A 100,543-nucleotide genomic window follows, 5' to 3' on the forward strand; every position below is an offset into this window, starting at 1 on the left:
GACCGCCATCGCCGAGATCCTGGTGACCAGCGAGCCCACACCGACGCTGCGGTCCTGCACCAAGGCTTGCGAGCCGATGTCGTCGACCACCAGGCCCGCCTTGGTGAGCAGCCCTGGGAGGCGACGGCCCGACAGCGGATTGGTGGTGGCCGACACGAGGGTGTCGATCACCTCGCGGACGACTCCCCGGTCACCCGGGTGCATGATCGCGGTGCCCCAATCGCTGTCCACCACGACGACGCGGCCACCCGGACGGAGCACGCGCGCGATCTCGTTGGCCGCGCGGGCAGGGGCGGTCAGGTGCTGGAAGACGCGCTCGCACAGGACGGCGTCGAAGCTTTCCGCGCCGAACGGCACGCCATAGGCGTCGCCGGAGTGGAATTTGGCCGTGGAGCCCGCCTGGGCGGCGCGGCGTTCGGCGGAGGCGAGCAGGTGCGGATCCGGCTCGACGCCGACCGCGCCGCCGGTCGGGCCCACCGCCTCGGCGAAGGTGACGACCTCGGTGCCGGTGCCCGAGCCGATGTCGACGGCGTGCTCGCCGGGCCGCAACGCGAGCGCTTCGTGCGCCCAGGCGCGCAGGCGGCGGATACCGGGCAGCGCGGCCTGTAGGTCACGCACGTCGACGAGCTGGTCCTGGCCTGCTCTGTCGAACCGATCGGGGCGCAATGCGTAGGTGTTCATGGGCCCGTGTCCATCCCTGGCCGTCGTAGTCGGTGTCGCCGTCATCGGAGGCATGGCCTGGAGCCTACGCGGCACGTCATCTACCCGCGCGTAGGGGATGTGAGGTGGGTCACTATCGTAGAGTGATCCAGTACGGCCTGAATACCTGGAGAGGCGCGACAGTGACTCGCACGCTATGCCTGGCGCAAGACGCCGAGGCCGACAAGCTACTGACCGAGGACCATTTCGCCACGCTGCTCGGCATGCTCCTGGATCAGCAGTACCCGATGGAGCACGCCTTCCGCGGACCGAAGAAGATCGCCGACCGGATGGGCGGCTTCGACATCCGGCGCATCGCCGAGGCCGACCCGCAGGAGTTCGAGGAGCTCGCCGCGACACCACCCGCGATCCACCGCTACGGCCGGTCCATGGCCCGGCGCGCCCAGGACCTGGCTCGCTACGTCATCGAGCACTACGACGGCAAGGCCGAGAACATCTGGACGGCGGGCGACCCGGACGGCAAGGAAGTGCTGCGCCGCCTGAAGGAACTTCCCGGCTACGGCGAGCAGAAGGCGAAGATCTTCTTGGCCCTGCTGGGCAAGCAGCGCGGCGTGCGGCCGGAGGGCTGGCGCGCGGCGGCGGGCGCGTACGGCGACGATGGCTCGCGCCGGTCGGTTGCCGACGTGACGGACACCGAATCCCTCGCGCAGGTAAGGGAATTCAAGAAGCAGGCGAAATCGGCGGCCAAAGCGAAGTAGCACGGTCGTAATTCGCGGGTTGCCTATTTGAAATCGTCTTGCGTTTTTTCCTCGTTCTCGGGGAGTCGGTACCGGATGCTTTTGCCTGGAACGGCTCCACCTGAGATGAGGGATTGCAGGACATGAGGATGAGGAAGCTCGCCGTGGTGGCGGCGCTGGTGACCATCGCGACCGGAGTGGCTGCGGGTACGTCCGGCGCCGCGCCCGCGGAGGAAAGCGCCGAAAGCGCAATCAATTTCACCGCGTATGCGACGGATAGTCAGTCGATCATCGAAACCGACGCGGGTTCGCTGGTCGTCGAAGACGAGGTGTTCAAGGTCAAGGCGTCCAACGGTACCGTGCTCGCGGCCCAGCCGCTGCGGTTTCAGCTGGAGGATTTCGAATTCCCGATCGCCGCACAGATTTCCGGCCGCAGCGCCACGCTGACGCCGCTGTTCGACCGGGAGCGCGCGGTCTACAAGCCGGTCGCCCTGCCGTACGAGGACAAGGCGCCGTGGAAGACCGAGTACGACCGTGAGGTCGCCGCCTGGACCCGCCTGACCAGCACCATCGCTGCCGGTGCGACGGTCGGCACGCTTGTGGGCGGCCTGGCAGGCGGCGCTGTCGGTTGCGTGCTCGGCGGCATCGCGGGTGCGACCGTGGCCTCCGCCGCGATCGTCGGCCTGTTCGGCGCGTTCATCCCGGCCGCCGCCATCGGCTGCCTCGGCGGCATCATCGCGGTCGGCGCCCTCGGCACCCTCGCGGGCCAGCTGCTGGTCACCGCTCCGGTGGCGGTCGCCGCCGCGATCCAGTACTTCACGACGATCAACCAGCCGTTCAACGCGCCGAAGTAATCCTTCCGCGTGAAAAGACCCCGCCCCGCAGGCATCTTCGGGGGAGCGGGGTCTTTTTCGCGTGCTCACGACCTGGGGAAACAATGTGCGGGTGCACACAACGGCGCGTCGGGGGTTGGTGCGTCGCGGAAATCGGTGTTAATTTTAATGACATGTCTGCCGGCCGATCGAACCTCCTGCGCGTCACTTACGTGACCGCCGCACTGGGTCTGCGGCTGCCATTGACGCGCGAACTGTGTCGCCTCTCTTGCTGCAGCTGAGCTCGTTTTCCTGCTCATTTGCTGCCTCGCCGCCCATGTAGGCACGTCCCGTTGGATTACGGGACTTCAGCAAGGATCTGCACAATGTCCCTTCCCGCCCTCGAACGATCCGGCTCCAGGGTTGCGGCCGCCCGCGCCCGCGTTCAGCGTCCGGTCGTCGCTCCCGAACTGCGCATCGCCGACAACCCGGCGGCCGCGGTGCTGCGCTCCGCTACCGGCGGCCCGGTTTCCCGCGACAACGCCGCGCGCACAACGGGTTTGAGCATCGCCACGGTCAATCGCCAAGTCTCCGCGCTGCTGGCGGCCGGCCTGCTGCGGGAACGCCCCGACCTGACCGCCTCGGGCGCGGTCGGACGCCCCCGCGTCCCCTTCGAAATCGATCACGAGGCCTACCTGACCATCGGCATCCACATCGGCGCCGTGGTCACCAAGATCGTCGCCGCCGACCTGCGCGGCCGCATCCTCGGCGGCCTGGCCATCGCGACCCCGCAGACCGGTCAGGAATTCGCCACCACCACCGTCGCCCGCAGCGCGAAAGCGTTCCTGCAGCGCTGGCACCGGCGCAAGGCGCTGTGGGCCGGCGTCGCGATCGGGGGCCGGGTCGATCCGCTCACCGGCGTCGTCGACCACCCGAAGCTGGAATGGCGTGGCGCGCAAGTCGGTTCGGTTCTCGGCGAGGTGCTGGAGCTGCCGGTCTCGGTGGCGCCGCACGTCGAGGCGATGGCGGGTTCGGAGCTGTTGCTGCCCACCGGCGAACCGAAGGATCAAGCCCGCGTCGAGCGGGGCAGCAGCCTCTACTTCTACGTGCGTGAGACCGCCGGTGTCGCAGTCACTTTGGACGGTCGCGTGCACACGCCGAGCAACGGCCCCGGATCGATCGCGCATCTGCCGACGGGCTCGGACGTCGAATGCACCTGCGGACGGCGTGGCTGCTTGGAGGTGACCGTCGGCGATCGGTCGCTGCACTCCAGGGCCGTCGGCCGCGGCATCATCCCGGCGCACAACGGAACCGCGGGCTCGACCATCGCCGACCTGTACCGGGCCGCGGAGGCCGGTTCGGAATCCGCACGCGAGCTGCTCGCCGAACGGGCCACCATCCTCGGCCACACCGTGGCGATGGTGCGCGACATGCTCAACCCCGATCGGGTGATCCTCGGTGGCCAGGCCTTCACCGGCTACCGCCCCGCGGTCGCGCATGTGGCGCGGGCGTTCAACCAGGGTTCCACGTTGCCGCCCACCGACATCCGGATCAGCGGATTCGGCGGCAAGGTACAGGAATACGCCGCTGTGGTGACCTCGCTGAGCGTCCTCTACGCCGACCCGCTGGCGGCGGTGCGGCGCACCGCGTCGAGCGACTGAGCAATACGACAAAGGGCGACCGGCCGCAGCGGCCGGTCGCCCTTTTCGTGCGTGTACGGCGTTACCGATGAGGGTCGCCCGCGGTCGCGAAAAGCCCTTCCAGCGCGGTGATGAAGAACGGGAAGTGGCCCGCGAAGCGCTGCAGGTTGCGGTCGCGTTCGAAGCCGCCGAACCAGTAGAGGCCGGGTTGCGCGTCGGCCGACGGATCGAGATCGCGGAAGGCGCGGATCCAGTTGTCGGCGCGCGCGCCGAGCACCATGAACGGCAGCGCGCGGGAGAACACGGTCTCCTGGTCGATCGGCGGGATCTGTTCGCGCCGAGTCGTTTCCAGGCCGCGCTGCAGGGCGCGGATCTGCCGGGCGAGCTCGAGCCCGCGGGCCGTTCGCGCGGGCAGGTACTTCGGCGCGAGCAGGGTCGCGACACCGCCGAGCGCGATGGCGACACCGACCAGGGCATGCCCGGACGTGAGCGCGAGCGCGACGGTCGCGGCGACACCGGCAACGACCAGCGCGCCGCCCAGCCACACCGCGAAGCCGGGCCGTCGGCGATCGAGGAAATTGCCCCGCGCCACGGCATCGGCCACCAACGCGGTGCGTACCGGACCGGAGTCCACGCGACCCGGCTTGCGCAGGTCGGTAAGTGTCACCGCGTCGGAGCCATCGGGCAGCAGCGCGTGGTAGACGGCCTTCTCGTAGTCGCGCAGCTGGTCATCGGGGGTGTTCACCCGGGTGATCCGCCAGTCGCTGTCGCTGAGCGGAGTGATCCGGATGTACCGGCGCACCGCGAGATCCACCACGGTGGCGGCGATGTCGACCGGATCGACATACCCGTCCAGCAGCAGGCCCGCCTCACCGGGCAACGCGCCGTCCGGCGAGGTGAACTGCACGCGATCGCCGTCGCGAAGCAGCGGGTCGATCGTCTCCGAACCGCCATCCATCGCCGCGTCCTGGCGGCGGGCGCGCAGCACGAAGGCGACCAGACCGGCCAGCGCCACCAGCAGGACGCCGAACGCCACGAGCACCGGGGTGGTGACCGTGAACGGGCCCGCGTCACCGCTGTCGCGCACGTCGGCGTTGTTCGGCACGGTGCCGGGCGGCAGTTGCAGGGTCAGGTCGATCGCGTCGCCCTTGTGCAGGTCGGTCTGCTCGAGGAACAGGACGCCGTCGGCCTCGATCTTGACGTCGGCGCACGGCCGGGTGTTGCCGGGCGGGCCGAGTTTGCAGTCGACGATGCCCATTTCGAAGCTCGGGCTGATCAGCGAGGCGCTGATGGACGCGATGTCGGTGTTGAGCACACCCAGCCAGTGGAATACCTGGGTGCCCGGCGCGCCGCTGACGGTGTTCTGCACGGAGTACCGGAAGGTGGATTCGCCGGGCTCGGCCTCGATGGTGAACTGGTCGTTCGCGACTGTCGCGGTGCCCGCGCCCTCGGTGTCCACGTCGGTGACCCGGAAGATGCGCTCGGCGTCGTCGCTCACCTTCAGCCGCAGCGGGAGCGACATGCGGAAGGAGCCCTCCGGCGGTACCGAGACCTGTTCGACCACTTCGAGGACGCCCTCGCGGTTCAGCTTCAGATCGGCGGTGATGGTCACGCCGTCCGGTGCGGGCTGGGCCTGGGCGACCGGGGCCGTCGCGGACAGTCCCACGACGGCGAGAAGCAGCGCGCCTAGGGCGGCCCCCCGAAAAGTCAGCATGGCTGCCTACTCTAGACAGCTTGCTATCCTGCGTCAGCGGCTGTCGGCGATCACTAGGACGAGGGGGTACGGGGGCGTGACACAACCACCGTACGGACACGGACCGGTCCCGCACGGGGGGCGCCCGGTTCCGCCGCCGCCCGGCTACGGTGCGCCCTATGGCCCGCGCCCGGGCTACGGTCCGCCACCTGGCTACGGCCCACCTCCCGGCTACGGTCCGCCCGGCTACGGTCCGCCGCCCGGATATGCCCCGCCCGCTTACGGTCCGCCCCCGGGTTACGGCCCGCCGGTCCCGCCGCCGATGCCCTACGGCCCGCCGGGACGGCCGCCCTACCCGCCGCCGCGCAAACGCGGTGGCGGCGGATGGGTGGTGTTGCTGGTGGTCGTCGTGTTCCTGGTCGCCGCGGGACTGGTGCGCAACGCCATCTCGGTGGGACGCAACGACAGCGACGCGTCCGGCCCGCAACCGAGCTTCACGTTCGACGCCCAGCCGGACGGCTCGATCGGACCGGCGGAAACCGGCAGCAATCCGCTGTTGACCGACCCGAGCGCGACACTGATCCCGGCGCGATGCGACTACGCGCGGTGGGGCACGCAGGTCGACGCCGCCCGCAAGTTCTTCGAAAGCGCCGCGTCGTGCCTGGAGTCGGCGTGGAAACCCGTGCTGCGCAAGGCGAATCTGCCGTTCCAGCCGCCGTCGCTCAACGTCAGCGCGACCACGGCGGGCATCACCACGCCGTGCACCGGCTCGACCAGCAATTTCGCCGCGTTCTACTGCCCGGCGAACAAGACGATCTACATGCCGATCAGTCAGTTGCAGACGGACTACTTCAAGGACAACTGGGTGGTCTACCTGTCGGTGTTCGCGCACGAGTACGGGCACCACGTGCAGGCGATGTCCGGCATCCTGCGCAAGGCCAACAGCGAGCGGGCGGACGCGGGACCGCGCACCGCCAAGGGCCTGGAGTTGTCCCGCCGGGTCGAATTGCAGGCCAACTGCTTCGACGGCATGTACCTGTCCTCCTCGGCGGAGGGCGGCTCGCTGACCGATCCGCAGCTCACCTTGGCTCGCAAGGACGCCTACGGGCGCGGCGACCAGGCCGGGGACATGCGCGACCACGGATCCTCCGAGAACGGCGGGCAGTGGTTCGAGACCGGTGTGGACAAAAACCGTGCGGCGCAGTGCAATACGTTCACCGCGTCGGCGAGTTCGGTGAGTTGACTTCCGATCAGTCCGGCTGATCGTCGTCGAGCGGGCGATCGGAGTGCGGGCGCCCGAAATGCCCCTCGCCGAGACGGCGCGGCGCGTGTCCGTGCACCCCTTCGGCATACGCCGTCTCGGCGTGCAGCGCGAAATCGATTCCGGCGGCCTCATCCTCCTTGCTGACCCGGAATCCGACGAGCCGGTCGATGCCCTTGCCGAGCGCGAACGAGACGCCGAACGCGTAGGCCGCCACGACGAGCACCGCCACCAGCTGCCTGCCCAGCTGAGCCAGGCCACCGCCGAAGAACAGGCCGTCGACGCCGCCGGTCATCACCTGGGTGGCGAGCAGGCCGATCAGCACGGTGCCCACGATGCCGCCGACGAAGTGCACGCCTACCACGTCGAGCGAATCGTCGTAACCGGCCTTGAACTTCAAACCCACCGCGAACGCGCACACCACGCCCGCCGCGAGCCCGACCAGCAGGGCGCCCGAGGTGTTGACCGATCCGCACGAGGGCGTGATGGCGACCAGACCGGCCACCACGCCGGACGCGGCGCCGAACGTGGTGGGCCTGCCGTCGCGGATCTGCTCCACCGCGAGCCAGCCGAGCATGCCGAGACAGCCCGCCACCAGGGTGTTCAAGAAGACGGCCGCGGCGAGGCCGTTGGCGGCCAGCGCCGAGCCCGCGTTGAAGCCGAACCATCCGAACCACAGCAGGCCCGCGCCGAGCAGCACGAACGGCAGGTTGTGCGGGCGCATCGCGTCGGTCTTGAACCCGATGCGCGGGCCGAGCACCAGCGCGAGGGCCAAGGCGGACGCGCCGGAGGCGATCTCCACCACCAGCCCGCCCGCGTAGTCCAGAGCGCCGAACGAGGCGAGCCAGCCGTCCGGACCCCACACCCAATGCGCGATCGGCGCGTACACCGCCAGCGCCCACAGCGGCACGAAGATCATCCACGCGGCGAACTTGGCGCGATCGGCGATGGCGCCGCTGACCAGCGCGGCGGTCAGGACGGCGAAGGTGAGCTGGAACGTCGCGAACAACAGCTCCGGCACCGAGCCGCGCACCGAGGTCGGGTCGATGCCTGCCATGCCGAAGTGGCCGAGATCGCCGATCAGGCCGCCGCCCGCGTCGTCGCCGAACGCCAGGCTATAGCCGAGCAGTAGCCACACCACGGTCACCAGCGGGATCGCGATGAAGTTCATCATCAGCATGTTGAGCACGCCGGTCGAGCGCACCATCCCGCCGTAGAAAATCGCCAAGCCCGGGGTCATCAGCAGGACCAGGGCTGTGCTGATCAGTAGCCAGGCGGTGGCCGCCGGGTCGATGGTTGCAGACACGGGTTCACTCCTTCCGCGCGCGTGCGCTGCGAGGAAGTTACCGAACGGTCGCTCGCGGCCCGACAGCCGATCGGTCGAAGCGCGTTTCCGCGGTTCAGGCCGGAGACCGGCCCTGCCGGACGCCGCGCAGCCACTGCGTCACCGTCTCCGCTGTCGGCGGGTCGGCGCCGATCAGGTCGAGCACGCTGTAGCCGAGGCACGCGGCGCCCATCACGCGCGAGGCGACGGCTTCGGCATCGCCCCAGGGCAGGAAGGGTTTGGCGAGTAGCAGGGAGGTGATGCCGTGGGCCACCGACCACAGTTCCAGCACGATCGGCAGCGGGTCGCGCGGCGCCATCGTCCCGTCGTCCATGCACTTGCGCACGGTGGCCGCGAAATGCTGGAAGGCCCCGCTGGTGAGGACCTGGTCCACCGCGCCTCCGGTCTCGGTGGGCTCGGTCGCCAGCCGGTACTGCTCGGGATGCTCGAGGGCGAAGCGGACGTAGGCCATGCCCTGATCGTGCAGCTGGGTCATGGGGGAGGTGGTGGGATCGGTGGCGGCGCGCATCGCGTCGGCGAGGTCCTCGAAGACCTGCGCGACGACCGCCTCGATGAGCTCGTCCTTGTCGGCGAAGTGCCGGTAGATCGACGGCGCGCTCACCCCGACCAGCTTGCTCACCGCGCGGATCGAGACCGCGTCGGCGTGCCCGGTCCTGCTGAGCAGCTCGGCCGTCGCGCGCAGGATCTCCTCACGCAGCTGGGCGCCGGAACCGCGCGGCGACCGCGGACGCCTGCCACCGATCACGCGCGCCCCGCGGTTTCCAGTGGACGGGCGGCGATGTCCTCCTCGCCCTCGGTCAGCCCGATCTTGGCGTGCAGGCGGGCCAGCGGTGCGGGCGCCCACCAGTTGGCCCGGCCGAGCAGGCGCATGAGCGCGGGCGCGAGCAGGCCGCGGATGATGGTGGCGTCGGCGAGCACGGTCAGCGTGAGGCCGAGGCCGAGCAGCTGCATGAACGACACCTTCGAGGTCACCAGGGCGCCGAGCACGATCGCCATCAGTATCGCGGCCGCGGTGAAGATCCGGCCGGTGCGGGCCAGGCCGACCGCCACCGCGCGGGTGTTGTCGTGCGTGGCCAGCCATTCCTCGCGCACCCGTGACAGCAAGAACACCTCGTAGTCCATGGACAGGCCGAAGGCCAGGCAAAACATCAAGATCGGCATGGTGGGCACCAGATATCCCACCGGGGTGAACCCGAGCAGTCCGGACAGGTGGCCCTCCTGGAACACCCAAACCATCGCGCCGAAAGCGGCCGCCAGCGACAGCGTGTTCAGCAAGAGCGCTTTGATCGGCAACAGGACGCTGCCCGTGAACAGGAACAGCACGACGAAGGTGGCCAGCGCGATCAGAGCGGCGGCGAGCGGCAGCCGGGAGGCCAGGGCGTGCAGCGAGTCGGCGTTGGCCGCCGCCGCGCCGCCGTAGAGCGCGTCGCCGGGCGCCGGGATCGCCCGGATCTCCTTCAGCTGACGGTCACCGGCGGGCGAGAAGGGGTCGAGCTTGGTGGCCACACTGAGGTATGTCCCGGTGTCGTTGATCATTCCGGGCGGAGCTGCCGCGACTCGCGCGCCGCCGGCGTAGATCCCGGCTCCGGACAGCACCGCGGGCACGCCGTCGACCTTGGACAGTTCGGCGGCGTACCCGCCGAGCGCCGCGGCGTCGCCGCGATAGCCGTCCAGCACGATCGTGGTGCTCGCGACCGGATCGGCCTGGGGGAACTCGGTGCGCAGGGCGTCGCCGACCTGGCGGCTGGAGGCGGTTTCCGGCAGTACCCGGTCGTCCGGGTAGCCGAATTTCACCGAGAGGAACGGTGCGCCGAGCGCCAGCAGCAGCGCGATGATCACGATGGCGACCGGCGCCGCGTGCCGCATGACCACACCGGCCAGCCGGTACCAGCCGCTGTCCTCCGGAGCGCGTGGGCCGGGTGCGGGCGCGCCGCGGCGGAACAGGCGTCGCAATGGAGCCCGCAGGTCGAGGGAGTTCACGCGATGTCCGAGCAGGACCAGCGCGGCGGGCAACACCACGATCGAGGCGGCCGCCGCCGCGGCGACGACCGCGACGCCCGCGTAGGCGAAACTCTTCAGGAAGTACAGGTCGAACACGCTCAGCACGGCCATCGACAGCGCGACGGTGAGCGCGGAGAACAGCACCGTGCGCCCCGCGGTCTGCACCGACCGAATGGTGGCCGCCGCCGGATCGAGGCCGTGCGCGAGTTCTTCCCGGAATCGGCTGACGATGAACAGGCTGGAGTCGATGGCCAGCGCCAGGCCCATTGCCGTCGTCATGTTCAGCGCGTAGATCGAGACATCGGTGAACAGGGTGAACAGGCGCAGGATCGCCAGCGTCGCCAGGATGGCGAAGATGCCGATGGTCAGCGGGAGGGCGGCGGCGACGAGGCTGCCGAACACCAGGACCAGCACGATCATCGACAGCGGCACCGCGACGCCCTCGGCCAGCGCGAGGTCGCGCGTGGTCTGCTCGGTGACGTCGTGGTAGATCGCGGCGATGCCGCCTTGCCGGACCGTGATGCCGTCGGAGACGCCTGCGAACTGCCGCTCCAGTTCGCCAGCGGTCTGCTGCACCTGCGTTTCGTCGCCGTCGAGGTAGGCGACGACCAGGGCGCTCTTGCCATCGGTGCTGCGCAACGCGTTCGCCAACGGCTGCGGCGTGGTCCAGTAGGACTGGACGCCCTGCACGTCCGCGCGCGTCTTGAGCGCATCGGCCAGCCCGACACCCGCCGCTTTGGTGGCCGGATCGTCCGCGCCCGCCTCGGAACCGACCAGCAGGACGAAGTTGGGCGCCGCGCCGGCGAAGTTGTCCGCGATCAGCTCGGTGACCTGCGCGGATTCGGCGTCGTCCGAGGTGAAACCGCCGGATTTCAAGTGCGCGGGTGCGGTGGCTCCGAAGACGCCGCACAACAGGGCGATGGCCAATGCGGCGGCCAGCACGGTGCGCGGAGATCGGGTGGTGAAACGGGCAATCCGGGTCAGCATCGCGGCTCCGCTCGTTAGGCTAACAGCGTTAGAGTAACGGCGTTAACCTATGTTGTCGATCCCGCGTGGTGTCCCCGACGTCAGCCGCGGGACTTACGGATGGCCCGCAACCCCCTCCGCCCGGGCACGGGGAGGTCCTCACGCATCTCCACCCACTCCGCGGTGGTCAGCCAGAGCTGCTGGGCGCGGGCGTCGGCGGTGTTGTGGAAGATCCGGCGGCCCCGGTCGTCGCGCAGTTCTTGCGCGACCACCGACCAGCGCGGCGCGCGGCCGTGCTCGTCCAGGTAGTCGGCGAGGTAGGTCGCGATCGCGGTGCCGATGGTGTTCACCGGGCGCAGCGAGACTCGGTTGCCGTACTGGGCGGCGTAGAAACGCCGTGCGGCGCAAAGGGATCGGGGGTTGGCGTTCGAAGCGATCCACCCGGCACGCTGGGCCCGCTCGATCAGCCAGAGGTGTTTGACCGCCGCCGGCGCGATATTGCCGACGCGGGTGCGGATCAGCGTCATGATCTGCTCGCTGCACAGTACGTCGCGGCGGGTGGGTCCGTAGCCGTGCGCGGTCCAGTGCGCGTCGGCCAGTTTGGCGAGCGCCCGGCCGAAGTCATCGATGCTGCGCTGCGCGCGTCTGCCGAGACGTTCGATGCGCTCGGCCTCGCGGCGCATCTCGTTCTGCGCGGTGAGGGTGCGGATCGCGGCCATGGTGGGCACCTGACCGCGTTCGAGGAGTTCGAGGATGGCGGCGGCGGTGGCCGGATCGGCTGCCGCGGTCACCGGCAGCGAGTCGCGCTTGATCGCGAACTCCTGCGGGCTGATGGCGCGGCTCAAAAGGGCGACGGCGGAGCGGTCGCCTGCGAAATCGGTGCTGGACAGCCAGGCGGCGGCGATGTCGTCACACGACACGGTGGACGGTCCTCCGGTGGAAGTGGGAATTGGCGCTGGTCACCCGTGGGCCGAGCTCTGTTGGTTGTGCCCCGGTCGGGATGAGGGACCGGCCGGGGTCACCAACCTGATGAAGGTTTGGCTACCGAAGTTGCCGAATGCCACGTTAGCCAGCTGATTGCATCGGTGTCACCCTTGGTGACAGTTTCGTTATCTCCAAAAAGTCGCGGTAAAGCGGGGTGTGAGTTCATATTTTCCAGATCGGCGGGGGTGGCGTGGCCGCGAAGTTCCGAATTCGCTCGGTCGGCATGAGCGATAGCTCGAAGGTTGCCACCTTGTGTAGCCCGGCTGACCATCGAAGAAGGCGGCGCGAATGTTGTGACTTGTATCACATCTATGGCCGCCGCACCGGCTCGGAACGGCGCACCAGGCGGGAATGTCCTTTGTCGGTAGTCGCCGGTAACCTCTGGCCGTGGCTCTGTACCGGAAGTACCGACCGGCAACGTTCGCTGAGGTGGTGGGTCAGGAGCACGTCACCGACCCGCTGAGTACCGCGCTCGACACGGGGCGGATCAGTCATGCCTATCTGTTCTCCGGTCCGCGCGGCTGCGGCAAGACGTCGTCCGCGCGCATTCTCGCCAGATCGCTGAACTGCGCGGAGGGGCCCACTTCGACGCCGTGCGGCACCTGCCCGTCCTGCGTCGCGCTCGGCCCCGGCGGTCCGGGCAACCTGGACGTCATCGAACTCGACGCCGCGAGCCACGGCGGCGTCGACGACACCAGGGAATTGCGCGACCGCGCCTTCTACGCACCCGCCGAATCCAGGTACCGCGTGTTCATCGTGGACGAGGCGCACATGGTGACCACCGCCGGATTCAACGCGCTGCTCAAGATCGTCGAGGAGCCGCCCGCGCATCTGATCTTCATCTTCGCCACCACCGAGCCGGACAAGGTGCTGCCCACCATCCGCTCGCGCACGCACCATTACCCGTTCCGGCTGCTGCCGCCCGCAACGATGCGCGGACTGCTCGGCCGGATCTGCGAGCAGGAGCACGTGCCGGTCGAAGAAGCGGTGTACCCCTTGGTGATTCGCGCGGGCGGCGGTTCGCCGCGCGATAGCCTGAGCGTGCTCGACCAACTGCTGGCGGGCGCGGGGCCGGAGGGCGTCACCTATGCCCGCGCGGTCTCGCTGCTCGGCGTCACCGACGTGGCATTGATCGACGACGCGGTCGAGGCGCTGGCCGCCGACGACGGCGCCGTGTTGTTCGGCACTGTCGACCGGGTGATGGAAGCGGGCCACGACCCGCGTCGTTTCGCCGTCGACCTGCTCGATCGCTTCCGCGACCTGATTCTCCTGCGCGCCGTGCCCGACGCCACCGAACGCGGTCTGGTCACCGGCCCCGGCGACGTGCTCGAGCGGATGCGCGACCAAGCCGCGCGACTGGGCTCGGCCACCCTGACTCGTTACGCCGAGCTGCTGCACGAAGGTCTCGGGGAGATGCGCGGTGCGACGGCGCCGCGACTGCTGCTCGAAGTCGTTTGCGCACGCATGCTGCTGCCGTCGGTGTCGGACACCGAATCCGCCACGCTGCAGCGATTGGAACGGCTGGAGCGTGGTTTGGCGGGTGGCTCGTTCGCCGCTGCCCCCGCCGCGTCCCCGTCAGCTGCTCTTTCCCAGCCGCCGGCTGCGGCCGGGTCTCCGTCGGACCCGCCCCGCCGCCGTGGGGCAGAGGCGCTGGCCGCGATTCGCCGCGAGAACCGGGGGGCTGGTGGCGGAGGGAGCGCTTCCGAAGCCGGAGGGGCTGGCCCCGCTGGAGGTGCGGGGCACGCCGGTGGTTCGGAGGGGTCGGTGCGTGCGGGTGGGGCCGCACCTGTCGAAGGCCAGGGGCGGACTGGCGGGGAAGAGGCGGTGCGTGCTGAAGGTGCTGCCCTCGCTGGAGGTGCGGGGCAGGCTGGTGGGGCTGACGGGACGGCGCATGCCGGAGGTACTGCTCCGGCCGGAGGTACTGCGCGGACCGGTGGTGTGGAGGGGGCGGGGCGTGTCGCAGGTGCGTCCGTGGATGCCGGAATCGGCGATAGTCCCGCGCCGGTCGGAGGGGTCGGTACCGGCGGTTCCACTGCCGTAGTGCCCGGTGGCGGAGCCTCTGTCGGTGGTGGCGAATCTGCGGGCGACGCAGGAGGTCCTCTGCCGACATCCGCCGATCGTGCGTCGGACACGGACTCGGTTGGGCCGGGTGTGGGTGTCGAGGGTGGCGCGGATCGTATTGCGCCGGTCGCCGAGCCGGGCTTCGATGCCGGATCCGGCAGCGGGTCGGCAGGGATGACATCGGGAGGGTCGAGCGCGGCCTTCGGGACTCCGCAGAGCGGAACGGCCGACGCGTCCACCGCCTCCGGGGCGCCTGACGTCACCGTCGCCGGCGGTGCGAGTGCAGGAGCGAGGCGCGTGCCTTCCGAATTCGAGGCGCCACAGCGGATTTCCGGCGATGTCGAGGGTTCGGGGCTTTCTTCGGCCGCGCAGGCAGCGGATTCTCGGGCATCGGGCGCACAGATGTCGGGCCCGGCCGCCGGGCGCGATCCCGAGGCTGTCGATTCGACCGCCGCGCGAACATCTGCTGCCGGGCGCGGTGATCGGGATCGATCCGACGCATCCGCGTCCCGTGCGACCGCCGCGTCTGCGTCTGGCGCGACCGCCGCGTCTGCGACCGCCGCGACTGCCGGGTCTGCGTCTGGCGCGCCCGGCGCGTCTACATCTGGCGCGCCCGCCGCGTCCGCGACTGCCCCGTCTGTGTCCGGTGCGACTGCCGCGTCTGCGACCGCCGCGACTGCCGGGTCTGCGTCTGGCGCGCCCGGCGTGTCTACATCTGGCGCGCCCGCCGCGTCCGCGACTGCCGCGCCTGCGTCCGGTGCGACCGGCGCGCCGTCATCGGAGCCCGCCGCTGGTCCTTCCCCCGCGCCGAGCGGTGATCTGTTGCGTGAGGTGGAAGCCGGCTGGGCGGATATCAGGGCCAAGGTGCGCGAGTTCGGTGCGGCCGTGCAGGCGATGCTCGCCGGTGCGTCGGTCGCCCGGGTGGAGGGCGAGGTCATCGTCTTCGCCCATCAGCACGCGCCGCTCGCGCAGCGATTGTCCGATCCGCGGAATCTGGAAGCGGTGCGGTCCGCGGTGCGGGCGGTGCTCGGTCGCGACCACGAGGTGCGCTGGGAAGCGGGCGGTGCGGCGCCACGTCCCGCGGCTGCGCCCCGGTCCGGCGGTGCGGGGAACCGCGCCCGCGGGCAGGCGGGCAATCAGCCGGGACGTGAATCCGGCAACGCGGCAGGCCGTACTCCGGATGCCGCCGCCCCGCCGCGGTTCTCACGCCCGAGCCAGACCCGGAACGCGGGCGCCGACAAGCCGGGCAACGCGCGCTCGCGCGCGACCGGCGCGAACCAGCGCCCGTATCCCGCGGAAGACGACATCCCGCCGCCCGACTACCCCGACCTCCCGGACGATCCCGGTCCCGCGGACCCTCCGCCGCCGTACGACGCCGAACCGAGCGGAAACGACGCCGCGAGCAGCCGCGGTTGGGGCGGTGACGGCGTCGTCCCCGCCTCGACGCCGGAAGAGGAGCAGGAGATGATGGCCGCCGCGGCCGATCCGGTCGCTCCCGGCGACCGGCGCGACCCGGACGAGGTCGCCCTCGAATTGCTGAAGAGTGAGCTGGGTGCCACACGGCTGGATGGTTGACAACCACCGTTCCGACGACGTTAAGTTAACCGGAGTTCGCACTCCACGGTAGTATGAGCGGGTAGCCGTGAGCTTCGGTACGCCGACGTTCTATGGTATGCCCAGGCGTACGAGCGACCGGGACGTGCGTCCGCTGTTGCTTGCCTGGTTTTGTACAGCGTTAGGAACGGTCGGTCGCAAGGCCGGTCGGCGAGGTCATCCGCAGCCACGCCGCACCCGCGGTGTCGCCGCACACCAGCGCTCGGACGGGACGAACGTGCCGGCCGGTCGCACAGGAGCGCTCGGACGGACGAACGTGCCGGCCGACCGCAAGGAGCGCTCGGACGGACGAACGTGCCGGCCGACCGCAAGGAGCGCTCGGACGGACGAATGTCCGGCCGCCGCACATTGAGGAAGGAACACTCCGATATGACCACAGAGGCCTACATTTACGAGGCCATCCGCACCCCGCGCGGCCGTGGCAAGAAGAACGGCTCGCTGCACTCGGTCAAGCCGATCGACCTGACTGTTGGTCTGATCCAGGAGCTGCGCGGCCGCTTCCCGAACCTCGACGAGGACCGGATCTCCGACCTGATCCTCGGCGTGGTGGCGCCGGTCGGCGATCAGGGCGCCGACATCGCCCGCACCGCGGTCACCGTGGCCGGCCTGCCCGACACCGTCGGCGGCTTCCAGCTCAACCGCTTCTGCGCGTCCGGCCTCGAGGCCGTCAACCTGGCCGCCCAGAAGGTCCGCTCCGGCTTCGACGACCTGGTCATCGCCGGTGGCGTCGAGTCGATGTCGCGCGTGCCGATGGGCTCCGACGGCGGCGCCTGGGCGCTGGACCCGGCCACCAACTACGACACCTACTTCGTCCCGCAGGGCGTCTCCGCCGACCTGATCGCCACCATCGAGGGCTTCAGCCGCGACGATGTCGACGCCTACGCGGTGCGCTCGCAGGAGCTGGCCGCCAAGGCCACCACCGGCGGCTACTTCGCCAAGTCGATCGTCCCGGTCAAGGACCAGAACGGCATCGTCGTGCTGGACAAGGACGAGCACATGCGCCCCGGCACCACCGCCGAGGACCTGGCCAAGCTGCAGCCGTCCTTCGCCGTGATCGGTGAGATGGGTGGCTTCGACGCGGTGGCGCTGCAGAAGTTCCACTTCGTCGAGAAGATCAACCACGTGCACCACGGCGGCAACAGCTCCGGCATCGTCGACGGCGCCGCGCTCGTGCTCGTCGGCACGGAAGAGGCGGGCAAGGCCTCCGGCCTGACCCCGCGTGCGCGCGTCGTCGCGACCGCCACCAGCGGCGCCGACTCCACCATCATGCTCACCGGTCCGACCCCGGCCGCCAAGAAGGTGCTGGCCAAGGCGGGTCTGACCCTCGATGACATCGACCTGGTCGAGATCAACGAGGCGTTCGCCTCCGTGGTGCTGAAGTTCCAGAAGGATCTGAACGTCCCGGACGAGAAGCTCAACGTCAACGGCGGCGCGATCGCGATGGGCCACCCGCTGGGTGCGACCGGCGCGATGATCACCGGCACCATGGTCGACGAACTGGAGCGCCGCAACGGCCGCTACGCGCTGATCACCCTGTGCATCGGCGGCGGCATGGGCGTGGCCACCATCATCGAGCGGGTCTGATTCCCAACCGACAGCTATTTTCACAAGGAGACACAGAGCTGTGAGCGAAACCAACATGATCGGTTGGGAGCAGGATTCGGACGGCATCGTCGTGCTGACGATGGACGACCCGAACCAGGGCGCCAACACGATGAACGAGCTGTACAAGAAGTCGATGACGGCCACCGTCGAGCGGCTCGAGGCGGAGAAGGACAACATCACCGGTGTCGTCCTGACCTCCGCGAAGAAGACCTTCTTCGCCGGCGGCGACCTGAAGAACATGATGAAGGTCGGCCCGGACGACGCCCAGGCGCTGATGGACGAGCTCACCGAGATCAAGAGCGCCCTGCGTCGCCTGGAGCAGCTGGGCAAGCCGGTCGTCGCCGCCATCAACGGCGCCGCGCTCGGCGGCGGTCTGGAGATCGCGCTGGCCACCCATCACCGCATCGCGGCGGACGTGCCGGGCTCGCAGATCGGTCTGCCGGAGGCGACCCTCGGCCTGCTGCCCGCGGGCGGCGGCGTCATCCGCACCGTGCGCATGCTGGGCCTGCAGAACGCCCTGATGCAGGTGCTGCTGCAGGGCCAGCGCAACAAGCCGGCCAAGGCCAAGGAGATCGGCCTGATCGACGAGCTCGTCGGTTCGATCGAGGAGCTGGTCCCCGCGGCCAAGGCGTGGATCAAGGCCAACCCCGAGGGCGGCGTGCAGCCCTGGGACAAGAAGGGCTTCAAGATCCCCGGCGGCACCCCGTCCTCCCCGGCCTTCGCGGCGAACCTGCCCGCGTTCCCGGCCAACCTGCGCAAGCAGATCAAGGGTGCGAACATGCCCGCCCCGCGCGCCATCATGTCGGCCGCGGTCGAGGGCTCGCAGGTCGACATCGACAACGCGTCGCTGATCGAGTCGCGCTACTTCGTACACCTGCTCACCGGCCCGGTCGCGAAGAACATGATCCAGGCGTTCTTCTTCGACCTGCAGACCATCAACAACGGTGGCTCGCGGCCGAAGGACGTGCCGAAGAAGGAGATCAAGAAGGTCGGCGTGCTCGGCGCGGGCATGATGGGCGCGGGCATCGCCTACGTCTCCGCCAAGGCGGGCTACGAGGTCGTGCTGAAGGACGTCACGATCGAGGCGGCCGAGCGCGGCAAGAACTACTCGGAGAAGATCGAGGCCAAGGCGCTGTCCCGCGGCAAGACCACCGAGGAGAAGTCCAAGGCGCTGCTGGACCGGATCAAGCCGTCCGCGGACGCGGCCGACTTCGCGGGCGTCGATTTCGTCATCGAGGCCGTCTTCGAGAACACCGAGCTCAAGCACAAGGTGTTCCAGGAGATCGAGGACATCGTCACCCCCGACGCGCTGCTCGGCTCGAACACCTCCACCCTGCCGATCACCGGTCTGGCGACCGGCGTGAAGCGCCAGGAGGACTTCATCGGCATCCACTTCTTCTCGCCGGTCGACAAGATGCCGCTGGTGGAGATCATCAAGGGTGAGAAGACCTCGGACGAGGCGCTGGCCCGGGTGTTCGACTACACCCTCGCGATCAAGAAGACCCCGATCGTCGTCAACGACAGCCGCGGCTTCTTCACCTCGCGCGTGATCGGCACCTTCGTCAACGAGGCGATCGCCATGCTCAACGAGGGCATCGAGCCCGCCACCATCGAGCAGGCCGGTCTGCAGGCGGGCTACCCGGCCGCGCCGCTGCAGCTGTCGGATGAGCTGAACATGAAGCTCATGCAGAAGATCGCGAAGGAGACCCTGGAGGCCGCTCAGGCGGGCGACACCACCCTGGGCGTCAAGCGGCACCCGGCGCAGGACGTCATCGACTACATGGTGGCCGAGGGTCGTCCGGGCCGCCTGGAGAAGGCGGGCTTCTACGAGTACGACGAGAACGGCAAGCGCACCGGTCTGTGGGAGGGCCTGCGCGAGCACTTCAAGACCACCGCGGACTTCGGCGTCCCGCTGCAGGATCTGATCGACCGCATGCTGTTCGCGGAGGCGATCGAGACCCAGAAGTGCTTCGACGAGGGCGTGCTCACCTCCACCGCCGACGCCAACATCGGCTCCATCTTCGGCATCGGCTTCCCGGCCTGGACCGGTGGTGTGCACCAGTTCATCGTCGGTTACCCGGGTGGCCAGGAGGCCTTCGTGGCACGCGCCGACTACCTCGCCAAGACCTACGGCGAGCGCTTCGAGGTTCCGGCCTCGCTGCGTAAGTAGTCTCGCGCCGTAATCAACGGCGAAGCCCGCCATCGCTTTTCGCGGTGGCGGGCTTCCGTCGTTTTCCGGCCCGTTCATCTTCGCGTCCGTTCGGCCGGATAGGTTGGCACTCGTGCGGAGATGTAGTCGTCATGTTCTGATCGCCGGTTGTGCCCTCGCGCTCGCCTCGGCCCCGGTGGCCGGCGCCGATCCCGCGGCGGCGCCCTCGGTGCGGTTGCTTGGCGAGCAAGTGATCGCATCGGGCCAGGACTTCGACGGCACCACCGTGGGCGGCCTCTCCGGGATCGACTACTCGGCACGCACCGGTGAATTCGTGCTGATCAGCGACGATCGGTCGAACAAGAACCCCGCGCGGTACTACACCGCGCGTATCGAGGTCGGCGAGCGCGGGGTGGGACCGATGACGTTCACCGGCACCCGGCCGCTGCTGACCGCGGCGGGCGTCCCCTACCCGCCGATGTCGGCGGACCCGGAGGAGATCCGGGTCGACCCGTGGACCGGCGACTACTACTGGACGCAGGAAGGTGAGCGCGACGGAGCGGTTCTCGCGGACCCCTCGGTGCGGATCACGCACCCGGACGGTTCGTACGCCGGTGAGCTGCCGATCCCGGAAAACGAACGCATGCGTCCCGGCTCGGGCCCGCGGCAGAACCAGGGATTGGAGGCCGCGACCTTCCTCGCCGCGGGCGCGTTGTTCGTGACCGCCACGGAAGGACCGCTGCTGCCGGACGGCCCGGCGGCGACCACGACGAGTGGCGCGGTCGCGCGGATCACCGTTCAGGCCCGATCCGGCCCCCTGCTCGCTCAGTACGCCTATCCGATGGAGCCGGTCTTCGCCGAGTCGCGCCCCGAGCCCGGCCGCGGAGGAACCGGGATCGCTTCCCTTCTGGCCGCCGATCCGCTGGACCCCACGAAAGTTCTTGTGCTGGAACGGTCCTTTTCATATGGCGCGGGCAACAAGATCCGTATCTACGAGGCCGATCTGAGCGCCGCGACCGATATCCTCGATGGCCCGATCGGCGCGGCGCGTCCGGTGGCGAAACGGTTGCTGGTCGATCTCGACGACGTGGGGCTCTCCACCGTCGACAATGTGGAGGGCATGACCTGGGGGCCCCGGCTGCCTTCCGGCGAACGCACCCTGGTTCTGGTCAGCGACGACAATTTCGACAGCGACCAGGTCACGCAGGTGATCACCCTCGCCGTCGCGTAGGTCCTCGGCGTAGCTGCCGGTCGAGTAGTCGAACAGCCACCTCGCGCGTCCGGTCGGCCGCCGAACAACGCTCTGACGGCGTTCCCGTGATCGGGCGTTGATCGGCGCGAAACGCGCGGACCGCGGACACGAGCCTTCCTGTTCCGAAAGATCTCCCGCGTGCTCGCGCACCGCGCTACGTTGGAGTATGCGCAGACATATCGGACACCCGCGTCCGGGGTCGGCGCGGAGTTGGTCGCCGATGTCGCCGATTCGATGTGAGTTCGAGGTGATCACATGAATCCACAGACGCGTTCGGGCCGGGTGCGTCCCGAATCTCCTGCGGCCGAATCGCATACGCAGCGTCTGACGCCGCTCGCCATCGCCGACGAACTCGAGGCGATGGGCCTGTCGGGTGCGGTGGAGATCGGCCGGGGCGGGTTCGGGGTGGTGTATCGCTGCATCCAGACCGCATTGGACCGGGTGGTGGCGGTAAAAGTGCTGTCGTCGGAGATCGATCCGGAGAGCCGGGAGCGGTTCCTGCGCGAGGAACAAGCCATGGGCAGGCTGTCCGGCCATCCGAACATCGTCGACATCCTGCAGGTGGACGTGACGGCGACCGGAATGCCCCTCATCGTCATGCCGTACTGCACCCATGGCTCGCTGGAAAAGCTGATCCGTGATCAAGGCCCGTTGACCTGGGCGGACTCGCTGCGAGCCGGGGTGAAGCTGGCGGGCGCGATCGAGAGCGCGCACCGTGCCCGGATCCTGCACCGGGACGTGAAACCGGCCAATGTCCTGCTCAGCGGCTATGGCGAGCCGCAGCTGACCGATTTCGGCATCGCCCGCATTCCGGGCGGCTTCCAAACCTCCAGCAGCTTGATCACCGGGTCGCCCGCGTTCACCGCCCCGGAGGTTCTCAAAGGCGACGAGCCGACCATCCGCTCCGATGTCTACGGCCTCGGCTCGACGTTGTTCGCCTTGCTCACCGGGCACGCGGCCTTCGAGCGGCAAGCGGGTGAGCGGGTGGTCGCGCAGTTCCTGCGGATCACCACGCAGCCGGTACCGGACCTGCGCGAACAGGACATTCCGCCGGATGTGGCCACCGTCATCGAACAGGCCATGTCGCCGAGTCCGCGGGATCGCCCGGCCAGCGCCTACGAGTTCGGCGAGATGCTGCGCGCGGTGCAGCGCGGCCACGATCAGTTGCCGGACGAGATGGCGCTGCTGGACACCACGCTCGAGGCCGAAGCGACGACCACGACCGCCTTCGGCGAGCCGACCGCCGCGTGGACCGGCTCCCGTCCCGCCGTCACCGCACGGCGCAGCTGGCCCTTGACGCTGCGGCCCGCCGTCTCGCAGCACCCGTCGACGTTGCCGCCGACGGCCGTGACCAAATTCCGTCCACCCACGCCCACCCGGGAGCCGATACCGCGGCCGCGTCTGCTGGACATCCTGCGTGGGGGTGGCCGGCGCAGGCTGGCGGTGATCCATGCCCCGGCGGGGTTCGGCAAGAGCACGCTCGCCGCGCAGTGGCGCGCCGCAATCGCCGAAGACGACGCCGCGATCGCCTGGATCGGTGTCGACCGCGACGACGACAACGAGATCTGGTTCCTGGCCCATCTGATCCAGGCGATCCGCCGGGTGCACCCGGACGTCGGCGACGGGCTGGAGCAGGTGCTGGAGGAACGGCCCGCCGATGCCGCCGCGTTCGTGATTCCCACGCTGATCGACGAGATCCATGCCGCGGGCAGGACGGTCGTGGTGATCGTCGAGGACTGGCATCGGATCACCGACGCGGGCGCGCATCGCGCGATGGAAGCCCTGCTGGACAACGGCTGCCATCATCTGCGTTTCGTCGTGACCAGCCGGGAGCAGTCCGGCCTGCCGACGAGCCGGATGCGCGTGCACGACGAACTGGTGGAGATCGGCTCGGCCGCGTTGCGTCTGACCGAGGCGGAGACCCGGCAGATCCTGGTGGAGCGCAACGGATTCGACCTCACCCCCGAGCAGGTGACCGAGATCCACACCGCCACCGACGGGTGGCCCGCCGCCATCCAGCTGGTCGGCCTCTCGCTGCGCGGCAACGCGGACCCCGCGCAGCTGATCGCCACGCTCTCGGAGGGCAACCACGGCATCCGCGAGTACCTCGCCGAGAACGTGCTGGACACCCTGGAACCGAGGATGCTCGAGTTCTTGATGTCGATCGCGGTGACCGAGCGGGTGTGCGGCTCGCTCGCCGCGGCGCTGTCGGAGGAGCCGGAGGCCGAGCAGCTGCTCGAGCAGGCTGAGCAACGGGAGCTGTTCCTGCGGCGCATCGAGCACGATCCGGAGTGGTTCCGGATGCAGCCGCTGTTCGCCGAGCATCTGCGGACCCGGCTCGAACGCGTCCACCCGGGGAAGCTCAAGTCACTGCACCGCAAGGCGTCTCGCTGGTATGCCGAGCATCAGCTGCTGCGCAAGTCGGTCGACCACGCGCTGGCCGCGACCGACCTGAAGATGGCCCTGGACCTGCTCGAGAGCGGCGGGATGGATCTGATCGACGGATCCCGGCTCGCCACCCTGCTGGGCAGCGTGTCGAAATTGCCGATGCAGCAGGTGGCCTCGCGCTCGAAGCTGCTGATGGCGGTGGCCAGGGCGAACGTCAACCTGCAGCAGTCCGGTGCCGCGCGCAACGCGCTGGGCAGGCTGTCCAACATCCTGGCCCGCGGCTCCTCCGGCGACGCCGACGTGCGCGTGCAGCGCTGCCAGGCGGCGGTGCTCGCCGCTTCCGACCAGATCGCGCGCGACCATACCGAGGGCGTGTGCGCTCGGGTGGCCGACTGCCTGCAGCAGCCGGACGACCTGCCCGCGTGGACGGTCTCGACCGCGGCGAACCTGACCACCTTCGTGCGCCTGTGCGAGTTCGACTTCGAGGGCGCGAGGAAGATGCAGGAATGGGCCGAGGAGTACCACGAGCGCTCCAAGGACCCGCTCGGCACGGTCTTCGGCCGCTGCGGCCGAGGCGCGGCCGCCTACGAGCAGCTCGACGTCGCCACCGCTACCCGTAGCTTCCAGCAGGCGTGGGAGTCCGCGCGCGAGCGCTCCGGCCCGCGCTCGCACGCGGTGCGCGTGGCCGCCGCACTGCTCGGCGAAATGAATTACCGCCGAGGGGATCTGGATGCCGCCGACCGGCTGCTGGACGAGAGTCACGAGCTGGTCACCCGAATCGGCCCGGTCGACTTCCTGATCTCCACCTTCGTCGTCGGCGCCCGGGTCAAGGCGGTCCGTGGCGACCTGTACACCGCCGCCACCCGGCTGGAGGAGGGCGCGCGCATCGCCGCCGACAACCGGTTGACTCGGTTGGCCGCGCACATCAGGGCCGAACGGCTGCGCCTCGGCATGCCGTCGGAGGCCGCGGATCGCCGGTACACCGATCCGGGTGAGTCCACGCCACTACAGGCCGGGCATCGGCTGACCGGCGCCGCCCTGCTCACCGCCGAAGCCGAGGAGCTCGCCGCGATCCGCGCGCTGCTCGCCGAACACCGGCTCGGCACCGACGACCGGGCGGTGCGCCGCGCCCGCGCGCTGCACGATCACACCCGCGAAAAGCACCGCCCGCGCGCGCAGTTGGACGCGGCGCTGCTGCTGGCGGAATGCCTGGCCGCGGCAGGCTGGGTCGGCGAGGCGACGAACCTGCTGCTGCCCTCCCTCGCGACCTGCGCCGACCTCGGCTGGACCAGGCCGCTGCTGGACGCAGGCCCGGGCGTGGTCGGCATCCTGCGCGTGCTGCGCGCCGATCTCCCCACTCCGCTACAGCTCGGCGACACCGAACTGCCCGCCCGGTTCCTGGACGAACTCCTGGACGGGGCGGGCAGTCAAGTCTTCTGACGGAAGCCGGGTTACGGCTGCCACCACGGCCGCAACGGCACCGTCCAGTCACCGTCGGCGGGCAGTTTGACGCCGAGCACCTGGTGCAGCTGAACCACGTTGCGCTGGAAGCCTAGGCGGCACCCGGCCATGTACAGGCCCCACACCTTCGCGGTGCCCTCGCCGACCTCCGCGACGCAGGCGTCCCAGTTGGCGACCAGGTTCTTGCACCACTCGTGCAGCGTCAGGGCGTAGTGCTCGCGCAGGTTCTCCTCGTGCAGCACCTCGAGCCCGATGTTCTGGATCTCGGAGATGATCCGGCCGGAACCGATCAGCTCGCCGTCCGGGAACACGTAGCGGTCGATGAAATCGCCCGCCTTGGTGGTGCGGGTGTTGTCCGGGCGGGTGATGCAGTGGTTGAGGAACAGGCCGCCGTCGCGCAGCTTGCCCTTGATGAAGTCGAAATAGTACGGGTAGTTGTGCACCCCGATGTGCTCGGTGAGCCCGATCGAGGACACCGCGTCGAATTCGCCCTCAGGGACGTCGCGGTAGTCGGAATGGCGCACCTCGGCCAGATCGGAGAGTCCTTCCTCGGCGATCTTCTTCTGCGCCCAGTCCGCCTGCTCGGCCGAGAGCGTCGCGCCGATCACCTTGACGCCGCGCTTGGCCGCATAGCGCACCATGCCGCCCCATCCGCAGCCGATGTCGAGCAGCCGGTCGCCTTCCTTCAGCCGCAGCTTCTCGAACACCAGGCGATACTTGTTCTCCTGCGCCTGCTCCAGCGACCAGCTCTCGTCGCCATAGGCCGCGCAGGTGTAGGTCATCGACGGGCCGAGGACGTACTCGTAGAAGGTGTTCGAGACGTCGTAGTGATGATGGATGGCCTCGGCGTCGCGGGTCTTGGAGTGGCGCAGGCCCTCGAAGGCGATGCGCCGCCAGCGCGGCAGCGTCTCCTGCGGCGGCGGGGCGACCGGCTTGAGCCGCTCCCACCCCAGCGAGCGTGCGATGGTCACCAGGGCCAGTGCGGACGGACGGCGGAACTTCAGCCCGTCCAACGCCTTCAAGATTTCGTACGGATCGCCCGGGTGCACGCCGGTGGTGGTCATGTCGCCCGCGATGTAGGCGCGGGCCATGCCCAGGTCGCCGGGGGCGGTCGCGAGATAGTTGATGCCGCGCGGCGTCCGGATGTCCAGCGCGAACTCCGAATCCTCCGGCCCGGTCGCGCTGCCGTCGTAGGCCGTCAACCGGATCGGGACTTCGCCCTCGACGAGGGTCTCGAAGATCTCGGCGATGCTGAGCTTGGTCCCGAGATCGGCGAAGACATCGGAGCGGTCCTTGAATGTCGTCATTTACGTTGCACCGCCTTCGAATACAAATCCAGCAGGCGCTGGTTCGGGTCGTAGCGTTTCTTCAGTTCGGTGTAGGTGTTTCCGCCGTAGAGCGCCGCGAACTCATCCTTGCCGTAGTAGGAATCCGAGTACAGCGACTTATGACCGTCGAAGTCGGTCACCGTGCGTTCGATGGCGCGGTTGGCCGCTCCCTCTTGCTGCCCGGCGACGGTGGGCACGGCCGACCAGAATCCGACGTTGACGTAGGTTCGGTCCGGCTCCAGGGGATACAGCGGCCAGGGGCGTCCGCCCGGCCGGTCCGCCTCGCCGGTGTCGCGCAAACGCAGCGGGCACAGCCAGATCGGCTCGATCGGGATCTCGCGCAGAAACCATTCCACGAAGTCGGCGGTGCGATCCACCGGTACCTCGATGTCCTGCACGACCCGCTCCCGTGGCGGATTGCCCTTGCGGGCCTCCAGTTTGTCGCCGATGTCGTATTTGTGGTCCAGCGCTATGAGTTTCCAGTAGAAACTGCTGCGCCGGTAGCGTTTCGGCCAGAACCGGCGGATCTTCGGGTTCTGCGCGCCGAACGCGCGGGAGCACCAGAACCAGTCGGTGTCCCAGCGCCACAGGTAGTCGTGGATGGTCAGGCGGTCGCGTCGGGGCTCGGCGCCGTCGTGCTGGATCGACCGGTAGTAGATGTCCATCCCGGTGTAGTCGCTGACCGGGCCCGGCTCGTCGGTCCGGCGGCCCAGCGTCAGGTAGCTCTCGTCGGCGGAGAACACGACGCCGTCGAGGTAGTCGACTCCCTCGCCGTCGAAGGTCCGGTCCGTGACGATCGCGGCGAGGGTCGACTCCAGCTCCCGCAGATCGTGAAACCGCACGTGCCGCAGGGCGACGTACGGCTCGACCTCCTCCAGCTCGATCTTCAGCCGGACGGTGTAGCCCAGCGTGCCGTAGGAGTTCGGGAAACCGCGGAACAGATCGGCGTACTCGTTGTCCGGCGTCACGGTGAGGATTTCGCCCGCGCCGGTCAGCACGTCCATTTCCAGCACGGACTCGTGCGGTAGGCCGTTGCGGAACGAGGTGGACTCGATGCCGAGACCGGTGACCGCGCCGCCGAGGGTGATCGTCTTGAGCTGCGGAACGACCAGTGGCGCCAGCCCGTACGGGAGGGTGGCGGCCACCAGTTCCTCGTAGGTGGTCATGCCCGCCACGTCGGCGGTCTTGGCGACCGGGTCCACCGCGATGACGCGGGTCAGTCCGGAGACGTCGAGACCGGGCGCGTTGTTCGCGGCCCTGGCGCGGAAAAGGTTCGAGGTCTTTTTCGCCAACCGGACGTTGGCGTGCTCGGGTATCGCGCGGTAACTCGCCAATAGGCGGTCCACGCCCGCTCGATGCGCGGCAAATCCTGATTCGCGTGCGGCCGGTGCGTGTCCGGCCTTCCCCAACAGACTCACTGCCACCCCTCGACGCTAGTACGGACGATACGGCTGGGCCACCGCGAGGGCACAGTGGCGGAGAAATGTCACGCATATGTTGCGAAAAGGAATACCGAATTGTCCGGAGGCGTTTGCCACACGCCGACGCCCTCCGCGTTTTCCCGCGGCATGGACAGGGCAGGATGGACATCCGTCGAGACACCGCATCCGGACAAGGAGCTCATTGTGGGACAGGTCAGCGCCAGCAGTTCGATCGACGTGACGGCGGATCCGCACCGCACGCTGGCGGCCATCGCAGACTACGACACGGTGCGTCCGCGCATTCTCACGTCGCATTACCGCGACTACAAGGTGGTCGAAGGGGGCAAGGGCGCGGGCACCGTCGCCGAGTGGACGTTGCAGGCGACCGAGAAGCGCTCGCGTAACGTGCACGCCGTCGTTTCGGTATCGGATTCCATTGTCACCGAGCGCGACTCCAATTCGACGCTGGTGAACACCTGGACCGTCACCCCGGAGGGCGCCGGCGCGCGGGTCACGCTGCGCACCACCTGGAAGGGCGCAGGCGGCGTCGCGGGCATCTTCGAGGGCATCTTCGCGCCGCTGGGCCTGAAGAAGATCCAGGCCGAGGTGCTCGCGAACTTGCAGCGCGAACTGGCCTGATCGCACGACCGCGACGACGGTCCGGTGCGGGCCGTCGTCGCGGTCGACTTTCGCCTGCGCGGTCTACTCGGCCGCGATGTCGAAGAGGTTCCCTTCCGGGTCGGCCAGCGTCGTCCACTTCGTGCCCCACTCGTCGAAGTCGCCGACGCGCTTCGCGCCGAGTTCGATCGCACGGCCGACCTGCTCGTCCCGATCGGATGCGTGCAGGTCCAGATGAATGACGTTCTTGCCCGGGTTCTTGTCGGGTACCCGGATGAACATCAGTACCGGCGTGGCGCCCGCGGTGCGGCCGACGGTCGCGAACTCCTGGCTGGGGTCGGGGTCTACGGGAGTCTCCAGCAACCGCGACCAGAATTCGGCGATGGCGCCCGCATTCTCGCAATCGATGGTGACGTGGGCGATCGAGAGCGTCATGGATATCTCCTTGTTCACGGCTGGGCGATGGGCCAGCACACTTCGGTCCGGTAGGTGGCCGGGTCGTCGGACTTGTCCGGACCCAGCAGGTACAACTCGCGGATGGGCTCGGGCAGCGCGACGTCGTGTTCGGCGACATGACTGCCGAGTGCGCCGTAGGTGCGGTCGAAATCGTCGAACGGGCCGTCGTGCACGGTGACGGCGAACCGGCGCGCGGGCAGGTCGACGGCCGAAACCTCTGGAGGCAGGACGATGCCGGAGTCGGCGACCGGAACGAACGCGACCACCTCGCCCTCGTCTTCTTCGAAGAAGTCGGTGCCGTAGGTGGCCCCGCCGACACCCGCGGGTGCGACGCCTGCCGCGTCGAGGGCTTCGTACAGCGCCTGGAACGCCGTCGCGCACCACTCGCCGATGTGCTCGCGCGCCACCACCGCACGGCGGGCCGCGGCCGGGAACGCCGGAACCACGCGATACTCCACGGTGATCGGGGCCGAGGGGGTCAGCAGCGAACGCAACGACGCCACCACCGCGCGGGTGCGGATCAGCTCCGCCTCCATGCGTTCCAGATGCGCGCGCAGCGCGGTGTCGCGGGCGCTGTCGTCCGGCGCGGTGAGCACGGCGCGGATCTCCTGGACCGGCATGTCCAATTCGCGCAGCCGCCGAATCAGCTGGGCCTGTGCCACCTGCGCCGTCGAGTACCGCCGATAGCCGGAACCCGCGTCGATATCGACCGGGGCGAGCAGATCGATCTCGTGGTAGTAGCGCAGCGTCTTCACACTGAGGTGGCTCAGCCTGGAGAACTCCCCGATGGGGACGGTCGCTGTCATGGCATCAGCCAACACCCTCCAGTGACGGGAGGGTCAACGGTGTCCGATGTTCAGCCGAGCGCGAAGGTCAGCAGCAGGGTGGTCTGGAGCGCGCCGCGCCACCACGAGTAGCCGAACCAGACACCGGGGGTGATTTCCCGGATCTCGTCGTAGACCGGCGGCGTCGGAGAGGGCGTGTAGTCGAGGGCCCAGGCAGGCCGCCCGTCGGTCAGGGCGGGCGCCGCGTAGACGTCGGCTCGCCAGCCCTCGACGCCCGCGCCGGTGAGGCGGTTCATCAGGTATCCGCCGTCCGGGCCGGTGTAGAAGGTCTTGCCGATCCACAGTGGGGGCGCGACGGCCTGCATGACCGGCGGGCGAGTCACCCAACCCGATTTCACGCCGGTCGGAACGGTGCCCAGCGGCGCGTCGCGGAAGATGGCGTCCTGCTGTTCGGCCGAGCAGCGGAAACGCAGCGAGTCGAGGGTCGCGGCCTTGTCGTCCGGGTAGAGAACGCAGCCGCTCCCGTAATCGGCGACGGCCGGTGTGGTCTCCACGTCGATGACCTGCGCGTCGACCTCTTGCGCGTCGGCGTCGATCACCGCTGTCGCGTCGATGATCTCCGTGTCCGCGGACACCGGACCGGTGCCGAGGAACAGGCCCGGAACCCCGAGCGTGAGCACCAGTGTGCTCAGGAAACGTGCACGGACTGCGATCATCATTGTCTCCAGATTTGCACACCGGTCTCGACCCGGTGTCGATGGTAAGGGGCGCTCGGTCGATCTCCACCGGAACTACCCAACCTGTTATCAGCCATGCGCCGTGCGTCGGACCATCGGGCCGCGCCGGAAGCACGGTGCGGCAGGACTAGGCTGGCCGATGACACCTTCTCCAGAGAGGACCCTCCCGTGCAGCCAGGTGGTCAGTTCGACATGCAACAGTTGCTCGCTCAGGCGCAGCAGATGCAGCAGGCGGTGATGGAAGCCCAGGCCGAGATCGCGGCGACCGAGGTGGACGGCGCTGCGGGTGGTGGGCTGGTCAAGGTCACCATCAAGGCGAGCGGTGAGGTGGTTTCGCTCACCATCGACCCGAAGGCCGTCGACCCCGACGACGTCGAGACCTTGCAGGACCTGGTCATCGGCGCGGTCAACGACGCGATGGCCAACGCGCAACGCATCGCCGCGGAACGGCTCGGACCCCTGTCCGGTGGCCTCGGCGGCGGTTCGCTGCCCGGTTTCTGAGCCGAGGTAGCAGTTGTACGAGGGTCCGGTCCAGGATCTGATCGACGAACTGGGCAAGCTGCCCGGCGTCGGTCCGAAGAGCGCGCAGCGCATCGCCTTTCACCTGCTCCAGGTGGAGCCGCCGGAGATCGATCGGTTGCAGGCCGCGCTGCAGAAGGTGCGCGACGGTGTGCAGTTCTGCGTCACGTGCGGGACGGTCTCCGATGGGGAGCTGTGCCGCATCTGCGCCGACCCGCGCCGGGACCGGACCATGATCTGCGTCGTCGAGGAGCCGAAGGACGTGCAGGCGATCGAGCGCACCAGGGAGTTCCGCGGTCGTTACCACGTGCTCGGCGGCGCGCTCGATCCGCTCAGCGGTATCGGCCCCGACCAGCTGCGGATCCGGGAATTGCTGGCGCGCATCGGGAATCAGGAGGACGGCGTCGACGTCAGCGAGGTGATCATCGCGACCGACCCGAACACCGAGGGCGAGGCCACCGCCACCTACCTGGTCCGGATGCTGCGCGACTTCCCCGGCCTGAGCGTGACCAGACTGGCCTCGGGCCTGCCGATGGGCGGCGACCTGGAGTTCGCCGACGAGTTGACCCTCGGCCGCGCGCTGTCCGGGCGGCGGACCCTCTAGGAGCTCTCGCTCGCTCCGGCGCGCGAGAACACCCTCGGTCCGATCTTCGCGCGAACGTCTTTCGCGAGTAGGGTTGCGCCGCGCCGGGCTTGGGTTACCGTGTCGGGGATGAGCATCGAATTCGTGCTGACGACGCTCGTCATCGTCGCCACGCCCGGCACCGGTGTGCTGTTCACGTTGGCGGCCGGACTGTCCCGCGGCGCGCGGGCCGCGGCGATCGCGGCCTTCGGCTGCACGCTCGGCACCGTCCCGCACATGATCGCGGCGATCACCGGTCTGGCCGCGCTGCTCAATGCCAGCGCGGTCGCGTTCCAGACGCTGAAGTACCTCGGCGTCGCCTACTTGGTGTATATGGCCTGGACCACTTTCCGGGACAAGGGCGCGCTCGCCGTCCCGGAGCCGACCGGGCACATCGTGCCCTCGGCGCGGAAAGTGATCACCTCGGCCGTGCTGCTGAACCTGCTCAATCCCAAGCTGACCGTCTTCTTCTTCGCGTTCCTCCCGCAGTTCGTGCCCAGCGGCGCACCGAACGCGCTGGCGCGCATGCTCGCGCTGAGCGGCATCTTCATGCTGGCGACGTTCGTGGTGTTCGCGGTCTACGGCGCCTGCGCGGCCGCCGTCCGCGACCAGGTCGTCTCGCGTCCCACCGTCGTCACCTGGATGCGCCGTGCCTTCGGCGCCTCGTTCCTGGCGCTGGCGGGCCGGCTGGCCATCCAGCATCAGTGACCGCGTTCAGAGGTCGACGCGGGACCAGGGGAGGCCGGGGAAGCGGGTGCGGTCGTCGTTGGCCCAGCCCCAGATGAGGGCGGCCACGGTGGCCGGGTCTGCGACGGTGGTGCCGAAGTGCTTGTCGGGGGAGCCGTCCCGGTATTCCAGGGTGTAGGCGCCGGAGTTCTCCCGGTAGGTCTGGATGTAGAACTGCTCACCGCGTTCGACGACGAGATACGGGTTGGGCGCGCTCAGCTCCGGAATCCACTGCTCGATCAGCGCTTTGGTCAGGTAGGGGAACTCGCCCGCACCGCCGTGCGTGACGATGGCACGCACATGCTCGGCCGGATCGATGAGCCAGGCCAGCTGCGGATCGTAGACGGCGTAGTTCAGCGGCGTGGCGACTTCGAACAGCAGGTGCCGCACGAAGCCGATCGCGTCGTAGGGACACGACACGTAGAGTGCCGCACCGGTGGCGGCGCCGCCCACCGGCGCGGTGCTGAGAAAGTTGTCCTCCTCGGGCAACTCCGCGTTGCGTCTGTTCAGTTCGGCCGCGATCCCGGCGACCGTCCCCGACTCGGGGACGCCCTGCTGGGTGCTCAGGTAGGCGTCGACCTCCGCGATCGACGACGCGACACCGGACGGCAGCAACACGTGGTCATAGCTCACCGGGCCAGGGTACGGAACCGCTCAGGCGCGTCGGCGGACCGTGTCGTCGTCGGTGCATCGGCAGCCGCCCGCGAGATCCCGGCAATCCAGGACGAACGCGTGGCGGGCGTGGGCGAGATCGAGGCAGTGCTCGTCGGTGCATTCGGCCATCCGGCTCGCGTGGACGATCAGCGTTCCGTGGCAGTGGTCGAATGCCGATTCGCAGGATGAACAACCTGGTGTACGCATGTGACCTCCTGGCGAGATCGTTTGTCGTGATTCGGTGATACCACCGGCACGGCCGATGCGGTGGGATCCGCGGGCCGTGTGTCGCCGCGTCCGGCACGCGAGCAATCGCTCGGCAATCAGCGCGGCTGCCGGAGCGGACACTGCCGGATCAGCTGGATAAGGCCCCGCGACGTGCGAAAATGGCCGCACAGCCCACCGATGCGATGCGTCGGGCGCGATCGGTCGGTACCGGGCGCGAACCGTCCGGGGAAGCGTTCGGCGACCGTAGGGCACGGATGCGGCGGAAGCGAGGTCGGCCGGTGAGGTTGCGCGACGAGCCGCGGGAGACCGCGGCCCTCACAATCGTGCGCGAGCAGTTCGCGCGCTACCGCACCGACGGCGCCGAGACCGCCGCCTACGACGAATGCGGCAGGCCGGTCCCGGGTTACCACGACGAACTGGTCGACGCCGAGGGCAACGTGCGCCGGATCTGGTCGGAGCTGTCGGCCGACTTCGCCGAACTCGGCGGGGACGGCCTCGGCAGGCTGGACAGCAGGGTGCGCAGGTTGATCGACGACGACGGCATCACCTACCTCGAGCCCGGCGCACAGGCCGACGCCACGGCGCCGTCGCCGTGGCGGCTCGATCCGATTCCCCTGCTGGTGGCCGCGGACGATTGGATTCGACTGGAGGCGGGGCTGGAACAGCGCTCCCGCGTGCTCGACGAGGTGCTCACCGATGTCTACGGCCCACGCAGGACGATCGGCTCTGGGCTGCTCGCACCGGAAGTGGTGTTCGGCAACCGCGGCTATGTCCGGGCCGCGCACGGCATCACCGTGCCGGGGCGGCATCAGCTCTTCCTGCACGCCTGCGACCTCAGCCGCTGGAGCGACGGGCGATTCCGGGTGCTCGCGGACTGGGCGCAGGCGCCCGCAGGCGCCGGATACGCGCTGGCGGACCGCAGGGTGGTGTCGACCGCGATCCCGGAGTCGTTCGAGCACGCCAATCCGCGCCCCCTGACGCCCTTCGCCAGGGCGATGCGCTCGATGCTGATCGAATCGGCGCAGACCGGCGACGACGAGCCGGTGGTCGTGGTACTCAGCCCCGGCGTGCACTCCGAGACCGCGTTCGATCAGGCGTATCTCGCCTCCACCCTGGGCTTTCCGCTGGTGGAGAGCGTCGACCTGGTGGTGCGGGACGGTGCGCTGTGGATGCGGTCGCTGGGCACGCTGAAACGGGTGGACGTGGTGCTGCGCCGAGTGGACGCGGAGTTCTCCGATCCGCTGGACCTGCGGCCGGATTCGCGGCTGGGCGTGGTGGGCCTGGTCGAGGCGCTGCGGCGCGGCGCGGTGACGGTCGTGAACACGCTCGGCAGCGGATTGCTGGAGAACCCCGCGCTGGCCGGTTTCCTGCCCGGGCTCTCGCGCGCGCTACTCGGCGAGGATCTGCTGCTGGAGGGTGCGCCCTCGTACTGGGGTGGCCACGACCGGGAGCGTGCGCACCTGATCGCACATCTGGACGGGCTGGTCCTGCGCTCGGTGGTCGACGGAGCCACGGTTTTCGGACCGGAGCTGAGCCGGGAGCAGCGCGAGGAGTTGAAGGCCAGGATCGGCGCGCACGGATGGCAGTGGGTCGGCCAGGAACCGGCGCAGTTCTCGGTCGCGCCCGCCGTCCGCGATCACGACGGGCTCGCCGCGGCTCCGGTCGGTATGCGCTTGTTCTCGCTGGCCCATCGCGGCGGCTACACCGTGATGTCCGGCGGTCTCGGCCAGCTGCGCCGGCGCACGACCGAACGCGCCGCGATCAAGGTCGCCGCCAAGGACATCTGGGTGCGGGCGGCGCCGCAGGCCGCCGCCGCGACCAGCACCGAGCCGCCGCGCGCGGAGCGGGAACGGCGCACCGCCCCGATCATGGCCGCGATCAGCTCCCCGCGCGTGCTCAACGACCTGTTCTGGATGGGCCGCTACGGCGAGCGCGCCGAGGACGCGGCGCGTCTGCTGATCGCCACCCACGAGCGCTATCAGGAGTTCCGTTATCGCCCCTGGCTGGAGGGCGCACAAGCGCTGCCGGTCCTCTTCGCCGCGCTCGGCCGGACCACCGCCACCGCCGCACCGGCCGAGGGACCGTCCGGCCCGGAGACGCACGCCCCCGCGCCGCAGCAGAATTCGTCCGATCGCGACATGCTGTCACGGCCGGGTGATGCGCGGGTCGCGCAGTACGGCGACGATCGGGCGCACACCGCGGCCGGATCGATCGGGCATGACGAGTCGCGGGCCGTCCCGCCGCTGCCGGGTGCGGGCGGGTCGACGGAAGACGCCGCGCAGCCGCCGTTTTCCGGCGAACGATCCGCGACGGAGGTCTCGGCCGGACCGTCGCAGCGAGCCGGAGCATCGAAAGCGGCAGGGAGCGAAGTCGATCGGGAGCGAACCGAACGTCGTTCCGGCGTGGCTCGGGTCGAATCCGTAGCCAGTGCCGGTGCGCGACAATCGGTTACGGCCGGTGTGGAGGCCGTCGCCGAACGACCCGGTAGCGACGCACCGACCGGCGCGTCCCGCGAGGGCCACGACTACCTCGTCGCCCTGACGATCGACCGGGAGCTCTCCGGATCGCTTGCCTTCGCGATCGAGCGGTACGGCAACGCCGCGCGGGCCGTGCGCGACCAGCTGCCGACGGACACGTGGCTGATCCTCGGCGCCATCGACCGCGCGTTGGCCTGCTATCCGGGTGCGGTGGACGACCAGGAAGCGGAGCTGTCGGACGTGCACGCACAGACCCTGGCCGGGCTGCTCGCGCTGTCCGGCATCGACGGGGAGTCGCTGGTCCGCGACGCCGGGTGGTACGTCAGGGACATCGGCAAGCGAATCGAACGCGGTCTGGCCCTGACCGCTCTGCTGTCGGCCGCGCTGACCCAGCAATATCCGGAGGACACCGAGCGGGAGGTCACGGATTGGGTGCTGCGCGCCACCGAGTCCTCGGTGAGTTACCGTCGGCGGCACCGGGATTCGGTACGCGTCTCGAACGTCGCCGAACTCCTGCTGTTCGACACCGCCAATCCGCGATCGCTGGCCTATCAGCTGGAACGGCTCCACGCCGATTTCCACGCGCTGCCCGGCTCCTCCGGCTCGTCGCGTCCGCAGCGGCTGCTCGCGGACGCGCGACGCATGCTGCGCCGCCTGGACCCCGACGACCTGGAATTCACCGACGCGGACGACCGGCGCACCGAACTGGCCGAATTGCTGGAGGGAGTGCACTCGCGCCTGCGCAAGATGTCCGAATCCTTCGAGACCACGGCGCTGTCGCTCCCGGGCGGCATCCAGCCGCTGTGGGGCAGCGCGCAGGTTGTCGAATGACCGGCCCCGCTCGCGCGGTCCGGCGCTACCGGGTGGAGCATCGCACCAAGTACGCGTATTCCGGTGAAGTCACCAGTTCCTACGGGCGGGTGTACCTGACGCCCCGCGAATTCCCCGGCCAACGACTGATCGCACACGACATCCGAATCGACCCCGCGCCGTCGGACCGGTCGGTCGGCGCGGACGTCTACGGCAATATCACCTCCTACTTCCACGTCACCACCGAGCACCGCGCTCTGACGGTCGTCGGCGAATCGCTCGTCGAGGTCGACGCCCCCGGAGACGATCGCGCCGGATCGGCCGCCCAACCGTGGGAGAAAGCGCGCCCCACCGGCGCGAACGGGCCGTTCGCCGTCGAGTTCGCCCTCGACCTGCACCCGCCGGAGATCACTGCGGACCTCGTCGCCTACACGGCCGAATCCTTCCTGCCGGGCAGGCCGCTGCTCGACGCGGTGGACGAGCTGAACACCCGCATCTACACCGACTTCGCCTACCGGTCCGGCGCCACGACGGTGTCCACTCGGGTGGCCGACGTATTCGCGGCCCGAGCCGGCGTCTGTCAGGACTTCGCGCGTCTCGCCGTCGCCTGCCTGCGCTCGCAAGGTCTCGCCGCCAGGTACGTCTCCGGCTACCTGGCCACCGATCCGCCGCCGGGGAAGGAGCGGATGATCGGCGCCGACGCCACGCACGCCTGGGCGGCGGTGTGGGCGCCCGGCGTGGACGGACACGACCGGGCAGGCCACTGGATCGACCTCGACCCCACCAACGACCAGTTCGCCGACGAGCGATACATCACCGCCGCCTGGGGCCGGGACTACGCCGACGTCCCTCCACTGCGCGGCATCATCTACACCGACGCGAAGGACAGCACGATCTCCGTCTCCGTCGACGTCACCGAGACCGGAGTCTGATCACCCGTCCCACCATGGACGACCCGCGCTGGTCGACGGTACGCGCTCCAGCAGTACGCCCGCGTCGGCCGGATGATCGGTACCTGCTCCAGCCGCACGCCCGGCGCGAAGAAGACGGCGAGCACAGCCGTGCACGTGCCGGCCGAACCGGGCTCGGAGATGTGCCGCCGTCGCGGTGCGGCGGCTCAGGCGCGCAGGCGCTCGCGGCGCAGCTGGTCCACCTCGGGGAGGTCGAGGGGGGCCAGTTCGGTGACGCCGAGGGAGCGCATCAGCAGCAGGTCGGCGAGCTCGGGATTGCGGGCCAGCGCCGGACCGTGCATGTAGGTGCCGATCACCGAGCCCTGGACCACGCCTTCCAGCCCGTCGCCGACGCCGTTGCCGACGCCACGGGTGACCCGGGCGAGGCCGTGCGCCTCGCCGCCGAGTTTCGTTCCGCCCCGGTGATTCTCGAAGCCGGTGAGCGCCGCGGTGAGCCCGTCGAGCAGCGGTGCGGTGGTCACCTCGCCGATGGCGCGCTTGGGCTGCGGCGACGTGGTGACGTCGATCAGGCCGACGCCGTCCACCCGCTCGCCCGCCGAGGTCTCGTACCACTGGCCGAGCACCTGGATGGCCGCGCAGATCGCCAGTACCGGAGCGCCTTTCGCGGCGGCGCGCTGCAAGCCGGGGTAGCGCTGGAGGTGCCGGGTGGCCAGCCGCTGGGCGGAATCCTCCGCGCCGCCGAGGGTGTAGATATCCAGGGAATCCGGCACCGGCTCGGACAGCGTGATCTCGACGATCTCGGCGTCGTAGCCGCGCATGCGCAGCCGCTGCCGCAGCACGAGGGCGTTGCCGCCGTCGCCGTAGGTGCCCATCACGTCCGGCAGCACCAGGCCGATGCGCAGGGTCGATTCACTCATGATGCCCGCTCCTCGAGGTCACGGTTGAGATCACGGAACGCGGTGTAGTTCGCCAGCACTTCCACATGGCCCGCGGGGCACGACGCGATGGCGCGCACCGGATCGGGCACCGTGGTGTGCTCCACGCCCGCGTAGGTCAGCCGCACGGCGAGATCGGTGGCCCGCTCGCCCGCCGCCACCACCTGCACGCCTTCGAAGTGCTCGAAGCGCACGTCCCACAGCCAGGACAGGTCTTCGCCGTCGGGCACCTGGCCGTTCACCGCGATCACCAGGCCGGCCGAGGTCGGCTCGATCATCGACAGCGCCTCCTGCCATCCGGCGGGGTTCTTCGCCAGCAGCAGACGCGCGTCGTGCTCGCCGACCTGCACGGTGCGGTAGCGGCCCGCGATCTCCCGCACCGTGCCCGCGGCCGCGACGGCCTGCTCCGCATCGGCGCCCAGTGCGACGGCCGCGGCCACCGCCTGTGCGGCATTGCCGCGATTGGCCCGGCCGGGCAGCGCCAGCCGCAACTGGAAGCGCACGCCGTCCGGCCCGACCAGATCGTCTCCGTCGAGCCACCAATCCGGTTCGGGGCGTTGGAAATCCGCGCCGGTACTGCGCCAGTGCTCCCCCTCCCAGACGATCGGTTCGCCGCTGCGAGGGCAGCTCGTCGCGTCCATCGCCCAGCCGCTGCCCGCGGACACCCACACCACGTTGGGGTGGTCGTAGGCGATCGAGGTGACCAGCACGTCGTCGCAGTTGGCCACCACGACGGTGGCGGGATGCCGGGCCAGCCCGGCGCGCAGCTTGCGCTCGATCATGTTGATCTCGCCGACCCGGTCGAGCTGGTCACGGCTGAGGTTCAGCAGTACCACCGCAGAGGGGTTCAGCGCATCGGTGACGTGCGGCAGGTGCAGTTCGTCCACCTCGATCGCGGCCAGCGGCGCGCGCCGGTGCGCGTTGAGCGCGGCGACGATGCCCGCGTCCATGTTCGCGCCGTCGGCCTGGGTCGCGACCGTGCCGAGGGTGCTGAGCGCGGCGGTGGTCATTCGCGTGGTGGTGGACTTGCCGTTCGTACCGGTCACCAGCACGGTGCGCCGCTGCCGTCCCAGCTGGTCCATGACGGTCGGATCGATCTTCAACGCGATCAGGCCGCCGATCATCGAGCCCTTGCCGCGACCCGCCTTCTGCGAGGCCCAGGACGCCGCGGCCGCCGCCGCCAGCGCGAGCCGTCCACGCACCGATATCTCTGCCACGTCGCGAGTCTATGTTCGCCCCGCGATCCGGGCGCGCCGCGGTCGGGTGGCGTGGGCCACGCGGCTCAGCCCTGGTAGAGCTTGGCGGCGTAGTTCTCCGGGGAGTAGTAGCGCTCCAGCTGCTCCACCGTCTCGGTGACGTTCGTCTGCACCTCTTTGACCAGGCAGGCGGCGCTCGGCAGGTTGTCCTGCGGCCATTGTTGCGGCTCCCACAGGTGGCTGCGCATGAACGCTTTGGCGCAGTGGAAGAAGATCTGGTCGATAGCCACCTCGACGGCCAGGATCGGGCGGTGCCCGCGCACCACCATGTCATCGAAGTACGGCGCGTCGCGCACCAGCCGCGCGCGGCCGTTGATCCGCAGCGTTTCGCGGCGGCCCGGGATCACGAACAGCAGCCCGACGTGCGGGTTGGCCAGGATATTGAGGTAGCCGTCGGCGCGCCGGTTACCGGGGCGCTCGGGAATGGCGATGGTGGTGTCGTCGAGCACCCGCACGAATCCGGCCGGATCCCCTTTGGGGGAGGCATCGCAGTTGCCGTCCGCGTCGCTGGTGCTCATCACCAGGAACGGCGAGGTGGCGATCCACTCGCGGTCCCGGGCGTGCAGGACGGCTCGCTCCTTGGTCGCGGCGCGCGGCATCACCTCGCCCAGCAACTCCCGCAGGTCCGCCGGGTCGGTGATCTCGTTGGAGGCGGTGCTCTCGCGCATGATTCGATTCAAGCACCGCCCGCAGGGGTGTGGCGATCGAATTCGGTTACCCCGACGGGATATCGATCACGTTCAGACGTGGACGTCGAACATGTTCGGCTGTCCGGCCGCGTAGCGGTCGGCGTCGATCCGGCGCAGCGGTTCCAGTTCGGGCGCGCGGAACAGGGTGTAGGTCCGGCAGCGCTCCGCGTTCGAACCGGACACCTCCAGCAGCGCGTTCACCGCGGCTCGCGCGGATTCGTTGGCGCCCTCCATGGTGGCCAGGTCGACGTTCGTGCGCACGTAATCGCCTGCCAGGAACAGGTTCTCCAGTGCGCCGTGCGGTTGTGGGCGGTACTCCCACGACCCGGCCGTGTTGATCAGCAGCGGGTCGGCGTTGGCGTTGCGCCGCTGCCCCTCCTGCCAGGTGATGCCCGGATCGAGGAACCAGGAGTGCAGGTCGGCGTCGCGCAGCACCTCACCGCGATCGTCCAGGTGGGCCCGGATCTGCGCCCAGGTCTCGCGGGCGATCTCCTCGTGCGTGCACTCCTTGGCCGGTTTGCCGAACAGGATGCCGGGGGTGTTCCAGTCGGAGATGTCCACCGAGAGGCAATCCTGCACGCTGCCGTCGCCGAACTCGGGCAGCTTGCGGCGCCACAGCTGGTTCTGGCTGATCGAGGTGAGCGACCAGGGCGCGTCGATGTAGGCGGTGTGGCCGCGCGAGATCTCCGCCGGTCTGCGCAGATAGAACTGGATGCCGTTCATCCAGTCGGTGAAGAGGTTGTCCATCGCGGCCAACTCGGGTTGCACCGCGAGCACTTGCGGCGACCACAGGGTGCGCGCCCGCTCGGCGGGTAGCGCGACGACGAAGTAGTCGGCCTCGATCGTGCGCTGCGCGCCGGTCTCGTCCAGGACGCGGGCCCCGGTGATCCTGCGGTCGCGCACCTCGAGTTCGAGCACCTGCGCGCCGAGCACGAATTCCGCGCCGAGTTCGCGGATCCGCCGCATCCACGGGTCGATCCACACCGCGTTGGTCGGACCGTTCAGCACCCGGTCCAAGCCGCCGTCGTTGCCGATCTCGAAGGGATTGCCGAGGAACTGCTCGCCCATCGTGCCGATGGTGCGCACGCTGGCCACGTTCTCCTTCGCGGCGACCATGAGGCTGGTCAGCGTGCGCGAGAGCAGCGCGCGGAACTCGTGCGAGCGGGCGTGGCCGCCGACGAAATCGTGCCAGGAGGTGCGTTCCCACTGGCCGAGGCGGCGGGCGTCGCAACTGGTGTTGAAGACCAGCAGGCGTTCGGCGAAGTAGATTCCCTCGTCGGGAGGCATTTTCAGCGCGGTCGACAGCGCGGCGCCGAGCGTTTCACGGAAGCCTTCGGGGCTGAAGCCCGAGCGGGCGCGCGGGCCGAGCGGGACGCGGAAGTCGTCGCCGCCGCGTCGCGCGAATCGGGCCTCCGGCACGGCGACCAGGTTGTCCCAGACTCCGTTGGCGTTGCCGGGGAAGGGAATTCGCCGCATGGTGTCCGGCACGTGCTGATAGAAGCCGGGGAAGAAGCGAAAACCGTGCTCGCCGGGCAGATCCGGCCGTCCCCCCGCTCCGGTGCCCGGTACGCCGACGCTGCGGGCTTTGCCGCCCCATGCGCGCTTTTCGTAGACGGTGACCTGGAATCCGCGTTCCGCCAACTCGTGCGCGGCGGTGAGGCCGGCGACGCCGCCGCCGAGCACCGCGACCCGACGTCCGCCGGGATTCGCCGCGGCCGGCGCCGGTAGCGACGCACCCGCCGTCAGCGCCCCCGCTGTAGCCACCCCCGCTGCGACCGTGTTACGAAGCAGTGTTCTTCGCGATACGGTCCATCGATTTTCTGCCATGCGCCGCTCTGCTGCCTAGAACCGGGACCAACTTCCACGCCGGGCACTACTGTAAGGCGACAATTCGAGCCTCTCGCACCGACCCCGCAAAGCGATCGGTGCGCTCTGCGGAATCTGTGCGACCGAGCACACGCGCAGTGGCCGGATCGAGGCGTGGCCGCCCGTTCAGGCCGGGCGGCCGGAGCAGGCCGGCGTGGGGGTGCTCGGTGTCCCGGTGCGGATGTCCGTGGTCGTCGCACGCGGCCTGCTCGACGTGGCGGCGAACGCGCCCGCCAGCACCACGACGCCGCCGACCAGCGACAACGGGGTCGGTGTCTCGCCGAGGGCAGTCCAGGCCGCGGCGATTCCGACGACCGGAACGAGCAGCGAGAACGGCGCGACAAGACCTGCCGGGTAGCGCCCGAGCAGGTAGGTCCACAGTCCCGTGCCGACCACGGTGGCGAGGACGGCGATATAGGCGAGGGCCAGGAGAGCGGGCAAACCCTCAGCCGTGAACGACTCGGCCAAGGCGCGGGCACCAGCGGTCGGTCCTTCGGCGAACACGGACAGCGCGAACAGCGGCACCGGCGGGACTGCGGTGGTCCACAGCATCAGATGCAGCGGGTTGACGCCAGGGGACTCGGTACCGGCCAGGCGCGCGCCGACATTGCCGAAGGCCCAGCCGAGCCCGCCCGCGAGGGTCAGCAGCACGGGCAGCAGCGCGGCGTGTTCCAGCCGGTCCCAGCCGATCACCGCCATGCCCGCCACCGCGACGGTGATACCTCCGACCTGCACCGGACGCATCCGCTCACCCAGCAGCAGCGTGCCGAGCAGCACGGTGAACGGGGCGGAGGATTGCAGCACCAGCGAGGCGAGCCCGGTCGGCATGCCCGCCCGCATCGCGGTGAACAGGAACGCGAACTGCAGGATGCCGAAACCGGTGCCGTACAGCAGGATCCAGCGCATGCGCACCGCGGGGCGCGGAATGAACAGCAGGGCGGGGACCGCGAGCACCGCGAAACGCAGTGCCGCGAAGAAGAACGGCGGGAAGTGGTCGAGTCCCACTCGGATAGCGAGGAAATTCAGTCCCCAGAGCAGGACGACGGTCAAGCCGAGCAGGCGGTCGCGGTTGGTCACCTCCTCATCGTGCGAGTTGCTAATGATCAGAACAATCGAATATTTATTGATCAATAATGTAGCTTTGCTTAATGGAATTGAGCTCCGCACCCGCCGCTACCGGCCCGCCCATGGCGCTGGAACGGCTCCGTGTGCTGCGTGAACTCGCCGATCGGGGCACCGTCGCCGCCGTGGCCTCAGCGCTGTCGATGACGCCCTCTGCCGTCTCGCAACAGCTCAAGGTGCTGGCCAGGGAGGCCGGGGTGGCACTGCTCGAACCGGACGGCAGACGGGTGCGGCTCACCGACGCGGGCCGCGCTTTGGTGGTGCGCGCCGACGAGGTGCTCGCGGCCATGGACCGCGCGGTCGCCGAGATGGCCCACTATCGCGGCTCGCCGCGCGGGCGGGTCCGCGTCGCGGTGTTTCCCTCGGGTGGTGCGTTGCTGCTGCCCCAAGTGTTGCCCGGCATGGTGGACAGCGGAGTGGAGGTGATCGCGCAAGACGAGGACGTGCCCCCGTCGGAGGTGGCGCGACTGCTCGCCGACTACGACGTGGTCCTGACCCACCGCGACGAACGCGCCGCGCCGATCGCCGACCCGCGCGTCGCGACCAGGGTGCTCATGCGCGAGCCGATCGATGTCGTGGCCGCGCCGACCCATCGGCTCGCGGGCCGTTCGGCCGTCGCGCCGGAGGAATTGGCCGACGAGACCTGGCTGAGCGTGCGGGGCGGTTTCCCGGTCGACGACGTGCTGCGCTCGATCGCCACCGTGACCGGCGTACAGCCGCGGATAGCGCAGCGCCTGAACGATTTTCGCGTCATCGAGACGCTGGTGGCGACCGGCTACGGCGTCGCGCTCATGCCGCGCTACGCGGTGGGACACCCCGCCCTCGCGGTGCTGCGGTTGTCGGGCGTGCGTGCCGCCCGGATATACGAACTGGTCACCCGCCCGCGGGCCGATGCCCGTCCGGCGGTCGCGGCTGTGCTCGCTGCTTTCGAATCGGCCGTCGCGATCGCGACCGCCGACGCGGGGACGGTGAGCGGAAAAGACACCGCCGCACGAGGATGACCCCGGGCGGCGATGTCGAATCAGCCTTGCGAGCCGATCAGAATCCTTGCGGCGGCTGGTGATGCCGGTAGGGGTGCTGGGCCTGCGAGCTGACGTAGCCGAAGTCGTCGGCGACCATGGCCGCCAGCTCCAGCAGCGCCCGCCGCGTCGGCTTGCTCACCAGTTCCAGATCGATCTCCGCGCCCTCGGCGAGGTGATCGTCGAACGGAACCACCTGCACCGCGCGGGTGCGGTCGAGGAACAGCTTGCGCAGCTGGTCGAGATCGACGGTGGACGCGCCGCGCCGGGAGGCGTTCACCACCACGACCGTTCGCTCCACCAGCTTGCCGTAGCCGTGGTGGTCCAGCCAGTCCAACGTGGCCGACGCGCTGCGGGCGCCGTCGATGGCGGGCGAGGTGACCAGCACCAGCGAACTCGCCATATCCAGCACGCCCGCCATCGCGGAGTGCATCAGACCGGTGCCGCAGTCGGTCAGGATGATGTTGTAGAACGACTGCAGGATGCTGATCGCCTTGCGGTAGTCCGCTTCGCTGAACGCCTCGGAGACCGCCGGATCCTGTTCACTGGCAAGCACTTCCAACCGGCTCGGCGCCTGCGAGGTGTGCGCCCGCACATCGGAGTACCTGGTGATGTGCTGATCTTCGAGCAGGTTGCGCACGGTGGAGCGGGTCTGGCGCGGCACCCGGTGGGCGAGCGTGCCCAGGTCGGGGTTGGCATCGATCGCGATGACCCGGTCGCCGCGCTGCGAGGCGAAGGTGGAGCCGAGACCGACCGTGGTGGTGGTCTTCCCGACGCCGCCCTTCAGCGAGAGGATCGCGATCCGGTAGTCCCCGCGCACCGGTTGGTTCACCCGGTCGACGAGGTCCTGGTAGACGATGTCGGCCGCCGACTCGCCCGGGTTGATCATGCCGCCGGACGCCTTGTGCACGGCACGGCGCCAACCGCTGCGCGGCGCCCTGCGGGCCCGCCTGAGCAGGTTCAGATCGTTCACCGAATGTCCCGGCTGGCCGGGCTGCGGCAGATGCTGCGGCTGGAACGGCTGCGCGGGCTGATGCGGGTTCGGTCCACCCGGCCAACCCGGCCCGTCCTGCCAACCCGGCCCTTGCGGTTGCCCCATGGGCGGGGGTGGCGGTTGATAGGCGGGCGGCGGAGGCTGATGCGTCACCGGCGGGGGCGGCGGCGCCCAGCTGTAGATCGGGCCGCTGGGCTGATCGGGTTGCGGCGCAGCGGGTTCGGGCGGCCCGGAGTCCACGGGCACCCGCCGCACCAAGCCGTCGCCGCCGATCTCCTGGCGGTACTCGCCGTAACCGGGATTGAGCCCGTCCGGCGGCGGGGCTATGGGGTGGCTACCGCTGTGACTCGGCGGCGGCTGAAATGCGCCGGTAGGGAACGGCTCCCCCGGAAAGGGCGACGGCGGCGGATACGCACCCGCGCTCGGCGGGGCGTACGAGCCGTACGGCTCGGCGGGTCCGGCTTGTGGGGGAGCCCAGGACTGCGCTGGTACGGCAGCCTGCGGATAGGCCGTGGTCTGCTCCGTCGAGCCTTGTGGCTCCGGCTGTTCGGGCTGGGCGTCCGGCTGGGCAGGCCCATCCGCCACGTCGGTTTCCTTCGCTTCCGCGCCACCGGCCGGTTCGGCCGACGTGGCGGTGGCCGATGACTCCGCGTCGCTGACTTCGGCCGTATCCACGGAATGACTCTGCAGCCAGGGCGGAGAGGTCGGATTGTGGTCGTTTGTTGTCACGGTTCCCCCATCTGCTCGGGAATTCGAGCAGAGAGCTCGGCGCTTGGAGTGCGAATCCAACGCTAGCACGGGGTTCGCTACGCCGTGGCGCGGTGCGTGCCGGAGGTGGGGAGCGACAGCGCCCCTGACAAGCGGTCTGCGCCAGCAGGATCGGGCGCCGCGCGGTGGAACCGTCGCGGCGCCCGTCCGGATGCGTTGTGGGATGCGCTGTCAGTGCGCCCGGTTCACCGCCGACACCACCGCGCGCAGCGACGCGGTCGTGATCGAGGTGGCGATGCCGACGCCCCATACCACCCGGTCGCCGATCGCGCACTCCACGTACGCGGCGGCCTGCGCGTCATCGCCCGCGGACATGGCGTGCTCGGAGTAGTCCAGCACCTCGACGTCGAAGCCGACCGCGGCGATCGCGTCGACGAACGCCGCCAGCGGGCCGTTGCCCTTGCCGGTGATCTCCTGCTCGACGCCGTCGACCTTCACCACGGCCACGATCGAGTCGACGCCGCCGTCGGTCTCCGACGCGGTGACCTTCTGGCGCATCCGCTCCAGCGGCCGGATCGGGCTCAGGTACTCCTCGTGGAAGACGTCCCACATCTCCTTGGGCGTCACCTCGCCGCCCTCGCCGTCGGTGATCTTCTGGATCGCCTGGGAGAACTCGATCTGCAGCCGCCGCGGCAGCGCCAGACCGTGGTCGGTCTTCATGATGTAGGCGACGCCGCCCTTGCCGGACTGCGAGTTGACCCGGATGACCGCCTCGTAGGTGCGGCCGACGTCCTTCGGGTCGATCGGCAGGTAGGGCACCTCCCAGGTGATGTCGGCGACGTCCGACTCGGCGGCGTCGGCCGTGGCCTTCATCGCGTCCAGGCCCTTGTTGATGGCGTCCTGGTGGCTGCCGGAGAAGGCGGTATAGACCAGGTCGCCGCCGTACGGGTGACGCTCGTGCACCGGCAGCTGGTTGCAGTACTCGACGGTGCGGCGGATCTCGTCGATGTCGGAGAAGTTGATCTGCGGGTCGACGCCGCGGGAGAACATGTTCATCCCCAGGGTGACCAGGCAGACGTTGCCGGTGCGCTCACCGTTGCCGAACAGGCAGCCCTCGATCCGGTCGGCTCCGGCCTGGTAACCCAGTTCGGCGGCGGCCACCGCGGTGCCACGGTCGTTGTGCGGGTGCAGCGACAGCACGATCGCGTCCCGACGGGCCAGGTTGCGGCTCATCCACTCGATCGAGTCGGCGTAGACGTTCGGGGTGGCCATCTCCACGGTGGCGGGCAGGTTGATGATCAGCGGCTTCTCCGGCGAAGGCGCGATGATCGCGGAAACCGCGTCGCAGACGTCCTTGGCGTATTCCAGCTCGGTGCCGGTGTAGGACTCCGGGCTGTACTCGTAGCGCCAGTTGGTGTCCGGGTATCGCTTCTCGGTCTCCAGGCACAGCGCGGCGGCGTCGGTGGCGATCTTCTTCACCGCGTCGCGGTCGGCGCGGAACACCACCTTCCGCTGCAGGATGGAGGTGGAGTTGTAGAAGTGCACGATGACGTTCTGCGCGCCCGCGCAGGCTTCGAAGGTGCGTTCGATCAGCTCCGGACGGCACTGGGTCAGCACCTGGATGGACACGTCGTCGGGGATCGCGCCGTCCTCGATGATCTCGCGGACGAAGTCGAAATCGGTCTGGCTCGCCGACGGGAAGCCGACCTCGATCTCCTTGTAACCCATCCGCACCAGCAGGTCGAACATGCGGCGCTTGCGGGCCGGGCTCATCGGATCGATCAACGCCTGGTTGCCGTCGCGCAGGTCCACCGCGCACCAGCCCGGCGCCCGGTCGATCACCCGGTCCGGCCAGGTGCGGTCGGGCAGCGTGATCGGCTCGACCTCCTCGGCGAACGGCCGATAGCGGAACGTCGGCATCGAGGAGTTCTTCTGTTTGTTCCACCCGGGCTGGTCGGCGGGAGCGGGTTTGCTCGGTGCCGTGATCGTGCGGGTGGTCGATACGAACGCGTCAGCAGGGGACATGGGCGGTTTCTCCCGAGGATGTCGTTTTTCCCAATGGGCTGGGTCGACCGGCGCGGCAAAACCCCGCGACGGGAGCCGGTCCGATCAGACCCCGTCGCGGCGGTCGAGAAGAAGTGCCCGCTGCATGATGTCCGAGAGTTTACCGTGCCGCCCTACCTCCGGGAAGTGAGGTCCCGTCGTCGGGTGATCCGACGACCCGGCTACGGTTCGGTCCGGTAGTGGACAACGCTGGTACGGGCCCGGTGCCCGACCGGACGTCGAAGGATTGGCTATGACCTGGCTGGAGCAACTGGCCGTCTTCGGTGCCGGCGTCGCGGCGGGCGGCATCAACACGATCGTCGGCTCGGGCACGCTGATCACCTTTCCCGTTCTCCTCGCGTTCGGCCTGCCGCCGGTGACGGCGAATGTGTCCAACACCATCGGTCTGGTCCCCGGCTCGATCAGCGGCGTGCACGGGTACCGCCGCGAACTCGCCGGCCAGCGCGACCGGCTGACGCGCTTGGGCACGGCCTCGCTGCTCGGCGGCATCACGGGGGCGGTGCTGCTGCTCGTGCTGCCCGCCGGTGCGTTCAAGGCGATCGTGCCCATCTTGATCATCGTGGCACTGGTGCTCGTGGTGGTGCAGCCGCGGCTGGCGAGCTGGGTCAAGCGCCGCAGGGAGAACGACGGCGCCCCGGTGCCGGAGCACGGCGGCCCCATTCTATTCGCCGCGGTCTACGCCGCGGGCGTCTACGGCGGATACTTCGGCGCCGCCCAGGGCGTGCTGCTGATCGGGTTGCTCGGCGTTTTCGTGCACGACGACATCCAGCGCCTCAACGGGGTGAAGAACGTGCTGGCCCTGATCGTGAACGCGGTCTCGGCGCTGATCTTCATTGTGCTGGCGGACGTGGATTGGCGTGCGGTGGCGCTGATCGCGTTCGGCTCGATCATCGGCGGGCAGCTCGGCGCGCGGATGGGCAGGCGGATGCCGCCGACCGTACTGCGCGCCGTCATCGTCGTGGTCGGCCTGATCGCGGTGATCCGGCTGGTGACGTCCTGAGGGCTGCCGATGGCCGCGCCGGGTGCCGAGGTAGTCGAGGTGGTGCTGCCGGAAATCTCAGGGTCGGATGTCAATCCTCAGGGGGACGACGGCCGTCCGGCCCGGGGCTCAGGATGAGTGCCGTGCCTAGCTGGAAGATCGTCATCGTCGCCGCGCTCGCCGGGCTGCTACCCGCCGTGAGCGGCTGCGCCGGACCGCCGAGCCGACACGAATCGGCGGTCGCGGACCTGGTCGCTCAGGCCGACGCGGTCCCGACGCCGCAGCTGGACTGGGCGCCGTGCGCCGAACCGGCGCTGAGTCGATTCCACTGCGCGACCGTCCGGGTGCCGGTGGACTACGCGCACCCCGACGGCCCGACCCTCGGGCTGGCGGTGGTGCGTCAGCAGGCCACCGACCCGCAGCGGCGGATCGGCACGCTGTTCTCCGCCGTCGGCGGTCCGGGCGGTTCGGGACTGCGCTGGGCGGCGGAGGGGGAACTGCTCGGCGGCGAACTCGCGCGCCGCTTCGACGTGGTCACCTTCGACCAGCGCGGGGTCGGCCGCAGCGGGCAGGTGCGCTGTTTCCCGGATGCCGAGCAGCAACGCCGGTTCTGGACCGGCGTGTTGCTGCCGCCCGCGAATCCGGAGCAGGAGCGCGCGGCCGACGCGGCGAGCCGCGAGCTGGCCGCCGGTTGCGCGGCGCACGGCGGCCCATTGCTAGGACACCTGACCAGCGTGGACGCGGCGCGCGATCTGGACCTGCTGCGCCGGGCCGTCGGCGATACGCAGCTGACCTACGAAGGCGGCTCCTATGCGAGCTACCTGGGGCAGGTATACGGCGCGCTGTTCGGCGATCGGGTGCGTGCGCTGCACCTGGCATCGATGATCGACCCGGACGCGTACACCAACGACACCCGAAGCGGCATCGAGAGCGCCGCGGCCGGGACCGAAGAGGTGTTCGGTGAATTCCTCCGGCTGTGCGCGGACGCGGGCCGTGCGGGCTGCGCGTTCGCCGCCCAGGCCGGCCAGGGCGATGCCCTCGTGCAGGGCGGCACGGGCGACCCGGTCCGCCCCGCCGATCTGCGGGCGCGCAATGACGCTGTGCTGCAACGTCTTCGCGCGGAGCCCCTCGTGGTGGGGACCGGCGAGCGGGCGCGGACGGTCACCTACAGCGAGGTGCTGCCGTCGCACGCGCTGCTGCTGTACGACTCGAAGGAGGGCTGGCCCGCCCTGGCCCGATTGCTCGCCGAACTGGAGCGCGGCCCCGCGGGCGACCCCGATGCCGTGCGCGAGATTCTCGCCGCCACCGCCCAGCCGTACGACTTCCTCGACTCGTTCACCGCTATTTCCTGCGCCGACAACGCGTTCCCGCGCGATCCCGGTCAATGGCCCGCGCTGGCAAGGGATCTCGCGAGCGCCAGTCCTACCTACGGGGCGTTCTGGTTGTCGCTGCGCCAAGCGTGCGCGTCCTGGCAGTCCCCGCCGGAGGGATACCCCCAGCGGTACACCGGGCCGTGGATTCTGCGGTCGGACACCCCAGCTCTGTTGGTCAACAACCGATTCGACCCGGCCACGCCGCTCAGCGATGCGCGGCGGGCACAGCAGGAATTGGTGAACGCCCGGTTGGTCGTCGTCGAAGGGGGATACGGGCACACTCCGCTCAACGACTGCACCAGGAAGCTGCGCGAGCGCTATCTCATCGACTTGCAGCTACCGGCGCCCGGGGCGACCTGCCGCCCGGACGAGCTGCCGTTCGGGCGATAGCAAAAACGGATATCTGTTCACAAAACGGGAATACCGGTAATCTGCGCACGCTAAGCCTGATGATGGAAGGTGACCGGTGCGTAGACGTGCCTTGTTCAAGGCGGCGGGCACGGCCGCCCTGCTCGGTGCTGTGGGTTCGATGGCGGGAACGAGCGTGGCGTCCGCCGACCCGGTTTGGGAGGGCTTGTTCCGCACCTGGGTGCCGGAGATCTTCGCCCCGATTCCCGATCCGCCGGAGCACTCGCCCGCGATCGTCATCGGCTCGGGTTTCGGCGCCGCGGTGACCGCGTTGCGCCTGGCCCAGGCCGGGATCGAGACCACCGTGCTGGAGCGCGGTTCACGCTGGCCGAACGATCCGTGGCGGGAGATCTTCACCGGCGACGACCTGCCCGACGGCCGCGGCTTCTGGCACCGCACCCAGTTCACCGGCGTCACCAAGGTGCCCATGCAGTTCGCCAGTTTCGGCGGGGTGCTGGACTGCACCGAGTACCCGGGCATCGACGTCTGGCGCGCGGCCGCGGTCGGCGGCGGCTCGGTGATCTTCAGCGGAGCGATGATCGCCCCGCAGCGCCGCTTCTTCGACCACGTCTTCGGCGGCACCGTCGACTACGGCGAGATGGAGCGCGTCTACTACCCGCGCGTGCGAGAGATGCTGCGGCTGAGCCCGATGCCCGCGGACATCTACAACTCCTCGCCGTTCGCGCATTCCCGCGCCTGGGACGACCAGGTTCGCAAGGCCGGTTACCAGCCCCAGGCGAACGAATCGATCTTCAACTGGGACATCCTGCGCGGCGAACTAGCCGGCGCCACAAGGGCTTCGGCCACCGCGGCCAGGAGCAACCTGGGCAACTCCAACGGAGCGAAGTTCGACCTGAACCAGAACTACCTGGCGTACGCGCAGGGCACCGGCCGGTGCGGAGTCTTCCCCGGCCACCGGGTCGACGCCATCGCGCAGGAGTCCGGCGGCCGCTACGCGGTCACCGTGGCGAAGCTCTCGCCGACCGGTGACGTGCTGGGCACCCGCACCCTCACCTGTGATCGGCTCTTCCTCGGAGCGGGCTCGATCGGCACCTCCGAACTGCTGGTGCGCGCCCAGGCCACCGGTGCGTTGCCGAACCTGAACGAACACGTGGGTGACGGCTGGGGCACCAACGGTGACGTGGTGCTCGCCCGCGGCGCCAGCGCGCTGGCCGGTCACGGCCAAGGCGTGCCGAGCGCGAGCCGGATCTTCGACGAGTCCGGCGTGCCGCTGACCCTGGAGAGCTGGTACATCCCGGGAATCCCGTTCGAAACCGGCGCGCTCGCCTCGCTCGGCATGGTGCTCGACCCGACCCGCGCCCGGTTCGGCTACGACCGGGCCACCAACCGCGTCGGGCTGAGTTGGTCGACCAAGAACCGGGACGACACCGTGGCCGCGGCCAGGGCGGTCGACCGTCGGATCGCCGAACGAGCCGACGCCCTCGTCGAATACAGCGCCCTCGGCTACGACGCGAACGCCCTGTTCACCGCGCATCCGCTCGGCGGAGCCGTGCTGGGGCGGGCCACCGACGCCTTCGGCCGGGTGCACGGTCACCCCGGTCTCTATGTGATGGACGGCGCCGCGATACCCGGCAGCACTGGAACGGTCAACCCGTCGCTCACCATCGCCGCGCTGGCCGAACGCAATATCGAGGCGATCGTTCGCGCCGGTCGCTGACCGATCGGGCGCCGGGCGGGACAGTCCGCGCCGCTCGGCGCCGCTCGGCGGGGTATCGCCATCCGTGCCGAGCGCGCTTTCCGCGTACTAATGTCGGCGGCACCGTTCGGCGTCGAAGGGATTCGCAGTGTCCGCTCCCACCCCCAGCTCGGGCATCGAGAGTTCGCCTGTCGACAGATACGGCCTGCGGGAACCTGCGCAACCGCAGGACTATCCGCGCAAGCCGCCGATGCTGTGGACGGATTTCCTGATGCTGGCGCTGGCCATCGTCTCGGTGGCGTTGGTGGCGTGGATCACCTTCTTCCCGGTCTCCGGGCATACCTATCGCGTGATCGTGATCGTCGACTGGACGCTGTGCGCGGTGTTCGCGATCGAGTTCGTCTGGCGCTGGCGCCGCGCGGGCTGGCCGTGGACCTTCCCGTTCGTCTACTGGTACGAGGTCCTCGGCATGATCCCGGTGACCAGCCCGTTCTTCCGCGGCTTCCGGCTGCTGCGGATCGTGGTGATCCTCGTCCGGCTCGCCCGGGTGGCCGACCGCGTCTTCGGGGACCGGGTTACCGCCGCCGTGGTGAACCGGTTCGTGGCGACCATCGTCGACACCATCCGCCGTCCGATGACGATCGCGGTGATGGACGAGGTGGCGCACGTGCTGCGTACCGGGCACTACACCCGCAACATCGCGGCCGCCCTGGAGGAGAACCGCGCCGAGCTGGACGAGATGATCCTGGAGTTGATCAAGAAGGACCCGCGGGCCGGCCGAGTGCGCTACATCCCGTTCCACGACGAGATCATCCGGCTGATCGCCGACACCACCTTCCGCATCCTGTTCCAGGTGCTGGAGGATCCGCGCACCGACGAACTAGTCGCGGATGTGTTGCGGGAGAACATCGATCAGATCCGCGACGCGGTCCGCGACGGTGTCCGGGTGCCGCCGTCCGCGTACGGGAGAACACCCGACGAGGACTGCGTGCGCCATCGCGTCAATCGGCTACCGCGTGCCTGATCGCGTCCCGTGGCTGCGCCAAACGCACGGTCTCCCAAGCGATCAGCGCGACCAGGACGAGGCACAGCAGCGACAGCGACGCCAGCGCGGGCAGGCTGCAGGCCAGCGGGATGAGCGCCAGCACCACCACCACGGCGATCACCCGCGGCATCGTGATGGTGCCCGTGGCGAAGTGCTTGAATCCCACCAGCGCGATCAGATACAGCGCCACGCCGCCGTAGAGGGCGTACAGCGGAATTCCGTACAGCGCGTCCTTCAAGGTGTGGTGTGAGGAGTCCCCGACGTAGTAGAGAACCTTCTTCAGCCCGAGCGACAGCGCGATGATCCCGACGATCATCGGGAAATGCCAGAAGGTGTAGGAACCCTGCGCGATCTTGATCTGCCGCTTGCCCTCGGCGCGGACGAGCTCGTGCTCCACCGCCAGCGCCGCGACGTCGAAATACGCCCACCACAGCAGCCCGGAAACGGCGAGACCGAGCAACGAACCGAGCGCGATCGGCCAGGAGATCGGCAGACCGGCTACCCCGATGCCGATCGAGACGATCGATTCACCGAGCGCGACGATGATGATCAGCCCGTAGCGCTCGACGAAATGCCGCGCCGAATTCAACCGCCAATCGGTGCCCGCGAACAGCGTCCAAAGGTAGTCGCCCGCGATCGCGGCGATCCACAGCGCGATCTGCGCGGTGCCCTCGGTCAGCGCGGCGACGACCAGCAGCGTGGTGCCGAGGGTGATCGAACCGAGCGCCCAGCGCAGCAGCTGGTTGCGCAATTGCGGGTCCTCGGCGCTGGCCAGCCAGAATATCCCGACGTGCACCAATCGCACGATCAGGTAGGCGACGGCGAAGACCAGGGGCCCGAACCACCCTCCGGGTATGTCGTCGAACGCCTCGGGGATGGTGAGCGCGGCGAGGAACGCGCCGCCCATGGCCGCGAACATCGCCACCCGTGCGATGCCCTCGTCGGCGCGAACCACGTTGCCCAGCCAGGAGTAGGCGATCCACAGCCACCACATCACCGCGAGTACCAGCAGCGCGCGCAGCGCGTTCTTCGCGCTGGTGTCGTCCGCGATCAATCCGGTGACCATGGTGAACGCGAAGACGAGCACCAGGTCGAAGAACAGCTCGAGCTGGGTTACCGAGCCGTCTTCGGCCATCGGCTGGAACCGCGCTCGTTTGGAACCGATCATGCCGCTCATCGTCGCACCCCGGCCGGTTCGGCGCCGGTTCGCTGCCGCGCCGCCCGCGGATTTCGCGCAGAGCGCAGCATCGCCTGCGGCTACACGGGTAGGTAGGTCTCCGTTTCGGGGAACCGCTCGGCGAAATCGATGAAACACTCCACGACCACTTCGTTGGCCTTGCGGAAAGTGCGTTTGAGCAGAAATCCTGGAACCGGGAGGGGCAGATAGAGCTCGACGTGGTACCAGACGTGCGTGCCGTCCACGCTGTCGGACACCTCGAAAAAGCCGCCGCCCCGCACACCCCGGGTGCTGTCGGCGACTACCCAGGAAGACCGATCGTCGGTCCAATCGTATTCCAGTACTTGCAGATCCGAGCTGCCGAGCAGCTCCGCCGCGAGAAAGACGCGCCGCGGCCTGCGCCGTGCGTCGCGGGTAGCGACACGCACGTCGCTGTAGGAGGACGACCATTCCGGAAGTGATTCGACCGCCGTCAGAGCGTCCATGACCTGTTCGGGATCGGTGTCGACGAAGAATCGGATATCCGTTTTGGTGCGCATGGCATACCTCCGACCCCCGGATGGACAAGTCGGGCCGATTGTCTCCGCGATTTGTCCGGTTCGTCAACTTGACTGTGCCAGGCCGAATCTCGGCTAACCGGATAACGTGCCGTTATCTGGTCGAGATCGGCGATCGGCAACCGCGGGAACATCTTCCAGGTGGAAGGAGGGGGCCGAGTGGGGCCTCGTGCGCCTACGATCGGAGCCGAATGATCGTCGGTATCCGACGCCGTCGGTCCGGTCGGGAGGTTGCCATGAAATACGCCGAACTGCTTGCGCAGACACGGGACGCGATCACGGTGCGCCGGGTATACGGAGAGCCTTTCGAATCCGGCGGGGCGACGATCATTCCCGCCGCAGCGGTCGGGGGCGGCGGCGGTGGGGGCGGCGGTACCGGGAACGGTCCCGATGGGGAGGGCGCGGGCGAAGGGGCGGCGTTCGGAGTTGGCGCCAAGCCCGTCGGCGCATTCGTGCTGCGCGACGGTGAACTCGCGTGGCACCCGGCCGTGGACGTCAATTCGATCATCGAGACCGCGTGCAGGGTGCTCATCGCGGCGATCGTGGCTTTCGCGCTGACGCTCTGCGCCAGGCGCCGCGCCTGACCCGCGTGGCCGGGACGAGGTTCGTCAGCTGACGCCGAGTTCGAGCGAAGGCGGCGCCTTCGCTCGAACCCACGTGACGTTTATTCCGACGTGGCGGGCTCGACGATCGCGTCGGGCCCTGGATACACCAGCGACTCGTGACCGTCGGAGAACCGCACCACGTACGGTGGCGTTCCGTCCGGTCCGCGGACCTCGATGATCTCGGCCAGGTGATCCACTTCTCCCACCACGTGCCCGTGCACGCAGAGTCGATCTCCTACATGTGCCATCATCGCCCCATTATCGAACGGCAGTGCTGTGCGTCACAACCACTCGCGGCAGGTCGCGCGTGGCGATTCAGTCCTCGGCGCCGATGACGCGCTCGACCGCGGCTTCGATCAATTCCCGGCTCTGTTCCTCGGTGAACACCTCGGGCAGCGTGAGCCGATCGACGATCAGCCAGTTCAGAGCGAGGTAGAGCAGCAACACCGACTTCTCGTCGCCGGGCAGGCCGGCGGCCAGGTGGTTGCGCACGTTGTACTCGATGTCCTCGCGCACCCGGTCGGTCAGCACCGCGCGCAACTCGGGTCGCCGCGTCGCCTCCAGGCGCAGTTCGAGCAGCGCCAGATAGCCGGTGCGGAACGCCTCGATCCTTCCGACCGTCTCCCGCATCAGCTCGATGATGTTGGCACGAGTCTTCGGTCCCTCGGTCAGCTTGGCGACGGTGGCCTCACTCGGCTGTAGCCGCTCGTAGAAACGTCGGCCCGCCTGGGTCAGCAGGTCGTCGCGGTTGGCGAAGTAGTTCGATGCCGTGCCCGCCGGTACGTCGGCCTCCTTGTCCACCGCGCGGAAGGTCAGTCCACGCGCGCCGTCGCGGGCGAGGACTTCGATCGCGGCGTCGACCAGCGCTTGTCGTCGTTCGGGGTTGGTCCGCACTTGACACCACTCCATTCGTAGTACTACTTTCAAACCACTTCGAACAGAGTACAGCGAGATGGGCGGTAAGGGTATGCGAAAGCTGGTCTACTACGTGGGCGTGTCGCTGGACGGCTACATCGCGGGCCCGGCGGGGGAGTGGGACTTCTACCCGTACGACACCGAGATGGCCGCCTGGGTCAACGCCGCATACCCGGAATTCGTGCCGAGCCACGTACGACCGCACGCCGGCATGGCGGCGGACGAGCCGAACAAACGGTGCGACACCGTCCTGATGGGTCGCGGGACTTACGAGCCCGCCCTGTCCGAGGGCGTGACCAGCCCGTACGCGCACATGAAGCAGTACGTGGTGTCCAGCACCCTCGGCCGGATCGATGATCCGGCCGTCGAGCTGGTCGAGCGCGATCCGGTCGCGCTGGTGCGGGGCCTGAAGCGGGCCGAAGGCGGGGACATCTGGCTCGCGGGCGGCGGCAAACTCGCCGCCGAACTGCTCGGTGAGATCGACGAGATGATCATCAAGAGTTACCCCGTCGTCGCGGGCGGCGGCATACCCGCGTTCGCCGGCGCGTTCCGTCCTACCTCGTTCGCCCCGGCCCGGCGCAAAGAGTTCGGCAACGGCGCGCAGATCACCTGGTTCACCCGGGCCTGACCCGATCGTCCCGCTCGAAAGGACTCCTCATGCGAAAACTCGTCTATTTCGTCGGTCTCTCCCTCGACGGCTACATCGCGGGACCGAATGGTGAGATCGACTTCTACCCGGTCGGCGACGATATGTGGGACTGGCTGCGCACCGAATACCCGGAGACGCTGCCCACCCACGCACGGCCGCACCTCGGCCTCGCCGTGGACGCGCCCAACCAGAAATTCGACACGCTGGTCATGGGCCGCGGCACCTACGATCCGGCCCTGGCCATCGGCGTGACCAGCCCCTATGCCCACATGAAGCAGTACGTGGCGTCCAGCACCCTCGGCCGGATCGATGATCCGGCCGTCGAACTGGTGGAGCGCGACCCGGTGGGGCTGGTCCGCGAGCTGAAGCGGCAGGACGGCATGGACATCTGGCTGGCGGGCGGCGGCAAGTTCGCCGCCGCGCTACTGGAGGAGATCGATGAACTGGTGATCAAGAGCTACCCGGTCGTCGCGGGCACCGGCGTGCCCGGTTTCGCGGGCGAGTTCCGCCCGACTCTGTTCCGGCCGACCGAGCGCACCGAGTTCGGCAACGGAGTCCAGGTCAGCTGGTTCACCCGGGCCTGAGGCACGGACCTGATCCCGAGCGGCCGTAAAGAGGGGGCGACATCGTCGGGGCCGCCGTCAGCGCCACCGGTGCGGCTCGGTCCGAGCGCGACCGGGCCGCGTCAGCTCGCGTCGGTGAGGAACGACAGCCGCACCTGCCGATCCGGGTTGTCGACATTGAGGTCGACCAGCGCGATCGACTGCCAGGTGCCGAGGGCGAGCCTTCCGCCGAGTACCGGAACCGTCGCGTACGGCGCGATCAGCGCGGGCATCACGTGCGAGCGGCCGTGCCCGCGCGAGCCGTGGGCGTGCCGCCACCGGTCGTCGGCGGGCAGCAGATCGCGCAGTGCGGCCAGCAGGTCGTCGTCGCTGCGCGCGCCGAGTTCCATGATCGCGATCCCGGCGGTGGCATGCGGCACGAAGACGTGCAGCAGCCCGTCGCCACCTGCTTCGCGCACGAATGTCGCGCACTGCGGCGTGATGTCCTGTACCACTTCACTGTGGCCCGTTCTCACCTCGAGCAGCGTGCTCTTCATGCGCACATCGTCCCCCATTCGCGGTGGCCCGCGCGGGGGGATCGGGATCGGATGCGGCTGTGGGCTTTTCCACAAGCCGGGTAGGTAGCGGCAAAACCGCTGGCCCCGGCCGGTACCCTGAATGACTGTTACCAGTTTGTTGTCGATCTTGGAGGACCCTGTCGTGGCTCTCGTGGTTCAGAAGTACGGAGGATCCTCGGTGGCGACCGCCGAGCGGATCCGGCGCGTCGCTGAACGGATCGTGGAGACCAAGAAGCAGGGCCACGATGTGGTGGTCGTCTGCTCCGCCATGGGCGACACCACAGACGAACTGCTCGATCTCGCTCAGCAGGTGGCGCCGGCGCCGCCCGCCCGCGAGATGGACATGCTGCTCACTTCGGGTGAGCGCATCTCCAACGCGCTGGTCGCCATGGCCATCCACTCCCTCGGCGCCGAGGCCCGCTCGTTCACCGGCTCGCAGGCCGGCGTGATCACCACGGGCGCGCACGGCAACGCGAAGATCATCGACGTGACTCCGGGCCGCGTCCGCGCCGCGCTGGACGAAGGCCTCGTCGTGCTGGTCGCCGGCTTCCAGGGCGTGAGCCAGGACAGCCGGGACGTCACCACGCTGGGCCGCGGCGGCTCGGACACCACGGCCGTCGCCCTGGCCGCCGCGCTGGACGCGGACGTCTGCGAGATCTACACCGACGTGGACGGCGTCTTCACCGCCGACCCCCGGATCGTGCCCGACGCGCAGCGGCTCGAGCAGGTCTCCTACGAGGAGATGCTGGAACTGGCGGCCTGCGGCGCCAAGGTGCTGATGCTGCGCTGCGTCGAATACGCCCGCCGCTACAACGTGCCCGTGCATGTGCGCTCGTCCTACACCGACAAGCAGGGCACCTACGTTTACGGATCGATGGAGGACATCCCCTTGGAGCAAGCAATCCTCACTGGCGTCGCGCACGACCGCAGCGAGGCCAAGGTGACCGTGGTCGGGCTGCCGGACGAACCGGGCTACGCCGCCAAGGTGTTCCGCGCCGTGGCCGACGCCGAGATCAACATCGACATGGTCCTGCAGAACATCTCGAAGATCGAGACCGGCAAGACCGACATCACCTTCACGCTGCCCAAGACCGAGGGCGCCCGCGCGGTCGAGATGCTGACCAAGCGCCAGGCCGAGATCGGCTTCTCCCAGGTGCTCTACGACGACCACATCGGCAAGGTGTCGCTGGTCGGCGCGGGCATGAAGAGTCACCCGGGCGTCACCGCCACCTTCTGTGAGGCGCTGGCCAAGGCGGGTGTGAACATCGACCTCATCTCCACCTCGGAGATCCGGATCTCGGTGCTGGTCAAGGACACCGAGCTGGACGAGGCGGTCCAGGTGCTGCACAAGGCGTTCGACCTGGGCGGCGACGAGGTCGCGGTGGTCCACGCGGGAACGGGGCGATAGGCCATGGGAGTTCGCGTAGGAGTCGTCGGCGCGACCGGACAGGTCGGCGCCGTCATGCGGAAACTGCTGGACGAACGCAACTTCCCGGCCGACGAGGTGCGGTTCTTCGCCTCGGCGCGTTCGGCGGGTAAGACGCTGCCTTGGCGCGGCCGCGAGATCGTCGTCGAGGACACCGAGACCGCGGATCCGTCCGGCTTGGACATCGCGTTGTTCTCGGCGGGCGCCACCATGTCCCGCGTGCAAGCGCCGCGTTTCGCCGCGGCGGGTGTCACGGTGATCGACAATTCCTCGGCGTGGCGCAAGGACCCCGAGGTCCCGCTGGTGGTCAGCGAGGTGAACCCGGAGCAGACCCGCAACCTGGTCAAGGGCATCATCGCCAACCCGAACTGCACCACCATGGCGGCCATGCCGGTGCTCAAGCCGCTGCACGACATCGCCGGGCTGCGCCGCCTGATCGTGTCCAGTTACCAGGCGGTCTCCGGCAGCGGCCTGGCCGGTGTCGAAGAACTGGTGAGCCAGGCGCGCGCGGTGATCGATGACGCCGAGCAGCTGACCCACGACGGTCGCGCCGTGGACTTCCCCGCTCCGAACAAGTACGTCGCGCCCATTGCGTTCAACGTGCTTCCGCTGGCCGGTTCGCTGGTCGACGACGGCTCCGGCGAGACCGACGAGGACCAGAAGCTGCGCAACGAGAGTCGCAAGATCCTCGGCCTCCCCGATCTGGCGGTCAGCGGCACCTGCGTGCGCGTGCCGGTCTTCACCGGCCACTCGCTGTCGGTTAACGCCGAATTCGCCGAGCCGCTCTCGGTCGAGCACGCCAAGGAGATCCTGGCCAAGGCCCCGGGCGTCAAGCTGGTCGACGTGCCGACCCCGCTGGCCGCCGCGGGCATCGACGATTCGCTCGTCGGCCGCATCCGGCAGGACCCGGGCGTGCCGGACGGCCGCGGACTCGCGCTGTTCATCTCCGGCGACAACTTGCGAAAGGGCGCCGCCCTCAACACGATTCAGATCGCCGAGGTGCTGCTCAGCAACCGCTGAGGTCTTTCCGATCCGAACGGGCCGCAGGATTCCCGCGGCCCGTTCGTCGTATCCTGGTGTGCCCGCCGAAAAGGCCTCGCTCGGCGCACGGCGCGGCTGTTAGCCTGCGCCGATGGCGAACCCTCATCCTCAGGTGTATCTCGGCGACCGGATCGTGGCGGCGGACGCCGCGACGGTGGGCGTCGCATCGTCGGCGGTGCTGTACGGACTCAGCGTCTACACCGTCTTCCCGGTGCACGTGGATGGGGCAGCGCGTACGGCGTTCCGGTTGGACGATCATTTCCGTCGGCTCGAGGAGTCCTGCAAGATCATCGGGATCGATCGGTTCGCGGCGGAGTGGGATTTCGAGCGTTTCCGTGCGGCCGTGGTGGAACTGATCGCGGTGAACGATCCGCGCGAGGACGTTTTCGTGCGGGCGACGGTGCACGTGGTCGAGTCCCTACCGGGCACCCGGGTGCGGGGCTGTGCGATTCAGGTCAGCATTTTCGTGTACGAGGCGGTGCCGATCGTCCCGCAGGACGGCATGCGTCTGAAGTCGAGCCCGTGGCGGCGCATTCCGGACAACGCGATTCCGTCGCGAGCGAAAGTCAATGGCGCGTATGTGAATTCGGTGCTGGCCAAGCAGGATGCGATCGACAGCGGCTACGACGACTGCGTCTTCCTCGACGGCAACGGGCACGTCTGCGAACTCAGCGCGGCGAACATCTTTCTCGTCCGCAACGGCACGCTGATCACGCCGGACGTCTCCTGCGACATCCTCGACGGCATCAACCGCAGGACCGTCCTCACTTTGGCGGCCGAAGACGGCATTCCGGTGGTCGAACGCACGGTCGACCTCACCGAGCTGTACATCGCCGACGAGGTTTTCGTGACCGGAACGTCGGCCGGTGCGGCGCCGGTTGTCGAAGTGGACGGACGCGTGGTCGCGAACGGCGTGCCCGGCCCGATCTCCCAGGCGCTGCGCAAACGCCACTACGCGGCGCTGCGCACCGACAACGTGCACGGCTGGGTCACCGACCTGTCCATCGCCCGATAGGCAACAGCGGAGCCGCTCAGCGGATGCCGGGGGTACGCGGATCGGTGCCGAGGCAGGCGAGGATGGCGCAACCCGGCGGGGTGTCCGCGAACGGCGGTGCGAGCGGCTGATTCAGGCACGAGAAGACATTGCAGCCCGGGTAGGCGGCGGGCCCGATCCCGAACACCGCGATCAGGATGTCCGTGTCGACGAAGCGCCGGGCGTCCAACCGCAACGGCGGCTCGACGTACGGGCCCGGGTCGGGCACCGGCCGGTCGTAGAACGCGTCGAACACCTTGCGGAAGAATTCGTAGGGCAATTCCTGCGTGTTCTGCACGACTCCGGACAAGCCCTGGCTGCTGACGTTTCCGAAGACGCCGGTCCACACCACTGTGAGGTCCAGGCTCGGGATGACGAAGACGTTCTGCAGCCCCAGGCCCGCCATCGCGTACACGTCGCGGGGCAGGTAGTCCGCGATCTCGGCGCAACCGCTCCCGAGCCAGAACAAGTATCCGTAGCACGCGTTCGTGGGTGACGGCGTGCGTGCCTTCCGCAGGTAGTCGAGGGAGACGATCTGCTGTTCGCCCCAGCGCCCGTCGTTGCTCACCAGGAGCCCGAGCTTCGCGAAGTCGTTCGGCGGGATCATCAGGTGCGCGTAGCCGTAGGTGTGCCCCGAGCGGTCGCGAGCCCAGTAGTAGTCGCTGCGGAGAATGCCGAGCGGATCGAACAGCTCACGCTGCGCGAACTGTTGCATGGGTTCGCCGACGGCCAGCTCCAGCACGTAGGCCAGCAGGTCGACATTGCGCTGGCTGTAGGTGAAGACGGTGCCCGGCGGATTGTCCAGCGGCACGCCGAGCGCCTGCACCGGGCTGTCCGGGTCGATCGGGATCACGCCGGTGACACCCTCGGTCAGCACGCCGACCCGCATGCCCGAGGTCTCGGTGAGCAGGTTCTCGACGGTGATCGACCGGTGCTTCGCATCGCCGAGCCCTGCGGGCAGATAGCGGTCGATCGGTGCGTCGAGATCGAGCTTTCCCTGGTCTGAGGCAATTCCGGCGAGCAAGGAGACGACGCTCTTGGTCGAACTCCAGATGTTCCATGCCACATTGCCGGTCTGGCCGTTCGTGAGCCCCTCGCCGATGAGGCAGTTGTGCCGGAACACCTGCACGTTGAACCGGTTTCGCCCGGCCGCGAACGTCATCGCGTCCTGAAGCTTCGCGGAATCCAGCCCGACCTGTTCCGGTGCCGCCCGCTCCAGATCACGTCCCGAGGTGACCGCGCACCGCACCTGATCACCGGGCGCGGCGACCGCACTCCCGGCGAAGAGATTGCTCGCCACCAGCGAGACCGCCGCGACTCCCGCCAGGAATCCACCGAAACGCCCCATACGCAAAGGCTAGCGCTCGTCGGCCTGTTCAGGCGGTCAACAGGCGGGGTGCGTGGCGGGTAGCTGGACGTTCGATAGTCACATCCGGCCGATGGTCGGACTCGGGCGCTTGCCGGGCGAACCCAGGAGGTCAGGCGGTGGGTGCGAGAACGTCGGACCAGCGCAGCCGGGCACGGTGCTCGATCCGCATGGGGTTCGGCAGGAATCGCGTCATCCGGTGCACGCCCGGGTCCGGCCGCTATCTGCGGTAGCGCTTGCCCAATGCATACAACGCACCGCCGAGCGTGAGTGCACCGAGCCCGGCGAGCACGGAGTGGAGGGGCAGCGAGAACCCCACCACGACACAGCCCACCGCGCCGACAACGGGTATCCACCGGGGCGGACGATTCTCCTCGGCGGTCAACGTGGCGGCGCAGATATTGGCGATCAAGTAGTAGAAGAGCACGGTGAACGACGAAAACCCAATGGCCGCGCGCAGATCGAAAAGCGCGGCGACCACGGCGACGGTCGCGCCGACCACCAGTTCCGCGCGATGCGGCACCCCGAACCGCGGATGCACGGCGGCGAGCGCTCCCGGCAGATAGCGGTCCCGCGCCATGGCGAGCGCCGTGCGCGATACGCCGAGGATCAACGCGAGCAGCGATCCGGCCGCCGCGAGCACCGCGCCGATGCGCACGACCGGAGCGGCCGCGCGAACCCCCGCCGCAGTGACCATGCGCGCCAGCGGGTCGGCGGCCTGGGCCAGTCCACCCGAACCGAGCACACTCAGCGCCGCGACCGCCACCAGCGCGTAGACCGCGAGGGCGAGTCCGAGTGCGATCATGACGGCGCGGGGAATGGTGCGTCGCGGTTCGCGCACCTCTTCGCCGAGCGTGGCGATGCGGGCGTATCCCGCGAACGCGAAGAACAGCAGTCCCGCCGCCGTGAGCACATCGCGCGGACCGATCCGATCGGGCAGGACCGTTGCCGCCGAGTGCGTTCCGGCCAGCCCGATCACGATCACCACGGCCAGCACCGCGAGCACCACCGCGACGAGCACCCGGGTCGCGAACGCCGACTTCTGCACCCCGGTGTAGTTGACGGCGGTGATCGCCACCACCGCCCCGACCGCCACCGCATGGGCCTGCTCGGGCCAGGCGTAACTACCGACTGTCAGCGCCATCGCCGCACACGAGGCTGTCTTCCCCGCGACGAATCCCCACCCCGCGAGGTATCCCCAGAACCGTCCGAGCCGCTCCCTGCCGTACACATACGTTCCACCGGACACGGGATACAGCGCTGCCAGCCGCGCCGACGACATCGCATTGCAGTACGCCAACAGCGCCGCCACCGCGAGCGCCACCAGCAACCAACTCCCGGCCGAAGCCGCCGCCGGCGCCAGCGCCGCGAATATCCCCGCCCCCACCATCGCCCCCAACCCGATCACCACCGAATCGGTGAGCCCGAGCCTCCGGTGCAAGGTCCCGTCCTGCGACGCCATGAGGTGCATCCTTCCGCACCATCCCCGCCGCCGCAGCGCGGGCACCACGGGGCTCGGTGAAACGACGGGGGCATGTTCGGCCGAGTACGCTCGGCGAATGATCGCGTGCGACGGGCTGTGCACTCGGCCGCTCGACACGACTGCACTGCGCGTTCTCCTACGGGAATGCTCCGGGGTCCGTGAGTCGGAGATCTTCGTCAGCAGCGATGACCTTGTCGACGCGGCGCTCCGGGAAGACCCGCGGGACAGCCCCTTCGCGGTCTTCTGCACACACGGTCAGGTCGGCGGCGATTTCGCCGCGACGTTCTCGGTCAGCGCGGATCTGCCGCTGCCGGAACAGAATGCCATGGACGGCCGAGAGTTCGCGGGCCTGCTCGCAGCACACACCGCCGCCGATATCCTCTGCGGCTTCGGCGACGAGCCGCAGCCCTGGTTGTGGACCCTCACACGACCCGATGGCACCCGCGCCATAGTTCACCTCACAGAGCACTTCAACGGCTCCGATTACGACTCGGCGTGCCCTTGCCGATACCTCCACCGCAACGTCATCTACCCCAACCGATGACGGATACGTCCAGTGGCACATGGCTGCGCTGCACTAGTTCCTGATCGGGGAATCACCGCCGTGATGCGGCACATGCGGAGAGCTGCCACAGCTGTGCGGAGAGCGCGCGGGACGGGGAAGAAACGACAGCGCCGCCGGGTTCGAGGGGAACTCGGCGGCGCTGCGAACTCGGACACCATGCCGGTGTCACATCCGTGGTCGACGTCCCACAAGCGCCTCTCGGCGGGTGGTCGCTCGTAGCGACGAAGGGTGCGGCCCGGGGCTGTCCGGACGCCGACGTTGGGTGTCGACGTCCCACAAGCGCCTCTCGGCGGGTGGTCGCTCGTAGCGACGAAGGGTGCGGCCCGGGGCTGTCCGGACGCCGACAGGGGGTTCAACGACCGGCCCGCGCAACGTATTCCGCCGCAATTTCATGACGCTCGTCACTCTTTCCGGCCGGTCTGGAGCTGAGATCGGAGCATCGTGGCCGGTAGACGCGGCTCTCGGCGTCAAATTTTTTCTTGAACGATTCCAGATTATTTTCTTGACTTATTCCAGAAAAGAGTCAGACTCGAAGCATGCACACCAACGGCGCCGCGCCACGCGAGTGGTTGCGATCAGCGGGTCTGCGGGTCACCGCCCCGCGACTCGCGGTGCTGAACGCGGTCGTGGCCCGGCCGCATTCGGACGCCGACACGGTGGCCGCCACCGTCCGGGAAGCGCTGGGTTCGGTATCGACGCAGGCGGTCTACGACGTCTTGCACGCTTGCGTGCGCGCCGGGATCCTGCGCCGGATCGAGCCCGCGGGCTCCTCCGCGTTGTACGAGACCCGGATCGGTGACAACCACCACCATCTGGTGTGCCGAAGCTGCGGTGCGGTCGCCGACGTCGACTGCGCTGTGGGCGCGGCCCCCTGTCTGGACCCCTCGGACGCTCACGGATTCGTGATCGATGAAGCCGAGGTCGTTTTCTGGGGACTGTGCCCGACGTGCCGTTCCGAGTAGCGGTCCACCCCGCACACCCGGGCAGCCCTCCCGGGACGATGTTCACCAGCCGAGGAGACTCCATGACCCAACCGACGACAACGAACACCGGAATCCCGGTGGAGAGCGACGACGAATCGCTCACCGCGGGCGCGCAAGGCCCGATCCTGCTGCACGACCACTACCTCATCGAGAAGCTGGCCCAGTTCAACCGCGAACGGGTGCCCGAACGCATCGTGCACGCCAAGGGTGCCGGTGCCTACGGTGAGCTGGTCGTGACCAACGATGTCAGCAAGTACACCAAGGCGAAGCTGTTCCAGCCGGGTGCGCGCACGGAGTCGCTGGCGCGGTTCTCCACCGTGGCCGGTGAGCAGGGCAGTCCGGACACGTGGCGGGACCCGCGCGGTTTCGCGGTGAAGTTCTACACCGAGGACGGCAACTACGACCTCGTCGGCAACAACACGCCGATCTTCTTCATCAAGGACCCGATCAAGTTCCCCGACTTCATCCGGTCGCAGAAGCGCCTGCCCGGCAACGGTCTTCGCGACCACAACATGCAGTGGGATTTCTGGACCCTGCGCCCGGAGACCGCCCATCAGGTGACCTGGCTGATGGGTGACCGCGGCATCCCGAAGACCTACCGGCACATGAACGGCTACGGTTCGCACACCTACCAGTGGATCAATGCCGCAGGCGAGCGCTTCTGGGTCAAGTACCACTTCAAGACCGACCAGGGCATCGAGTTCCTGATCCAGGCCGATGCCGACCGGATCGCGGGCGAGGACGCCGATTACCACCGCAAGGATCTGTGGGAGGCGATCGAGCGCGGCGAGTTCCCGAGCTGGACGGTGTATGTGCAGGTCATGCCGGTCGCGGAGGCCGAGGGCTACCGGTTCAACCCGTTCGATCTGACCAAGGTGTGGTCGCATCGGGACTACCCGCTGATCGAGGTCGGCAAGTGGACGCTCAACCGCAACCCGCGCAACTACTTCGTCGATATCGAGCAGGCCGCGTTCGAGCCGTCGAATGTCGTTCCCGGCATCGGCTTCTCGCCGGACAAGATGCTGCTCGGCCGCGTCTTCGCCTACGCGGACGCGCACCGCTACCGCATCGGAACGAACTACGCGCAGCTGCCGCCGAACCAGGCCAGGGCGGCGGAGGTGAACTCCTATTCCAAGGAGGGCGCCATGCGCTACCACTTCAACGATCCGAATGTCCCGGTCTACGCGCCGAATTCGTTCGGCGGCCCGCACGCCGACCCGGAGCGGGCGCCCGACGGCGGCATCTGGGACTTCGACCCGACCATCGTCCGGGCGGGCTACATCCAGCACGCGCAGGACGGTGACTTCACCCAGGCGGGCACCCTCGTGCGCGAGGTGCTAGACGACGCGCAGCGCGCGCGGCTGGTGGACAACATCGTCGGCCACGTGCTCGGTGGTGTGCGGGAGCCGGTGCTCAGCCGGGTCTTCGAGTACTGGAAGAACGTGGACGCCGACCTCGGCAAGCGGGTCGAGGAGGGCGTGCGCGCCGGGCTCGCCCGCTGATTTCGGATCGAAGGCAGGTGCGCGCGACGGCGTGCGCCTGCCTTCGGCGTGTCCGGCCGATCCTGTTTGCCCGGTGAGTGCCGGGATGTCAGAGTGATGGCATGTCTCGGCTGACACGCGACTATCGGGTGGCGCTGGCCGCCGCATTGGCGCTACTGGCCGGTTGCGGTGCGGAAACCGATGCGGCGCAGCACGGTTCGGTCACCTCGAGCGTCCAGGCGGGTCCCGCCGCGAACGCGAGCCTGGACGAGGTGGAGGCGCGCTACGGCGCGCAGGTCGGGCTGTTCGCCGTGGACACCGGTACCGGCGAGGCGGTGACCCATCGCGCCGACGAGCGTTTCCCGTTCCTGTCCACCTTCAAGACGCTCGCGGCCGCCGCACTGCTGCACGCGCATCCGCTCGACACGGGATACTTCGACCGGGTGATCCGATTCCACGAGGCGGATCTCGTCGAGCACTCGCCGGTGACCAGCGCCGCGGTGGCCGCCGGGATGACCCTGTCACAAGTGGCGGAGGCCGCGATCACCCAGAGTGACAACACCGCGGGCAACCTGCTGTTGCGCGAGCTCGGCGGCCCGGAGGCGCTCACGGCGTTCCTGCGCACGCTCGGCGATCCGACGAGCAGGCTCGACCGCTGGGAAACGGAACTCAACACCGCGATCCCCGGTGACGAGCGGGACACCACCACTCCGGCCGCACTGGCCGCGGACTACCGCGCCGTGGTGCTGGGCGACGCGCTCGGTGCACGGGAACGGGCTCAGCTGATCACCTGGCTGAAGGCGAACACCACCGGCGCCGAGCGCATCCGCGCCGGGCTGCCCGCGGGATGGGTCACCGGCGACAAGACGGGCACCGGCTCTTACGGTTGCGCCAACGACGTCGCGGTCGTCTGGCCGGAGGGCGGCCGGGCGCCGATCGTGATCGCGATCCAGAGCCGCAAGGCTGACGTGGACGCCGAGGTGAACAACGCCCTGCTGGCGGAAGTTACGAAGGCAGTCGTAAACAGTCTGCGCTGACAACCCGGGTGTCATTCGGTGCGCGTGTGCCCCGGCAAGGCGGACTCGGAGGTCCTCGCGACCTCCATATCGATCTCCTGGATCTGGAGCGTCACGCCGTCCGGATCGACGACCCGCAGGCTGCGACCGAAGTCCTCGTCGTGGATCTCGTAGTCGTAGCCGCGAGCCCGCAGCCGGTCCGCGACCACTTCCAACTTCTCGTCGGTCGCGAAACCGAGTTCGACCGATCCGGCCGGGCGCCCTTTCGACACCCGGAAGTCGTGCACCCCGACCGCGCCTGCGTCGCCCGAGAGTTGCGCCCAGACCTCGAGACTCGCATCCGGGTCGAGCGCGAGTCCGAGACCGGCGTAGAACTTTCGGCACGCGTCCACGTCCGCGACGTACCTGATGGGCAGGACAGTAAGCATCTTCACTCCTTCTCCGAACGTCTGGTCCGAGTATGGAGTGACGCCGCGCGCCGAGGCCCCTTCTACCGGGCCATACGCCGGGATCCGACACGCAACGCGGTCCGAAAGACGGATTCCGTCACGGCGGGCAGTCGCATCGGCTGCTGACCGTGCCGCGCATTTGATAGCGGTTGCCGGTGCGCTACGAACAGGGGCGTCTCGTCGCTTCGACGGAGGTGTGGCGAGGCCCCGATCGGAGAAGCCTCGCAACGAAGGGCTCTGTGACGTGCCGTAGTAGACCTGGCCGGGTGGGCGGCCAGGTTCGGACACCTACAGCAGGCCCCACCAGTAGAGCAGGCTGGCCAGAATCCAGACCACCACGGTTTCCATCGTCGCTCCCAATCTCCTTGGCGCACTTGTCACCATCATCCCGCTATCCGGGGCCGGGCGGTAGGCGATTGCCGGGTCACCACTTGGTAAAGCCGGTTCACCTGCGGTTTTGATCTTGCAAGGTGTTCTTAAGTGCGCGCCAAGCCCGCGCGTGCATTGTTTGTAGCGCAGGGAGGGCAAGCCTCCGCCGGAGGTGCGAACCGGGGAACGACCTGTCTCGAGGGGTGACAGGTCGGCTCTCGGGGGTGCAGTCCACCGGGCCGGTCTACGAGGGGTGGCCGGCCCGGTGGGCGGGGGACGCGCAGCGATCGCTCGCGCAGGCTCTTCCCGGAGCTGACCGGCAACGAGACGGTCGTTGCCGCTGCCGAAGGTAACCGACGAGTGTGCGGCGCCGTGTCCGAAGCAGTGAGGGCGGTTGGGCCGGTGGTGATGGTGACCGGCCCACCGAACTGAAACTCGTTCTAGACGCTTGATCTATTTTGTCTTACGGTCGATACATGGCGAACGCTGCGTATCAGACGGCTCCGGTTTTCGAACTTCGCTCCGGGCCCACGTGGGCCTCGCCGTGGGAGATGTACGCGGCGCTGCGCGAGCACGACCCCGTGCAGCACGTCGTACCGCCCGCGCGCCCGGAAAACGACTATTGGGTGCTCACTCGGCACGAGCACGTCTACGCGGCGGCGCGCGACAGCGACACGTACTCCTCGCGCGACGGGCTGACGGTGGAGTACGGCGAACTCGACGAACTCAACCTGACCGACAACCCGCCGCTGGTGATGCAGGACCCGCCGCAGCACACCGACTTTCGCAAACTCGTCGCGCGCGGGTTCACGCCGCGCCAGGTGGCGGAGGTCGAGCCGGTGGTTCGCCGGTTCGTGCGCGACCGGCTGGACGACATCGCGGCCCACGGCGGCGGCGACATAGCCAAAGAGCTGTTCAAGCCGCTGCCGAGCATGGTGGTCGCGTACTACCTCGGGGTGCCCGAGGAGGATCGGGCGAGGTTCGACGGGTGGACCGACGCCGTCGTCGCGGGCAGCATCGATCGGACGAACACCGAAGCGCAGGCGGCGTCGGCGGAGATGATGGGGTACTTCGCGGAGCTGATCAAACGCCGGCGCACCGATCCCGGCGACGACACCGTGTCACTGCTCGTCCAGGCCGGGATGGCCGCCGATGACACGGACGTGCGCGGCCTGGTCCAGATCCTCGCCTACACCTGGACCATGGTGGCGGGCGGCAACGACACCACCACGGGCCTGCTGGGCGGCGCTGTTCAACTGCTGCAACGGCATCCGGACCAGCGCGCCGCGCTCGCGGCGGAACCGGACCGGATTCGCGTCGCCGTGGAGGAGTTCGCCCGGCTCACCTCGCCGGTGCAGGGGCTGGCCCGCACGACGACGCGCGATGTCGAACTGGCCGGGAAGACGGTGCCCGCGGGGCGCAAGGTGCTGCTGGTGTTCGGGTCCGCCAACCGGGACGAGCAGGCGTTCGGCGCGGATGCCGCCGACCTCGACATAGACCGGAATCCGCAGCGCATCCTCACCTTCGGGCACGGTCCGCACCACTGCCTCGGCGCGGCCGCCGCGCGGATGCAGGCCCGGGTCGCGCTCGAGGAGTTGCTCGATCGGTTCCCCGAGTACGTGGTCGACATCGACGCGGTCGAGTATGCGAACGGTCCGTACGTCCGCAGGCCGACTACTGTGCCGTTCCGGTGCACGGCGTGACCGCGCAGTGCCTCGATCCTGCCGGAAAGGACACCGCATGAGTGGCGATTGGCTCGCCGACGGCCGTGCCGAACTGGCCGGTGAGCGCATCCTGGACGCGGTGCGCGCGCTGTTCATCGACAAGGGCGTCAGCGGAGTCGGCATGGCCGAAGTCGCCGACGCCGCAGGTTGTTCCAGGGCGACGCTGTATCGCTACTTCGAGAATCGCCAGGCGCTCTACGTGGGCTTCGCGGGCCGGGAGGCGCGTCAGCTGGTCGAGCGGGTCTGGCGCGACCGGGCGGTGCCTGCGAGCGCGGAGCCGGGGGAGCAGTTGCTCGGCACGTTGACCGCGTTGCTCGCCGAGGTGCGCAAAACGCCGCATCTGGCGGTCTGGTTCGAACCGTCCAACGCGGGGATCGTCGCCCAGCTGGCGAATTCGCCGGGCGTTGTCGACGCGCTCGCCACGGACTTCGTCGCCGGATTCCGCCCCGGGCTGTCCGCGCTCGCGGCCGAGCGCGTCGGTCGGTGGGTGGTGCGGGCGATGGTGTCGCTGCTGACCCTGCCCGGCGCGGGCGAAGACGAGGAGCGGGCGATGCTGCGGAATTTCGTGCTGCCGTTCCTGCTCGACGAGCGCACCGTGGTCGACTGATCCCGGTACGTCATCGACGCCAGACGCGACGAACTCCGGTCGAAGCGTGCGCCAACGGTTCACGGGTTCAGTTGCCCACGGTCACCGTCGCGTAGTCGGGCAGATCGTAGGTCTCGGTCTTGCTGAGCATCCGCATCAGGACCGGACGCATCGCCTTCGACATCATCAGCCTGCTGACTGCGTGCCCCGCGCGAATGCCGAAGCGTGACTTGGGCGTCATGGCGCTCAGGCCGCCCGGCTGCAACTGCTGGGCCTTCTTCACGAAGGGGCGCAGCACCTCTTCGTAGCGGGCCAGCCCCGCTGCGGGGTTGTCGGCGTGCGCGGCGAGCTCACCGGCGAGGACGTACGCGCCGACCAGCGCCATGGCGGTGCCCTGCCCCGTGAGCGGTGAGCCGCAGTATCCCGCGTCACCGAGCAGGACCACCCGGCCCTGCACCCAGCTCGGCATATCGATCCTGGCCAGCTCGTCGAAGTAGAAGTCCGGCGCCTCCGACGCGGCCGCCGCGATGCGGGCCGACTCCCAGCCGCCGCCGGCCAGGCGCTCGCGGATGAACTGCTGCTGTGCCGCGACGTCCCGGCGCAGCGCGGGATCCGCCGCGGTGCGGATCACGACGAGCGCCTTGCAGGTGCTGGGGTCGGCGTCGGGCCGCATGCCCAATCCCGTTGCGCCGACCAGCGAATGCATGGTGAACCAGTGCGGCTCCAGGTCTCGCGGCCGCGGCAGTGTGAAGAACGACATGTATCCGCCCAGGTACGTCGCGAACTCCTCCTCGGGGCCGAACACCATCCGGCGCGTGGCGGAGTGCAGGCCGTCCGCGCCGATCACGATGTCGAATCGCTCGGCGACGCCGGAGGCGAACGTGACGTCGACGCCCGCGTCGTCCTGCCGGATCTCGGTGATCCACTCCCCGTACCGGTAATCGACCCCGCCTTCCGCGGCGAGCAGGTCGAGCAGCACCTGGTTGAGATCGCCACGGGTGATCTCGATTTCGGCGACCGCGCCCTTGCCGTCGAAGAGCTCGGCGGACATGCGGAGGATCTCCCGGCCCGCGTCGTCGACGTACTTCATGCCGCGCTCGTCGAGCTGGTATTCGCGGATGCCGGGCATCATGCCCATGCGCTCGGCCACTTCCCGGCTCGGTCCGCGCAGGTCGACGGCCTGCCCGCCCGGCCGCGGCGCCGCGGCGCGCTCCACCACGGTGGCCCGGATACCGGACCGGAGCAGTTGCAGCGCAACGGCGTTGCCCCCGATACCGCCGCCTGCGACGAGCACGCGGAGCTGACTGCTGACGGACTTGGCGCTCATGATTTCCTCGAATCCCATTGGTTGATCGTACGTCTCAGACATATGTCTAACACAGGCTGGCACAAGTGTCTAGCACAAATGTCTAATCCAGTGGGCCGAAGAAGGGCCGTGGCGGCGAGGAGTTCTCGCCACCACGGCCCTCGGTGGGGTACCGCAGCTAGGAGCGATGTTGCAGGTACGTGCGCCAGCTCGCGTGGTGGGTGATGTCGGTAGCGGTGCTCGCGGCTTCGTGGGTGCAGCTGAAGCCGACCACGTCGCGGCCGTCGTCGAGTTCGATGCTGGTCAGGGCCATGGGAGGGGGCAGTTCGGCGAGGAAGCCGCCCAGTCCGGCGGTGGAGACGCGAAAGAGTTCGCCCTCGATCGCAGCGCCGCGACCCGGCCCGTGACGCACCAGTCCCGGCTTGGGCGGCGTGGTGTCCAGTGCGGTGAGGCGGTAGGCGTCGGTGGTGCGGATGCCGCCGAGAAAGCGGGCGCCGAGCTGTTCGAGCTGCCAGTGCAGCGGTTGTCCACGCAGGTGCGCCCCGAAGACGGCCAAGTCGACGCCACGGTCGACAAGTAGTGGCGCGCTGTCGAGTCCGAGCAGGCGGGCGGCGAGGTCGATCGCCACCTGATCGGCGAATGCCGGGGTGACCAGCATGACTCCGAACGGCGCGCCGTCGGCGGTCGATGCGCCAGGGATGGCGACCGCGGCCATGTCCAGCAGATTGCAGAAATTGGTGTACGTGCCCATCCGCCGGTTGATCTCGATCGGATCGGCTTGCACCGCGGCGATACTCGGGTGCTCGGTGGTTGTCGGCAACAGCAGTGCGTCGAAGCCGTGCAGCAGTTCGGCCGCCGCCGCTTTCGCCCGGGCGAGCGTGTCGAGATCGGCGGCGAACGCCGGGGCGGTCTTCGCTCGCGCGGCGCCGATGATCGCGGCGACCGTGGGATCGCCGCTCGCGGGGGCGGTGTCCAGGAACGCGCCGACCGCGGCATAGCGTTCGGCGACGAGTGCGCCGTCGTAGAGCAGCAGCGCGGCGTCGAGCAGGGCGGAGATGTCGATCTCCTCGGTCTTCGCGCCTGTGTCGGCGACCCCGGCGACGGTGCGGGCGAACGCTTCCCGATACGGCTCGCTGAGCGCGGCCAGATCTTCCGCGCGCGGCACGGCGACGCGCGGCGCGAGCGGTGCGGCCAGCCGGACGTCGGCGGGCCAGCTCCGGCTGCGCGGGTCGCGCGGCTCCGGGCCCGCCATCACCGCGGCCGCGGTCACCGCCAGGTCGAGGTCGGCGGCGAAGACCGTCACGGCGTCGTAATCGGCGCAGGCGGGCACGGTTCCGTGCGCCGGGATCACACCCAGCGTCGCCTTGATGCCGATGATCCCGTGCAGCGCCGCGGGCACGCGACCGGACCCGGCGGTGTCGGTGCCGACGCCGATGTCGGCGACGCCGAGCGCGATCGCCGCCGCGGAACCGGAACTCGAACCGCCCGACACCAGCTCCGGGTCCAGGGCGTTGCGCACCGCGCCGTACGGGCTGCGCGTCCCGACCAGGCCCGTGGCGAACTGGTCCAGGTTCGTCTTGCCCAGCACCAGCGCGCCCGCCGCGGTCAATCGCTCGATCGCCGCCGCGGTCACCTCCGGCAGGTAGGCGAACTCGGGGCAGGCCGCGGTGGTCGGCAGGCCGGCCACATCGATGTTGTCCTTGACCGCCACCAACATTCCGGCCAGCGGCAAGGTCTCCCCGGCGGCGAGCCGCCGCGCGAGCGCGGCCGCTTCGGCGGCGACCTCGGGTTCCGGTCGCAGCGTGATCCACACCTCCGGCCGATCGACCTCGGCGATCCGCCGATAAGCGGCTGCGACGCGTTCGACGGGGCCGGCCGTGTTGCCTAGGACGCCTGAGGGCATTCAGTCGACTCCGATCACTACTAGGGGAGTACCCGGCTCCACCTTGGCGCCGGGGGTGGTCAGGACCTTCAGCACGGTGCCGTCGGCTGGGCTGTGCACAGGTAGTTCGAGTTTCATCGCCTCCAGGACAGCGACCGGCGCACCGGCCGTGACGCGTTGTCCCGTTTCGACCTCCACCCGCCAGACGTTGCCGACCATCGGCGCGGTCACCACGCCCGCGTCGGCGGGTAGTCCGGCCAGCGGGTCCTCGACCGGTGCGGCGACCGGCGCGACGGTGGTGCGTTCGAATTCGCCGGCCGCACGCCACGCTCGCTTCTCCGCCTCGAACGCGGCGGCCTGCCTGGTCTCGAACTCGGCGATGGAGTCGGCCTCGGTGCGCAGCAGCCGCACATGGTCCGCGAGGGCGAAACTGCCCTCGCTCACCTCCGCGTCGAACCTGCCCGCCTCGGCCGCCGCACGGTATTCGAGCAACTGCCCGGCGTCGACCGGCTCCCAGACGATGCGATCGAAGAACCGGAACAGCCAGGGCGTGCCCACTTCGAACGGCGCGGACTGCCGATAGCTGGACCAGATCGGCACGGTGCGGCCGATCAACTGGTAGCCGCCGGGGGAGGCCATTCCGTAGACGCACAGATACTTGCCGCCGATGCCGACGGCGTCGGACGGGGTCCAGGTGCGCGCCGGGTTGTACTTGGTGGTGACCAGGCGGTGTCGCGGATCGAGCGGAACCGCCAGCGGCGCACCAAGATACACGTCGCCCAGGCCGAGGACCAGGTATTCGGCGTCGAACACGGTGGTGCGCACGTCCTCGACGCTGTCGAGCCCGTTGATGCGGCGGATGAACTCGATGTTCGACGGCAGCCAGGGCGCGGTGTCGCGCACGCCGCTGCGATAGCGGTCGATCGCCTCGGCGATGGACGGGTCGTCGAACGACAGCGGCAGCCGGATGGTGCGGCTGGGCACCACCAGGTCGGTCGTGGCGGGTAGGTCGAGTTCGAGTTCGGCCAACGTGCCGAGCAATCGATACTGCGGCAGCACCTCGGGATCGAAGTGGATGTGCAGGGATCGGACGCCGGGGGTCACGTCGAGAATGCCGGGCAGCCGGGCGCCCGCGAGCGCCTCGGCCAGTGCGTGCACCCGCATGCGCAGTCCGAGATCGAGCACCATCTCGCCGTATTCGACCAGGACGTTGTCGTCCCCGCCGCGCAGGTACCGCACACCCGGCCGGTCCTGCGCCGCCTCGACGCCGCCGAGAATCCCGCGATCACGCAGGGCCGCGGAAGAATCGGGGACCAGGCCCGGCACGCGGCTGCTGTCGGACGCGCGCAACGCGGCCGCCTTCTCGTCATCGACCGGCACGAAGCGCACCGAGTCGCCGGGACGCAGCTGCCCCATCCGCCAGCGATGCGCGGACACCACGGTGAGCGGGCAGGCGAAGCCGCCGAGGCTGGGGCCGTCCGGCCCGAGCAGGATGGGCGTGTCACCGGAGACGTTCAACGCGCCCACGCTGTAGGGGTTGTCGTGCAGGTTGGACGGGTGCAGCCCGGCGTCGCCGCCGTCGGTCCGCGACCAGGCCGGTTTCGGCCCCTCCAGGCGGATGCCGGTGCGGTTGGCGTGGCTGGCGACCCGCCACGGGTGCGTGCAGAACTGGGTCATGTCGGCGTCGGTGAAGTACGCGGGCGAGGTCTGCGGACCGACCCCGACCGCGAGCTGCCAGTCGTGGGTGAATTCCGGCCGGTCACCCGGCGGCACCGCGGCGGGCGTGCCGAGGGCGTCGGCGGCGGTCGGGGCGATGCCGAGCACGTCACCTGTGGCGACCGCTTTTCCGGTCACCCCGCCGAATCCGCCGAGGGTGAAGGTGGCCGCGCTGCCGTGATACAGCGGAGCGTCGATGCCACCGCGCACCGCCAGATAGGTGCGCAGTCCGGTGTCGTTGGGTGCGCCGATATCCAGCACCGCGCCCGCGGCCACCGTGATCGGCTCCCACATGGCCACCGGGTGGCCGTCCACCAGCACGGGTGTCGGTGCGCCGGTCACGCACACGACGGTGGTGTCGGAGAAACGCAATTGCGGGCCCTGCAAGGTGCATTCGAGCGCGGGGACGCCGACCGGATTGCCGACCGCCGTGTTGGCCAGGGTGAAGGAAAGGTCGTCCATCGGACCGGACGGCGGAATGCCGACCTCCCACAGGCCGATTCGGCCGGGATAGTCCTGCACCGTGGTCATGGTCCCGCCGCGCAGCACATCGATGCGCCGCCCGACCGGGCGAATCTCGGCCAGCGTCGTGGTGGTGTGCTCGGTGGCCAGTACCCGGGCGTCGCCTGTGGCTTGGCGCAGTTGGGGCAGATTCGTTTGCACGCCGTAGATCCGCGTCGCGACGAGCGCGGTGCGCAGTGCGGCGAACGCGTCCGTCCGGTTCTCGCCCGAACTGATCACCTTGGCCAGCAGCGGGTCGTAATACGGACTGACCTCCGAGCCGGTGGCTACCCAGGTGTCGACCCGGACCTCGGCCGGGAAGTGCGCGGCCGTGACCAGCCCCGCGCTCGGGCGGTAATCGTGGCCGGGATCCTCCGCGTAGACGCGCGCCTCCACCGCGTGGCCGGTGATCACCGGTCCGCTCTCGGGCAGTTCGTCCACCATCGAGGTGTCGCCGCCGGCCAGGCGCAACATCCATTCCACCAGGTCGACGCCGGTCACCGCTTCGGTGACCGGATGTTCGACCTGAAGGCGGGTGTTCATCTCCAGGAACGACGCGGTGCCGTCGTCGGCGTCGTACACGAACTCCACCGTCCCGGCCGAGCGGTACCCGACCGAGCGGGCGAGTTCGCGGGACGCGGCCAGCAGGCGCTCCGACATCGCCGCGGTGAGTCCCGGCGCGGGTGCCTCCTCGATCACCTTCTGGTTCCGGCGTTGCAGCGAGCAGTCCCTGGTGCCGAGGCTGACGACGCGACCGTGGCCGTCGCCGAACAGCTGCACCTCGATGTGCCTGGCGCGTGCGACGAAGCGTTCCAGGAACACGCCCGTCGAACCGAAGTTCGACGCCGCGATGCGCTGCACGCGCTCGTAGGCCGCGCGCACCTTGTCCGGGCCGAAGCAAGCCTGCATGCCGATGCCGCCACCGCCGCCGACCGCCTTCAGCATCACGGGAAAGCCGATCCGCTCCGCCTCGGCGACCGCGTGATCGGCCGATTCGAGTAGATCGCTGCCCGGAATGAGCGGCACGCCGACCGCGCGTGCCGCCGTGCGGGCGGTGTGTTTGTCACCGAAGACGCGCAGCTGTTCGGGAGTCGGTCCGACGAACGCGATTCCCGCGTCCGACACCGCGGCGGCGAAATCCGCGTTCTCCGAGAGGAATCCGTAGCCGGGATGGATCGCCCCGGCTCCGGTCTCCAGCGCCGCCTCGACCACCAGGTCGGCGCGCAGATAGGACTCCGCCGCCGGTCCCGGACCCAGACGCACCGCCACATCGGCCATTTCGACATGGGCGGCGCCCACGTCGGCGTCGGAGTACACCGCGACCGTCTTCAACCCGAGCGTCCGTGCGCTACGCATGACGCGGCAGGCGATCTCGCCGCGGTTGGCGACGAGCACCGTATCGAATTCCAGCCCCACAACCGCTCCCTGCTAATCCGTGGCCAGCGACATCGCCGTGATCGCGCGGGTGACCCGTTCGAGCACCACGTCCAGCGATTCACCGATGTGCGTGTGCAGCAGCCGGTAGGCCAGCGGGAGATCGTCGGCCAGCACGGCGTCCAGGATGCCGAGATGCTCGGCGATGGTTGTCTCGATCCGGTTGTTGACCATGAAGTCGTACATGCGCACGTGGCGGATGCGGGAGTTCACCGCTTTGAGCGCGCGCACCATCTCGGTGTTGCCCGCCGAGGTGAGCAGCGTGACGTGGAATTCCTCGTCGCGCACCACGAAACCGGGTTCCTGTTCGGGCGGATCGGCGCGCAATTCCAGCCAGGCGGCGCGCTCGGCTTCCAGCAGTTCCCGATCGTGCGTGACGGCCGGGTTGGTCATGGCGCGCTGGAGGCCGCCCAATTCCAAAGTGATTCGCAGTTCGTACAGGTCACGGATCAGGGGAATGCTCGGGCGCACCGGACTGAAGCCGTATTCTTCGCGTTGCAGCAGTCCGTCCGAGCACAGGACGGTCAGAGCTTCGCGAATCGGTGTGCGCGAGATACCGAATCGCGCCGACAGTTTCGGCTCGGTCAGGCGTTCGCCGAACTTGATGTCCCCGTTCATGAGCTCGCTGCGCAGGGCCGCGTACACCACGTCGCGCAGCGGTTTGCCCGCCGCGTCCGCCAAGGTGGCTATCCGTGTCGACATGGCTGTATACGCTATTGACCTCGCATTTCGGTGGCGTGTCCGTAAGTTATCGCCGCGTTAGCGTCTGCTCACCGCGCCGGGTGCGACGATGTGCCCCGACGTGGGCGGATACCGCGGGGCGAAACGGAATCCGGCGCGGGCTCGACAGAGTTGTCGAGTCGGTTGTCCCTCAGCGAATCACCAAGGAGACGGTATGAAGCGCAGCACGAAGTTCGCCGGAGCACTCGCCGCCGCGGCGGTGGCGCCGATCATCGCGGCCGGGAACGCACAGGCCGACCCGGGCACGGTCTACTTCTCGGTGGGCGGCACGAACTGCGCGATCTTCGGCGACGGCTCCGTCGGGTGTGATTTCGGCTCTCCCCTGCACCTGAGCTACTACGTCGGCGGCGCCTACGTGCCGGTGCCGGTGACGGTCAGCGAAATCGTGATCGACCAGCCTTGGCTGCCCGCGCATCCCACCTTCGACCCGGCCACGCCCTACACGCTGCCGGGCGGCAACCCCAGCATCTACGACGTGAAGACCGGCTCGGGGCAGTGGGGTCCGATCATCGCGCACGCGGGGGCGACGTGCCAGGTCGGCTTCCACGGCAGCTTCGGCTGCCAGGCGTTGGGCCAAGGTTTCACCACCTACGGCGGCACTGTCGTCGCGTGATCGTCCGGCGGCGCGCCCGCTGTCGTCGGCGAGCGCGCCGCTACCGGGTCTATCGCGCCGGCGTGCCCGTGCCGTCGATCCTGACGACCTGCGCGTTCACCGTGCTCGCCGCGTCGCTCGCCAGATAGGCGACCACCGCCGCGGGCTCTGTCGGACTGATCGCGGCGAGGGCCACCTCGAGTTCCGCGTTGTCGGTGGTGCCCGCGCCGTAACTGACCGTGTTGACGGTGATCCGGCGCGGCACGAAGTCCGGCGCCACGGCTTGGCCGAGCTGCTCGACCGCACCGCGCGTCGCGTCGTGCACCGCGCTGCCAGGATCCGCGGGATCGCAGACGTTGATGACCCGGCCTTCGTCGGCCAGGTGCGCGAGGGCCAGCTGGAGGCCGTGGAACACGCCCTTCACCGTCGCCGCGAAACCGCTGTCGAACGCCTCCGAGCTGAGCTTGGGGAACGGCTCGGACTCCGGCACCGCCGCGGTGTTGACCAGCAGGTGCCATCCGCCGCAGTCTTCCAGCAGCGCGTGCACCAGTTCCTCGTACTCGGTGCGATCGGCGATGTCCGCCGCGAGCGCCAGCGCCTTGCCGCCTGCCTCGGTGATCTCCTTGACCACCTCCGCGGCGGGCTCCGGGAAGTGCGGATGCTGGATCACGACCTGGGCACCTTGCGCGGCAAGCGTTTTCGCGATCGACCTGCCGATCCCGGTGTAGGCCGCCGTCACCAGCGCGGTCTTGCCGGACAGCGGTTCGTCTGCGCGCACGCCATCGACGGGCTTGCTCATCTGCCGACCTTTCGTCGATTGCGGGTGTGGAGCTTCAGCGATGATATTCCCGGATTCGGTCCGATTACCCGTTCGAAGGGGCAAGTGACTTACGTGTCGGAGGATTGCTCGCGTGCGGCGAGTGCGGGCATCTGGCGCAAGCCCGACTCTTTGCGCACGGCCGTCACGAACTGGTATCGGGCCGTACGGAGTTGATCGATCGAATCTGTCGGCGCGTCCTTCGCTTCGAAACCGGGCGGTGGCGATCCGGCGCGCGATCGTCACCTCGCGCAGAAGCCCGTCCTACGCGTCGACGAACAGGTCGTTGGCCAGCGCGCCGTCCCCCGGGACCACGCGGTATCGGTCCAGATCCGTCACGCCGTTGGCACTCAGCACGTCCTCGTCGAGCAGCAGCTGGCCGGTGTAGGTCGCGGCGGGGCTGGTCACCATGAGCAGGGCGGCGTCGGCGCAGATATGCGCGGTGCGGGACGCCGCGACAGCTTCCGCGCCGCCGAGCAGGTTGCGCACCGCCGCGGTATCGATCTTGGTGCGCGGCCACAGCGAGTTCACGGCGATCCCGTAGGGCCGGAACTCGTGCGCCAAACCGATGGTGGCGATACTGATGCCGTATTTGGAGACGGTGTAGGCGACACCGTTGCCCACCCACTCTGGATTCATGTTGAGCGGTGGGGACAGCGTGACGATGTGCGGATTCCGTCCGGCTCGGGCCGAGACGCGCAGATGCGGGAGCGTCAGCTTCGACAGCAGGAACGGGGCGCGCAGGTTCACGGCTTGCATGTGGTCGTAGCGCTGCATACCGATCTGCTCGGCACCGGTCAGATCGACCGATCCGGCGTTGTTGACCAAGATATCGATGCCGCCGAACCGCCGCACGATCTGCTCGACCGCCCCGGCCATCGCCTTGTCGTCCCGGACATCCGCCACCAGCGGCAATACCGCGCCGCCTGCGGCCTCGGCTCGAGCGGCAGCGGTGTGAATGGTGCCCGGCAACTTGGGATGCGGTTCCTGAGTACGGGCGATCATCGCGACGTTCGCCCCCTCCGCCGCGAACCTGATCGCGATCGCCAGGCCGATGCCCCGGCTGGCTCCGGTGATCACCGCGGTCTTGCCGGCGAGCAAGCCCTCGACTGCCGCGTGGGAAGTAGATCCGTGCATAGCTGCTGCTGCCCTTCGGATTCGGGTCGATCGTGCTCCGAGGCTAACCGGCGTTCGCGGGAAGCGGCAGCGGTTCGGCCGCCCCCGCCGAGTGCCACGAATTCGCTGCCCTGGCCCACAAAGAAGGCCCCCGACCGGATACCGGTCAGGGGCCTTACCTTGTCGTCTCAACCACGAGTCGGGGTGACAGGATTTGAACCTGCGACCTCTTCGTCCCGAACGAAGCGCGCTACCAAGCTGCGCCACACCCCGTGAAGCGAACCTGGAGTAGCTTACAACAGGGTGGCGCGAGACGTTAAACCGGCAGGTCAGTCAGCCTTCGGTGGGGCGGATGCTGGTGAAGATGCGCTTGGCGGTCTCGGCGTCGAGTGCGTGCGGGACGCCGGTGTCGGCGGCGATCACCATGACGAAGTTCCCGGTGTCGTTGGGGAACGCGGCGGTGTAGACGGAGTACGCCTTCGCGCAGCCGGGCTTGGCGTCGGCGACGGTGCCCTTGGTCTCCACGAACATCCCGTGCTGGGAGCCGTCCAGCGAGGCCAGCGGCATGGGCAGGCCGGGTGTGCCGCCGGAGGTCGCCTTGTAGGCGAGCGTGGCGGTCTTCGTGCCGAGTTCGGTTGCCGCCTTGCCCGGGTCCGAGGTCTTGGAGCCGGTGAGGAAAGCGACGGTTCGGGTGGAGCCGGGGCAGTAGCCCTTGCCCTCGCTGGCCAAGCCTTTGCCCGCGACGGCGTTCGGCGGTTCGCCGAAGCCGCCGATGGTGCCTTGCGGGGCGATGGTCCAGTCGGCGGGCACGTCGTAGGCAGCGCCGCTGTCGGGCGCTTTGACGACCTGGTAGCCGGGAATGAGCGGAGTCTTGTCGGCTGACCCGCGCGCGGTCGTGGTCGGCGCGGGCTTGGTCGTCGCGGGGACGGTCGAGTTCGCGGCGGCGGCGGCGGTGGTCGTGAGGGCGCTCACCATCGACGGCGGGCTGTCCTGCGCCGAATCCTCCGACTTCATCGTCGTCAAGGCGACTGCTCCGGCGACAAGAGCGGCCACCAGCAATGCCACCAGTCCGGCCGACAGGATCAGCTTTCCTTTCGGACTGTTCTGCTGCGGTGGCAGTGTCGCGAATCCGCCCTGCGGAGCGGACTGATACCGCCCGTCGGGCGCGGTGCCGTAATGCCCAGGTCCGCCGACCGGTTGCCACTGCTGCGCCGGTGGGCCGAGCCTATCGGCGTGCAGATAGCCGAGCAGGGTGGGCGCTGAGTCACTCGGTGCGGGACCCGGCCCCGGGCCGCCGAAGGGACCGTGCTGGTCGAGTGCGCCGAGCGGTTGCCCGAGCATGGTCGGGTCGTTGCGCCCGTGGGCGCTGGGAACCGGCTCCGCCTGCGGCGGCCACTGCCCCGACGGTGGCTGCCCGAGGGATCGGGCCAGCATCGTCGGATCGTTGCGGCCGCCCTGGTCGGGTGGCGCGGTATCCGGCTGTCGGCCGCCCAGCGACGGGCCGAGCAAGGTCGGATCGGCCAGTGCGGGCGTGTTCGCCGACGAACCGCTGTCCGCCATCCAGGATGTGGCGGGATCACTCTGCCCGCCCGGTTGCCATTGGAGCGTCGGCGCGGGCTCTTCGTTCGGCGGCCATTGCGTGGCGGGGTCGGGCTGCCACGGATAGGGCGATGCGCCCCCGTCACCGGCGCCCGGCAACTGCGACGTCGGCGCGGGCCCGCTCGAGTTCAGCGGCCGCCATCCCGAAGCGTGGCCGGAGGACTGATCTTCCGCGCCGCGCTGCCAAGGGGTGACCGGGGGACGTCCGGCTTCGTCGGCCCCGGACGGCTGCCACGGTGACGACTGCCGCGGAGTTCCCGGCTGTGCCCCGGCGTTCGGCTGGCGAGGGTCGTCACCGGATGGGGCGGAGGCGAAACGCGGTGGACCGGAATGCTGTTGCCGAGGAGTCGGCGGCCCGGCGGACCGCCCCGGAGTCGTCGGGTCGTCGCGCCGGTCGTCGAATCCACTCACAGTTGTCCCCTACCTGACACATGTCTCGGCAGGGGACATTAGCGGGCGACGGCCTCCGATGCCGACACACCGTGGCCCGTGTCGGCTCCCGGCCGCTTCGGCGTCGCGGCGACCAGGGTCAACAAGGTCGCCTCCGGGCGGCAGCAGAATCGGTACGGCGCCCAGGGGGAGGTGCCGATGCCGGCGGAAACATGCAGCTGGGTGTGCTCACCCCACTTCGACGCACCCTTCACCCGGGACCGGTCGATCCCGCAGTTGGTGACCAGGGCGCCGTAGCCGGGCAGGCAGAGCTGGCCGCCATGGGTGTGCCCGGCCAGCACCAGGTCGTAGCCGTCCTCGGCGAAGCGGTCCAGTACCCGGGGCTCGGGCGAGTGGGTGAGGCCGATCCGCAGGTCCGCCAGCGGGTTCGGGGCGCCTGCGACGGTGTCGTAGCGGTCGCGCTGCAGGTGCGGATCGTCGACGCCCGCGGTGGCGATGCGGATACCGGCCACCTCGAGGTCGCGGCGCACGTGCGTCAGGTCGAGCCAGCCGCGCTCGTTGAAGGCCGCGCGCAGGTCCTTCCACGGCAGCGGCGCGCCGTACGTGCGGCGATGGTCCTTCTTGAAGTAGTTCAGCGGGTTCTTCGCCACCGGCGCGAAGTAGTCGTTGCTGCCGAAAACGAAAAGGCCCGGGCGGGAGAGCAATCCGCCGAGGGCCTGGACCACCGCGGGCACCGACTTCTGATGCGAGAGGTTGTCGCCGGTGTTGATCACCAAGTCCGGCTCCAGCCGGTCCAGCTCCCGTAGCCACTGCTGTTTGAGCTTCTGGCCGGGCATCATGTGCAGGTCACTCAGGTGCAGCACCCGCAGCGACGACGACCCCGGCGCCAGCACAGGCATGGTCGCCTCCCGCAGAACGAAGGCGTTGCGTTCGACCAGCGAGGCGTAGCCGATTCCGGCCACCGCGGCCCCAGCGGCTCCCAGCGCGGTCGTGCGTACAGCAGAGGTCGAGATCACGGGCATTTGCCCAGCATAGGTGACCTCGCTCGAGAGCGCCGAGTGTGTTTCCGCACAAGCGCCCCTTTATCGGGCGGGAAAACGGGCGACGCGGCAAATGTAGTGGGACCGCCGCGCCGCAGCGGCTACCGTGATCGGCATGTCGGAACTCAAATCGCAGCTGCGGGCGGACCTGACCGCCGCGATGAAAGCCAAGGACACGCTGCGCCTTTCCACGTTGCGGATGCTGCTGTCGGCGATCCAGAACGCCGAGGTCGCCGGTTCGCAGGCCCGTGAGCTCACCGACGCCGAGGTCGTCTCCGTTCTGCAGAAGGAGTCGAAGAAGCGCAACGAATCCGCCGAGGTGTACACGCAGGCCGGGCGCGGCGAACTGGCGGCGAACGAGCACGCCGAGGCGCGCATCATCGACGAGTATCTGCCGTCCCAGCTGACCGAAGCAGAGGTCGCCGATCTCGCCGACACCGCCATCGCGCAGGTCGCCGAGGAGATCGGGGAGCGTCCCGGTATGCGCCAGATGGGCCAGGTCATGAAGATCGCCACCGGGCTCGCCGCGGGCAAGGCCGACGGCTCGCGCATATCGGCCGCGGTGAAGGCGCGGCTGTAGGGCAGCGCCGCGAAAGGGGCCGCGAACCGTGTGGTTCGCGGCCCCTTTCTGCTGCTCAGCGCGGGATCGGGATCGGAATCGGGATCGGTGGCAGCCGCGGCGGTAGCGGCAGCCCCGGAATGCCCGGCGCCGGTGGGGGCGGCCCCGGCGGCGGCGCGGCTCGGACGGTGCCGTCGCTGATGTAGAGCGTGACCACCGAACCGGGGATCGCCGAGCCGTTCGGCGCGGTGCCCATCACGGTGCCCTTGGGCCGATCGCCCGCCCCCGTCACCGGCGACACCTGGAAGCCCGCCGCCACCAGCTTGGCGGTCGCCTCACCCTGGGTCAGGCCGACGACGTCGGGTACCTGGGCGTTGTTCGCGCCGCGCACGTACTTGTCGTCCAGCGGCGGCAGCGCGGGCGGCGGAAACAGCGGTATCACCGGTTTGATCGCGTTGAACCAGGTGCGCGCCGGTTCGTTACCGCCGAACAGGTTGCCGTCGCCGCAGTTGCGCAGCGGGAACGAGCAGATCTCCCCGGGAGTGGGGCTGTCGCCGTAGACGTAGACCGCGGAGGCGAGCGAATTGGTGAACCCGAGGAAGGCCGAGGAGCGGTGGCTCTCGGTGGTACCGGTCTTGCCCGCCATCGGGAGGTTCCAGCCCACCGACTGGGCCGCGGCCGCCGCCGTGCCCGCGGTGTCGTCCTTGCTCATCGCGTTGGCGAGGGTGTTCGCCAGGCCGGGTTCGACGACCTGCTCGCAGGCCTGCTGGGTCAGCGGTACCTGCTTGCCCTGGCGGTCGATGACCTCCTTGATCGGGTTCGGCGGGCACCACCGGCCGCCCGAACCCAGCGTCGCGGCGACGTTGGACAGCTCCAGCGGGTTGATCGCGACGGGGCCGAGGGTGAACGAGCCGAGGTTCTGGTCCTTGATCATGTCGGCCAGGCTCTGGTTGCCGTGGCCCGAGGTGCCCGCTTCGGTGAACGAGCGCATGCCGAGCCGGACCGCCATGTCGACGGTCGGGGTGACCCCGACGGCCTGGATCAGCTTGACGAACGCGGTGTTCGGCGACGTGGCCAGCGCCTCGGTCACCGACATGGGCGACTTGTACCGGCCCGCGTTCTCGACGCAGTAGGTGGCGGGCGGGCATCCGCGCGCACCACCGTTACCCATGCCCCTTGCCTCGAACCGGCCGGGCACTTCCAGCTGGGCGTCGATGCCCAGCCCCTTCTCCATGGCCGCGGCGGTCGTGAAGACCTTGAAGATCGAGCCCGCGCCGTCACCGACCATCGAGTACGGCTGCGGCTGCACCGTCTCGCTCGCGTCCCGGTTGAGGCCGTAGGTGCGACTGCTGGCCATCGCGAGTACCGGATGCGAATCCTGCCCCGGCGCGACCACGGACATGACTTCCGCGATGTTGTCCAGGTTCGGGTTGGCCGCGTCGGTCACCGCCCGCTTCACCGAGTCCTGCACGGCCGGATCGAGGGTGGTCCTGATCAGGTAGCCGCCCTTCTCGATCTGTTCGCGGCTGATGCCCGCGTTGGCCAGGTACTGCAGCGCGTAGTCGCAGAAGAAGCCGCGGTCGTTGGCCGCGATGCAACCGCGCGGCAGGCCCTTGGGCTCCGGCAGCACGCCCAGCGGCTTGGTCTTGGCCTCGCGAAACTCCTCGGCGCGGCTGGGGATGTTCTGGATCATGGTGTCCAGCACCGTGTTGCGCCGGGCCAGCACGCCGTCCGGGTTGGTGTAGGGGTTCAGCTTGGACGAGCTCTGCACCATGCCCGCCAGCATCGCGGCCTGCGACACGTTCAGCTCGGCCGCGTCGACGCCGAAGTAGGTCTTCGCTGCGTCCTGGATGCCGTAGGAGGAGTTTCCGAACGGGACGAGGTTGAGATACCTGGTGAGGATCTCGTCCTTGGTCAGCTCACGGTCCAGGGTGAGCGCCATCCGGATCTCGCGGATCTTGCGGGCGGGGGTGGTCTCGATGGCGGCGCGGCGTTCGGCGTCGGTCTTGGCGACCACCAGCAGCTGGAAATTCTTCACGTACTGCTGATCCAGCGTCGACGCGCCCTGCTGCACCTCGCCGCTGGTGGTGTTGGTGAGGAATGCGCGCAGCGTGCCCTGCCAGTCGACGCCCTCGTGCTCGGCGAAGCGGCGGTCCTCGATGGACACGATCGCCAGTTTCATGTCGTTGGAGATCCGGTCGCTGGGGACCTCGAATCGGCGCTGCTCGTACAGCCAGGCGATCGGATTGCCCGCCGCGTCGACCATGGTCGAGACCGCGGGCACCGTTCCCTCGACCAGCTCCGCGGAGACGTTGTCGACGGCGTCGGCGGCGCGGTTGGAGACGAACCCGAAGCCGCCGGCGAGCGGGAACAACAACCCGGCGACGAGCACGGAGGCCAGCACGCAGCTGCCGGCCAGGCGCGCGAGCGTATGTGTGATCGGCACGAATCAAGACTACGGGTTGCCATCCGAGCCTTCTTGGCGGCATTTGTCCGGAGCCCGGAACTGGTTGTTCGCGAACCGGAATGGGCGTGTCGCGCGATCGCGACCGGCGTGTCGCACAAGGGCCCGCCCGCAATCTGCCTGCCCGTCCTGTGCGTGCCCGGCTTTGCAGGGACGGACGTACCAAAAAATCTCGAGGTGGTCTTGCGCAAGCGCCATACCTTTACCTAGATTGAGAACCCAGTGTGATAGAGCTAACACTCAAAGTGGAATGTGGTGCACTTCGCAGCGGGGTTTGGGTGCTGCGTGGTGACAACGCGATTCTGGAGCGCCGTTGACCCGGTGTTCGGACTGCAAAGGGGCACACCAAATGCACATGACAACCCCCATCGCTCGATTGGACGTGGAGCAGGCCGAAGCAAGGATCGCCTGGGTAGCCCAGGCCCGATGCAAGGAAGTGGATCCCGATCAGTTGTTCGTCCGCGGCGCGGCGCAGCGCAAAGCGGCGACGATCTGCAGGCACTGCCCGGTGCTCATGCAGTGTGGTGCCGACGCGCTGGACAATCGCGTCGAGTTCGGTGTGTGGGGCGGCATGACGGAGCGGCAGCGCCGCGCCCTGTTGAAGCAGCATCCGGAAGTGACCTCGTGGGCCGATTTCTTCCAGGCCCAGCGCCAGCATCAAGTGGCGATGTAGTCCAGCTCGAACCGAAACGGAGCCCGCGCGAGCGGGCTCAGTTTCGTTTCAGGACCGATATTTCCGTTCGGAGCAATAGCGGATACGCCTAAGTATCAGGCGGTCGCGCGCGCCGTGCCGGCGAGCTGATCGCCGACCACCCGCAGCGCGTCGAGATCGGAGACCTCGAACGGGAGCGCGGTGACCGAGACGATCGGTACGCGCGGGTGCGCGCCCGTGAAGCGGTGCAGCAGATGCTGCTCGCGCTTGTCGGTGGCGACCCGGCGGGCATGGACTCGCAGCACCGCCGCGGTGAGCGGATCGGATCCGGCCACCTGGTCGGCGGCGGTGAGCGCGTGATCGGCCGACAGCGAGCTCAGCACCGGATGCGTGCGGTTGAGCACCAATCCCGCCAGCGGCATGCGCTCGGTGGAGAGGCGATCGACGAAGAACGAGGCCTCCCGCAGCGCGTCCGGTTCCGGCGCCGCCACCACGAGAAAGTGCGTGCCCGGCTTCGACAGCATCGCGAAGGTCCGCTCCGCCCGCTCCTGGAAGCCGCCGAACAGCGATTCCAGAGACTGCAGGAAGTTCGACGCGTCCTTGAGCATCTGCCCGCCCACGACGGTGGACACGCCCCGGACGGCCAGGCTCATCGCGCCGGTCACCAACCGGGTCACGCCGCGGCCGGGAGCCATGATCACCCGGATCATCCGGCCGTTGAGGAAGTTGCCCAGCCGCTTGGGAGCGTCCAGGAAGTCGAGCGCGTTGCGCGAAGGCGGCGTGTCGACCACGATCAGGTCCCATTCGCCCCGGTGGGCCAGCTGGCCCAGCTTCTCCATCGCCATGTACTCCTGCGTGCCGCCGAAGGAGGAAGCGACCGTTTGATAGAAGGGGTTGGCGAAGATCTGGTCGGCTTTCTCCCCGCTGGTGTGCTCGAGCACCATGTCGTCGAACGTGCGACGCATGTTGAGCATCATCGCGTACAGCTCGCCCTTGACCTCCGGGCCGAGCGCCACCCGCTGCGGATTGTTGCCGAGGTCGGCGACGCCCAGTGACTGGGCCAGCCTGCGCGCGGGGTCGATGGTGAGCACCACGACCTTGCGTCCCTGCTCGGCGGCGCGCAGCGCGATGGCGGCGGCGGTGGTGGTCTTGCCGACGCCGCCGGAACCGCAGCAGACCACTACGCGGGCGGAGGGGTCGGCGATGATCCGTGAGACATCCAGCGGGGCAGCCGTGGGGTGGGTCGGCGTGCTCATCGGACTCCCTGTGCGGTGAGGTGTTCGGCTAGTTCGTACAGCCCGCCCAGATCCATCCCGTCGGGCAGGGCGGGCAGGTAGAGCCGGGAAATGTCGACCTTGGCGAGTTCCTCGGCGCTGTCGTCCTGTGCTTGCAGCGTGGCGGAGTGCTCGACCGTTTCGGTCAGCAGGCCCTGGAAGTCACTGTCGGAGAGGGTGATCCCGGCGGAGGCGAGGCCGGCGCGAACGGCGTCGGCGTCCAGATCGCCCGCGGCGGCCCGAGCGCGCAGCTCGGGCGGGAGCTGGCCTTCGGTCGCGCGGTTCACGATGACGGTGCCGATGCGCAGGTCGGCGGCGGTGAGCTCGGCGATCGCGTCGGCCGTTTCCTGGACCGGCAGCGCCTCGAGCAGCGTGACCAGATGGATCATCGTCTGGTCGGAGTGCAGCAACTGCGAGACGCCCTCGGCCTGCGAGGCGATCGGCCCGCCCTTGGCCACCTCGGCCATGGCCTTGGTGACGTCGAGGAAGCCCGCGATCCGGCCGGTGGGCGGGGCGTCGACCACGATTTCGTCGTAGACCCGTTTGCCGGACTTGTCCACGCGCACCGCGCACTCTTTGATCTTGCCGGTCAGGATGACGTCGCGCAGACCGGGCGCGATCGTGGTGACGAACTCGATGGCGCCCATCCGGCGCATCGCCCGTCCCGCGAAGCCCAGGTTGTAGAACATGTCGAGGTATTCGAGGAAGGCGTGCTCGATGTCCAGCGCCAGCGCGACGACTTCGCCGCCGCCGTCCGCGGTGGCGATCCGGGTCTCGGTCGGCGGCAGCGGCGGCAGATCGAACAGCTGCGCGATCGATTGCCTGCTCTCCACCTCGACCAACAGCACGCGCCGTCCGCCCGCGGCGAGCGCCAGCGCCAACGCTGCGGCGACCGTCGACTTGCCCGTGCCCCCCTTACCGGAGACGTAGTGCAAGCGGGCCTGCTCAGCGCGCTTCGGCCACCCTGTGTCCAGTCCCGGCTCTGCCGAAAGCGGCACTGCTGTTGGTACTCCCACGCTCGCGAGCCTATAACTGGTTCGCCGCTACGAGTCACCGGCCGTACCAGACGGGCCGTTGAACGCCTGGTCACAGGTCATACCTGGGGCGTCGCTCACACCCGGCGAGTTGCCGATGCTCACACGAATCCGCCGTATGTCGCGGACCATCCGCGGTACTTCCACAGGCATCGGTCGCCCCTGGCGGCCCCTGCCAGACGGCCCGCGCCTTCCACGGCAAGCAAGACAGCATTGCCATTGCGTCCTAGGCCCGCGCCCGCGTGATGCCCGCGTACGCAAGCGTGGCCGCCCCGCCGGTGCTGCGGCTGAAGAACCGAACTCCGAGTGTGTGGCTCAGCTCCTGCCGCAACCAGATCGGCCCAACCACCGGTTTCGAGCGAAGCGAGACCGAGCATGCGCCGTTCGCGGCCCGGCGAGCCACCAGAGGGCCGCGAACACGCAGCGCCGAAGGCGCTGCAAATCGAACACAGCTACGCTCTCGCACATGAGTGATACGACCCTGTGGGAGTACGCGACCGTGCCGCTGCTGACGCACGCGACGAAGCAGATTCTCGACCAGTGGGGAGCCGACGGGTGGGAGCTGGTCACCGTGCTGCCCGGCCCGACCGGTGAGCAGCACGTCGCCTACCTCAAGCGTCCCAAGTAGAGGAGGGTGAGGCAGTGACCCAGTGGGAGAAGAACCTCGCCGAACTCGGCATCACCCTGCCGCCGGTCGTTGCTCCGGTCGCGGCTTACATTCCCGCGATCCGGACCGGGTCGCTCGTCTACACCTCCGGGCAGCTGCCGTTCGTGAACGGCCAGTTGTCCGCGGTGGGCAAGGTCGGTGCGGAGGTTTCGGTCGAGGCGGCCAAGGAGGCGGCCCGGCTGTGCGCGTTGAACGCGCTGGCCGCGGTGCACGACCTGGTCGGGCTGGACGCGGTGGTGCGCATTGTGAAGGTGGTCGGATTCGTCGCTTCGGCACCGGGATTCGGTGATCAGCCGGTCGTGATCAACGGTGCGTCGGAGTTCCTCGGTCAGGTCTTCGGTGACGCGGGCAGACACGCGCGCTCGGCCGTCGGCGTCGCCGAACTTCCCCGCGACACCCCCGTCGAGGTCGAACTGATCGCCGAGGTGCGCTAGACCGGAACTATCGGCTCCGTTTCTATCCGAGGTTATGCGATGACTGCGACGACATTGACACACCCCGCCTATGGGCAGCTCCGGCAGGTCACCGAGACGGCGGCGGTGCTGCTCGCCGACAATCCGGGCCAGATGACCTTGGAGGGAACCAACACCTGGATCCTGCGCGCGCCCGGAGAGACGGACTGTGTGGTGGTGGACCCGGGGCCGAAGGACAAGTCGCACTGTGCCGCGATCGCCGAGGCTACCGGCGGCCGGGTCGCCCTCACCTTGGTCACCCACCGTCATCACGACCACACCGGCGGCATCGATCGCCTGGTCGAGCTGACCGGAACACCGGTGCGGGCCAAGGATTCCGCCTTCCTGCGCGGCTCGGATGCCCCGCTCGCCGACGGCGAGGTGATCGAGGCCGCGGGCCTGCGGATCACCGTGCTGGACACCCCGGGCCACACCGGCGACTCGGTCAGTTTCGTCCTCGACGACGCGGTGCTGACCGGTGACACCATTCTCGGCTCGGGCACCACGGTGCTCGACTCCACCGACGGCACGCTGGCCGACTATCTGTCCTCGCTGGACCGGCTGGTGGAGGCGGGCAAGGGCAAGGCTTTGCTGCCCGCGCACGGCCCGGATCATCCGGACCTGGAGCCGGTCGCCCGCTACTACATCGCGCATCGGCACGAGCGTCTCGGCCAGGTGCGGGACGCACTGCGGACGCTCGGCCCGAATGCGGGCGCGATGGCGGTGGTGCGGAAGGTGTATTCCGACGTGGACAAGCGGTTGTGGCCGGCCGCGCGCAGCTCGGTGCAGGCGCAGCTGGACTACCTGCGCGTGCACGGCTAGGCGAACGACACAACGCCGGGTTCAGTGGAGCGCTGAACCCGGCGTTCGCCGTATGAGTGCGCTGCCGTATGAGTGCGCTACCGCGCGCGGCGGGCCAGGCGCTCGGAGTCGGAGATGAGCACGCTCTTGCCCTCCAGACGCAGCCAGCCGCGATGCGCGAAGTCGGCGAGCGCCTTGTTCACGGTCTCGCGGGAGGCGCCGACCAGCTGGGCGATCTCCTCCTGGGTGAGGTCGTGGGTGACCCGCAGCGCGCCCGCCTCCTGGGTGCCGAAGCGCTGCGCGAGTTGCAGCAGCGCCTTGGCGACCCGGCCGGGAACGTCGGTGAAGATCAGATCGGCCAGGTTGTTGTTGGTCCGGCGCAGGCGGCGTGCGAGAACGCGCAGCAACTGCTCGGCGATCTCGGGCCGCTGATCGATCCAGGTCTTGAGGGCGTCGCGATCCATCGTCACCGCGCGCACCTCGGTCACCGTGGTGGCGGTGGAGGTGCGCGGCCCCGGGTCGAAGATCGACAGTTCACCGAACATGTCGGACGGGCCCATGATGGTCAGCAGGTTCTCGCGTCCGTCGGGCGAACGGCGTCCGATCTTCACCTTGCCGGAGGTGATGATGTACAGCCGGTCGCCCGGCTCGCCCTCGTTGAAGATGACGTGGCCACGCGGGAAATCCACCGGTTGAAGTTGCTTGGCGAGGGCGGCCACCGCAGTGGGCTCGACGCCCTGGAAGATGCCTGCTCTGGCGAGGGCCTCGTCCACGAATGTGCTCCTTATGGGAAATGGCTCTGTACTGGACCGAAGCGACTCGGCCAACAGCGCAGTCTACGCGGCGTGCCTCCAGGGTAGTGACGGACACCACGTAACGAGTGGATTGCGCGACGCTCGCGCCGTGTCAGCTCGCGCGAGCCACATCCAGCTCCTCGCCGCGGGAGCGGCGCCTGCGCATACGGGCCACGGCGGCGGGGAGGCCGAGCTTCGTCAGCTCCTTCACCTCGGCGTTGCTTGCCTTGTCCAGGTACTGCTGAACCTCTTCGTCGGGTTCGAGAAGTTTGCGGAGCCGGTTCTCGACCCGCTCCATACCCAGTGCGAACAGCATCAACACCACTGGGAAGAGCACCACAGCGAGTCCTTGCATGACGAGCAGTAAACACCGTCGAGGTCTCAGATGGAACACGGCAACTGAACTGGAAGGGCAACGTTGTCCGCCGGTTCCGTATGGTGGACGCGTGCGCGTCTCCCCCTCCACCGCCGCCGGGAACGGGCTTGCCCCCGGCTCCGAACCCTCCGAAACGCCGCCGGTCACCGCTGCGGCTCCGAGACGGAAAACCAGGGCGCGACAGGCGGAAACCCGGCTCGGGCTGGTCCGCAGGGCGCGCCGGATGAACCGCGAATTGGCGGCCGCTTTCCCCGACGCGCACTGTGAGCTGGATTTCACCACTCCGCTCGAATTGGCGGTCGCGACAATACTTTCCGCCCAGTGCACCGACGAGCGAGTGAATCTCACCACCCCCGTGTTGTTCGCCCGCTACCCGGACGCGCGCGCATATGCCGAGGCCAACCGGGCGGAGCTGGAGGAATACATCCGGCCGACCGGGTTCTTCCGGAACAAGGCCGCCTCGCTGATCGGACTCGGCCAGGCACTGCTGGAGCGGTACGACGGTGAATTGCCTCACACCCTGACCGAACTGGTCCAGCTGCCCGGCATCGGACGCAAGACCGCGAACGTCATCCTCGGTAACGCGTTCGGAGTGCCCGGCATCACAGTCGACACCCATTTCGGCCGCTTGGTGCGCCGCTGGGGATGGACCGACGAGGAAGATCCGGTGAAGGTCGAGCACATCGTCGGTGCGCTGATCGAGCGCAAGGAGTGGACGATGCTCTCGCACCGCGTGATCTTCCACGGCCGGCGGGTCTGCCACTCCCGCAAGCCCGCCTGCGGCACGTGCGTGCTGGCCAAAGACTGCCCGTCGTTCGGGATCGGGCCGACCGATCCGGAGGCCGCGGCCAAACTGGTGAAAGGGCCGGAGCGGGAGCATCTGCTCGAGCTGGTGGGCCGGTGAGTTCGGAGCCCTCGGGCCGAAGGGGTACGGGTCATGCGTGGCGTTGGGCGCTTGCCGGTCTGATCGCGGTGGTGGCGCTGGCGGTCGCGGTGTGGCCGCGCGGCGACGACGGCGAGACGACGGGACCACGGTCCACATCGCTCGCCACCGGCGTTCCCGATGACCTGCGCGCCGCCGCCGGTCTGCCGGATTGCCCGAGCGCCGCCGCCACCGGGAACGGTCCGCTGGCCGGGATAACCCTGGAGTGCTTGGCGAACGGCAGGCCGGTCGACCTGGCCGCCGCGCTGGCGGGCAAGCCGGCCCTGCTGAACCTGTGGGCCTACTGGTGCGCACCGTGCGCCCAGGAGTTGCCGTATTTGCAGCAATACGCCCAACGCGCCGGAAACGCGATTACGGTGCTGACCGTGCACAGCGACCCTGATGAGGCCAAGGCCCTGTCCCGGCTGCGTGGACTGGACGTCCACCTGCCCGGTGTGCTCGACGCCGACGCGCGGGTGCGCACGGCCGTCGACGCCCCCGCGGTGCTGCCGATCTCGGTGCTGGTGCGGGCCGACGGCTCGGTCGCCGAGGTCGTGGTGCGCGCTTTCGAGGGGGTGGATGACATCGCGAACACGGTCGCGGGCAAGCTCGGAGTGGCCGCATGACAATGCGGGTGGACAAATCAATGGTGGAGGTGTCGGTGCGGGCGGTCAGTCGGGGACGCATGCGCGGGGGAGGTGTGCGTTGACGATCGAGCTGCCGCGGGATCTTCCTGCGTGGCTGGCCCGCTCGGCGGAACCGTCCGCCGATGGCGCCGACACTTTGACCAGGGCGCGGGCGTTGCGCCGCGCCTTGACCGTGACCTCGAAACCGCGCCAAGCCGCCGTGCTCGTGCTGTTCGGTGGCTCACCGGAGGCTGACCCGGACGCTCCGGGCGGACTGCCCGCCGATGCCGAAGTGCTGCTCACCCAGCGTGCGTCCACGATGCGCCAGCATCGCGGGCAGGTCGCGTTCCCCGGCGGCGCGGTGGACCCGGAGGACGCCGGGCCGATCGACACCGCGCTGCGCGAGGCGTGTGAGGAGACCGGCCTGGACCGTGCGGGCGTCGAGCCGTTCGCGGTGTTGCCGAAACTGTTCGTGCCGCCCTCCCGGTTCGACGTGACACCCGTCATCGCGTACTGGCGCACGCCAGGAGCGGTACGGGTGGTGAACGAGAGCGAGACCGAACGGGTCGTGCGCGTCCCGCTGGCCCAGCTGCTCGATCCGGCGAATCGCTTCCTGGTCCGCAGCACCCTCGGCTATCAGAGCCCGGCGTTCCAGGTGGACGGGATGCTGGTGTGGGGTCTGACCGGCGGCATCCTGGCCGGGATCAGCAAGGCGTCGGGCTGGGACCGGGAGTGGGACCACGAGGACGTTCGTGACCTGGAGACCGCACTCGCCGCCGTGGGGATGACGTTATGAGTTCGTCGGCCTGGCTCGACATCGCCGTCGTGCTGCTCGCGCTGCTGGCCGCCTCCTCGGGTTGGCGGCAGGGTGCGGTGGCCTCCGCACTGGCCTTTCTCGGCGTGGTGCTCGGCGCCGTCGCGGGCATCCTGATCGCGCCGCACATCCTGGTGCACGTCGACGAGGGCCGCACCAGAGTGCTCACCGGTGTGCTGCTGATCGTGGTACTGGTGATCGTCGGCGAGGTCGCGGGCATGGTGCTCGGCCGCGCCGCGCGCAGCGGCATGCGTCATCCGTTCACCCGCAGCGTGGACAGCGTGGTCGGCGCGGGGCTGCAGGCGGTCGCCGTGCTGGTCACCGCGTGGCTGCTGGCGCTGCCGCTGGCCACCTCGTCGCAGCCGGCCATCGCGACCGCGATCAACGGCTCGCGGGTTCTCGCCGACGTCAACGACGTCGCGCCGAATTGGCTGCGCAGGCTGCCCAACGAATTCTCCAAGCTGCTCAACACCTCCGGCTTGCCGGACGTGATCGGGCCGTTCGGGCGGGCGCCGATCGCGGCCGTCGAACCCCCTGATCCGAGCGTGCTGGCCAGCCCGGTCGCCGCGTCGCTGCAGCAGAGCGTGCTGCGCATCCGCGGCGTCGCCCCGAGTTGCCAACGTGCTCTGGAAGGTTCCGGGTTCGTGATCGCGCCGGAGCGCGTGATGACCAACGCGCACGTCGTCGCGGGCACCACGAGCATCGATGTCGACACGGCGTCCGGCTCGCTGCCCGCTTCGGTGGTGCTGTTCGATCCGTTCACCGATGTCGCGGTGCTCTCGGTCCCCGGGCTCACCGCTCCGGTCGTCCCCCAGGCGCCCGCGCCCGCCCGTTCCGGCGCGAGCGCCATCGTGCTCGGCTACCCGGGCGGTGGCCGGTACACGGCGAGCGCGGCACGCATTCGCGAGACCCTCGATCTGACCGGGCCGAACATCTACCGGGACGGAACGGTGAAGCGCGAGGTGTACACGGTGCGCGGGCTCGTTCAAGCGGGCAATTCCGGTGGGCCGCTGGTGGATACGCAGGGACAGGTGCTCGGAGTCGTCTTCGGCGCCGCGGTGACCGACAACGACACCGGCTATGTCCTGACGCTCAACGAGGTCCGTTCCGAACTGGAGGCTTCGGAGCGTTCCGCAGGCCCGGTCGCCACCGGAGCATGTGTGCTCAGCTGATCTCGCCGTGTTCCTCGCGATTCCGGTCGGTACCGGAATCCGGGGTTCCCGGCGAGGCCGGGGCGGTCAGGTCAGCAGTTTCGCGAGTTCTGCCGTAACCACGTCCGGGTTCTCCTGGTGCGCGAAATGGGCCGCGCCGGGGACCCGGACCAGGCGTCGTTGCGGCGACCATTCATGCCCGCGACGGAACGTCGCGGGCAGGATGTAGGGGTCCAGGTCGCCCCGCATGGCGAGGACCGGGATGTGGACAGGGTCGCGCATGGTCGCCATGAAGCGGCGGCCGTCCGGCCGCCACTGGCTGCGGAAGGCCCAGCGCTGGTACTCCAGCGCGCAATGCGCGGCGCCGGGGATCTGGATGGCCGAGCGCATCCGCCGCGCCGTATCCACGAATTCGGCGGAGCCCGACCAGCCCACGCTCACCCGCTGCCGCAGCAACCGTTCCACCTCGAAGCCGTCGGCGGTGGTCAGCAGATGCTCGCCGTACCGGGGCAGCTGATAGCGAAGAAAGTTCGGCAGCCAGGCCGAGCGCTGGCGGCGGTTGCGCAGCACCGAACTCTTCAGCGCCGACGGATGCGGCGAGGCGACCAGCGCGATGGAGCGAACCAGCCGCGGGTGCAGCACCGCGGTGGTCCAGCAGACCAGTCCGCCGTCGGCGTGCCCGACCAGCGTGGCCTCGGTGTAGCCGAGTGCCCGGATGAGCCCGGCGACGTCACCGGCGAGCGTCCAGCCGTCGTAACCACGCGGCGGCTTGTCGCTGTCGCCGTAGCCGCGCAGGTCCACGGCCACGGTGCGGTAGCCGAGTTCCGCCAGCCCGGTCAATTGGTGCCGCCAGGACCACCAGAAGTCCGCGAAGCCGTGCAGCAGCACGACCAGTGGGGCATCGGACCGCTCGGGCGCCGCGTCCACGACGTGGAATCGAATGCCGTTGGCGTGCACGTCCCGATGTGTCCACGGTCCGTCGTAACGGACGCTGGACGGATCCGGAAGCAAGTTCGCCGACACGGCGACCGAGCCTAGTAGCCGCCGTACCGGCTCGCGAACGCGCGCCTAGGAAGTCCGCTTCTCCAGCGCGAGACGGTCCTCGTGCGCGGCCGCGCCCAGGCCGTGCGGCAGCACCGTGCGCGCCTGCTTGAGCGAGTCGATCGTCTTCTCCGGCGCGCGCAGTTTCTTCACCCGCAGGTACCCGAGCAACGCCAGCACCGCGGTGGCCACGATCATCAGCAGGAAGACGATCAGGAAGGCCGCCCAGCGCGCCAGCCACACGTCGAGCAACTCGCCGAGGAAGAAGAAAAAGAAGAAGGTGCTGAACAGCAGCACGGTGAGCGCGAGGATGAAGTAGACGCTGCCCTGCAGGCCCTTCTTGATCTCACCGGTGACCTCGGCCTTGGCCAGTTCGACCTCGGCGCGGACCAGGGTCGACATCTGCTCGGCGGCGTCGCGGACCAGGGTCCCGAAGCTCGCGGAGCCGAGTGGATCGGCGTCCGTGAGGGGAATGGAGGTGACCGTACGACCGCGCTCCGCGTCGTTCCCGTTACCGCCGTGGTTGAAACTCACTTGGTCGACCCTTCTCCCTGTCCCGGCACTGCTTCAACTCCCGTTCGATCGGCGGCGTTCCCGGTGCCTCCGTGGTCACGCAGGCTACCGCCTCAGGACGGATCGCTCGCGCCGCCGTGCTGTTCACGTTGTAGCGCACGGGCGTCCCGCCGAGCCTGGTGGACACGCCCACGCCGCAACAGTAGCGCCGAACCGGCGAGCGACGCCGCCATTGATGTGACCAACACAGCGGCTTTCGCCAACTCGACGGCGGAACCGTCCGCGACGTCGGCGAGCGCGAGTTCCGCCACCAGAAGGCTAACCGTGAAGCCGATCGCGCCGAGCACCGACAGGGCGAACATGTCCCGCCAGCCGAGTCCGCTGGGCCGCGTCGCGATGCCCAACCGGATTGCCACCCAGCTCATCCCGAAGATCCCGAGGGGCTTGCCCACCAGCAGACCCAGAATCACCGCGAGCGCGAGCCGATCGGTGAACAGCTCGCCGAAGACCGTGGGGTTCAACGGCACTCCGGAGGCGAACAGGGCGAAAAGCGGGACGCACAGTCCGGCGGAGACCGGCTGGAAGAGGTGCTCGAGCTGGGCGGCGGGCGCTACCCGTTCGCCGGGATCCGGGCGCACCCGGGTGAGCAGGCCGAGCGCGACACCGGCCAAGGTCGGGTGGATGCCCGCCTCGTGCAGTGCGTACCAGGCCACCGACGCCAGCGGGACGTAGAGCAACGGCGTACGGATTCGCGCGTGTTGCCCCAGCGCCCACCCCGCGAAGCATCCGGCGGCGATGAGCAGCCACAGCAGCGATACCGCGGTGGTGAACAGCACCGCGATCAGCACGATCGCCATCAGGTCGTCGACTACGGCGAGGCTGAGCAGGAACACGCGCGCGCCCACCGGGATGCGCGAACCGGTCAGCGCGAGCACGGCGAGCGCGAACGCGATGTCGGTGGCGACGGGGATGGCCCAGCCGCGGTCCATGCCCGGTATGCCGAACCCGACGACCGCCGCGATCAGCGCGGGGGTCACCACACCGCCGATCGCCGCGATGACCGGCAATGTGGCGCGTCTGCGGTCGGCCAGCTCGCCGACGACCAGTTCGCGTTTGAGTTCCAGCCCGGCGACGAAGAAGAACACGGCGAGCAGACCGTCCGCGGTCCAGTCGGCCAGGGTCAGTCGCAGGTGCAACGGCGGGATCGCGACGACCGTCTGGGTCATCGTCAGATAGCTCGCTCCCCACGGCGAGTTCACCCACAGCAACGCGGTCGCGGCCGCGATCAGAAGCAGTGCGCCGCCGACGGTTTCCGTGCGGAGGTAGCGGGACAGTTCCGAGCGCACTTGCGTGATCACGGGAAACCTTTCGGGCGGTGGGCAGGCAGCGCGGAGGCGGCACCCACCGGAGTCGGCTCTGCGGATGCGCGACCGCTTGCCGACCAGACTTCCCGGCACACCTTACGCAATCTTATCGGGTGCGGCCGGTGACGAATCCCGCCACCGGCCGCACTCAGCGCCGGGCGGTCAGTCCTTGCCGGCCCGGATCGCCTCGAAGACGCTCGGGTCCACCAGGGTGGAGGTGTCGCCGAGTTCGCGTCCTTCGGCGACGTCGCGCAGGAGGCGGCGCATGATTTTGCCGCTGCGGGTTTTGGGGAGTTCGGGGACGATGTGGATTTCTCGTGGTCG

The 100,543-nt window shown here is 69.1% G+C and carries 85 protein-coding genes, 1 tRNA gene and 1 pseudogene (1 of these 87 running past the window's edge); 42 read left to right on the plus strand and 45 right to left on the minus strand.

Features of this window, described 5'->3' with window-relative positions; all coding sequences use genetic code 11:
* Positions 1-681, minus strand: the 5' portion of a protein-coding gene (locus IU450_RS05070) for a methyltransferase domain-containing protein (RefSeq protein ID WP_195148524.1). 126 nt of this gene lie to the left of the window's left edge; only the first 681 of its 807 coding nucleotides appear in the window; it begins with the start codon at positions 679-681; the stop codon falls past the left edge of the window.
* A 161-nt stretch (positions 682-842) separates the two neighbouring features.
* On the opposite strand from IU450_RS05070, the gene IU450_RS05075 reads away from it, so the two are divergent.
* The 3 genes from IU450_RS05075 (at position 843) to IU450_RS05085 (ending at position 3,870) form a co-directional block, all read left to right on the plus strand.
* Positions 843-1,418 (plus strand): HhH-GPD-type base excision DNA repair protein, encoded by a 576-nt coding sequence (locus IU450_RS05075; protein WP_195148525.1) that lies wholly within the window; start codon positions 843-845, stop codon positions 1,416-1,418.
* Between the two features lie 122 nt (positions 1,419-1,540).
* Positions 1,541-2,251, plus strand: a complete 711-nt coding sequence (locus tag IU450_RS05080; protein WP_195148526.1) for a hypothetical protein — start codon at positions 1,541-1,543, stop codon at positions 2,249-2,251.
* A gap of 344 nt (positions 2,252-2,595) precedes the next feature.
* Positions 2,596-3,870, plus strand: coding sequence for an ROK family transcriptional regulator (locus IU450_RS05085; protein WP_195148527.1), 1,275 nt, complete (start codon positions 2,596-2,598; stop codon positions 3,868-3,870).
* 61 nt (positions 3,871-3,931) lie between these two features.
* On the opposite strand, the gene IU450_RS05090 is transcribed toward IU450_RS05085, so the two are convergent.
* Positions 3,932-5,563: a DUF2207 family protein gene (locus IU450_RS05090; protein WP_195148528.1), complete on the minus strand. Its 1,632-nt coding sequence runs from the start codon at positions 5,561-5,563 to the stop codon at positions 3,932-3,934.
* Between the two features lie 76 nt (positions 5,564-5,639).
* Here IU450_RS05090 and IU450_RS05095 point away from each other — a divergent pair, with 76 nt between their 5' ends.
* Positions 5,640-6,785 (plus strand): neutral zinc metallopeptidase, encoded by a 1,146-nt coding sequence (locus IU450_RS05095; RefSeq protein ID WP_324197529.1) that lies wholly within the window; start codon positions 5,640-5,642, stop codon positions 6,783-6,785.
* Positions 6,786-6,792: 7 nt separating this feature from the next.
* On the opposite strand, the gene IU450_RS05100 is transcribed toward IU450_RS05095, so the two are convergent.
* The 4 genes from IU450_RS05100 to IU450_RS05115 form a co-directional block, all read right to left on the minus strand.
* Positions 6,793-8,109, minus strand: a complete 1,317-nt coding sequence (locus IU450_RS05100) for an ammonium transporter (RefSeq protein WP_195148529.1) — start codon at positions 8,107-8,109, stop codon at positions 6,793-6,795.
* 94 nt (positions 8,110-8,203) lie between these two features.
* Complete coding sequence (locus IU450_RS05105; protein ID WP_195148530.1) at positions 8,204-8,893, minus strand: TetR/AcrR family transcriptional regulator; 690 nt, start codon at positions 8,891-8,893, stop codon at positions 8,204-8,206.
* Positions 8,890-11,136 (minus strand): MMPL family transporter, encoded by a 2,247-nt coding sequence (locus IU450_RS05110; RefSeq protein WP_195148531.1) that lies wholly within the window; start codon positions 11,134-11,136, stop codon positions 8,890-8,892. The genes IU450_RS05105 and IU450_RS05110 overlap by 4 nt, the downstream gene beginning before the upstream one ends.
* 80 nt (positions 11,137-11,216) lie before the next feature.
* Positions 11,217-12,035, minus strand: a complete 819-nt coding sequence (locus tag IU450_RS05115; protein ID WP_195148532.1) for a hypothetical protein — start codon at positions 12,033-12,035, stop codon at positions 11,217-11,219.
* A gap of 451 nt (positions 12,036-12,486) precedes the next feature.
* Here IU450_RS05115 and IU450_RS41255 point away from each other — a divergent pair.
* The 5 genes and pseudogenes from IU450_RS41255 to IU450_RS05140 all read left to right on the plus strand — a co-directional run.
* Positions 12,487-14,121 (plus strand): annotated as a pseudogene (locus IU450_RS41255) (DNA polymerase III subunit gamma and tau); the annotation flags it as partial.
* Positions 14,122-16,143: 2,022 nt separating this feature from the next.
* Positions 16,144-17,358: an acetyl-CoA C-acetyltransferase gene (locus IU450_RS05125; RefSeq protein WP_063018946.1), complete on the plus strand. Its 1,215-nt coding sequence runs from the start codon at positions 16,144-16,146 to the stop codon at positions 17,356-17,358.
* 40 nt (positions 17,359-17,398) lie between these two features.
* Positions 17,399-19,549 (plus strand): 3-hydroxyacyl-CoA dehydrogenase NAD-binding domain-containing protein, encoded by a 2,151-nt coding sequence (locus IU450_RS05130; RefSeq protein WP_324197531.1) that lies wholly within the window; start codon positions 17,399-17,401, stop codon positions 19,547-19,549.
* Positions 19,550-19,661: 112 nt separating this feature from the next.
* Positions 19,662-20,759, plus strand: a complete 1,098-nt coding sequence (locus IU450_RS05135) for an esterase-like activity of phytase family protein (RefSeq protein WP_195148710.1) — start codon at positions 19,662-19,664, stop codon at positions 20,757-20,759.
* A gap of 276 nt (positions 20,760-21,035) precedes the next feature.
* Positions 21,036-24,608 (plus strand): serine/threonine-protein kinase, encoded by a 3,573-nt coding sequence (locus IU450_RS05140; RefSeq protein ID WP_195148533.1) that lies wholly within the window; start codon positions 21,036-21,038, stop codon positions 24,606-24,608.
* 11 nt (positions 24,609-24,619) lie between these two features.
* On the opposite strand, the gene IU450_RS05145 is transcribed toward IU450_RS05140, so the two are convergent.
* A complete protein-coding gene (locus IU450_RS05145) occupies positions 24,620-25,936 on the minus strand; it encodes a class I SAM-dependent methyltransferase (protein ID WP_195148534.1) in 1,317 nt (438 codons plus the stop codon).
* Positions 25,933-27,375 (minus strand): FAD-binding oxidoreductase, encoded by a 1,443-nt coding sequence (locus IU450_RS05150; protein ID WP_195148711.1) that lies wholly within the window; start codon positions 27,373-27,375, stop codon positions 25,933-25,935. The genes IU450_RS05145 and IU450_RS05150 overlap by 4 nt, the downstream gene beginning before the upstream one ends.
* A gap of 207 nt (positions 27,376-27,582) precedes the next feature.
* Here IU450_RS05150 and IU450_RS05155 point away from each other — a divergent pair, with 207 nt between their 5' ends.
* Entirely contained in the window at positions 27,583-28,017 is a 435-nt protein-coding gene (locus IU450_RS05155; RefSeq protein WP_195148535.1) for an SRPBCC family protein, read from the plus strand.
* A gap of 63 nt (positions 28,018-28,080) precedes the next feature.
* On the opposite strand, the gene IU450_RS05160 is transcribed toward IU450_RS05155, so the two are convergent.
* From IU450_RS05160 to IU450_RS05170, 3 genes are read right to left on the minus strand one after another with little or no spacing between them, the layout of a single operon-like run.
* Positions 28,081-28,431, minus strand: a complete 351-nt coding sequence (locus IU450_RS05160; protein WP_195148536.1) for a VOC family protein — start codon at positions 28,429-28,431, stop codon at positions 28,081-28,083.
* Positions 28,432-28,445: 14 nt separating this feature from the next.
* Positions 28,446-29,258 (minus strand): MerR family transcriptional regulator, encoded by an 813-nt coding sequence (locus tag IU450_RS05165; RefSeq protein ID WP_195148537.1) that lies wholly within the window; start codon positions 29,256-29,258, stop codon positions 28,446-28,448.
* A gap of 50 nt (positions 29,259-29,308) precedes the next feature.
* Positions 29,309-29,956, minus strand: a complete 648-nt coding sequence (locus IU450_RS05170) for a hypothetical protein (RefSeq protein ID WP_228833949.1) — start codon at positions 29,954-29,956, stop codon at positions 29,309-29,311.
* A 186-nt stretch (positions 29,957-30,142) separates the two neighbouring features.
* Here IU450_RS05170 and IU450_RS05175 point away from each other — a divergent pair, with 186 nt between their 5' ends.
* The 3 genes from IU450_RS05175 (at position 30,143) to IU450_RS05185 (ending at position 31,823) form a co-directional block, all read left to right on the plus strand.
* Positions 30,143-30,475, plus strand: a complete 333-nt coding sequence (locus IU450_RS05175; RefSeq protein ID WP_063709377.1) for a YbaB/EbfC family nucleoid-associated protein — start codon at positions 30,143-30,145, stop codon at positions 30,473-30,475.
* Positions 30,476-30,488: 13 nt separating this feature from the next.
* On the plus strand, positions 30,489-31,097 hold the full coding sequence (recR, locus tag IU450_RS05180; RefSeq protein ID WP_043685451.1) for a recombination mediator RecR: 609 nt from the start codon (positions 30,489-30,491) through the stop codon (positions 31,095-31,097).
* 108 nt (positions 31,098-31,205) lie between these two features.
* Positions 31,206-31,823 (plus strand): LysE family translocator, encoded by a 618-nt coding sequence (locus IU450_RS05185; RefSeq protein WP_195148538.1) that lies wholly within the window; start codon positions 31,206-31,208, stop codon positions 31,821-31,823.
* 6 nt (positions 31,824-31,829) lie between these two features.
* On the opposite strand, the gene IU450_RS05190 is transcribed toward IU450_RS05185, so the two are convergent.
* Together IU450_RS05190 and IU450_RS05195 are read right to left on the minus strand one after the other, a co-directional pair.
* Positions 31,830-32,474, minus strand: a complete 645-nt coding sequence (locus IU450_RS05190) for a hypothetical protein (protein WP_195148539.1) — start codon at positions 32,472-32,474, stop codon at positions 31,830-31,832.
* Between the two features lie 21 nt (positions 32,475-32,495).
* Positions 32,496-32,702, minus strand: coding sequence for a hypothetical protein (locus IU450_RS05195; RefSeq protein ID WP_195148540.1), 207 nt, complete (start codon positions 32,700-32,702; stop codon positions 32,496-32,498).
* A gap of 299 nt (positions 32,703-33,001) precedes the next feature.
* Between IU450_RS05195 and IU450_RS05200 the strand changes: the two genes are divergently transcribed.
* Positions 33,002-36,031, plus strand: a complete 3,030-nt coding sequence (locus IU450_RS05200; protein WP_324197532.1) for a circularly permuted type 2 ATP-grasp protein — start codon at positions 33,002-33,004, stop codon at positions 36,029-36,031.
* Positions 36,028-36,942, plus strand: coding sequence for a transglutaminase family protein (locus tag IU450_RS05205; RefSeq protein ID WP_195148542.1), 915 nt, complete (start codon positions 36,028-36,030; stop codon positions 36,940-36,942). The genes IU450_RS05200 and IU450_RS05205 overlap by 4 nt, the downstream gene beginning before the upstream one ends.
* Before the next feature lie 185 nt (positions 36,943-37,127).
* On the opposite strand, the gene IU450_RS05210 is transcribed toward IU450_RS05205, so the two are convergent.
* The 5 genes from IU450_RS05210 to IU450_RS05230 form a co-directional block, all read right to left on the minus strand.
* A complete protein-coding gene (locus tag IU450_RS05210; protein ID WP_195148543.1) occupies positions 37,128-37,838 on the minus strand; it encodes a type 1 glutamine amidotransferase in 711 nt (236 codons plus the stop codon).
* Positions 37,835-39,073, minus strand: coding sequence for a MurT ligase domain-containing protein (locus IU450_RS05215; RefSeq protein WP_195148544.1), 1,239 nt, complete (start codon positions 39,071-39,073; stop codon positions 37,835-37,837). Before IU450_RS05215 ends, IU450_RS05210 begins: the two co-directional genes overlap by 4 nt.
* 65 nt (positions 39,074-39,138) lie before the next feature.
* Complete coding sequence (locus IU450_RS05220; RefSeq protein ID WP_195148545.1) at positions 39,139-39,780, minus strand: pyridoxamine 5'-phosphate oxidase family protein; 642 nt, start codon at positions 39,778-39,780, stop codon at positions 39,139-39,141.
* A 72-nt stretch (positions 39,781-39,852) separates the two neighbouring features.
* Positions 39,853-41,628 carry a hydroxysqualene dehydroxylase gene (locus IU450_RS05225; RefSeq protein WP_195148546.1) on the minus strand — a complete coding sequence of 592 codons (1,776 nt, stop codon included), beginning with the start codon at positions 41,626-41,628 and terminating at the stop codon, positions 39,853-39,855.
* A gap of 165 nt (positions 41,629-41,793) precedes the next feature.
* On the minus strand, positions 41,794-42,744 hold the full coding sequence (locus IU450_RS05230; protein ID WP_195148547.1) for an EamA family transporter: 951 nt from the start codon (positions 42,742-42,744) through the stop codon (positions 41,794-41,796).
* A gap of 110 nt (positions 42,745-42,854) precedes the next feature.
* Between IU450_RS05230 and IU450_RS05235 the strand changes: the two genes are divergently transcribed.
* A complete protein-coding gene (locus IU450_RS05235; RefSeq protein WP_195148713.1) occupies positions 42,855-43,790 on the plus strand; it encodes a LysR family transcriptional regulator in 936 nt (311 codons plus the stop codon).
* Positions 43,791-43,827: 37 nt separating this feature from the next.
* On the opposite strand, the gene IU450_RS05240 is transcribed toward IU450_RS05235, so the two are convergent.
* On the minus strand, positions 43,828-45,477 hold the full coding sequence (locus IU450_RS05240; protein ID WP_195148548.1) for a MinD/ParA family ATP-binding protein: 1,650 nt from the start codon (positions 45,475-45,477) through the stop codon (positions 43,828-43,830).
* A gap of 264 nt (positions 45,478-45,741) precedes the next feature.
* The gene (leuA, locus tag IU450_RS05245; RefSeq protein ID WP_195148549.1) at positions 45,742-47,535 is read right to left on the minus strand and encodes a 2-isopropylmalate synthase; all 1,794 of its coding nucleotides are present in this window, start codon (positions 47,533-47,535) and stop codon (positions 45,742-45,744) included.
* 271 nt (positions 47,536-47,806) lie between these two features.
* On the opposite strand from leuA, the gene IU450_RS05250 reads away from it, so the two are divergent.
* From IU450_RS05250 to IU450_RS05265, 4 genes are all read left to right on the plus strand, one after another.
* Complete coding sequence (locus IU450_RS05250; RefSeq protein ID WP_195148550.1) at positions 47,807-48,574, plus strand: sulfite exporter TauE/SafE family protein; 768 nt, start codon at positions 47,807-47,809, stop codon at positions 48,572-48,574.
* A gap of 113 nt (positions 48,575-48,687) precedes the next feature.
* On the plus strand, positions 48,688-50,316 hold the full coding sequence (locus IU450_RS05255; RefSeq protein WP_195148551.1) for an alpha/beta hydrolase: 1,629 nt from the start codon (positions 48,688-48,690) through the stop codon (positions 50,314-50,316).
* Positions 50,317-50,392: 76 nt separating this feature from the next.
* On the plus strand, positions 50,393-52,012 hold the full coding sequence (locus IU450_RS05260) for a GMC oxidoreductase (protein WP_195148552.1): 1,620 nt from the start codon (positions 50,393-50,395) through the stop codon (positions 52,010-52,012).
* A 127-nt stretch (positions 52,013-52,139) separates the two neighbouring features.
* Positions 52,140-53,015: an ion transporter gene (locus tag IU450_RS05265; protein WP_324197533.1), complete on the plus strand. Its 876-nt coding sequence runs from the start codon at positions 52,140-52,142 to the stop codon at positions 53,013-53,015.
* Here IU450_RS05265 and IU450_RS05270 read toward each other — a convergent pair.
* The gene (locus tag IU450_RS05270; RefSeq protein WP_195148553.1) at positions 52,993-54,204 is read right to left on the minus strand and encodes a low temperature requirement protein A; all 1,212 of its coding nucleotides are present in this window, start codon (positions 54,202-54,204) and stop codon (positions 52,993-52,995) included. The two genes, IU450_RS05265 and IU450_RS05270, sit on opposite strands and share 23 nt — an antisense overlap.
* An 89-nt stretch (positions 54,205-54,293) precedes the next feature.
* Positions 54,294-54,752 carry an SRPBCC family protein gene (locus tag IU450_RS05275; RefSeq protein ID WP_195148554.1) on the minus strand — a complete coding sequence of 153 codons (459 nt, stop codon included), beginning with the start codon at positions 54,750-54,752 and terminating at the stop codon, positions 54,294-54,296.
* 254 nt (positions 54,753-55,006) lie between these two features.
* On the opposite strand from IU450_RS05275, the gene IU450_RS05280 reads away from it, so the two are divergent.
* A complete protein-coding gene (locus IU450_RS05280; RefSeq protein WP_195148555.1) occupies positions 55,007-55,354 on the plus strand; it encodes a spore germination protein GerW family protein in 348 nt (115 codons plus the stop codon).
* Positions 55,355-55,434: 80 nt separating this feature from the next.
* On the opposite strand, the gene IU450_RS05285 is transcribed toward IU450_RS05280, so the two are convergent.
* Together IU450_RS05285 and IU450_RS05290 are read right to left on the minus strand one after the other, a co-directional pair.
* Complete coding sequence (locus tag IU450_RS05285) at positions 55,435-55,626, minus strand: DUF1918 domain-containing protein (RefSeq protein WP_174185367.1); 192 nt, start codon at positions 55,624-55,626, stop codon at positions 55,435-55,437.
* Positions 55,627-55,690: 64 nt separating this feature from the next.
* Positions 55,691-56,269 (minus strand): TetR/AcrR family transcriptional regulator, encoded by a 579-nt coding sequence (locus IU450_RS05290; RefSeq protein ID WP_416382837.1) that lies wholly within the window; start codon positions 56,267-56,269, stop codon positions 55,691-55,693.
* Between the two features lie 73 nt (positions 56,270-56,342).
* Between IU450_RS05290 and IU450_RS05295 the strand changes: the two genes are divergently transcribed.
* A complete protein-coding gene (locus tag IU450_RS05295; RefSeq protein WP_195148715.1) occupies positions 56,343-56,918 on the plus strand; it encodes a dihydrofolate reductase family protein in 576 nt (191 codons plus the stop codon).
* A 29-nt stretch (positions 56,919-56,947) separates the two neighbouring features.
* Positions 56,948-57,523, plus strand: a complete 576-nt coding sequence (locus IU450_RS05300) for a dihydrofolate reductase family protein (RefSeq protein ID WP_195148557.1) — start codon at positions 56,948-56,950, stop codon at positions 57,521-57,523.
* Between the two features lie 101 nt (positions 57,524-57,624).
* Here IU450_RS05300 and IU450_RS05305 read toward each other — a convergent pair whose 3' ends face one another.
* On the minus strand, positions 57,625-58,038 hold the full coding sequence (locus tag IU450_RS05305) for a secondary thiamine-phosphate synthase enzyme YjbQ (RefSeq protein ID WP_195148558.1): 414 nt from the start codon (positions 58,036-58,038) through the stop codon (positions 57,625-57,627).
* A gap of 163 nt (positions 58,039-58,201) precedes the next feature.
* Here IU450_RS05305 and IU450_RS05310 point away from each other — a divergent pair, with 163 nt between their 5' ends.
* The 3 genes from IU450_RS05310 (at position 58,202) to IU450_RS05320 (ending at position 61,541) form a co-directional block, all read left to right on the plus strand.
* Positions 58,202-59,467: an aspartate kinase gene (locus tag IU450_RS05310; protein WP_195148559.1), complete on the plus strand. Its 1,266-nt coding sequence runs from the start codon at positions 58,202-58,204 to the stop codon at positions 59,465-59,467.
* Between the two features lie 3 nt (positions 59,468-59,470).
* The gene (locus IU450_RS05315) at positions 59,471-60,505 is read left to right on the plus strand and encodes an aspartate-semialdehyde dehydrogenase (RefSeq protein WP_195148560.1); all 1,035 of its coding nucleotides are present in this window, start codon (positions 59,471-59,473) and stop codon (positions 60,503-60,505) included.
* A 112-nt stretch (positions 60,506-60,617) separates the two neighbouring features.
* The gene (locus tag IU450_RS05320) at positions 60,618-61,541 is read left to right on the plus strand and encodes an aminotransferase class IV (RefSeq protein WP_195148561.1); all 924 of its coding nucleotides are present in this window, start codon (positions 60,618-60,620) and stop codon (positions 61,539-61,541) included.
* Positions 61,542-61,557: 16 nt separating this feature from the next.
* Here the strand turns inward: IU450_RS05320 and IU450_RS05325 are convergent, their stop codons facing one another.
* Positions 61,558-62,907, minus strand: coding sequence for a serine hydrolase domain-containing protein (locus tag IU450_RS05325; protein ID WP_195148562.1), 1,350 nt, complete (start codon positions 62,905-62,907; stop codon positions 61,558-61,560).
* Between the two features lie 238 nt (positions 62,908-63,145).
* Entirely contained in the window at positions 63,146-64,387 is a 1,242-nt protein-coding gene (locus IU450_RS05330; protein WP_195148563.1) for an APC family permease, read from the minus strand.
* 97 nt (positions 64,388-64,484) lie between these two features.
* Here IU450_RS05330 and IU450_RS05335 point away from each other — a divergent pair, with 97 nt between their 5' ends.
* The 4 genes from IU450_RS05335 to bla all read left to right on the plus strand — a co-directional run bounded on the left by IU450_RS05335 (position 64,485) and on the right by bla (position 68,474).
* The gene (locus IU450_RS05335; RefSeq protein WP_195148564.1) at positions 64,485-64,952 is read left to right on the plus strand and encodes a hypothetical protein; all 468 of its coding nucleotides are present in this window, start codon (positions 64,485-64,487) and stop codon (positions 64,950-64,952) included.
* Positions 64,953-65,509: 557 nt separating this feature from the next.
* Positions 65,510-65,935, plus strand: a complete 426-nt coding sequence (locus tag IU450_RS05340) for a Fur family transcriptional regulator (RefSeq protein ID WP_195148565.1) — start codon at positions 65,510-65,512, stop codon at positions 65,933-65,935.
* A 62-nt stretch (positions 65,936-65,997) separates the two neighbouring features.
* Positions 65,998-67,458 (plus strand): catalase, encoded by a 1,461-nt coding sequence (locus IU450_RS05345; protein WP_195148566.1) that lies wholly within the window; start codon positions 65,998-66,000, stop codon positions 67,456-67,458.
* Between the two features lie 101 nt (positions 67,459-67,559).
* Positions 67,560-68,474, plus strand: a complete 915-nt coding sequence (bla, locus tag IU450_RS05350) for a class A beta-lactamase (protein WP_195148567.1) — start codon at positions 67,560-67,562, stop codon at positions 68,472-68,474.
* Positions 68,475-68,485: 11 nt separating this feature from the next.
* Here the strand turns inward: bla and IU450_RS05355 are convergent, their stop codons facing one another.
* Complete coding sequence (locus tag IU450_RS05355; RefSeq protein ID WP_195148568.1) at positions 68,486-68,881, minus strand: VOC family protein; 396 nt, start codon at positions 68,879-68,881, stop codon at positions 68,486-68,488.
* An 866-nt stretch (positions 68,882-69,747) separates the two neighbouring features.
* Between IU450_RS05355 and IU450_RS05360 the strand changes: the two genes are divergently transcribed.
* Complete coding sequence (locus IU450_RS05360) at positions 69,748-70,974, plus strand: cytochrome P450 (protein WP_195148569.1); 1,227 nt, start codon at positions 69,748-69,750, stop codon at positions 70,972-70,974.
* A 37-nt stretch (positions 70,975-71,011) separates the two neighbouring features.
* The gene (locus IU450_RS05365) at positions 71,012-71,602 is read left to right on the plus strand and encodes a TetR/AcrR family transcriptional regulator (RefSeq protein WP_195148570.1); all 591 of its coding nucleotides are present in this window, start codon (positions 71,012-71,014) and stop codon (positions 71,600-71,602) included.
* Between the two features lie 67 nt (positions 71,603-71,669).
* Here the strand turns inward: IU450_RS05365 and IU450_RS05370 are convergent, their stop codons facing one another.
* The 4 genes from IU450_RS05370 to IU450_RS05385 all read right to left on the minus strand — a co-directional run bounded on the left by IU450_RS05370 (position 71,670) and on the right by IU450_RS05385 (position 79,122).
* Positions 71,670-72,926 carry an FAD-dependent monooxygenase gene (locus IU450_RS05370; protein WP_228833951.1) on the minus strand — a complete coding sequence of 419 codons (1,257 nt, stop codon included), beginning with the start codon at positions 72,924-72,926 and terminating at the stop codon, positions 71,670-71,672.
* 139 nt (positions 72,927-73,065) lie between these two features.
* Positions 73,066-74,790, minus strand: a complete 1,725-nt coding sequence (gene atzF, locus IU450_RS05375) for an allophanate hydrolase (protein WP_195148571.1) — start codon at positions 74,788-74,790, stop codon at positions 73,066-73,068.
* Complete coding sequence (gene uca, locus IU450_RS05380; protein ID WP_228834146.1) at positions 74,791-78,342, minus strand: urea carboxylase; 3,552 nt, start codon at positions 78,340-78,342, stop codon at positions 74,791-74,793.
* A gap of 72 nt (positions 78,343-78,414) precedes the next feature.
* Entirely contained in the window at positions 78,415-79,122 is a 708-nt protein-coding gene (locus tag IU450_RS05385) for a GntR family transcriptional regulator (RefSeq protein ID WP_195148573.1), read from the minus strand.
* A gap of 193 nt (positions 79,123-79,315) precedes the next feature.
* Between IU450_RS05385 and IU450_RS05390 the strand changes: the two genes are divergently transcribed.
* Positions 79,316-79,774: a hypothetical protein gene (locus IU450_RS05390; RefSeq protein WP_195148574.1), complete on the plus strand. Its 459-nt coding sequence runs from the start codon at positions 79,316-79,318 to the stop codon at positions 79,772-79,774.
* Between the two features lie 49 nt (positions 79,775-79,823).
* Here IU450_RS05390 and IU450_RS05395 read toward each other — a convergent pair whose 3' ends face one another.
* The 5 genes from IU450_RS05395 to IU450_RS05415 form a co-directional block, all read right to left on the minus strand.
* Positions 79,824-80,552 carry an SDR family NAD(P)-dependent oxidoreductase gene (locus IU450_RS05395; protein WP_195148575.1) on the minus strand — a complete coding sequence of 243 codons (729 nt, stop codon included), beginning with the start codon at positions 80,550-80,552 and terminating at the stop codon, positions 79,824-79,826.
* A 282-nt stretch (positions 80,553-80,834) separates the two neighbouring features.
* Complete coding sequence (locus tag IU450_RS05400; RefSeq protein ID WP_195148576.1) at positions 80,835-81,707, minus strand: SDR family oxidoreductase; 873 nt, start codon at positions 81,705-81,707, stop codon at positions 80,835-80,837.
* A 178-nt stretch (positions 81,708-81,885) separates the two neighbouring features.
* Positions 81,886-81,959 (minus strand) — tRNA-Pro (locus tag IU450_RS05405).
* Positions 81,960-82,019: 60 nt separating this feature from the next.
* Positions 82,020-83,696, minus strand: coding sequence for a hypothetical protein (locus tag IU450_RS05410; RefSeq protein WP_195148577.1), 1,677 nt, complete (start codon positions 83,694-83,696; stop codon positions 82,020-82,022).
* Between the two features lie 38 nt (positions 83,697-83,734).
* Positions 83,735-84,697, minus strand: a complete 963-nt coding sequence (locus IU450_RS05415) for a metallophosphoesterase (RefSeq protein WP_195148578.1) — start codon at positions 84,695-84,697, stop codon at positions 83,735-83,737.
* 133 nt (positions 84,698-84,830) lie between these two features.
* Here IU450_RS05415 and IU450_RS05420 point away from each other — a divergent pair, with 133 nt between their 5' ends.
* On the plus strand, positions 84,831-85,295 hold the full coding sequence (locus tag IU450_RS05420; protein WP_195148579.1) for a GatB/YqeY domain-containing protein: 465 nt from the start codon (positions 84,831-84,833) through the stop codon (positions 85,293-85,295).
* 55 nt (positions 85,296-85,350) lie between these two features.
* Here the strand turns inward: IU450_RS05420 and IU450_RS05425 are convergent, their stop codons facing one another.
* On the minus strand, positions 85,351-87,720 hold the full coding sequence (locus IU450_RS05425; RefSeq protein ID WP_195148580.1) for a penicillin-binding protein: 2,370 nt from the start codon (positions 87,718-87,720) through the stop codon (positions 85,351-85,353).
* A 367-nt stretch (positions 87,721-88,087) separates the two neighbouring features.
* Here IU450_RS05425 and IU450_RS05430 point away from each other — a divergent pair, with 367 nt between their 5' ends.
* Entirely contained in the window at positions 88,088-88,411 is a 324-nt protein-coding gene (locus tag IU450_RS05430; RefSeq protein WP_014981178.1) for a WhiB family transcriptional regulator, read from the plus strand.
* A gap of 95 nt (positions 88,412-88,506) precedes the next feature.
* On the opposite strand, the gene IU450_RS05435 is transcribed toward IU450_RS05430, so the two are convergent.
* Complete coding sequence (locus tag IU450_RS05435) at positions 88,507-89,646, minus strand: ArsA family ATPase (RefSeq protein WP_195148581.1); 1,140 nt, start codon at positions 89,644-89,646, stop codon at positions 88,507-88,509.
* Positions 89,643-90,662: an ArsA-related P-loop ATPase gene (locus tag IU450_RS05440; RefSeq protein WP_195148717.1), complete on the minus strand. Its 1,020-nt coding sequence runs from the start codon at positions 90,660-90,662 to the stop codon at positions 89,643-89,645. Before IU450_RS05440 ends, IU450_RS05435 begins: the two co-directional genes overlap by 4 nt.
* A 502-nt stretch (positions 90,663-91,164) precedes the next feature.
* Between IU450_RS05440 and IU450_RS05445 the strand changes: the two genes are divergently transcribed.
* Genes IU450_RS05445 through IU450_RS05455 form a run of 3 tightly spaced genes read left to right on the plus strand, consistent with a single transcriptional unit; the run spans position 91,165 to position 92,639 of the window.
* On the plus strand, positions 91,165-91,326 hold the full coding sequence (locus IU450_RS05445) for a DUF4177 domain-containing protein (RefSeq protein ID WP_085994820.1): 162 nt from the start codon (positions 91,165-91,167) through the stop codon (positions 91,324-91,326).
* Positions 91,327-91,340: 14 nt separating this feature from the next.
* Positions 91,341-91,799 (plus strand): RidA family protein, encoded by a 459-nt coding sequence (locus IU450_RS05450; protein WP_043685629.1) that lies wholly within the window; start codon positions 91,341-91,343, stop codon positions 91,797-91,799.
* Positions 91,800-91,838: 39 nt separating this feature from the next.
* Positions 91,839-92,639 (plus strand): MBL fold metallo-hydrolase, encoded by an 801-nt coding sequence (locus tag IU450_RS05455; RefSeq protein ID WP_195148582.1) that lies wholly within the window; start codon positions 91,839-91,841, stop codon positions 92,637-92,639.
* Positions 92,640-92,716: 77 nt separating this feature from the next.
* Here IU450_RS05455 and IU450_RS05460 read toward each other — a convergent pair whose 3' ends face one another.
* Together IU450_RS05460 and IU450_RS05465 are read right to left on the minus strand one after the other, a co-directional pair.
* Entirely contained in the window at positions 92,717-93,391 is a 675-nt protein-coding gene (locus IU450_RS05460) for a Crp/Fnr family transcriptional regulator (RefSeq protein ID WP_039794544.1), read from the minus strand.
* Between the two features lie 133 nt (positions 93,392-93,524).
* Positions 93,525-93,767 (minus strand): hypothetical protein, encoded by a 243-nt coding sequence (locus tag IU450_RS05465; protein ID WP_040686056.1) that lies wholly within the window; start codon positions 93,765-93,767, stop codon positions 93,525-93,527.
* A gap of 223 nt (positions 93,768-93,990) precedes the next feature.
* Here IU450_RS05465 and nth point away from each other — a divergent pair, with 223 nt between their 5' ends.
* From nth to IU450_RS05485, 4 genes are all read left to right on the plus strand, one after another.
* Complete coding sequence (gene nth / locus IU450_RS05470) at positions 93,991-94,692, plus strand: endonuclease III (RefSeq protein ID WP_228834149.1); 702 nt, start codon at positions 93,991-93,993, stop codon at positions 94,690-94,692.
* Entirely contained in the window at positions 94,689-95,336 is a 648-nt protein-coding gene (locus IU450_RS05475) for a TlpA disulfide reductase family protein (RefSeq protein WP_324197534.1), read from the plus strand. Before nth ends, IU450_RS05475 begins: the two co-directional genes overlap by 4 nt.
* 157 nt (positions 95,337-95,493) lie before the next feature.
* Positions 95,494-96,132: an NUDIX hydrolase gene (locus tag IU450_RS05480; protein ID WP_416382843.1), complete on the plus strand. Its 639-nt coding sequence runs from the start codon at positions 95,494-95,496 to the stop codon at positions 96,130-96,132.
* Complete coding sequence (locus tag IU450_RS05485; RefSeq protein WP_195148585.1) at positions 96,129-97,322, plus strand: MarP family serine protease; 1,194 nt, start codon at positions 96,129-96,131, stop codon at positions 97,320-97,322. The genes IU450_RS05480 and IU450_RS05485 overlap by 4 nt, the downstream gene beginning before the upstream one ends.
* Positions 97,323-97,388: 66 nt before the next feature.
* On the opposite strand, the gene IU450_RS05490 is transcribed toward IU450_RS05485, so the two are convergent.
* From IU450_RS05490 to nhaA, 3 genes are all read right to left on the minus strand, one after another.
* Positions 97,389-98,324 carry an alpha/beta fold hydrolase gene (locus IU450_RS05490; protein WP_195148586.1) on the minus strand — a complete coding sequence of 312 codons (936 nt, stop codon included), beginning with the start codon at positions 98,322-98,324 and terminating at the stop codon, positions 97,389-97,391.
* Positions 98,325-98,369: 45 nt separating this feature from the next.
* Entirely contained in the window at positions 98,370-98,876 is a 507-nt protein-coding gene (locus tag IU450_RS05495) for a phage holin family protein (protein WP_195148587.1), read from the minus strand.
* Positions 98,877-98,968: 92 nt separating this feature from the next.
* A complete protein-coding gene (nhaA, locus tag IU450_RS05500) occupies positions 98,969-100,210 on the minus strand; it encodes a Na+/H+ antiporter NhaA (RefSeq protein ID WP_195148719.1) in 1,242 nt (413 codons plus the stop codon).
* Positions 100,211-100,543 lie beyond the last annotated feature (333 nt).

The sequence above is a fragment of the Nocardia abscessus genome, from assembly GCF_015477775.1.
In the GTDB taxonomy this organism is placed as follows: Bacteria; Actinomycetota; Actinomycetes; order Mycobacteriales; family Mycobacteriaceae; genus Nocardia; species Nocardia abscessus_A.

Coding starts and splice junctions, on each gene's coding strand:
- IU450_RS05080 (WP_195148526.1), top strand. CDS start 1,541: ATGAGGATGAGGAAGCTCGCCGTGGTGGCGGCGCTGGTGACCATCGCG.
- IU450_RS05085 (WP_195148527.1), top strand. CDS start 2,596: ATGTCCCTTCCCGCCCTCGAACGATCCGGCTCCAGGGTTGCGGCCGCC.
- IU450_RS05090 (WP_195148528.1), bottom strand. CDS start 5,563: ATGCTGACTTTTCGGGGGGCCGCCCTAGGCGCGCTGCTTCTCGCCGTC.
- IU450_RS05110 (WP_195148531.1), bottom strand. CDS start 11,136: ATGCTGACCCGGATTGCCCGTTTCACCACCCGATCTCCGCGCACCGTG.
- IU450_RS05125 (WP_063018946.1), top strand. CDS start 16,144: ATGACCACAGAGGCCTACATTTACGAGGCCATCCGCACCCCGCGCGGC.
- IU450_RS05140 (WP_195148533.1), top strand. CDS start 21,036: ATGAATCCACAGACGCGTTCGGGCCGGGTGCGTCCCGAATCTCCTGCG.
- IU450_RS05145 (WP_195148534.1), bottom strand. CDS start 25,936: ATGACGACATTCAAGGACCGCTCCGATGTCTTCGCCGATCTCGGGACC.
- IU450_RS05160 (WP_195148536.1), bottom strand. CDS start 28,431: ATGACGCTCTCGATCGCCCACGTCACCATCGATTGCGAGAATGCGGGC.
- IU450_RS05165 (WP_195148537.1), bottom strand. CDS start 29,258: ATGACAGCGACCGTCCCCATCGGGGAGTTCTCCAGGCTGAGCCACCTC.
- IU450_RS05170 (WP_228833949.1), bottom strand. CDS start 29,956: ATGATGATCGCAGTCCGTGCACGTTTCCTGAGCACACTGGTGCTCACG.
- IU450_RS05185 (WP_195148538.1), top strand. CDS start 31,206: ATGAGCATCGAATTCGTGCTGACGACGCTCGTCATCGTCGCCACGCCC.
- IU450_RS05195 (WP_195148540.1), bottom strand. CDS start 32,702: ATGCGTACACCAGGTTGTTCATCCTGCGAATCGGCATTCGACCACTGC.
- IU450_RS05205 (WP_195148542.1), top strand. CDS start 36,028: ATGACCGGCCCCGCTCGCGCGGTCCGGCGCTACCGGGTGGAGCATCGC.
- IU450_RS05210 (WP_195148543.1), bottom strand. CDS start 37,838: ATGAGTGAATCGACCCTGCGCATCGGCCTGGTGCTGCCGGACGTGATG.
- IU450_RS05220 (WP_195148545.1), bottom strand. CDS start 39,780: ATGCGCGAGAGCACCGCCTCCAACGAGATCACCGACCCGGCGGACCTG.
- IU450_RS05225 (WP_195148546.1), bottom strand. CDS start 41,628: ATGGCAGAAAATCGATGGACCGTATCGCGAAGAACACTGCTTCGTAAC.
- IU450_RS05235 (WP_195148713.1), top strand. CDS start 42,855: ATGGCGCTGGAACGGCTCCGTGTGCTGCGTGAACTCGCCGATCGGGGC.
- leuA (WP_195148549.1), bottom strand. CDS start 47,535: ATGTCCCCTGCTGACGCGTTCGTATCGACCACCCGCACGATCACGGCA.
- IU450_RS05250 (WP_195148550.1), top strand. CDS start 47,807: ATGACCTGGCTGGAGCAACTGGCCGTCTTCGGTGCCGGCGTCGCGGCG.
- IU450_RS05255 (WP_195148551.1), top strand. CDS start 48,688: ATGAGTGCCGTGCCTAGCTGGAAGATCGTCATCGTCGCCGCGCTCGCC.
- IU450_RS05270 (WP_195148553.1), bottom strand. CDS start 54,204: ATGATCGGTTCCAAACGAGCGCGGTTCCAGCCGATGGCCGAAGACGGC.
- IU450_RS05275 (WP_195148554.1), bottom strand. CDS start 54,752: ATGCGCACCAAAACGGATATCCGATTCTTCGTCGACACCGATCCCGAA.
- IU450_RS05280 (WP_195148555.1), top strand. CDS start 55,007: ATGAAATACGCCGAACTGCTTGCGCAGACACGGGACGCGATCACGGTG.
- IU450_RS05285 (WP_174185367.1), bottom strand. CDS start 55,626: ATGATGGCACATGTAGGAGATCGACTCTGCGTGCACGGGCACGTGGTG.
- IU450_RS05295 (WP_195148715.1), top strand. CDS start 56,343: ATGCGAAAGCTGGTCTACTACGTGGGCGTGTCGCTGGACGGCTACATC.
- IU450_RS05300 (WP_195148557.1), top strand. CDS start 56,948: ATGCGAAAACTCGTCTATTTCGTCGGTCTCTCCCTCGACGGCTACATC.
- IU450_RS05305 (WP_195148558.1), bottom strand. CDS start 58,038: ATGAAGAGCACGCTGCTCGAGGTGAGAACGGGCCACAGTGAAGTGGTA.
- IU450_RS05315 (WP_195148560.1), top strand. CDS start 59,471: ATGGGAGTTCGCGTAGGAGTCGTCGGCGCGACCGGACAGGTCGGCGCC.
- IU450_RS05320 (WP_195148561.1), top strand. CDS start 60,618: ATGGCGAACCCTCATCCTCAGGTGTATCTCGGCGACCGGATCGTGGCG.
- IU450_RS05325 (WP_195148562.1), bottom strand. CDS start 62,907: ATGGGGCGTTTCGGTGGATTCCTGGCGGGAGTCGCGGCGGTCTCGCTG.
- IU450_RS05330 (WP_195148563.1), bottom strand. CDS start 64,387: ATGGCGTCGCAGGACGGGACCTTGCACCGGAGGCTCGGGCTCACCGAT.
- IU450_RS05335 (WP_195148564.1), top strand. CDS start 64,485: ATGATCGCGTGCGACGGGCTGTGCACTCGGCCGCTCGACACGACTGCA.
- IU450_RS05340 (WP_195148565.1), top strand. CDS start 65,510: ATGCACACCAACGGCGCCGCGCCACGCGAGTGGTTGCGATCAGCGGGT.
- IU450_RS05345 (WP_195148566.1), top strand. CDS start 65,998: ATGACCCAACCGACGACAACGAACACCGGAATCCCGGTGGAGAGCGAC.
- bla (WP_195148567.1), top strand. CDS start 67,560: ATGTCTCGGCTGACACGCGACTATCGGGTGGCGCTGGCCGCCGCATTG.
- IU450_RS05355 (WP_195148568.1), bottom strand. CDS start 68,881: ATGCTTACTGTCCTGCCCATCAGGTACGTCGCGGACGTGGACGCGTGC.
- IU450_RS05360 (WP_195148569.1), top strand. CDS start 69,748: ATGGCGAACGCTGCGTATCAGACGGCTCCGGTTTTCGAACTTCGCTCC.
- IU450_RS05365 (WP_195148570.1), top strand. CDS start 71,012: ATGAGTGGCGATTGGCTCGCCGACGGCCGTGCCGAACTGGCCGGTGAG.
- IU450_RS05370 (WP_228833951.1), bottom strand. CDS start 72,926: ATGGGATTCGAGGAAATCATGAGCGCCAAGTCCGTCAGCAGTCAGCTC.
- atzF (WP_195148571.1), bottom strand. CDS start 74,790: ATGCCCTCAGGCGTCCTAGGCAACACGGCCGGCCCCGTCGAACGCGTC.
- uca (WP_228834146.1), bottom strand. CDS start 78,342: ATGCGTAGCGCACGGACGCTCGGGTTGAAGACGGTCGCGGTGTACTCC.
- IU450_RS05385 (WP_195148573.1), bottom strand. CDS start 79,122: ATGTCGACACGGATAGCCACCTTGGCGGACGCGGCGGGCAAACCGCTG.
- IU450_RS05390 (WP_195148574.1), top strand. CDS start 79,316: ATGAAGCGCAGCACGAAGTTCGCCGGAGCACTCGCCGCCGCGGCGGTG.
- IU450_RS05395 (WP_195148575.1), bottom strand. CDS start 80,552: ATGAGCAAGCCCGTCGATGGCGTGCGCGCAGACGAACCGCTGTCCGGC.
- IU450_RS05400 (WP_195148576.1), bottom strand. CDS start 81,707: ATGCACGGATCTACTTCCCACGCGGCAGTCGAGGGCTTGCTCGCCGGC.
- IU450_RS05415 (WP_195148578.1), bottom strand. CDS start 84,697: ATGCCCGTGATCTCGACCTCTGCTGTACGCACGACCGCGCTGGGAGCC.
- IU450_RS05420 (WP_195148579.1), top strand. CDS start 84,831: ATGTCGGAACTCAAATCGCAGCTGCGGGCGGACCTGACCGCCGCGATG.
- IU450_RS05430 (WP_014981178.1), top strand. CDS start 88,088: ATGCACATGACAACCCCCATCGCTCGATTGGACGTGGAGCAGGCCGAA.
- IU450_RS05435 (WP_195148581.1), bottom strand. CDS start 89,646: ATGAGCACGCCGACCCACCCCACGGCTGCCCCGCTGGATGTCTCACGG.
- IU450_RS05445 (WP_085994820.1), top strand. CDS start 91,165: ATGAGTGATACGACCCTGTGGGAGTACGCGACCGTGCCGCTGCTGACG.
- IU450_RS05455 (WP_195148582.1), top strand. CDS start 91,839: ATGACTGCGACGACATTGACACACCCCGCCTATGGGCAGCTCCGGCAG.
- IU450_RS05465 (WP_040686056.1), bottom strand. CDS start 93,767: ATGCAAGGACTCGCTGTGGTGCTCTTCCCAGTGGTGTTGATGCTGTTC.
- IU450_RS05485 (WP_195148585.1), top strand. CDS start 96,129: ATGAGTTCGTCGGCCTGGCTCGACATCGCCGTCGTGCTGCTCGCGCTG.